General features: G+C 58.2%; 99 protein-coding genes, 3 tRNA genes and 9 pseudogenes (2 of these 111 only partly in view). 47 read left to right on the top strand and 64 right to left on the bottom strand.

Annotated features, from left to right (window positions below):
- The 4 genes in view from ACYZTU_RS05500 to ACYZTU_RS05485 are tightly spaced (at most 11 nt apart) and all read right to left on the bottom strand, a layout consistent with a single transcriptional unit that may run on beyond the window.
- Positions 1–608, bottom strand: the 5' portion of a protein-coding gene (locus tag ACYZTU_RS05500; protein ID WP_461968569.1) for an MlaC/ttg2D family ABC transporter substrate-binding protein. Its footprint begins 49 nt before the window's first position; 608 of the gene's 657 nt are visible here — the first part of the coding sequence; it begins with the start codon at positions 606–608; its stop codon lies off the left edge, out of view.
- A gap of 11 nt (positions 609–619) precedes the next feature.
- A complete protein-coding gene (gene mlaD, locus ACYZTU_RS05495) occupies positions 620–1,087 on the bottom strand; it encodes an outer membrane lipid asymmetry maintenance protein MlaD (protein WP_131061201.1) in 468 nt (155 codons plus the stop codon).
- Entirely contained in the window at positions 1,087–1,884 is a 798-nt protein-coding gene (mlaE, locus tag ACYZTU_RS05490; RefSeq protein WP_461968567.1) for a lipid asymmetry maintenance ABC transporter permease subunit MlaE, read from the bottom strand. The genes mlaD and mlaE overlap by 1 nt, the downstream gene beginning before the upstream one ends.
- The gene (locus ACYZTU_RS05485; protein ID WP_059403257.1) at positions 1,884–2,693 is read right to left on the bottom strand and encodes an ATP-binding cassette domain-containing protein; all 810 of its coding nucleotides are present in this window, start codon (positions 2,691–2,693) and stop codon (positions 1,884–1,886) included. The genes mlaE and ACYZTU_RS05485 overlap by 1 nt, the downstream gene beginning before the upstream one ends.
- Before the next feature lie 276 nt (positions 2,694–2,969).
- Here ACYZTU_RS05485 and ACYZTU_RS05480 point away from each other — a divergent pair, with 276 nt between their 5' ends.
- From ACYZTU_RS05480 to ACYZTU_RS05435, 10 genes are all read left to right on the top strand, one after another.
- A complete protein-coding gene (locus tag ACYZTU_RS05480) occupies positions 2,970–3,944 on the top strand; it encodes a KpsF/GutQ family sugar-phosphate isomerase (protein ID WP_461968565.1) in 975 nt (324 codons plus the stop codon).
- Positions 3,944–4,468, top strand: a complete 525-nt coding sequence (locus tag ACYZTU_RS05475) for a KdsC family phosphatase (RefSeq protein WP_282375095.1) — start codon at positions 3,944–3,946, stop codon at positions 4,466–4,468. Before ACYZTU_RS05480 ends, ACYZTU_RS05475 begins: the two co-directional genes overlap by 1 nt.
- A 7-nt stretch (positions 4,469–4,475) precedes the next feature.
- A complete protein-coding gene (lptC, locus tag ACYZTU_RS05470) occupies positions 4,476–5,048 on the top strand; it encodes an LPS export ABC transporter periplasmic protein LptC (RefSeq protein ID WP_449643232.1) in 573 nt (190 codons plus the stop codon).
- Entirely contained in the window at positions 5,035–5,583 is a 549-nt protein-coding gene (lptA, locus tag ACYZTU_RS05465; RefSeq protein WP_461968563.1) for a lipopolysaccharide transport periplasmic protein LptA, read from the top strand. The genes lptC and lptA overlap by 14 nt, the downstream gene beginning before the upstream one ends.
- Positions 5,583–6,308 carry an LPS export ABC transporter ATP-binding protein gene (gene lptB, locus ACYZTU_RS05460; RefSeq protein ID WP_282375090.1) on the top strand — a complete coding sequence of 242 codons (726 nt, stop codon included), beginning with the start codon at positions 5,583–5,585 and terminating at the stop codon, positions 6,306–6,308. Before lptA ends, lptB begins: the two co-directional genes overlap by 1 nt.
- A gap of 183 nt (positions 6,309–6,491) precedes the next feature.
- Positions 6,492–7,985, top strand: a complete 1,494-nt coding sequence (locus ACYZTU_RS05455; RefSeq protein ID WP_461968561.1) for an RNA polymerase factor sigma-54 — start codon at positions 6,492–6,494, stop codon at positions 7,983–7,985.
- A gap of 73 nt (positions 7,986–8,058) precedes the next feature.
- On the top strand, positions 8,059–8,367 hold the full coding sequence (gene hpf / locus ACYZTU_RS05450; protein WP_007941242.1) for a ribosome hibernation-promoting factor, HPF/YfiA family: 309 nt from the start codon (positions 8,059–8,061) through the stop codon (positions 8,365–8,367).
- A gap of 12 nt (positions 8,368–8,379) precedes the next feature.
- Positions 8,380–8,844, top strand: coding sequence for a PTS IIA-like nitrogen regulatory protein PtsN (ptsN, locus tag ACYZTU_RS05445; RefSeq protein ID WP_449643230.1), 465 nt, complete (start codon positions 8,380–8,382; stop codon positions 8,842–8,844).
- Between the two features lie 2 nt (positions 8,845–8,846).
- Positions 8,847–9,704, top strand: a complete 858-nt coding sequence (gene rapZ / locus ACYZTU_RS05440; protein WP_461968559.1) for an RNase adapter RapZ — start codon at positions 8,847–8,849, stop codon at positions 9,702–9,704.
- Between the two features lie 15 nt (positions 9,705–9,719).
- Positions 9,720–9,995 (top strand): HPr family phosphocarrier protein, encoded by a 276-nt coding sequence (locus ACYZTU_RS05435; RefSeq protein WP_461968557.1) that lies wholly within the window; start codon positions 9,720–9,722, stop codon positions 9,993–9,995.
- A 73-nt stretch (positions 9,996–10,068) separates the two neighbouring features.
- Here ACYZTU_RS05435 and ACYZTU_RS05430 read toward each other — a convergent pair.
- From ACYZTU_RS05430 to pmbA, 4 genes and pseudogenes are all read right to left on the bottom strand, one after another.
- Positions 10,069–10,362, bottom strand: a pseudogene (locus ACYZTU_RS05430) (ZIP family metal transporter); the annotation flags it as partial.
- Positions 10,359–10,487: pseudogene (locus ACYZTU_RS05425) on the bottom strand (hypothetical protein); the annotation flags it as partial. The pseudogenes ACYZTU_RS05425 and ACYZTU_RS05430, both read right to left, overlap by 4 nt.
- A pseudogene (locus ACYZTU_RS05420) lies at positions 10,482–10,547 on the bottom strand (FagA protein); the annotation flags it as partial. The pseudogenes ACYZTU_RS05425 and ACYZTU_RS05420, both read right to left, overlap by 6 nt.
- A 135-nt stretch (positions 10,548–10,682) precedes the next feature.
- Positions 10,683–12,029: a metalloprotease PmbA gene (gene pmbA / locus ACYZTU_RS05415; protein WP_461968555.1), complete on the bottom strand. Its 1,347-nt coding sequence runs from the start codon at positions 12,027–12,029 to the stop codon at positions 10,683–10,685.
- A gap of 108 nt (positions 12,030–12,137) precedes the next feature.
- Here pmbA and yjgA point away from each other — a divergent pair, with 108 nt between their 5' ends.
- Complete coding sequence (gene yjgA, locus ACYZTU_RS05410) at positions 12,138–12,662, top strand: ribosome biogenesis factor YjgA (protein ID WP_449643224.1); 525 nt, start codon at positions 12,138–12,140, stop codon at positions 12,660–12,662.
- Positions 12,663–12,710: 48 nt separating this feature from the next.
- On the opposite strand, the gene tldD is transcribed toward yjgA, so the two are convergent.
- The 8 genes from tldD to mreB all read right to left on the bottom strand — a co-directional run bounded on the left by tldD (position 12,711) and on the right by mreB (position 23,962).
- On the bottom strand, positions 12,711–14,153 hold the full coding sequence (tldD, locus tag ACYZTU_RS05405) for a metalloprotease TldD (RefSeq protein WP_033058018.1): 1,443 nt from the start codon (positions 14,151–14,153) through the stop codon (positions 12,711–12,713).
- Positions 14,154–14,165: 12 nt separating this feature from the next.
- Positions 14,166–15,020, bottom strand: coding sequence for a carbon-nitrogen hydrolase family protein (locus ACYZTU_RS05400; RefSeq protein ID WP_461968553.1), 855 nt, complete (start codon positions 15,018–15,020; stop codon positions 14,166–14,168).
- An 83-nt stretch (positions 15,021–15,103) separates the two neighbouring features.
- Positions 15,104–18,907 (bottom strand): YhdP family protein, encoded by a 3,804-nt coding sequence (locus tag ACYZTU_RS05395; RefSeq protein WP_461968551.1) that lies wholly within the window; start codon positions 18,905–18,907, stop codon positions 15,104–15,106.
- 75 nt (positions 18,908–18,982) lie between these two features.
- Positions 18,983–20,440, bottom strand: coding sequence for a ribonuclease G (gene rng, locus ACYZTU_RS05390; RefSeq protein ID WP_282375071.1), 1,458 nt, complete (start codon positions 20,438–20,440; stop codon positions 18,983–18,985).
- Positions 20,441–20,497: 57 nt separating this feature from the next.
- Positions 20,498–21,094, bottom strand: coding sequence for a Maf family protein (locus ACYZTU_RS05385; protein WP_461968550.1), 597 nt, complete (start codon positions 21,092–21,094; stop codon positions 20,498–20,500).
- Positions 21,095–21,133: 39 nt separating this feature from the next.
- Positions 21,134–21,625, bottom strand: coding sequence for a rod shape-determining protein MreD (mreD, locus tag ACYZTU_RS05380; RefSeq protein ID WP_461968548.1), 492 nt, complete (start codon positions 21,623–21,625; stop codon positions 21,134–21,136).
- Positions 21,625–22,782 (bottom strand): rod shape-determining protein MreC, encoded by a 1,158-nt coding sequence (gene mreC, locus ACYZTU_RS05375; RefSeq protein ID WP_461970967.1) that lies wholly within the window; start codon positions 22,780–22,782, stop codon positions 21,625–21,627. The genes mreD and mreC overlap by 1 nt, the downstream gene beginning before the upstream one ends.
- A 142-nt stretch (positions 22,783–22,924) precedes the next feature.
- Positions 22,925–23,962: a rod shape-determining protein MreB gene (gene mreB / locus ACYZTU_RS05370; RefSeq protein ID WP_002555108.1), complete on the bottom strand. Its 1,038-nt coding sequence runs from the start codon at positions 23,960–23,962 to the stop codon at positions 22,925–22,927.
- Positions 23,963–24,172: 210 nt separating this feature from the next.
- On the opposite strand from mreB, the gene gatC reads away from it, so the two are divergent.
- The 6 genes and pseudogenes from gatC (at position 24,173) to ACYZTU_RS05340 (ending at position 29,326) form a co-directional block, all read left to right on the top strand.
- Positions 24,173–24,460, top strand: coding sequence for an Asp-tRNA(Asn)/Glu-tRNA(Gln) amidotransferase subunit GatC (gene gatC / locus ACYZTU_RS05365; RefSeq protein ID WP_007901429.1), 288 nt, complete (start codon positions 24,173–24,175; stop codon positions 24,458–24,460).
- A 16-nt stretch (positions 24,461–24,476) separates the two neighbouring features.
- Positions 24,477–25,928, top strand: a complete 1,452-nt coding sequence (gatA, locus tag ACYZTU_RS05360) for an Asp-tRNA(Asn)/Glu-tRNA(Gln) amidotransferase subunit GatA (protein WP_461968546.1) — start codon at positions 24,477–24,479, stop codon at positions 25,926–25,928.
- A 10-nt stretch (positions 25,929–25,938) separates the two neighbouring features.
- Positions 25,939–27,384 (top strand): Asp-tRNA(Asn)/Glu-tRNA(Gln) amidotransferase subunit GatB, encoded by a 1,446-nt coding sequence (gene gatB, locus ACYZTU_RS05355; protein WP_449643218.1) that lies wholly within the window; start codon positions 25,939–25,941, stop codon positions 27,382–27,384.
- Positions 27,385–27,463: 79 nt separating this feature from the next.
- Positions 27,464–27,838, top strand: coding sequence for a septal ring lytic transglycosylase RlpA family protein (locus ACYZTU_RS05350; RefSeq protein WP_461968545.1), 375 nt, complete (start codon positions 27,464–27,466; stop codon positions 27,836–27,838).
- A gap of 50 nt (positions 27,839–27,888) precedes the next feature.
- On the top strand, positions 27,889–28,950 hold the full coding sequence (locus tag ACYZTU_RS05345; RefSeq protein ID WP_461968543.1) for a calcium/sodium antiporter: 1,062 nt from the start codon (positions 27,889–27,891) through the stop codon (positions 28,948–28,950).
- A pseudogene (locus ACYZTU_RS05340) lies at positions 28,947–29,326 on the top strand (carboxymuconolactone decarboxylase family protein). The gene ACYZTU_RS05345 and the pseudogene ACYZTU_RS05340 overlap by 4 nt, the downstream one beginning before the upstream one ends.
- An 88-nt stretch (positions 29,327–29,414) precedes the next feature.
- Here the strand turns inward: ACYZTU_RS05340 and ACYZTU_RS05335 are convergent.
- A complete protein-coding gene (locus ACYZTU_RS05335) occupies positions 29,415–30,356 on the bottom strand; it encodes an AEC family transporter (RefSeq protein WP_461968541.1) in 942 nt (313 codons plus the stop codon).
- Between the two features lie 239 nt (positions 30,357–30,595).
- Positions 30,596–30,924: pseudogene (locus tag ACYZTU_RS05330) on the bottom strand (5-dehydro-4-deoxyglucarate dehydratase); the annotation flags it as partial.
- 224 nt (positions 30,925–31,148) lie between these two features.
- On the opposite strand from ACYZTU_RS05330, the gene ACYZTU_RS05325 reads away from it, so the two are divergent.
- A complete protein-coding gene (locus tag ACYZTU_RS05325; protein WP_461968539.1) occupies positions 31,149–32,441 on the top strand; it encodes a phospholipase in 1,293 nt (430 codons plus the stop codon).
- A 14-nt stretch (positions 32,442–32,455) separates the two neighbouring features.
- Positions 32,456–32,647, top strand: coding sequence for a hypothetical protein (locus ACYZTU_RS05320; RefSeq protein WP_461968537.1), 192 nt, complete (start codon positions 32,456–32,458; stop codon positions 32,645–32,647).
- Between the two features lie 52 nt (positions 32,648–32,699).
- Here ACYZTU_RS05320 and ACYZTU_RS05315 read toward each other — a convergent pair whose 3' ends face one another.
- The 4 genes from ACYZTU_RS05315 to ACYZTU_RS05300 all read right to left on the bottom strand — a co-directional run bounded on the left by ACYZTU_RS05315 (position 32,700) and on the right by ACYZTU_RS05300 (position 37,187).
- A complete protein-coding gene (locus ACYZTU_RS05315; protein ID WP_461970965.1) occupies positions 32,700–33,449 on the bottom strand; it encodes a FadR/GntR family transcriptional regulator in 750 nt (249 codons plus the stop codon).
- A gap of 92 nt (positions 33,450–33,541) precedes the next feature.
- Positions 33,542–35,269, bottom strand: a complete 1,728-nt coding sequence (locus ACYZTU_RS05310; protein WP_461968535.1) for an ABC transporter ATP-binding protein/permease — start codon at positions 35,267–35,269, stop codon at positions 33,542–33,544.
- Between the two features lie 96 nt (positions 35,270–35,365).
- Complete coding sequence (locus ACYZTU_RS05305; RefSeq protein ID WP_449643206.1) at positions 35,366–35,932, bottom strand: response regulator transcription factor; 567 nt, start codon at positions 35,930–35,932, stop codon at positions 35,366–35,368.
- Complete coding sequence (locus ACYZTU_RS05300; protein ID WP_461968533.1) at positions 35,925–37,187, bottom strand: ATP-binding protein; 1,263 nt, start codon at positions 37,185–37,187, stop codon at positions 35,925–35,927. Before ACYZTU_RS05300 ends, ACYZTU_RS05305 begins: the two co-directional genes overlap by 8 nt.
- Before the next feature lie 207 nt (positions 37,188–37,394).
- Here ACYZTU_RS05300 and ACYZTU_RS05295 point away from each other — a divergent pair, with 207 nt between their 5' ends.
- The 10 genes and pseudogenes from ACYZTU_RS05295 (at position 37,395) to ACYZTU_RS05250 (ending at position 49,524) form a co-directional block, all read left to right on the top strand.
- Positions 37,395–38,111, top strand: a complete 717-nt coding sequence (locus ACYZTU_RS05295) for an SIMPL domain-containing protein (protein WP_461968531.1) — start codon at positions 37,395–37,397, stop codon at positions 38,109–38,111.
- 135 nt (positions 38,112–38,246) lie between these two features.
- A pseudogene (locus tag ACYZTU_RS05290) lies at positions 38,247–38,510 on the top strand (ABC transporter substrate-binding protein); the annotation flags it as partial.
- A 258-nt stretch (positions 38,511–38,768) separates the two neighbouring features.
- Entirely contained in the window at positions 38,769–40,394 is a 1,626-nt protein-coding gene (locus tag ACYZTU_RS05285) for an ABC transporter substrate-binding protein (RefSeq protein ID WP_461968529.1), read from the top strand.
- A gap of 302 nt (positions 40,395–40,696) precedes the next feature.
- The gene (locus tag ACYZTU_RS05280) at positions 40,697–42,298 is read left to right on the top strand and encodes an ABC transporter substrate-binding protein (protein WP_461968527.1); all 1,602 of its coding nucleotides are present in this window, start codon (positions 40,697–40,699) and stop codon (positions 42,296–42,298) included.
- 172 nt (positions 42,299–42,470) lie between these two features.
- Positions 42,471–43,883, top strand: coding sequence for an OprD family porin (locus ACYZTU_RS05275; protein ID WP_449643200.1), 1,413 nt, complete (start codon positions 42,471–42,473; stop codon positions 43,881–43,883).
- A gap of 78 nt (positions 43,884–43,961) precedes the next feature.
- Complete coding sequence (locus tag ACYZTU_RS05270) at positions 43,962–45,557, top strand: ABC transporter substrate-binding protein (RefSeq protein ID WP_461968525.1); 1,596 nt, start codon at positions 43,962–43,964, stop codon at positions 45,555–45,557.
- A 72-nt stretch (positions 45,558–45,629) separates the two neighbouring features.
- Positions 45,630–46,640, top strand: coding sequence for an ABC transporter permease subunit (locus ACYZTU_RS05265; RefSeq protein ID WP_282375033.1), 1,011 nt, complete (start codon positions 45,630–45,632; stop codon positions 46,638–46,640).
- A 13-nt stretch (positions 46,641–46,653) separates the two neighbouring features.
- The gene (locus tag ACYZTU_RS05260; RefSeq protein WP_461968523.1) at positions 46,654–47,565 is read left to right on the top strand and encodes an ABC transporter permease subunit; all 912 of its coding nucleotides are present in this window, start codon (positions 46,654–46,656) and stop codon (positions 47,563–47,565) included.
- 10 nt (positions 47,566–47,575) lie between these two features.
- Positions 47,576–48,544 (top strand): ABC transporter ATP-binding protein, encoded by a 969-nt coding sequence (locus ACYZTU_RS05255; RefSeq protein WP_282375032.1) that lies wholly within the window; start codon positions 47,576–47,578, stop codon positions 48,542–48,544.
- Positions 48,544–49,524 (top strand): peptide ABC transporter ATP-binding protein, encoded by a 981-nt coding sequence (locus tag ACYZTU_RS05250; protein ID WP_282375031.1) that lies wholly within the window; start codon positions 48,544–48,546, stop codon positions 49,522–49,524. Before ACYZTU_RS05255 ends, ACYZTU_RS05250 begins: the two co-directional genes overlap by 1 nt.
- 104 nt (positions 49,525–49,628) lie before the next feature.
- Here ACYZTU_RS05250 and ACYZTU_RS05245 read toward each other — a convergent pair whose 3' ends face one another.
- Both ACYZTU_RS05245 and ACYZTU_RS05240 read right to left on the bottom strand, forming a co-directional pair.
- On the bottom strand, positions 49,629–49,877 hold the full coding sequence (locus ACYZTU_RS05245) for a hypothetical protein (protein WP_461968522.1): 249 nt from the start codon (positions 49,875–49,877) through the stop codon (positions 49,629–49,631).
- 154 nt (positions 49,878–50,031) lie between these two features.
- Positions 50,032–51,270, bottom strand: a complete 1,239-nt coding sequence (locus tag ACYZTU_RS05240) for an MFS transporter (RefSeq protein WP_461968520.1) — start codon at positions 51,268–51,270, stop codon at positions 50,032–50,034.
- A 233-nt stretch (positions 51,271–51,503) separates the two neighbouring features.
- Here ACYZTU_RS05240 and ACYZTU_RS05235 point away from each other — a divergent pair, with 233 nt between their 5' ends.
- Positions 51,504–51,866: a nuclear transport factor 2 family protein gene (locus ACYZTU_RS05235; RefSeq protein ID WP_282375028.1), complete on the top strand. Its 363-nt coding sequence runs from the start codon at positions 51,504–51,506 to the stop codon at positions 51,864–51,866.
- Positions 51,867–52,101: 235 nt separating this feature from the next.
- On the opposite strand, the gene ACYZTU_RS05230 is transcribed toward ACYZTU_RS05235, so the two are convergent.
- Positions 52,102–53,685, bottom strand: coding sequence for a peptide chain release factor 3 (locus ACYZTU_RS05230; RefSeq protein ID WP_461968518.1), 1,584 nt, complete (start codon positions 53,683–53,685; stop codon positions 52,102–52,104).
- A 365-nt stretch (positions 53,686–54,050) separates the two neighbouring features.
- Between ACYZTU_RS05230 and ACYZTU_RS05225 the strand changes: the two genes are divergently transcribed.
- From ACYZTU_RS05225 to ACYZTU_RS05205, 5 genes are all read left to right on the top strand, one after another.
- Positions 54,051–54,767 carry an ABC transporter permease gene (locus ACYZTU_RS05225; protein WP_461968516.1) on the top strand — a complete coding sequence of 239 codons (717 nt, stop codon included), beginning with the start codon at positions 54,051–54,053 and terminating at the stop codon, positions 54,765–54,767.
- 20 nt (positions 54,768–54,787) lie between these two features.
- On the top strand, positions 54,788–55,681 hold the full coding sequence (locus ACYZTU_RS05220; protein ID WP_461968514.1) for a glycine betaine ABC transporter substrate-binding protein: 894 nt from the start codon (positions 54,788–54,790) through the stop codon (positions 55,679–55,681).
- Between the two features lie 12 nt (positions 55,682–55,693).
- On the top strand, positions 55,694–56,347 hold the full coding sequence (locus ACYZTU_RS05215) for an ABC transporter permease (protein ID WP_131062971.1): 654 nt from the start codon (positions 55,694–55,696) through the stop codon (positions 56,345–56,347).
- Positions 56,344–57,501 (top strand): osmoprotectant ABC transporter ATP-binding protein OsmV, encoded by a 1,158-nt coding sequence (locus ACYZTU_RS05210; protein ID WP_461968512.1) that lies wholly within the window; start codon positions 56,344–56,346, stop codon positions 57,499–57,501. Before ACYZTU_RS05215 ends, ACYZTU_RS05210 begins: the two co-directional genes overlap by 4 nt.
- Positions 57,502–57,868: 367 nt before the next feature.
- Positions 57,869–59,032, top strand: coding sequence for a type III PLP-dependent enzyme (locus ACYZTU_RS05205; RefSeq protein WP_461968510.1), 1,164 nt, complete (start codon positions 57,869–57,871; stop codon positions 59,030–59,032).
- A gap of 49 nt (positions 59,033–59,081) precedes the next feature.
- Here the strand turns inward: ACYZTU_RS05205 and ACYZTU_RS05200 are convergent, their stop codons facing one another.
- From ACYZTU_RS05200 to ACYZTU_RS05185, 4 genes are all read right to left on the bottom strand, one after another.
- On the bottom strand, positions 59,082–59,981 hold the full coding sequence (locus ACYZTU_RS05200; protein WP_461968509.1) for a hypothetical protein: 900 nt from the start codon (positions 59,979–59,981) through the stop codon (positions 59,082–59,084).
- Between the two features lie 123 nt (positions 59,982–60,104).
- Positions 60,105–62,369 carry an alpha-xenorhabdolysin family binary toxin subunit A gene (locus ACYZTU_RS05195; protein ID WP_461968507.1) on the bottom strand — a complete coding sequence of 755 codons (2,265 nt, stop codon included), beginning with the start codon at positions 62,367–62,369 and terminating at the stop codon, positions 60,105–60,107.
- A gap of 178 nt (positions 62,370–62,547) precedes the next feature.
- Positions 62,548–63,348: a tetratricopeptide repeat protein gene (locus ACYZTU_RS05190; protein ID WP_461968505.1), complete on the bottom strand. Its 801-nt coding sequence runs from the start codon at positions 63,346–63,348 to the stop codon at positions 62,548–62,550.
- Complete coding sequence (locus ACYZTU_RS05185; protein WP_461968504.1) at positions 63,349–64,029, bottom strand: Fe2+-dependent dioxygenase; 681 nt, start codon at positions 64,027–64,029, stop codon at positions 63,349–63,351.
- Positions 64,030–64,235: 206 nt separating this feature from the next.
- Between ACYZTU_RS05185 and ACYZTU_RS05180 the strand changes: the two genes are divergently transcribed.
- The gene (locus ACYZTU_RS05180; protein ID WP_461968502.1) at positions 64,236–66,497 is read left to right on the top strand and encodes a TonB-dependent receptor; all 2,262 of its coding nucleotides are present in this window, start codon (positions 64,236–64,238) and stop codon (positions 66,495–66,497) included.
- Positions 66,498–66,629: 132 nt separating this feature from the next.
- Positions 66,630–69,158, top strand: coding sequence for a PepSY domain-containing protein (locus ACYZTU_RS05175; protein ID WP_461968500.1), 2,529 nt, complete (start codon positions 66,630–66,632; stop codon positions 69,156–69,158).
- Between the two features lie 172 nt (positions 69,159–69,330).
- On the opposite strand, the gene ACYZTU_RS05170 is transcribed toward ACYZTU_RS05175, so the two are convergent.
- Complete coding sequence (locus ACYZTU_RS05170; RefSeq protein WP_461968498.1) at positions 69,331–70,872, bottom strand: alkaline phosphatase D family protein; 1,542 nt, start codon at positions 70,870–70,872, stop codon at positions 69,331–69,333.
- 118 nt (positions 70,873–70,990) lie between these two features.
- Between ACYZTU_RS05170 and tnpC (ACYZTU_RS05165) the strand changes: the two are divergent.
- From tnpC (ACYZTU_RS05165) to ACYZTU_RS05155, 3 genes and pseudogenes are all read left to right on the top strand, one after another.
- A pseudogene (gene tnpC, locus ACYZTU_RS05165) lies at positions 70,991–71,647 on the top strand (IS66 family transposase); the annotation flags it as partial.
- Between the two features lie 575 nt (positions 71,648–72,222).
- Complete coding sequence (gene ltrA, locus ACYZTU_RS05160) at positions 72,223–73,896, top strand: group II intron reverse transcriptase/maturase (protein WP_461968496.1); 1,674 nt, start codon at positions 72,223–72,225, stop codon at positions 73,894–73,896.
- A gap of 92 nt (positions 73,897–73,988) precedes the next feature.
- Positions 73,989–74,210 (top strand): annotated as a pseudogene (locus ACYZTU_RS05155) (transposase domain-containing protein); the annotation flags it as partial.
- Between the two features lie 112 nt (positions 74,211–74,322).
- Here the strand turns inward: ACYZTU_RS05155 and ACYZTU_RS05150 are convergent.
- From ACYZTU_RS05150 to ACYZTU_RS05125, 6 genes are all read right to left on the bottom strand, one after another.
- Positions 74,323–75,126: a GGDEF domain-containing protein gene (locus ACYZTU_RS05150; RefSeq protein WP_461968494.1), complete on the bottom strand. Its 804-nt coding sequence runs from the start codon at positions 75,124–75,126 to the stop codon at positions 74,323–74,325.
- Between the two features lie 168 nt (positions 75,127–75,294).
- Positions 75,295–76,842: an IS66 family transposase gene (gene tnpC, locus ACYZTU_RS05145; protein WP_461964104.1), complete on the bottom strand. Its 1,548-nt coding sequence runs from the start codon at positions 76,840–76,842 to the stop codon at positions 75,295–75,297.
- A 61-nt stretch (positions 76,843–76,903) separates the two neighbouring features.
- Entirely contained in the window at positions 76,904–77,239 is a 336-nt protein-coding gene (tnpB, locus tag ACYZTU_RS05140; RefSeq protein ID WP_461964106.1) for an IS66 family insertion sequence element accessory protein TnpB, read from the bottom strand.
- Entirely contained in the window at positions 77,236–77,553 is a 318-nt protein-coding gene (gene tnpA / locus ACYZTU_RS05135) for an IS66-like element accessory protein TnpA (protein ID WP_461964108.1), read from the bottom strand. The genes tnpB and tnpA overlap by 4 nt, the downstream gene beginning before the upstream one ends.
- A 96-nt stretch (positions 77,554–77,649) precedes the next feature.
- Complete coding sequence (locus tag ACYZTU_RS05130) at positions 77,650–78,207, bottom strand: hypothetical protein (RefSeq protein WP_461968492.1); 558 nt, start codon at positions 78,205–78,207, stop codon at positions 77,650–77,652.
- A 420-nt stretch (positions 78,208–78,627) separates the two neighbouring features.
- A complete protein-coding gene (locus ACYZTU_RS05125) occupies positions 78,628–78,957 on the bottom strand; it encodes a DUF6124 family protein (protein ID WP_461968490.1) in 330 nt (109 codons plus the stop codon).
- A 166-nt stretch (positions 78,958–79,123) separates the two neighbouring features.
- Between ACYZTU_RS05125 and ACYZTU_RS05120 the strand changes: the two are divergent.
- The 3 genes and pseudogenes from ACYZTU_RS05120 to ACYZTU_RS05110 all read left to right on the top strand — a co-directional run.
- Positions 79,124–79,445: pseudogene (locus ACYZTU_RS05120) on the top strand (S-type pyocin domain-containing protein); the annotation flags it as partial.
- A complete protein-coding gene (locus ACYZTU_RS05115) occupies positions 79,349–79,627 on the top strand; it encodes a colicin E3/pyocin S6 family cytotoxin (RefSeq protein WP_461970963.1) in 279 nt (92 codons plus the stop codon). The pseudogene ACYZTU_RS05120 and the gene ACYZTU_RS05115, both read left to right, overlap by 97 nt.
- Positions 79,624–79,866, top strand: a complete 243-nt coding sequence (locus tag ACYZTU_RS05110; protein ID WP_461968488.1) for a pyocin S6 family toxin immunity protein — start codon at positions 79,624–79,626, stop codon at positions 79,864–79,866. Before ACYZTU_RS05115 ends, ACYZTU_RS05110 begins: the two co-directional genes overlap by 4 nt.
- A gap of 148 nt (positions 79,867–80,014) precedes the next feature.
- On the opposite strand, the gene ACYZTU_RS05105 is transcribed toward ACYZTU_RS05110, so the two are convergent.
- Genes ACYZTU_RS05105 through ptsP form a run of 3 tightly spaced genes read right to left on the bottom strand, consistent with a single transcriptional unit; the run spans position 80,015 to position 85,568 of the window.
- Entirely contained in the window at positions 80,015–81,754 is a 1,740-nt protein-coding gene (locus tag ACYZTU_RS05105; RefSeq protein ID WP_461968486.1) for a PTS fructose-like transporter subunit IIB, read from the bottom strand.
- Between the two features lie 11 nt (positions 81,755–81,765).
- Entirely contained in the window at positions 81,766–82,707 is a 942-nt protein-coding gene (gene pfkB / locus ACYZTU_RS05100) for a 1-phosphofructokinase (RefSeq protein WP_461968484.1), read from the bottom strand.
- Positions 82,707–85,568: a phosphoenolpyruvate--protein phosphotransferase gene (gene ptsP / locus ACYZTU_RS05095; RefSeq protein WP_461968482.1), complete on the bottom strand. Its 2,862-nt coding sequence runs from the start codon at positions 85,566–85,568 to the stop codon at positions 82,707–82,709. The genes pfkB and ptsP overlap by 1 nt, the downstream gene beginning before the upstream one ends.
- Positions 85,569–85,783: 215 nt before the next feature.
- Here ptsP and cra point away from each other — a divergent pair, with 215 nt between their 5' ends.
- On the top strand, positions 85,784–86,779 hold the full coding sequence (cra, locus tag ACYZTU_RS05090) for a catabolite repressor/activator (RefSeq protein ID WP_461968480.1): 996 nt from the start codon (positions 85,784–85,786) through the stop codon (positions 86,777–86,779).
- 3 nt (positions 86,780–86,782) lie between these two features.
- Complete coding sequence (locus tag ACYZTU_RS05085) at positions 86,783–87,562, top strand: TatD family hydrolase (RefSeq protein WP_461968478.1); 780 nt, start codon at positions 86,783–86,785, stop codon at positions 87,560–87,562.
- Here ACYZTU_RS05085 and ACYZTU_RS05080 read toward each other — a convergent pair whose 3' ends face one another.
- The 4 genes from ACYZTU_RS05080 to ACYZTU_RS05065 form a co-directional block, all read right to left on the bottom strand.
- Complete coding sequence (locus tag ACYZTU_RS05080) at positions 87,563–89,593, bottom strand: methyl-accepting chemotaxis protein (RefSeq protein WP_461968477.1); 2,031 nt, start codon at positions 89,591–89,593, stop codon at positions 87,563–87,565.
- A 186-nt stretch (positions 89,594–89,779) separates the two neighbouring features.
- Positions 89,780–90,616, bottom strand: a complete 837-nt coding sequence (gene ampE / locus ACYZTU_RS05075) for a regulatory signaling modulator protein AmpE (protein WP_449643175.1) — start codon at positions 90,614–90,616, stop codon at positions 89,780–89,782.
- On the bottom strand, positions 90,613–91,173 hold the full coding sequence (gene ampD, locus ACYZTU_RS05070; RefSeq protein ID WP_461968475.1) for a 1,6-anhydro-N-acetylmuramyl-L-alanine amidase AmpD: 561 nt from the start codon (positions 91,171–91,173) through the stop codon (positions 90,613–90,615). Before ampD ends, ampE begins: the two co-directional genes overlap by 4 nt.
- Before the next feature lie 64 nt (positions 91,174–91,237).
- The gene (locus ACYZTU_RS05065) at positions 91,238–93,448 is read right to left on the bottom strand and encodes a DUF1631 domain-containing protein (protein ID WP_461968473.1); all 2,211 of its coding nucleotides are present in this window, start codon (positions 93,446–93,448) and stop codon (positions 91,238–91,240) included.
- Between the two features lie 285 nt (positions 93,449–93,733).
- On the opposite strand from ACYZTU_RS05065, the gene nadC reads away from it, so the two are divergent.
- Positions 93,734–94,582: a carboxylating nicotinate-nucleotide diphosphorylase gene (gene nadC, locus ACYZTU_RS05060; RefSeq protein WP_282374996.1), complete on the top strand. Its 849-nt coding sequence runs from the start codon at positions 93,734–93,736 to the stop codon at positions 94,580–94,582.
- Positions 94,583–94,632: 50 nt separating this feature from the next.
- On the opposite strand, the gene ACYZTU_RS05055 is transcribed toward nadC, so the two are convergent.
- From ACYZTU_RS05055 to rlmE, 17 genes are all read right to left on the bottom strand, one after another.
- Positions 94,633–94,938: a DUF6388 family protein gene (locus ACYZTU_RS05055; protein ID WP_461968471.1), complete on the bottom strand. Its 306-nt coding sequence runs from the start codon at positions 94,936–94,938 to the stop codon at positions 94,633–94,635.
- A 134-nt stretch (positions 94,939–95,072) separates the two neighbouring features.
- Positions 95,073–95,148 (bottom strand) — tRNA-Thr (locus tag ACYZTU_RS05050).
- Positions 95,149–95,287: 139 nt separating this feature from the next.
- Complete coding sequence (gene pnp, locus ACYZTU_RS05045; RefSeq protein ID WP_461968469.1) at positions 95,288–97,393, bottom strand: polyribonucleotide nucleotidyltransferase; 2,106 nt, start codon at positions 97,391–97,393, stop codon at positions 95,288–95,290.
- A gap of 195 nt (positions 97,394–97,588) precedes the next feature.
- Positions 97,589–97,858 carry a 30S ribosomal protein S15 gene (rpsO, locus tag ACYZTU_RS05040; protein ID WP_282374990.1) on the bottom strand — a complete coding sequence of 90 codons (270 nt, stop codon included), beginning with the start codon at positions 97,856–97,858 and terminating at the stop codon, positions 97,589–97,591.
- A 119-nt stretch (positions 97,859–97,977) separates the two neighbouring features.
- Positions 97,978–98,895 carry a tRNA pseudouridine(55) synthase TruB gene (gene truB, locus ACYZTU_RS05035; protein ID WP_461968467.1) on the bottom strand — a complete coding sequence of 306 codons (918 nt, stop codon included), beginning with the start codon at positions 98,893–98,895 and terminating at the stop codon, positions 97,978–97,980.
- A gap of 3 nt (positions 98,896–98,898) precedes the next feature.
- Positions 98,899–99,300 carry a 30S ribosome-binding factor RbfA gene (gene rbfA, locus ACYZTU_RS05030; RefSeq protein WP_007942872.1) on the bottom strand — a complete coding sequence of 134 codons (402 nt, stop codon included), beginning with the start codon at positions 99,298–99,300 and terminating at the stop codon, positions 98,899–98,901.
- Positions 99,301–99,459: 159 nt separating this feature from the next.
- On the bottom strand, positions 99,460–101,985 hold the full coding sequence (infB, locus tag ACYZTU_RS05025) for a translation initiation factor IF-2 (RefSeq protein ID WP_461968465.1): 2,526 nt from the start codon (positions 101,983–101,985) through the stop codon (positions 99,460–99,462).
- A gap of 27 nt (positions 101,986–102,012) precedes the next feature.
- A complete protein-coding gene (gene nusA / locus ACYZTU_RS05020) occupies positions 102,013–103,494 on the bottom strand; it encodes a transcription termination factor NusA (protein ID WP_461968464.1) in 1,482 nt (493 codons plus the stop codon).
- A 47-nt stretch (positions 103,495–103,541) separates the two neighbouring features.
- On the bottom strand, positions 103,542–104,000 hold the full coding sequence (rimP, locus tag ACYZTU_RS05015) for a ribosome maturation factor RimP (protein WP_010463487.1): 459 nt from the start codon (positions 103,998–104,000) through the stop codon (positions 103,542–103,544).
- Positions 104,001–104,138: 138 nt separating this feature from the next.
- A tRNA-Met gene (locus tag ACYZTU_RS05010) sits at positions 104,139–104,215 on the bottom strand.
- 96 nt (positions 104,216–104,311) lie between these two features.
- Positions 104,312–104,397: transfer RNA gene (locus ACYZTU_RS05005), tRNA-Leu, on the bottom strand.
- A 22-nt stretch (positions 104,398–104,419) separates the two neighbouring features.
- Positions 104,420–104,803: a preprotein translocase subunit SecG gene (gene secG / locus ACYZTU_RS05000; protein ID WP_010463489.1), complete on the bottom strand. Its 384-nt coding sequence runs from the start codon at positions 104,801–104,803 to the stop codon at positions 104,420–104,422.
- A 4-nt stretch (positions 104,804–104,807) separates the two neighbouring features.
- Positions 104,808–105,563, bottom strand: coding sequence for a triose-phosphate isomerase (gene tpiA, locus ACYZTU_RS04995; protein WP_461968462.1), 756 nt, complete (start codon positions 105,561–105,563; stop codon positions 104,808–104,810).
- Between the two features lie 66 nt (positions 105,564–105,629).
- Entirely contained in the window at positions 105,630–106,967 is a 1,338-nt protein-coding gene (glmM, locus tag ACYZTU_RS04990; protein ID WP_461968460.1) for a phosphoglucosamine mutase, read from the bottom strand.
- A 14-nt stretch (positions 106,968–106,981) separates the two neighbouring features.
- Positions 106,982–107,833 carry a dihydropteroate synthase gene (gene folP, locus ACYZTU_RS04985; protein WP_461968458.1) on the bottom strand — a complete coding sequence of 284 codons (852 nt, stop codon included), beginning with the start codon at positions 107,831–107,833 and terminating at the stop codon, positions 106,982–106,984.
- An 8-nt stretch (positions 107,834–107,841) separates the two neighbouring features.
- A complete protein-coding gene (gene ftsH, locus ACYZTU_RS04980) occupies positions 107,842–109,755 on the bottom strand; it encodes an ATP-dependent zinc metalloprotease FtsH (RefSeq protein ID WP_461968456.1) in 1,914 nt (637 codons plus the stop codon).
- Between the two features lie 200 nt (positions 109,756–109,955).
- Positions 109,956–110,588, bottom strand: a complete 633-nt coding sequence (gene rlmE, locus ACYZTU_RS04975; protein ID WP_461968454.1) for a 23S rRNA (uridine(2552)-2'-O)-methyltransferase RlmE — start codon at positions 110,586–110,588, stop codon at positions 109,956–109,958.
- Positions 110,589–110,695: 107 nt separating this feature from the next.
- On the opposite strand from rlmE, the gene ACYZTU_RS04970 reads away from it, so the two are divergent.
- On the top strand, positions 110,696–111,004 hold the full coding sequence (locus ACYZTU_RS04970; RefSeq protein ID WP_282374969.1) for a YhbY family RNA-binding protein: 309 nt from the start codon (positions 110,696–110,698) through the stop codon (positions 111,002–111,004).
- A gap of 9 nt (positions 111,005–111,013) precedes the next feature.
- On the opposite strand, the gene ACYZTU_RS04965 is transcribed toward ACYZTU_RS04970, so the two are convergent.
- The 4 genes from ACYZTU_RS04965 to carA form a co-directional block, all read right to left on the bottom strand.
- Positions 111,014–111,418, bottom strand: a complete 405-nt coding sequence (locus ACYZTU_RS04965; protein WP_461968453.1) for an MFS transporter — start codon at positions 111,416–111,418, stop codon at positions 111,014–111,016.
- A 28-nt stretch (positions 111,419–111,446) separates the two neighbouring features.
- Positions 111,447–111,923, bottom strand: coding sequence for a transcription elongation factor GreA (gene greA, locus ACYZTU_RS04960; RefSeq protein WP_461968451.1), 477 nt, complete (start codon positions 111,921–111,923; stop codon positions 111,447–111,449).
- Positions 111,920–115,141 carry a carbamoyl-phosphate synthase large subunit gene (gene carB / locus ACYZTU_RS04955; protein ID WP_461968450.1) on the bottom strand — a complete coding sequence of 1,074 codons (3,222 nt, stop codon included), beginning with the start codon at positions 115,139–115,141 and terminating at the stop codon, positions 111,920–111,922. Before carB ends, greA begins: the two co-directional genes overlap by 4 nt.
- Before the next feature lie 118 nt (positions 115,142–115,259).
- Positions 115,260–115,343, bottom strand: partial view of a glutamine-hydrolyzing carbamoyl-phosphate synthase small subunit gene (gene carA, locus ACYZTU_RS04950; protein WP_449643159.1) — the final stretch only. The gene runs 1,053 nt beyond the window's last position; only the last 84 of its 1,137 coding nucleotides appear in the window; its start codon lies beyond the right edge, outside the window; it ends in the stop codon at positions 115,260–115,262.

Genomic DNA, 115,343 nt, shown 5'->3' with positions numbered 1-115,343 from the left:
TTGGCGACTTCCCCGGCCCAACCATTGATGGTCTTGTCCAGGTCGTTACCATTGCGCTGCATCGCATCAGCGAACTGATCACGGAACAACTTGCCGATGTTAATGCCGTTGATGATTACGTTACGCAGTTTCCACTCGCCACTGATCTTTTCGAGTGTGTAAGACACAGGAAAGATCGCACCGTTGGCACCTTTGACCGTCATGGCAACGCTTGTGCGGTCTCCCGACTCATCCTTGGCAGGGTCGACGACGATCCCCTGATTGTTGTACTCGAGCAAAGCGTTGCCATAAAACTGGAACAGACCCTTTTTGAAATTTTCTTCAAAGGTCTTCATCTGCGCAGGCGTGGCCTTGCGTGAATACTTGACCGTCATGATGCTTTTGGAAATGCCTTCGGCATCCACCACAGGCCCGACGATGGTGTTCAGCGCGGTATAAAAATCTTGCGGATCTTGTTTGTACTTTTCTTTGTTGGCGGCAAGATCCGCCAGCAACCGGGTCGTGGTGTCCTGTACCAGATCGTGCGCCGAAGGCGCCGCCACGGCGTTAGCCACCAACGGCAGGGCTGCGAGTAATATCAACAGGCCACGTCGCAAGGTAGAGATCATTCAAAAGCTCCTCATTTGGCGTCTTTGCTTACGGTATTGAGCAGAAATTTACCGATCAGGTCCTCAAGCACCAGCGACGACTGCGTGTCGTGGATGGTTGAACCATCCTTGAGCAAGGTTTCTTCCCCGCCCACGCTGATACCGATGTACTTCTCGCCCAACAGACCAGCGGTCAGAATAGATGCAGTGGAGTCAGTCGGCAGGTTATCTACGCGCTTTTCCAGCTGCATGGTCACTCGACCGGTGAAACTGTCGCGGTCCAGATCGATCGCCGTGACCTTGCCGATGGTCACACCGGCCATGGTCACTTTAGCTCTGACAGTCAAACCGGCGATATTGTCGAAATACGCATAAGTTTTATAAGTATCGGTGGTTGCGCTCGGGGACAGGCCACTCACCCGCAACGCCAGCAACAGCAAAGCCAGGATGCCAGCCAGCAAGAAAAGGCCGACACCGATTTCCAGGGTGCGGTTTTGCATCAGAAATCTCCAAACATCAAGGCGGTCAGAATAAAGTCCAGGCCGAGTACAGCCAAAGAGGCATACACCACGGTCTTGGTAGTGGCACGACTGATCCCCTCGGAAGTGGGCTCGCAGTCATAGCCTTGGAATACGGCGATCCAGGTCACGACAAAGGCGAAAACAATGCTTTTGATGATGCCGTTGAGCACATCGTCAGCAAAGGTCACGCTGTTCTGCATGTTCGACCAGTAGGAACCTTCATAGACGCCCAGCCAGTCGACGGCCACCCATGAACCACCCCAGATGCCCACCACGCTGAAGATTATCGCCAGCACAGGAAGGGAAATGAAGCCGGCCCACAGGCGCGGGGCAATGATGTACTTGAGCGGATCGACACCAATCATTTCCAGACTGGACAACTGCTCGGTGGACTTCATGTTGCCGATTTCGGCAGTCAATGCCGAACCGGCGCGCCCGGCGAACAACAATGCCGTGACCACGGGCCCCAGTTCGCGCAACAACGTCAGCGCAACCATCTGGCCGACCGCCTGCTCCGAACCGTAGCTGGATAGAATATTGAAGCCTTGCAGCGCCAGCACCATGCCGATGAACACCCCGGAGACCACGATGATCACCAGGGACATCACGCCCACTGAATGCAGTTGCTTGATCAGCAGGCCAAAACCGCCACCAATGCCACCACGGCCGAGCAAGGCATGAAACAGGAATATCGCCGAACGGCCGAACACCCCCAGCACGTCAATGCCAGAGTGGCCGAACCGGCGAACCCGCTCTACTAGTGAAATCTTGCGCATCAACGCTTCCCCAGAAGATCTGCGCGGTAATCCGTCGCTGGAAAGTGATAGGCGACCGGACCGTCCGGCTCACCTGTCATGAATTGACGGATGCGTGGCTCCTGCGAGTTCATCAGTTCCTCGGGAGTGCCCTGCCCCAACACCTGGCCTTCGCCGACGACATAGATGTAATCGGCGATGCTCGCGGTCTCGGCCAGGTCGTGGGAGACCACGATACTGGTGATGCCCAGTGCATCGTTGAGCAGGCGGATCAGGCGCACCAGCACGCCCATGGCGATGGGGTCCTGGCCGACAAAGGGCTCGTCATACATGAGGATTTGCGGGTCGAGGGCAATCGCCCGGGCCAGAGCGACACGACGCTTCATGCCGCCGGACAACTCGTCAGGCATCAGGTCGATGGCGCCACGCAAGCCCACGGCCTGCAATTTGAGCAGGACAATGTCCCGGATCATTTCTTCCGGCAGTTCGGTATGAACGCGTAGCGGAAAGGCAACGTTCTCGAACACATCGAGATCGGTGAACAGTGCACCGCTCTGAAAAAGCACGCCCATGTGCTTGCGCGCATCGAACAGATCACTGCGCGACAGCTTCGGCAGGTTCTGCCCGTTGACCCATACTTCGCCTTTGGTCGGCCGCAACTGTGCGCCCATCAGCCGCAACAGCGTAGTCTTGCCACAGCCGGAAGGCCCCATGATGCCGGTGACCTTGCCGCGCGGGATACGTATATCGACGTTATTGAAAATGCTGCGCGCACCGCGCTTGAAGGTCAGTCCCTTCAGCTCGACCGCGTAGGCTTTATCGGCACTCATCTAAACTCCTTGCGATGCAGCCTCTCACTCGGACGCCTGACTTTCTGACGAAAGCACATACCTCCCGGGCAGGCCGAACTGGCGGCGAACTATATCACTGCAAATGCCAAGCGCCCAAGGCCCACGCCGGGCCATGTTCAGCAACATGACAAGGTAAAAGCTTCTATTCAGGGGTATTCGGTAACAGGGAATGACAAAGCGCGACGAACTTGCGTGAGGGTTTCGAGCATTACCGTTATAATCGCCGCCTTTTCATCAGGCTATACGATTTCTGACATGAGCCAATCCAGCGATCTGATTCAATCTGCTCAACGCACCATCCGCCTCGAACTGGAAGCCGTACAAGGCTTGCTACCCCGTATCGACGCAGATTTCGTACGCGCTTGCGAGATGATTCTGGCCAGCAAAGGCCGCGTGGTCGTGGTCGGCATGGGCAAGTCCGGGCACATCGGTAACAAGATCGCCGCCACCCTGGCCAGCACCGGCACCACGGCCTTTTTCGTGCACCCGGCCGAAGCCAGCCACGGCGACATGGGCATGATCACCCGCGACGACATCATCTTGGCGCTGTCGAACTCCGGCTCCACCCATGAAATCGTTACCCTGCTGCCACTGATCAAGCGCCTGGGCATTCAATTGATCAGCATGACCGGCAACCCTGAATCACCACTGGCGAAGGCTGCCGAGGTCAACCTCAACGTGCGCGTCGAGCACGAAGCCTGCCCGCTTAACCTGGCACCGACCTCGTCGACCACGGCCGCGCTGGTCATGGGCGACGCCCTGGCCGTTGCGCTGCTGGAAGCCCGCGGCTTTACCGCTGAAGATTTCGCCTTTTCCCACCCCGGTGGCGCGCTTGGCCGACGCCTGCTGCTGAAAGTGGAAAACGTCATGCACGCCGGGCGAGAGCTGCCGCAGGTTCAGCGCGGCACCCTGCTCAAGGACGCGCTGATGGAAATGACCCGCAAGGGCCTGGGCATGACGGCGATCCTCGAAGCCGATGGCAAACTCGCCGGGATCTTCACCGACGGCGACCTGCGCCGCACTCTGGACCGCACCATCGATATCCACCACGCGACCATCGACGAGGTCATGACTATTCACGGCAAGACTGCCCGTCCCGAGATGCTCGCGGCCGAGGCTCTGAAAATCATGGAAGACCATCGAATCAACGCGCTGGTGGTGGTGGACAAGGAGGACCGTCCGATTGGCGCCTTCAACCTGTCCGATCTGCTGCGCGCAGGAGTAATGTGATGAGCACCGACCTGTTGCAACGCGGCAAGAACATCAAGCTGGCGATTTTCGACGTCGATGGCGTACTGACCGACGGACGCCTGTACTTCCTTGAAGACGGCAGCGAATTCAAGACCTTCAACACCCTCGACGGCCAAGGCATCAAGATGTTGATGGCAGCCGGCGTGCAGACCGCTATCATCAGCGGCCGCAAGACCCCGGTGGTCGAGCGACGAGCGAAGAACCTCGGCATTCCACACCTGTACCAGGGGCGCGAAGACAAACTGGTGGTGCTCGACGAGCTTCTTGCCCAACTCAACCTAAGCTATGAGCAAGTCGCCTATCTCGGCGACGACCTGCCGGACCTGCCGGTGATTCGCCGCGTCGGCCTGGGCATGGCGGTGGCCAACGCTGCCAGTTTCGTTCGTGAACACGCCCACGGCATCACCCAGGCTCGTGGTGGCGAGGGTGCCGCTCGCGAATTTTGCGAATTGATCCTGCGCGCCCAGGGCCGCCTCGATGCGGCCAACGCCGCGTACCTGTGAGCCAACTATGCTGAGCAAAAAGATTCGCAAATTCCTGGTGTTTGGTTGCATCGCAGCGATATTCGCGGCGGTCGGCTACTGGAACATCAGCCCGGAACGCTTCCTCGACCAGCCCGTGGCAAAGGTCGATGAAACCGCGATCGACTATTACGCGGTCAACGCCCACAGCGTGCAGTACCTGCCGGACGGCAAACTGCAATACGAAATGACGTCCGACAAGGTCGAACACCTGAAGGCGACCGAAGTAACGCTGTTGACCAATCCGGACCTGAACCTGTTCCGCGGCACCGAGTTTCCCTGGCACGTCCAGAGCGAGCACGGCGAAGTGAACCCCGACGGCACTCAGGTCGAACTGATCGACTCGGTGCGCATCACGCGTTTCGACGAGAAAAACCGCAAGACGCTGATTACCACCACCCGCATGACAGTGTTCCCGCAGCAGCAATATGCGCAGACCGATCAACCCGTTAGAATCGACGGCGCTGGTGGTGTCTCGACTGGCAAGGGAATGAAGGCGTATTTGAAAGAAAGCAGGATACACCTGCTATCGAACGTAAGAGGACAGTATGAGGCTCGTTAAAACCCTCCCTATTTTGCTCGGTTTGGGCGCAGCACTGGGAAGCGTGAGCGCCTGGGCTCTGCCGGACGATCAACAGCAGCCTATCCGCATCCAGGCGGACGATGCCCAACTGGACGACAAGAACGGCATTGCCACCTATAAAGGTGACGTGATCATCACCCAGGGCTCGATGAAGGTCACCGGCAATACTGTGACCATGACCCGCACCCCAGCCGGCGATATCGACGTAGTGACTTCGGTGGGCAACCTCGCCTACTTCGAGCAACTGCAAACGGCAGGCGATACAAAGCCGGTTCAAGGCTATGGCGTCACTATCCAGTACCACGCCTCGCAAGACCGTGTCGTGCTGATCGACCGCGCCAAAGTCATCGACAAGGACGGCAACGTGACCCAGGGCGAGAAAATCGTCTATGACACCAACAAAAAGCTTGCCAGCGCCGGTCGCGCTACGGGCAGCAAGGTCACCGAGTCGCGTCCGCGGATCGACATGGTGATCCAGCCGAAAAAGAAAACCGAAGAGCAAAAGGCCCCGTAATGGCAACTCTGAAAGCTCAGCATCTGGCCAAGAGCTACAAGAGCCGTCAGGTCGTGCGCGACGTCAGCCTGTCGATCGACAGCGGTCAGATCGTCGGCCTGCTGGGTCCCAACGGCGCCGGCAAGACCACCTGTTTCTACATGATTGTTGGCTTGGTACAGGCCGATCAGGGCCGCGTACTGATTGACGATCTGGATGTTAGCCACCAGCCTATGCACGGTCGTGCGAAGGCCGGTATCGGCTATCTTCCGCAAGAAGCATCGATCTTCCGCAAACTCTCGGTAGCCGACAACATCATGGCAATCCTCGAGACCCGCAAGGAGCTCGACAAGACCGGTCGTCGCAAAGAGCTGGAAAGCCTGCTGCAGGAATTCCACATCAGCCACATCCGCGACAACCTCGGTATGAGTCTGTCCGGCGGTGAACGCCGCCGCGTGGAAATCGCCAGGGCACTGGCCACCAACCCGAAATTCATCCTCCTCGACGAACCGTTCGCCGGCGTGGACCCGATTTCGGTGGGCGACATCAAGCAGATCATCTATCACCTCAAGGCCAAGGGCATTGGCGTATTGATCACTGACCACAACGTCCGTGAAACCCTGGATATCTGCGAAACCGCTTACATCGTCAACGATGGACAGCTGATTGCCGAAGGTGACTCTGCCACCATCCTGGCCAACGACCTGGTCAAGGAAGTGTATCTGGGCCATGAGTTCCGCCTGTAAGCACTGAGGTGCCTGGCTAGTCGACCGAGCGCTTGTCTCGATAAAAATGAATAGTTTTTTATTGTTACAGCGCTCTAGGCAAACGTTGCAGTTTCAGGCATATAATTTGCTTATGTTTGGCGCTTCGGCGCCCTGTAGTGGATGGCGCATGTGCGCCGGCGAATAAGGTGTTAAGCCCCTGCCATGAAACCATCGCTAGTCTTGAGAATGGGCCAGCAGCTGACGATGACACCGCAGCTGCAACAGGCCATCCGCCTGCTCCAATTGTCGACCCTGGACCTGCAACAGGAAATCCAGGAGGCCCTGGAGTCCAATCCGATGCTCGAACGCCAGGAAGAAGGCGACGACTTCGATAACGCCGACCCCTTGGCCGACAAAGCCGAACAGCCTCCCAACGCCGATGTTTCGGAACCCTCCTACCAGGAAACCGCCCCGACGGTGGACAACCTCGAGGAAGGTGACTGGAACGAGCGCATTCCCAACGAACTGCCCGTCGACACCGCGTGGGAAGACGTCTACCAGACCAGCGCCAGCAGCCTGCCGAGCAACGACGACGACGAGTGGGATTTCACCACCCGTACATCGGCCGGCGAAAGCCTGCAAAGCCACTTGCTGTGGCAACTGAACCTGGCACCGATGTCCGACACTGATCGCCTGATTGCCGTGACCCTGATCGACTGCATCAACAATCAGGGCTACCTGGACGAAACCCTCGAGGAGATTCTCGAAGCCTTCGATCCAGAAATGAACATCGAACTGGACGAAATCGAAGCCGTCCTGCACCGCATCCAGCAATTCGAACCCGCTGGCATCGGCGCCCGTAACCTGGGCGAATGCCTGCTGCTGCAATTACGTCAGTTGTCCGCCAAGACCCCTTGGCTGGTCGAGGCCAAACGCCTGGTCACCGATTACATCGACCTGCTCGGCAGCCGCGACTACAGCCAGCTGATGCGTCGCATGAAGCTCAAGGAAGATGAGCTGCGCCAAGTGATTGAACTGGTCCAGAGCCTCAACCCGCGCCCAGGCTCGCAAATCGAGTCCAGCGAAGCCGAATACGTCGTTCCCGACGTGATCGTACGCAAGGACAACGAGCGCTGGCTGGTGGAGCTGAACCAGGAATCCGTGCCGCGCCTGCGGGTCAATGCTCAATACGCCGGTTTCGTGCGTCGCGCCGACACCAGCGCCGACAACACCTTCATGCGCAATCAGTTGCAAGAGGCCCGCTGGTTCATCAAGAGCCTGCAAAGCCGCAACGAAACCCTGATGAAAGTAGCCACTCAGATCGTCGAGCATCAGCGCGGCTTTCTTGAATACGGCGACGAAGCCATGAAACCGCTGGTCCTGCATGACATCGCCGAAGCGGTGGGCATGCATGAGTCGACGATTTCACGGGTGACCACGCAAAAGTTCATGCATACCCCACGGGGCATATATGAACTGAAATACTTTTTCTCGAGCCACGTCAGCACCTCAGAGGGCGGTGAATGCTCGTCTACGGCGATCCGCGCGATCATCAAAAAACTGGTTGCTGCGGAAAATCAGAAAAAGCCGTTGAGTGACAGCAAGATCGCTGGTTTACTGGAGGCACAAGGCATTCAGGTGGCTCGCCGCACCGTCGCCAAGTACCGCGAATCCCTCGGGATCGCGCCTTCGAGCGAACGCAAGCGGTTGATGTAGAGCCACGCCACAGCGTTCCAGTGGCAGGCATTTCTGCCTGCCGCTTTATGCACTGGCAACGAAGGAGAGCTGTATGCAAGTCAACATCAGTGGACACCAACTGGAAGTGACCGAACCTCTTCGCACCTACATCGGCGAAAAACTCGAACGATTAGAGAGGCATTTCGACAAGATCACCAACGTGCAAGTCACGATGACGGTCGAAAAGCTCAAGCAGAAAATCGAAGCCACGCTGCATATTCCCGGCAATGAAGTGGTCGCAAACGCGGAGCATACCGATATGTACGCGGCGATCGACGCACTGACCGACAAGCTGGATAAACAACTTAAAAAGCATAAGGAAAAGACCCAAAGCCTCCTCCAGGGCGCGACCGGTCGTTAACACTCCCAACCCATGATCCGACTTGAAAGCATCCTGACCCCCGGCCGTTCCCTCGTGAACGTGCCGGGCGGCAGCAAAAAGAAAGCCCTCGAGCAAATTGCCAACCTTATCCACCGCGAAGTGCCGGATCTGGAGATGCAAGATGTCTTCGAGGCTCTGATTGCCCGTGAAAAACTCGGTTCGACCGGTTTTGGCAACGGCATCGCCATCCCCCACTGTCGCCTGAAGGGCTGCAACTCGCCCATCAGCGCCTTGATGCACCTCGACGCCCCCATCGATTTCGACGCCATCGACGGTGCTCCGGTTGACCTGCTGTTCGTTCTGCTGGTCCCGCAAGCTGCCACCGATGCGCACCTGGAGCTACTGCGCCAGATCGCCAGCATGCTCGATCGCAAGGAAGTGCGCGAAAAACTGCGCAGCGCTCCGAGCAATGAAGCCTTGTATCAGGTTGTCCTGGACGAGCAAAACGGTCACTAATCATGCGTTTGATCATCGTCAGTGGCCGCTCCGGCTCAGGTAAAAGTACCGCCCTCGATGTACTCGAGGATAACGGCTACTACTGCATCGACAACCTTCCTGCCGGGCTGTTGCCGGAGCTGGCCGAACGCGCGTTGATTCACACCGAGCTGGCACAACCGCTGGTTGCCGTGTCCATCGATGCGCGCAACTTGCCAAGTCACTTATCGCGGTTTCCCGAGCTGCTGGAAGAAGTGCGCAGCCGGCATATCCAGTGTGATGTGCTTTATCTGGACGCCGATGAAGAAACCTTGCTCAAACGCTTCTCGGAAACCCGTCGGCGTCACCCGCTGAGCAATGCCGATCGCTCGCTGGCCGAAGCCATCAACGATGAGACCGCCTTGCTCGGGCCGATTGCCGACCTCGCCGATCTCAAAGTAAACACCACCAACCTGAACCTGTATCAGCTACGCGATACCATCAAGCTGCGCCTGCTGAACCAGCCGGAGCCCGGTACTGCGTTTCTGGTGGAGTCTTTTGGTTTCAAGCGTGGCATGCCGGTGGACGCCGATCTGGTGTTCGACGTGCGTTGCCTGCCCAATCCCTATTGGAAACCGGAATTGCGCGATCATTCCGGGCTCGATCAACCGGTCGCCGATTACCTGGCGGCCCAGCCGGATGTCGAAGAGATGTACCAGGACATTTCCACGTACTTGCTCAAGTGGCTGCCACGCTTCGCCGCCAGCAACCGTGCTTATGTCACCATTGCCATTGGCTGCACCGGCGGACATCACCGCTCCGTCTACCTGACCGAACGTCTGGGCCAGGCCTTGCAAAAAAACCTGAAGAACGTCCAGGTTCGCCACCGCGACCTCAGCTAAAGGATTCACACCGCGATGCCTGCTCTGGATATCGAAATCATCAACAAACTGGGCCTGCATGCCCGCGCTTCTGCAAAATTCGTTGGCGTTGCCGGTGAGTTCAAGGATTGCACGATCCGGGTCGGACGAACTCCCGAGTCCATGGTAGACGGAAAAAGCATCATGGCGATGATGATGCTCGCTGCCGGCAAGGGAACAATAATTCACCTGAGTACCGAAGGTGAGCAAGCTGACGAAGCCTTGCAGGCTTTGGTGGATTTGATCAAGGACTACTTCGGCGAAGGTGGTTAACCACTCGCCTAGGCGAGCGCTGTATCCATCACCATCATCAAACAAAACCCGATCAGCAGCCCAAGACTTGCAAGCCCAGCAAGATGCCGAAACTGATCAGTCCGCTGGCCACCCAAGGCGTCAGCCCCAGGTTTTCAGCAGCTGAGATTCCCGGAATAATCAACGAAAACGCTATCGCCGCGAGCATCAACCCGGCCCCGAAGCCAAGCAGTGAATCACTGACCGCCTGGGGCATCTGCCGAATCACCAGCACAGGCACCGCGCCCAAGGCAGTGCCCAAGGCGCATATCGCCCCACCTTGCACGGCGCGCAGCAGTTTCGGCTCGAGGTCCAGCCATGCCAGCCCCTGCGCAACCAATAACGTCATGCCCGCCAGCAGTCGGTGTATTCCAGAGCCACATCGATCACCGGGCGGCCTTGCTGATAAGCCTTCTTTGCGATCTCTGCGGCTTTTTGGTAACCAATGATCGGGTTGAGTGTGGTGACCTGGATCTGGCGACTCATCCAGCGCCAGCTTTCGAGGTAAGGCGGCTCGTGCAAGGCAGAACTCATGATCCGGGCTCATCCGGTAATGAGATTTATTGTTAGATGATAATTAGAACCAAAACAACCCCGAGAAAATCAACACACAAAAAAGGCGCGCCGCCCAACGATGGGTGGCGCGCCTTTTTGAGTAACGGTTAAGCGTTAGCTGCCCGCCACCGTCATCCGCTCGATCAGCACCGAACCTGTGCGAATGTTGCTGCGCAATTCCAGGTCATTACCCACCGCAACGATCTGTTTGAACATGTCACGCATGTTGCCAGCGATGGTCACTTCCTGGACCGCGAACTGGATTTCACCGTTCTCCACCCAGAAACCCGCAGCGCCACGGGAGTAATCGCCAGTGACCATGTTCAGGCCCTGGCCCATCAACTCAGTCACCAGCAGGCCGCGGCCCATGCGTCGCAGCAAGGCTGCCTGGTCTTCGTCGCCATGGGTGACGAACAGGTTGTGCACGCCGCCGGCATTGGCGGTGCTCGGCATGCCCAATTTGCGACCGGAATAGGTGCCGAGGATGTACGACACCAACACCCCGTTTTCGACGAACGGCTTGGCATAAGTTGCCAAACCATCGCCATCGAAAGCCGAACTGCCCATCGCACGCATCAAGTGCGGACGCTCATCGAGGGTCAGCCATTCCGGGAACAGCTTCTGCCCTAGGGTTCCTTCAAGAAACGACGATTTGCGATACAGACTGCCGCCGGAAATCGCCGAGAGGAAACTGCCGAACAAACCACCGGCCAGTTCCGCGGAAAACAGCACCGGCACTTCGCAGGTCGGCACCGGACGCGCACCCAGACGGCTCGCTGCCCGTTGCGCGGCACGTTGGCCGATGCTCACCGGGTCGGCCAGCAAGCTCCCCTGACGGTTCACGTCGTACCAGTAATCGCGCTGCATCTGGCCGTCTGCTTCGGCAATCATCACGCAGCTCAGGCTGTGCCGGGTCGACGCGTAACCGCCGATGAAACCGTGGCTGTTGCCGTAAACACGGCAGCCCTGGTGGGTGCTGAGGGTGGTGCCGTCGGCGTTCTTGATTCGGCTGTCGGTGGCAAACGCCGCCGCTTCACAGGCCAGGGCCTGCTCAATGGCTTGCTCCGGGGTGATGTCCCATTGATGGAACAGGTCGAAATCCTGCAGATCCTTGGCCATCAGCGCGGCGTCCGCCAGGCCCGAAGCTTCGTCTTCGGAAGTGTGCTTGGCGATGGCCAATGCGGCGGCGACGGTTTCGCGAATCGCCTCCGGACCGCTGGCGGACGTGCTCGCCGAGCCCTTGCGCTGGCCAGCGTACAAGGTGATGCCAAAACCCTGATCGCGGTGGAATTCGACGGTTTCGACTTCACGCTGACGCACCGTGGTGGACAGGCCCTGCTCCAGGGACACGGCCACTTCACAGGCACTGGCACCCTGGCGCTTGGCTTCAGCGATGATCTGCTCGACTTGTTCTTGCAGTGCCGGCAACGCTTGTGGGCCGACGCTTTCAACTGCACTCATGCTGTTCTCCACTCAAATTCTGCTTTCGGCTGGGGCCTTCGAGCGACCGGGCCGGACAAGCGGCCCCCGACTGGTTATCATGGCGGCGTTTCTTTGCGGACTGCCACCATGGTTGATTCTTACGACGACTCCCTCGATACGGGAGAAAAAAGCAAATCTCAGGTTAAACGCGAGCTTCATGCTCTGGTTGACCTTGGCGAGCGCCTTACAACACTCAAGCCTGACTTGCTGGCAAAGCTGCCGTTGACCGACGCTTTGCGCCGGGCTCTGGGCGATGCCTCCAAGCACACCGCGAACATCGCGCGTAAACGGCACCTTATGTTCATCGGCAAACTGATGCGCGATCAGGACACTGACGCCATTCTGACTTTGCTCGATCAACTCGATGCCTCCACTCGGCAGTACAACGAACGTTTCCATGGCCTGGAACGCTGGCGCGATCGCTTGATCGCTGGCGACGACGGCGTCCTGGAGAAATTCGTTGTCGACTACCCGGAGGCTGATCGTCAGCAATTGCGCTCCCTGATCCGTCAGGCCCAGCACGAACTGGCGACCAACAAGCCACCGGCATCGAACCGTAAAATCTTCAAGTACATCCGTGAGCTGGACGAGACTCAACGCGGTTTGCGTTAAATCTCGAATCGGGTGAGCTGCATTGCAGTTCACCCGAAGCTCCATTCGTCAAGATCCTGTGCCACCCACAGTAATCGCATCGATTTTCAGCGTTGGCTGGCCGACACCCACCGGCACCGACTGCCCATCCTTGCCACACGTCCCCACGCCGCTGTCCAGCGCCAGATCGTTACCGACCATCGACACCTTGCTCATGGCTTCCGGGCCGTTGCCGATCAACGTCGCGCCTTTGACCGGGGCAGTAATCTTGCCGTCTTCGATCAAGTACGCCTCGCTGGTGGAAAACACGAACTTGCCGCTGGTGATGTCCACCTGACCGCCGCCAAGGTTGGCGCAGTAGATGCCGCGCTTCACCGAGGCAATGATTTCTGCCGGATCGCTTTCGCCAGCCAGCATGTAGGTGTTGGTCATGCGCGGCATCGGCAGGTGCGCGTAGGATTCGCGGCGACCGTTACCGGTACGGGCCACGCCCATCAGGCGGGCGTTGAGTTTGTCCTGCATGTAGCCTTTGAGTACGCCGTTTTCGATCAGCGTGGTGCACTCCGTCGGCGTGCCTTCATCATCGACGCTCAGGGAACCGCGACGACCGGCCAGCGTGCCGTCATCGACGATGGTGCAAAGCTTGGACGCAACCATCTCGCCCATGCGCCCGCTGTAGGCGGAACTGCCCTTGCGGTTGAAGTCGCCTTCCAGGCCGTGGCCGACCGCTTCGTGCAGCAACACGCCGGACCAGCCGGAACCCAGCACTACCGGTAATGTACCGGCCGGCGCAGGGATGGCTTCGAGGTTGACCAGAGCCTGACGCAACGCTTCACGGGCATAGCCCATGGCGCGGTCGTCGCTGAGGAAATAGCGGTAATCGGTACGACCGCCACCGCCATGACCGCCGCGCTCACGGCGACCGTTCTGCTCGACGATCACGCTGACGTTAAAGCGCACCAACGGCCGTACATCGGCGGCCAGGCCGCCATCAGTGGAAGCCACGAGGATTCGCTCCCAGACGCCGGCCATGCTCACGGTGACTTGCTGGATACGCGGATCGAGGGCGCGAGTCGCGACGTCGATGCGTTTGAGCAATTCGACCTTCTCGGCACGGGTCATCACTTCCAGTGGGTTGTCCGGCCCGTACAACTGGGCGACATCCTGAGTGGTGAATGCTTGCACCGTGCCATTCTGCCCGGCGCGGGAGATCGAACGCGCGGCACGGGCCGCAGCGCCAAGGGCTTCGAGGGTAATGGCATTGCTGTAGGCAAAACCGGTTTTCTCACCCGATTGCGCTCGCACACCGACACCTTGGTCGAGGTTGAAGCTGCCTTCCTTGACGATCCCGTCTTCCAGCGCCCAGGACTCAGAGATCTGCCCCTGGAAATACAGGTCGGCGGCATCGATGCCCGGGCCGGCCAGATCGCCGAGCACACCTTGCAGACTCTCGATCGTTACGCCGCCGGGCGCCAGGAGGTGTTCACTGACTGAGGACAACAACTCGCTCATATGCTTTACGCCTTAAATTCGTCGTTCTGAGGCAGGTCGCTGTGCGCCCTGCGAGAAAAAGCGCCGGTGACTGGACACCGGCATCCGCGCCCGAATGGACGCCTGTTCGCTGCTATCGCGTTCGGCCAGCAGCACGGCCTCGCCTTGGTCCTGCTGCGCCAACACACGTCCCCACGGGTCGATGATCGCCGCATGACCCCAGGTTTCTCGCGGCCCCGGATGGGTTCCACCCTGAGCGGCCGCGAGCACATAACATTGAGTCTCGATGGCCCGCGCGCGAATTAATACATCCCAATGCGCCGCGCCGGTTACCGCGGTAAAGGCCGACGGCGCGGTAATCAACTCCGCACCGGCAGCGCGTAATTCGCTGTACAGCTCCGGGAAACGCAGGTCGTAACACACGGTCAGCCCGACTCGACCGACGGGCGTGTCCGCCACCACCACCCCACTGCCATAAGCATAGTCGTCGGATTCGCGATAACGCCCGCGATTGTCCGCCACATCGACGTCGAAGAGATGCAGCTTGTCATACCGTGCAACGGTTTCGCCGTGGTCATCCACCAGCAGCGAGCAGGCGTGCACCTTCGCCATCGGCTGGTCTACCGGCGGCAACGGCAGCGTGCCGGCCACTATCCATAACTTGAGGTCGCGGGCGGTCTGTTTCAACCATGGCAGGATCGGGCCTTCGCCCGACGCCTCGGCGCGGCCGATGTCGCCAATGTCGCGACGGCCCATGGCGGCGAAGTTTTCCGGCAGGACGGCGAGTTGCGCACCACCGGCCGCCGCCTGCTCGAGCAGCCGACGGGCCTGGGCCAGATTGGCCAGCACATCGCTGTGGCTGACCATTTGAATCACCGCTAAAGACATGGCGCGCTCCTTCATCGCTTTTTTATAAGGGCAGGCCACCATGCTACTCCATAGGCTTGAGGAGTGTGTTTTCAAAGAGTGAGTCAAAAAGGTTTGTCGAAGGTGATTTTCGGCTCTTTCCACGGACCCTTGACGGTATATTTGACGCTCGCGAAACGCGCCACGCGGTCACCGATCAGCTTGTCGATCAGGAACAGCGCGCCGCCGATAGCCGGTGCGCCGACAATCAGTGCAGCAATCGGCAGGTTATTGGTCACAGGCAAAGTCACCAGCAACTTGGCATCAACCTTATCGCCCACCAGGTCCAGGGTGCCAGCGAGCTCAATATTGCTCGATGGACCGGTCATCAGGATCGGCTCACGCGTCACGTATACGCCGTTGGTCGCGACCAGCAGGCCTTTGACCCGGTCGTAACTCAAGCCTTTGCCGAACAGGTCGGAGAAGTCCAGGCGCAGCCGGCGGCCGATGGAGTTGAAGTTCAGCAAGCCAAACACTCGCAACGCTTGGGCACTGCCCTCAATTTCAACAAACTGGCCTTTATTCAGCGAAGCATCGAGGGTTCCGGAGAAGCGCTTGGTAGCCAGCCAGGCCGGCGAACCAGGCCAGCGACCATCGACATCCATATGAAATTCTTCACTGGTGACACTTGGCGCAAAGCCCCAGCCCTTCAGCACATCGGCGAGATTCTTGCCGCTGATCCGGCCCTTGTACCAACTGCTGCTGGAACCGGGCATGCCTTCCCAACCGCCGCTGCCCTGCAAGAGAATACCCTTGAGGCCCAGATCCAGTGTGGCAAGCGCAATGCCCTTGGCGGTAGGACGGATTTTCAGGTACCAGGCCCCGACGAGGTCCTTTCCCTGGAACAGCTGATTGATGGTGATATCCAACGCAGGAATCTTCGTCGGATCCACCGAGGCCAGCGGATCCGGCGAGTTTTCGTCGGCCAGAACCGTCGGGTCTGGCGCCGGCAATCGCACGTATTGCAGATTGATCGCAATCGGCGCGGCTTTCGCATCGGGGAGGCTGGCGACGCCCCTGACCTGCTGGCTATCGAGTTGCAAGGCCCACGCGGCAGGTTTGCGGTTCAACTGTACGGAAGCCTGATCGAGCGTGGTACCGAAACCGCTGAGTTTGCCGACCTTGAAGTCGGCGCTGCTGAGCAACTGTTTGGCGCTGCCGCCCGGATCCTTGCCAGCATACTTGTCCACCAGATCCTTCCACGGGCCGACATCCAGTTCCGACAGCACGCCTCGCACTCGCAAGCCCTTGGCACCGGGCAACACAGCATTGCCGCCCCCCAGGAACAACTCGCCACGTCCGTCGGCAAAATTGCCGGCCGGTGCCGCAAACGTGAAGCTCGCCAGATCACCGTAGCTGACCCAGTAGCGCCGCTCCGGCCCCTGCAGGGTCATGCGGAACGTGGTATCGCGGCCCATGTCGGCAGCCAAGCCGAACGGTGCCGGCAAATCGATTGCTACGCCCTTGAGGTTGGAGTTGACCATCAATTGGCTGTCGGCACCCTCAAGGTTCAGTTGCAGCTGATAAGGGATCACACCGGCCACTGGCACCGGCTGAGTAACGCTCAACCAATCAGTAAGTTTCTTGACCTCGACCTGACCCGAAGCGGTGACGCGAGTCTTGAGGTTGCCCGAGCTGCCATCGGCGTAAATCTGTGCGGTGACAGGTTTATCAAAGGCGCGTGCGGTGATGTTTTTCCCGCTCAACCCCTTGGTGCTGTCGAAACGAAAATCGCCCTTGAGCTGAGTCAGCTCCAAGGTTGGCTCGGCCAGTTTCAGACGGGCTTTGGCGGTCTTGAAGTCGACGAGGATCTTCGGCTGCTCGCCTTTGGCCAGCGGAATATCCAGTTTCAGCTTGCCCTGCAGATCGCCCTCACCTTCCCAACCGGCAAAGGTAGCTGCGGTACCGATTGGCGCCTCTAGGAGAATCTTCAGTCCATCGCCCAGCCCGCCGGCGAATCCACCGTCTAGGAACAGGTGGACGTTTTGGCCCGCAGGCACATGGGGAATATTGACGTAAATGTCGCTGACCTGGGTATTGAGCAACTGGCCCTTGCTGGCCAGTACCCGCACGCCGCTGTCTTCAACAAACACGTCACCCGTGACCTTGCTGACAGGTGGCCAGCCTGGCTGGAAGGCCAGTTCGGCATCGTGAACCTTGAAGAATAGGCTGATGCTGCGGGCAGTATCGGCGGCACCGTGGTTCAACGAACCCTGGTACTGGAAGAACCCTTCGTCCACCGCACCTTTGAGAATTGCCGTACGCAGCCATTCGTCCAGCGCCGGGCTGAGCATTTGCGGCAGGTACTTGGCGGTGTATCGACCGTCGCCGTCCACCAGACCGACCCGCAGGTCCATGTAGTCTTCCTGGGTGTGATCGAAATGCAGGCGGATCAGAAAGTCGCCGGCAATCTTGCCTTCTTCACCCAGTACCTTCAGGTACGGCGCGATCAAGGTGAAGGCGTCTTTGTCGAGTTTCCAGGTCAGTCGGGCATTGGCCTGAATGTACTGCCATGGCTTGGCGAAGATCGGGTCCAGGTGCAAGGAAAAATCCTGGCTGTCCATGCGCAGCTCGCCACCACCCAGATCACCGCTGATGCTGCCACTGACATTCCGCGCGGCCGGGGCACCGTGATAGGCATCGAAGCCGACCCGATCCAGGTTGGCGGCAAAGCCGAACTTGCTGTCGTCGGTGGCATTGGGCCGGAAGTCGATCAGCACGTTGCGCAGGCCACCTGTCACTTTGAGTCGCTCGACGGCCGTGGCAACGCCTTCGGGCAGCGGCCCCAAGGCATTCAGTAACGGGGTGATCGGGGTGAGGTCGAGGCGATCGGCTTGCAGATGCCAAAGCTCTTCAATCTTGTCGGTAGCCGCGCTTTGTTTGAGTTGCAGATGCGTTTCCCAGCGGGTATCGCCGAGGTTCATGGCCAGGGAATCCAGGGTTACCAGGACGCCTTCGGCACCGCGCTGGAAATAGCCGTTGAGTGCCAGATTATGGATCTGGATCGGCTTGCGCTCGGCGTAGGCACCTTTGAGTTGCGGCGCGTTCAAGCGTATCGCACCACTTTGCAGGGCGCCGTTGCCCCAGTTCACCCAGAGCTCGCCACCGGCCTTGATCTCGGAGAAATTCCATTGCTGGGTCAGGCGCTCAGGCAACCATTTCGACCAGTCGCTTTGCGGCAGGCTCAGATAGGCATCCGCTTCACCGTCCTTCCACTCGCTGGCGCGTAGACGGGTGCGCACACTCATGGCCACCGGTTGGCCGTCGGGCAGGGTCAGGCGAACGTCGAGTCGCTGACGCGACGCGCCGGTTTTCAGATTCAGGCCGACGTAAGTCAGGGTCAGGGGCTGCTCTTGCAGAGGCTGCAAAGTGACCTGGCTATCGAGCACCGACAGCTGCTGAACCATTTGCATGCGATTGAGCAATTTTTCAGGATCCAGCGGCTGATCCTGCTGCACCGGCAAACCTTCAAGTGCCCAATGGCCGTCCTCGCCTTCTTTGAGGCTGATCTTCAGGCCGCTGAGTTCCAGGTGAGCGATGCGCACTTCGCGAGCCAGCAGGCTGGCCCACAGATCCGGCACCACGCGAACCTGATCCAGACGCAGGGCATTGGCGCCCTCGCCGACCATCACGTCGTGAGCCAGCATCATCGGCGCAAAGCCGCTCCAGTTGCCTTCCAGTTCACCGATATTTAGCGGCATGCCCAAGGCAGCACTGGCTTTGGCTTCGACTTCGGCACTGTATTCGGCCACCAGCGGCGTCAGCTCTCGGCCGAGGCTGACGTATAAAGCCATCAACACCAATACCAACGCGCACAGGCCCAGACCCCAGCGGGTCAATGCGGCCAAAATGCGTGTCAGACGCTCCATGTCAGTTGGCTCCCATGGCAAAAATACTGCAAAAAGCTGAAGCCAGCCGTTCTAGCAGGGTCGAAATACAGCGATTCAGAGCAGCACCACGTCGTATTGTTCCTGGGAATACATGGTTTCCACCTGGAACCGAATGGTGCGCCCGATAAAACCTTCGAGCTCGGCGACATTGCCCGATTCTTCATCGAGCAGACGGTCGACCACTTTCTGGTTTGCCAATACACGATAGCCTTCCGCCTGATAGGCGCGAGCCTCTCGGAGGATTTCGCGGAAAATCTCGTAGCAAACGGTTTCCGGAGTCTTGAGCTTGCCGCGACCCTGACAGCTGCTGCACGGCTCGCACAGCACTTGTTCGAGACTTTCGCGGGTGCGTTTGCGAGTCATCTGCACCAGGCCCAACTCGGTGATGCCGATGATGTTGGTCTTGGCGTGGTCGCGCTCCAGTTGCTTCTCGAGTGTGCGCAACACCTGACGCTGGTGCTCTTCATCTTCCATGTCGATGAAATCGATGATGATGATCCCGCCCAGGTTGCGCAGGCGCAGCTGACGAGCGATGGCGGTTGCCGCTTCGAGGTTGGTCTTGAAGATGGTTTCTTCGAGGTTGCGATGACCGACAAACGCTCCGGTGTTGACGTCGATGGTGCTCATGGCTTCCGCCGGATCGACCACCAGATAACCGCCAGACTTCAGCGGGACTTTGCGTTCCAGGGCTTTCTGGATTTCGTCTTCGACGCCGTACAGGTCGAAGATCGGCCGTTCACCCGGGTAATGCTCAAGACGATCGGCGATTTCCGGCATCAGTTCGGCGACGAACTGTGTGGTTTTCTGGAAGGTTTCCCGGGAGTCGATCCTGATCTTCTCGATCTTCGGGCTCACCAGGTCACGCAAGGTGCGCAGCGCCAGGCCCAGATCTTCGTAGATCACACTGGGTGCGCTGATGGTTTTGATCTGTTCGTTGATCTGATCCCAGAGACGGCGCAGGTAGCGAATGTCCATGAGGATTTCATCGGCGCCAGCACCTTCGGCGGCGGTACGCAGGATGAAGCCTCCGGCCTCTTTGATGCCTTCTTTGGCCACGCAATCGGTGACCACTTGCTTGAGTCGATCGCGCTCGGCTTCGTCTTCGATTTTCAAAGAAATACCGACGTGCGCAGTGCGTGGCATGTACACCAGATAACGCGACGGAATCGACAGCTGAGTCGTCAGGCGTGCGCCTTTGGAGCCAATCGGGTCCTTGGTGACTTGCACCACCAGGCTCTGGCCTTCGTGAACCAGAGCGCTGATGCTCTCCACCGCAGGGCCTTCGCGCAGGGAAATTTCCGAGGCATGAATGAACGCGGCGCGGTCCAGACCGATGTCGACGAATGCCGCCTGCATGCCCGGCAATACTCGCACGACCTTGCCTTTATAGATGTTGCCGACGATCCCGCGTTTTTGCGTGCGCTCGACGTGGACCTCTTGCAGGACACCGTTTTCAACCACCGCCACGCGCGATTCCATCGGCGTGATGTTGATCAGGATCTCTTCACTCATGGCAGGGTCTCGTTCAGGCATGTTCACGATAATGGCCGCATCTTGTCAGTACGACGCTCAACGCGCGTTAAGGGTTTGCCAACAGGGTATGCCGAAATGGCCGAGCAGCTCAGCGGTTTCGCACAGCGGCAACCCGACCACCGCCGAGTAACTGCCATTGAGGCCGGCGACAAACACTGCGCCGAGCCCTTGAATGCCGTAGCCGCCGGCCTTGTCCTGCGGCTCGCCGCTGGCCCAGTAGGCCATCGCTTCATCACGACTGATGTTGCGAAAACGCACCAGACTGCGCACGACCCGAGACTCGCAACGCTCACCATCGAGCACCGCTATCGCCGTCAGGACTTCATGTTCACACCCGGACAACATCATAAGCATGGCGCACGCTTGCGCTTCATCAACCGGCTTGCCGAGAATTTTCCCGTCCAGCACCACAGCGGTATCGGCACCCAGCACGCAAAAATCTGCGTCAGACACGACAGTCCCGCGCCCGGCCTCGGCTTTGCCGCGCGCCAGGCGCTCGACATAGGCCGACGGGGATTCATCTTTTAAAGGGGTTTCATCGATGTCCGCACTGATGGCGCAGAACGGCACGCCGATCTGCGTGAGCAGTTCACGCCGACGCGGAGAGCCTGAGGCGAGATACAACTGTTTCATCAAGACATCTCCCTGTCTAGTGGCAAATGCCTGACCGAATTAATTGATTTTGTAGCGTCGACGCAAACCGCGCAAACCGTAGCTGATCCACGGCCACAGCAATGCACTGACCAGGGCCGGCAAGACCAGCGCCAGCGTCGGCTGACGATTGCCGGTCAGGGCGCTGAGCCATAGTTGTACAAGCTGCGCGAGGCCGAAGATCACCAGGATCACCAGGCTCTGTTGCCACATCGGGAACATGCGCAGGCGCTGTTGCAGCGCCAGCACCAGATACGTGATCAGCGTCAGGATCAACGCGTTCTGACCCAGCAGCGTGCCATAAAGTACGTCTTCGGCCAGGCCCAGGCTCCACGCGGTGACCATCCCGACTTTCTGCGGCATGGCCAACGCCCAAAATGCCAGCAACAGGGCCAGCCACAGCGGACGAAGGATTTCCATGAATTGCGGCAGCGGCGAAACGCTGAGCAGCATGCCGATGGCGAAGGTCAGCCAGACGATCCAGCCGTTTCGGGATGCAGTAGCACCAACCATTATTCTCGTCCCCCAGTGGTAGCCGGCGCAGAGACAGGCGGTTTGGAAGCAGGCTTCACGGCAGTGGGTTGCGTGGCCGGCGGTTTGGCAGCCGCAGGTTGCGTCGCGGGCGGCTTACTGGCGACAGGTTTCGCGGCAACAGGATGAGATGCCGCTGGATTGGCCGGGGTTGCGGCAGCCGGGGCAGTCGTCGGCGCAACCGGAGTCGTGGGCGCAGCAACAGCAGCCGGGACGATGGCAGGTTTTGGCACGGTCGCTGGAATGATTGGCCCACCACCGTGCTGGTCCAGAGCCTCTTGAGCCTGGGCGGCTTCGTTGGCGCGCTCTTCGGCTGTGCGGCCATCGGTGAACACCAGCAGCAAGTAACGGCTGCGGTTCAAGGCGGCGGTTGGCACGGCACGCACAATGGCGAACGGCTGACCGGAATCGTGAATCACTTCCTTGACCGTCGCCACCGGGTAACCCGCCGGGAACCGCTGACCCAGACCGGAGCTGACCAGCAGATCGCCCTCTTTAATGTCGGCGGTATCGGCCACGTGACGCAGCTCCAGGCGTTCCGGGTTGCCGGTGCCGCTGGCAATCGCCCGCAGGCCGTTGCGGTTCACCTGCACCGGAATGCTGTGAGTGGTGTCGGTCAGCAGCAGCACACGAGAGGTGTACGGCATCAACTCGACCACCTGGCCCATCAGGCCGCGGGCATCGAGTACCGGCTGACCCAGGACCACACCGTCACGCTCACCTTTATTGATGATGATGCGATGGGTGAAAGGGTTGGGGTCCATGCCGATCAACTCGGCCACTTCCACCTTCTCGTTGACCAGTGCGGAGGAGTTGAGCAACTCGCGCAGCCGAACGTTCTGCTCGGTGAGGGCGGCAAGCTTTTGCATGCGGCCCTGCAACAGCAGGTTTTCGGTTTTGAGTTTTTCGTTTTCGGCGACGAGCTCGGTTCGGCTGCCAAATTGGCTGGACACACCCTGCCATAACCGCTGCGGCAGGTCGGTGATCCAGTAGGACTGCATCAGCACCAGCGACATTTGGCTACGCACTGGCTTGAACAGTGTGAAGCGGGCATCGACCACCATCAGCGCGACCGATAGCACGACCAGCACCAACAAGCGCACGCCCAGTGAAGGCCCTTTGGTGAAAAGCGGTTTAATAAGCCGCTCCTCCCAGGCAAATGTTCTCGTTATTCATACGGCATCAAACCGGCCTGGATGCAGACTGACAGAAGATAAACGCCAACAGGCAGCACTGCAAAGTGCTGCCTGCGCGCTCACAGCATAGATGCATCGGGCAAGATTACTCGCTCGACAGCAGGTCCATGGTGTGTTTATCCATCATTTCCAATGCACGGCCACCACCGCGAGCAACGCAGGTCAGCGGGTCTTCGGCAACGATCACCGGCAGACCGGTTTCCTGGGCCAGCAACTTGTCGAGGTCACGCAGCAAGGCGCCACCACCGGTCAGCACCAGACCACGCTCGGCGATATCGGAAGCCAATTCCGGAGGCGATTGCTCCAGCGCACTTTTCACAGCCTGAACGATGGTTGCCAAGGACTCTTGCAGAGCTTCCAGCACTTCATTGGAGTTCAGGGTGAATGCGCGTGGAACGCCTTCGGCCAGGTTACGGCCACGAACGTCGACTTCGCGAACTTCGCCACCCGGGTAGGCTGTACCGATTTCCTGCTTGATGCGCTCGGCAGTGGATTCGCCGATCAGGCTGCCGTAGTTGCGACGCACGTAAGTGATGATCGCTTCGTCGAAGCGGTCGCCGCCAACCCGTACGGATTCGGCGTAAACCACACCGTTCAGGGAGATCAGTGCGATTTCAGTGGTACCACCACCGATATCGACAACCATCGAGCCGCGAGCTTCTTCAACCGGCAGGCCGGCACCGATCGCAGCAGCCATTGGCTCCTCGATCAGGAACACTTCACGGGCACCGGCACCGAGGGCCGATTCACGGATGGCACGACGCTCAACCTGGGTGGATTTGCACGGAACGCAGATCAACACACGAGGGCTAGGCTGCAGGAAGCTGTTTTCGTGAACCTTGTTGATAAAGTACTGCAGCATCTTTTCGCAAACGCTGAAGTCGGCGATCACGCCGTCCTTCATCGGACGAATGGCAGCAATGTTGCCCGGCGTACGGCCGAGCATGCGCTTGGCCTCGGTGCCGACAGCGACGACACTTTTCTGGTTACCGTGTGTCCGAATAGCCACAACCGAGGGCTCATTCAGGACGATACCGCGCTCGCGCACGTAAATAAGGGTGTTGGCAGTGCCCAGGTCAATGGAAAGATCGCTGGAAAACATGCCACGCAGTTTCTTGAACATGGGAAAGGGACCCTAGGCAACGCGTGGGTAAAAAAGTGCGGCAAACTCTAACAACGACAGGGATTTTGGGCAAGGCGCCAATATGTTAAATTGGCCGCTTTTCTGTGCACCAACCCCCACAATCGCGGCCTTATGACCGTAGAAATGCGGTAGTGTTCCGACAATCTAACACACGGACGCCGTCCGTTCTGTTTTCCACTGGAGATTCCCATGGCGCTTGAACGCTCCGACGTGGAAAAAATCGCTCATCTGGCCTGTCTGGGCCTTAATGATGCCGATCTTCCACACATCACTTCGGCCCTGAACAGCATTCTGGGGCTGGTTGACGAAATGCAGGCGGTCAATACCGACGGTATCGAGCCGCTCGCCCACCCACTGGAAGCCAGCCAGCGCCTGCGTGCAGACGTCGTGACCGAGACCAATCATCGCGAGGCCTATCAGTCCATCGCACCAGCGGTCGAAAACGGCCTGTACCTGGTTCCGAAAGTCATCGACTAAAGGGAAAGAGCCTGCAATGCATCAATTGACTCTGGCCGAGATCGCCCGCGGACTCGCCGATAAAAAGTTTTCTTCCGAAGAGCTGACCAAAACCCTGCTGGCGCGTATCGTCCAGCTCGATCCGCAGCTCAACAGTTTTATCAGCCTCACCGAAGACCTGGCGCTCGAGCAGGCGAAAGCCGCTGACGCACGCCGTGCCAAGGGTGAGAGCGGTGCCCTGCTCGGCGCGCCGATCGCACACAAAGATCTGTTCTGCACCCAGGGCATCCGCACCAGTTGCGGCTCGAAGATGCTCGACAACTTTAAAGCACCGTACGACGCCACTGTCGTTGCCAAGCTGGCCGCTGCCGGGGCCGTGACCCTGGGCAAGACCAACATGGACGAATTCGCCATGGGTTCGGCCAACGAGTCGAGCTACTACGGCCCAGTGAAAAACCCGTGGAACCTGGAACACGTACCGGGCGGTTCGTCCGGCGGTTCGGCGGCTGCGGTTGCCGCGCGCCTGCTGCCTGCGGCCACCGGCACCGACACGGGCGGCTCGATCCGACAGCCCGCTGCACTGACCAACCTCACCGGCCTGAAACCGACGTACGGTCGCGTTTCGCGCTGGGGCATGATTGCCTACGCCTCTAGCCTCGATCAGGGCGGCCCTCTGGCCCGCACCGCCGAAGACTGCGCGATCCTGTTGCAAGGCATGGCCGGTTTCGACCCGCAGGATTCCACCAGCATCGACGAGCCCGTGCCTGATTACAGCGCCGGCCTCAACGGTTCGCTGCAAGGCCTGCGCATCGGCGTGCCAAAGGAATACTTCAGCGCCGGCCTGGACCCGCGCATCGCCGACCTGGTCATGGCCAGTGTCGAAGAGCTGAAAAAGCTCGGCGCCGTAATCAAGGAAATCAGCCTGCCGAACATGCAGCACGCGATTCCTGCGTACTACGTGATCGCCCCGGCGGAAGCCTCGTCCAATCTGTCGCGTTTCGACGGCGTGCGCTTCGGCCATCGCTGCGACCATCCGAAGAATCTGGAAGACCTGTACAAGCGCTCCCGTGGCGAAGGTTTCGGCCCGGAAGTGCAGCGCCGGATCATGGTCGGTGCCTACGCGTTGTCGGCCGGTTACTACGATGCCTACTACCTGAAGGCCCAGAAGATTCGTCGCTTGATCAAGAACGACTTCATGGCAGCCTTTAATGAGGTCGACATCATCCTCGGCCCAACCACGCCGAACCCGGCCTGGAAGCTCGGCGCCAAGAACAGCGACCCGGTTGCTGCTTACCTGGAAGACGTCTACACCATCACCGCCAACCTCGCCGGCCTGCCGGGCTTGTCCATGCCTGCTGGTTTTGTCGATGGATTGCCGGTCGGCGTGCAACTGCTCGCCCCGTATTTCCAGGAAGGCCGCTTGCTCAACGTTGCGCACCAGTATCAGTTGAACACTGACTGGCACACCCGCACCCCAACCGGCTTCTGAGGAGAAACACATGCAATGGGAAGTCGTGATCGGGCTGGAGATTCACACCCAGCTCACCACCCGGTCGAAAATCTTTTCCGGTAGTTCCACCACATTTGGTTCCGAGCCGAACACCCAGGCCAGTCTGGTTGACCTCGGTATGCCTGGCGTTTTGCCGGTACTGAACCAGGAAGCGGTGCGCATGGCGGTGATGTTCGGTCTGGCGATTGATGCCGAGATCGGCCAGCACAACGTGTTCGCCCGTAAAAACTATTTCTACCCGGACCTGCCCAAGGGCTACCAGATCAGCCAGATGGAATTGCCGATCGTTGGCAAGGGTCACCTGGACATCGCCATGGACGACGGCACGATCAAACGTGTCGGCGTCACCCGTGCGCACCTGGAAGAAGACGCCGGTAAAAGCCTGCACGAAGAGTTCACCGGTGCCACCGGCATCGACCTGAACCGCGCTGGCACGCCGCTGCTGGAAATCGTTTCCGAGCCTGACATGCGCAGCGCCAAGGAAGCCGTGGCTTACGTCAAGACGGTCCACGCGCTGGTGCGTTACCTCGGCATCTGCGACGGCAACATGGCCGAAGGCTCGCTGCGTTGCGACTGCAACGTGTCGATCCGTCCGAAGGGCCAGGTTGAATATGGCACTCGCTGCGAGATCAAAAACGTCAACTCGTTCCGCTTCATCGAGAAGGCGATCAACAGCGAAGTGCAGCGTCAGATCGAACTGATCGAAGACGGCGGCAAGGTGATCCAGCAAACCCGTCTGTACGATCCGAACAAGGACGAAACCCGTCCGATGCGCAGCAAAGAGGAAGCTAACGACTACCGCTACTTCCCCGATCCGGACTTGCTGCCGGTGGTCATCGAAGACTCGTTCCTCGACGACGTGCGCGCCACGCTGCCGGAATTGCCACCGCAGAAACGCGAGCGCTTCCAGGCGCAGTTCGGTCTGTCGGTCTACGACGCCAGCGTCCTGGCCACCAGCCGCGAGCAAGCCGATTACTTCGAGACAGTCGTGAGCATTGGCGGCGACGCCAAGCTGGCGGCCAACTGGGTCATGGTTGAATTGGGCAGCCTGTTGAACAAACAGGGCCTGGACATCGATCAGTCGCCGGTCTCGGCCGAGCAATTAGGCGGCATGCTGCTGCGCATCTCCGACAACACCATCTCCGGCAAAATCGCCAAGGTGGTCTTTGAAGCCATGGCCAACGGCGAAGGCAGTGCGGACGAGATCATCGACAAGCGCGGCCTGAAGCAAGTGACCGACACGGGCGCGATCTCTGCGGTGCTCGACGAGATGCTCGCGGCCAACGCCGAACAAGTTGAACAATACCGCGCGGCAGACGAAGCCAAGCGCGGCAAAATGTTCGGCTTCTTCGTCGGCCAGGCCATGAAAGCCTCCAAAGGCAAGGCCAACCCGCAACAGGTCAACGAACTGCTGAAAAGCAAGCTCGAAGGCTGATGAGAATGGAGCCAGCACTCAAAACTGGCTCTGTTCCCTGTGGGAGCTCGCTCCCACATTCGTATGTGGAAACCTTCGAATGAAACGCTTCCTCAGTACCTGCGCCCTGTTCTCTCTGCTGGCTGGTTGCGCCAGCACCGATGCCATCGATCCACACGGCTACGACAAGACCGGTGTTGCCTCTTATTACGGCGCCAAACACCAAGGTAAACGCACCGCCAGCGGCGAGCGTTTCAACAAGAATTCCCTGACCGCCGCCCACCGCCAGTTACCCTTTGGCACGCGGGTGAAGGTCACCAATCTGAATACCGACAAATCCTGTGTAGTGCGCATCAACGATCGCGGGCCACATACCCGTGGACGTCTGATCGATGTTTCACACGAGGCCGCCGAACAACTGGGTATGCTCAGAAGCGGCACCGCACGGGTTCGCGTGCAAGCCCTCGACGACTGACTGATGGAGCGCCGACCATTTTCGGACTTGCCGATTTACCCCTGATCAGCGTGATTGAATTGCTCAGCGGCTTGCTGTTGCTGATCGCCGGCGCCGAGCTGATGGTGCGTGGCGCCGTGCGCCTCGCCGCGCGCCTGCATGTACGACCGCTGATTATCGGCCTGACCATCGTCGCCCTCGGCAGCAGCGCACCGCAGATGGCGGTCAGCGTGCAAGCCACCCTGGCGCAGAACGCCGACATCGCCGTCGGCAGCGTGATCGGCAGTAGCATCTTTAACATCCTCGTCACCCTCGGACTCTCGGCGATGATCATTCCGCTGCGGGTTTCACGGCAACTGGTGCGCCTGGATATTCCGCTGATGATCGGCGCCAGCCTGCTGGTATTCGTATTGGCCTGGAACGAAGAACTAACCCGCGCCGACGGCGTGATGCTACTGGCGGCACTGATGCTGTATCTGGGCCTGCTGCTGCGCCAGTCGCGACACTCGGCCCGTCCGCAATCGACAACCCACGAAGTCCGGCAAGCACCCTGGATCAGCAGTTTGCTGATGATCACCAGCGGATTGGCGATGCTGGTCTACGCCGGGCATTTGCTGTTGGGCGCGGCGGTTTCGGTCGCGACCGATCTCGGGCTGTCGGAGCGGATCATCGGCCTGACCATCGTTGCTGTCAGTACCTCGCTGCCGGAACTGGCCACCTCGTTGATTGCCGCCTTGCGCGGTCAGCGCGACATCGCCGTGGGCAACGTGATCGGCAGCAACCTGTTCAACCTCTTGGGCGTGTTGGGCTTCACCGCGTTGATCGCGCCGTCGCCGCTGTCGGTATCGCCCAACGCCCTGGATTTCGACTTGCCGGTAATGCTCGGCGTCGCGGTGTTGTGCCTGCCGGTGTTCTATTCCGGATACCGGGTGACACGCGCCGAGGGTCTGATGTTTTTGGGTTTGTATCTGGCTTACGGTCTGCACGTGGTGTCGTTCACCACCGGCATGCCGCTGGCTGGCAAGCTTGAACACCTGATGCTGTTTTTTGCCCTGCCGGCGCTGGGGGCGTTTTTGCTGTTCACGTCGCTGCGCGCCTGGCGACGCCAACACCACAAAAGTGAATTGCCATGACCGATGATAGAAAGCCTGGCGTTGAAGTACGCCGCCAAGTAATGGGCGACGCCTTCGTCGACCGCGCGCTGGGCAATGCCACCGAGTTCACTCAACCGCTGCAGGATTTCGTCAACGAGCACGCCTGGGGCAGCGTCGGAACCGCGAAGGCCTGCCATTGAAAACCCGCAGCCTGATCACCCTCGCCGCGCTGACCGCATTGAAGTGCCCGCAGGAATTGAAAGGTCACGTGCGTGGTGCGCTGAACAATGGCTGCACCGTGGAAGAGATTCGTGAAGCGCTGCTGCATTGCGCGGTGTATGCCGGTGTTCCGGCGGCAATCGATGCGTTTCGGGCGGCGCAGGAAGTGATCGATAGCTACCACAAGCCCGTGTAGGAGCTGGCGTAACCTGCGATCTTTTGATCTTTGCCACCTTCGAGCACGCCGAAAATCAAGATCAAAAGATCGCAGCCTTCGGCAGCTCCTACATCCACCCACCCCACTGCAACAGGAAGATCCCGATGTTGGTGGTGACCGCGGCCATCAACGTGGTGATCACGATGATCGCTGCCGCCAATTCATGGTTGCCGTTAGCCTGACGGGCCATGACAAAACTGGCCGCGGCGGTCGGGCTGCCGAAGTACAGGAATAGAATCCCCAACTGCGCACCACGAAAGCCCCAGAGCCATGCGCCCAGTGTTGCCAGAACCGGCAGGCCGATCATCTTCACCAGGCTTGAGCTCAGCGCCAGGTTGCCACTTTTGCGCAGTGCCGCCAGCGACAGCGTGCCGCCGATACAGATCAACGCCAATGGCAGGGTGGTTTGCGCAAGATATTGGCCGGACGTCTCCAGCCATCCCGGCAAGCTGATCTTGAAGTAGGCAAACGGCGCCGCCACAAACACGCTGATGATCAGCGGATTGACCATCACGCTTTTGCAGATGCTCCAAGGGTCGGACTTGATCACCGGGCTGTAAACCGCCAGCACAATGGTCGAGAGCGTGTTGTAAAGCAGGATCACCAACGCCGCAATAATCGCCCCGAGGGAAATCCCGTAGTCGCCGTACATGCTCGCTGCCAGTGCGAGGCCGATCACCCCGTTGTTGCCGCGAAATGCGCCTTGGGTGTAAATCCCCCGGTCTTCCCGCGGGCACTTCCAGATCGCCCATCCCCAGGCGATGGCGAAACTCGCCAGGGTGGCGAGCGAGAAGTAAATCAGCAGTGCCGGTTGCAACGCAGCGTGCAGGTCGGCATGCAGGATGCCCAGAAACAGCAACGCCGGCATGGTGACGTTGAACACCAGGGCCGACGCGGTGTGGATGAAGTTGTCGTCGATCCATTCGATGCGCTTGAGCAACGCACCCAGAAACAGCATGGCAAACACCGGCGCGGTGATGTTCAGGGTTTCGAGGAAGATAGCCAGCATGCCGGGGTAACCTTGGGTGAGCGTCGTTAGGGGGCTAATGATAAGTCACCCGGTCCTTCGGCGTCTGGTCGGCCGCCTTCACGCCCTGAGCCTTTCCGTCAACACGATGTTGCTGTGTCCGGCTCGCTGATCAAAGGCGAGCCGTGCCGAAGCAAGGTCTGTAAATAAACGCTTCGCCACCCAAATTCGGGTCTCGAACGTAAACCTTGTGGCTCTGTGGCACGAAATCCACGGTGACCTGGCCGTCCGGCGGTCAGCGGCGCACGCACAGGACCTGCGTCATAGCCGGCAATTGTTGCCCCGGCCTTGACGATGCTCACCGCGTAACCGGCTTTGCGGTTACGGATGTCCAGGTACGGCAGGAAGAAGTCGTCGATGATCTTGCCAACGGTGGCGTGATCTTCGCGGGCAATGGCGTGATAGAAATCCATCGCGGTTTTCGGGATGAAGTGAACACCGCCGAGGAGTAAACCGGTACGCCCAGGGCCTTGTAAGCCGCTGCGTAGACTTCGGCGGTCGGCAAACCGCCCAGGTAGCTGAAGCGATCACCGGGACGACGACGAATCGAACAATGCCGAGGCGCCGTATGGGGCCAGCCATTCGAGACGCTTGATGGTTGTAGGTCATCGTATAAATTAATGAGCAACCGACAACTGCATTTCATCGCCAACCTCAGAATTTGAGTCGGAAAGTTATTTTCTTGACGTAGGAAATTTCTCATCTATGATCCAGTTAACTGTATATGCATACAGTTAATTTTGATCGTACCGATGACATATCAAGGAGATAGAAATGTCAGGTCTACACACATCACCGCAGGAAAAACCCAAACAGGTCATTGCGAATCTGGATGATCTTTTTACCGAGCATGGCATCGCCATCTCTGGCAACGAGGCACTGGTGTTGCAACTGGGTGAGCACAGCAACGCGCCCAACACTTCGGCTGGCAAAGCCTTGAAAGGCAAGCCACAGCTGCGGTTCGAGGGCGGCGAGCACACCGCTATCGGTGACAGCACACTGCTGCGTTTCATCAAGGACGCGCCCGCTATTGCGGCTTCGCAGGTAGAGCTGCATCTGCCGAATGGGTTGGCGCTGACTTACGGCCAAATCGTCGCGCTGGGCGGCGATTTTTATGGCATTCCCAATCAACCCGTCAGCGAAGGTGCCACCGCCGCGGATCGAATCCAGCGTTTTACCAACGCCTTCAATTCGCTGGCGGTGCTGCCGGCCTCCAATGCCGAGGCAAAGCTGATCCTCGGCGTCATGCAGAAGGAAATCGCTGCCGTTAAACAGACGATCAAGGACGGTAAGCAGCCGCACGAAGCGTACGACGCGCTCGGAGATACGTTGTCGGAAGAGTGGAACAAAATCACCGGCGGCGGCAGTTTTGTCTCGGCGCTGTTCCCACTGGGGCGCTACCTGAAACTGGCCGCCAACAATGCCGATCACTTCGCCGAATGGGCGCTGCTGGCCTATATCGCCGGGCACACCGTGGCGGTGCAGCAAGCGGTGCGGGCCCACAACAGCGGCGACGAGCAGCAGTTGGAGCTGGCCTATGCGATGAACGCGTTTGCCGATCACTACCTGACCGACCTGTTTTCCGCCGGCCACCTGCGAGTGCCGCGCAAACAATTGGCAGCGGTGGTGACGCCGAGTGATCTGGGCTCGTTGATCACCCGATTCATGCACGACGAGGACAGCAAGTTCGGCCTTAATGTGCGCAACGGTAACGGCGATCAATGGCACGCGTATGGGGACAAGCGCTACTTCGACGCGATAGACAGCGCCAATCGCGTCCAGGTGAATCAGGCGGTTCAGGTGTCGGCGGATGAAGTGTTTGCGGCGTACCTCAGCGGGATCGCACCGTCGCCCGGCAGTTTCGCGGCGTTGAAGAAACTGCCTGATCTGCAAGCGGCGCTGAACCCGGCGGGCAATTTCTCGCCACTGTTCAAGGTCGAGGGCAACAAGGTGTTGCGGCGCAAGGACGTCAACAACCTGAACGACACCGCCACCGTCGATGATTGGTGGGGCTGGAGCACTTACCTGCTGCTCAAGGACTACAAACCCACTGGCAACGTTGCCTGATAAGGAGATCGATGATGACTATCAAATTGAAACTGGAACTGGCTTCTGGCCAATCGCTGAAGGGTGCACCGCTGGAGTTGTTAGCCAAGGGAGTGCCGATTGCTCGGGCGGTGGTTGATGAGCATGGACATGTGGCATTCGATGCCAGGGCTGGGGCTTCTGAGTGGGCCGTGAGGGTGGATCGTTCGATCCTGAGAACTGGCTGAACCACTCACCTGATCGTTCCCACGCTCCCGCGTGGGAACGATCTATAACTTCTTACCCGCGCTGCGCCTCTGCCTCTTCATGCGCATGACGCAGCCGCTCCCGGCTATTCGTCAGGTGCAAACGCATGGCCGCCCAGGCCGCATCGGAATCCTGGCGGGCAATCGCGTCGTAAATCTCTTCGTGCTCACGGCTCAGGCGATTCATGTAGTGCTGCTGATCGTCATGGGCCAGCCGCGCGGAGTTGAGGCGTGTACGCGGAATGATGCTGGTGCCCAGGTGGGTCATGATGTCGATGAAATAGCGGTTGCCGGTCGCCAGGGCGATTTGCAGGTGGAACTGGAAGTCAGACGCCACGGCATCGCTGGCATGGGAGACACTTTCATTCAACGCGTCCAGCGCCGCTCGCATCAACGCCAACTGCTCGGGGCTTCGGCGTTGCGCGGCGAGACCGGCGGATTCCACTTCGAGGCTGATGCGCAGTTCCAGAATCGCCAGCACATCGCGCAACGTCACCACCGTCGCCGGGTCGATACGGAAACCGCTCGGGCTTGGGGTGTCGAGCACAAAAGTACCAATGCCGTGGCGGGTTTCAACCTGCCCGGCCGCCTGCAAACGGGAAATCGCTTCGCGCACCACGGTGCGGCTGACGCCATGGGCATCCATGATCGCCGACTCGGTGGGCAACTTGTCGCCACGCTTGAGGTGACCGTCGCGGATCTGCTCGGACAGCACCGTCACCAGTTCCTGAGCGAGGCTGCGGCGCTTGCGAGGGAGGCGTGGTGCGTCGATCGGGTTTTCCATGGTGACCGTCTTGCTCGAAAGTTGCGGCTGAAACCGCATCATAGGTCAACGCGGTTGTACGATCACCACCGCCCCTGTAGGGGCGGCGGTGTTTATGCGGTCACGGTTTGATCCACCAGATGCCCATTTTCAATGCGCACATGCCGTGGATGGAACCGCTTCAGGCTGCTGCGATGCCCGACGCTGACAATGCTCAATCCCGGAATCTCATCGATCAAGGCCTGATACAGCGACGCTTCGTCCTCCTCGTCCATCGCCGAGGTCGCTTCGTCCATATACAGCCATTGCGGTGCATACAGCAGCGCACGGGCAAAGGCCAGACGCTGTTGCTCACCCGGCGACAGCATGCGCTGCCAGTGATTCGCTTCATCAAGACGCGACACCAGATGCGGTAAACGGCAGGTTTCCAGCACATGAACGTAGCGCTCGTGCGGATACGTATCGCCAGACTGCGGATAACTTAGCGCTTCACGCAACGTGCCAATCGGCAAATAAGGCTTTTGCGGCAGGAACAGATACCGCGCCGACGGCAGGCGAATGCTGCCATGACCCGCCGGCCACAAATGCCCCATTGCCCGCAGCAAGGTCGATTTGCCGCTGCCGGAACGCCCGCTGAGCATGACGCGCTCGCCCTCCTCCACGGTCATGTCGGCGTTGGTCAGCAGGTGACGACCATCCGCCAGGTCGAGGCCAAGGTTGTGCACCCTCAATGCCGAGCCTGAATTCTGCACATCGATGGCCGGTGCCCGCTCTTCGTTGTCGGTCATGGCCTGGCGGAAACTCAGCAGACGATCACAGGTGGCGCGCCATTCGGCAAGGTCCTGGTACGCAGTGATGAACCAACTGAAGTTATCCTGGACGTTAGCGAACGCCGAGTTGATTTGCATCAGCTCACCCAGCTCGATCTTGCCAGTGAAGTAACGCGGCGCGGCGACCATGAACGGGAAAATGACTGCGATCTGCTCATAACCGGAAGTAAAGAAGGTCAGGCGCTTGGACACTTTCATGATGTCCCAGTAGTTGTGCCAGACCATCCCGAAACGGCTGCTCAAGCGGCGGTTCTCATTAGGCTCGCCGTTGTACAGCGCAATGCTTTCGGCATTCTCGCGAACCCGCACCATGGAGAAACGCAGGTCGGCTTCGAAGCGTTGCTGGTTGTTGTTGAGGCCGATCAGGCGACGGCCAATCAAATGCGTCAGCCAACTGGCGACGGCGGCGTATACCAGCGCGCACCAGAACATGTAACCGGGAATCGTGAAACCAAACACTTCGATACTGCCCGATACGCCCCACAGAATGATCGAGAACGATACGAGGCTGACGATGTTGCGAATCAACCCGAGCCCCAGGCCCAACGTGTTGCTGGTGAATTTATTGAGGTCTTCGGAAATCCGCTGGTCCGGGTTATCTGTGTATCCGCCCTGCTCCAACTGGTAGTAATTCTTGTGGCTGAGCCAACGGGCAAAATGCTTCTCGGTGAGCCAGGCCCGCCAGCGAATCGTCAGCATCTGCGTCAGGTAGAGCCGATACACCGCGCCAAGGATCGCCACCGCCGCGATGCCGCAGAAATACAGAATCAACTGCCAGAAGGCCGCTTCGTCCTTTTTCTGCAGGGCGTTGTAGAAGTCCTTGTACCAACTGTTGATCCACACCGAAATCGCCACGCTGAACAGCGACAGCGCAATCACGGCGATCAGCAACGTCCAGGCCTTGCCCTTCTCTTCACTGCGCCAGTAAGGGGTGGTCATGGCCCAGACTTTGCGAAAAAACTGCCCGCGCACAGCATCATTGACCGCGGAATATTCAGCGTTCTGATTCATGGATAAGGCTCGATAAAGAAAAGAACACACACGAACCGATCATAGATGATCGGTTCGTGTTATCGCGAGGGTTGGCGATAATCGTTCAGCGCCTGTTCAGCGACGGACCGGACGCTTCTGCAGTTTGCGCTGCAGCGTACGGCGGTGCATACCTAAGGCGCGGGCAGTGGCGGAGATGTTGCCTTCGTGTTCGGTCAGCACGCGCTGGATGTGCTCCCACTGCAGGCGATCCACCGACATCGGGTTTTCCGGCACCAGCGTGTCGAGGTCAGCGTGCTCGGAGAGCAACGCGGCCAACACGTCATCGGCGTCCGCCGGTTTGCACAGGTAATTGCAGGCGCCGCGCTTGATCGCTTCGACGGCGGTGGCAATGCTCGAGTAACCGGTAAGGATCACCACGCGCATTTCCGGGTCCAGCTCAAGCAACTTGGGCAACAGCACCAGGCCGGAATCGCCGTCCATTTTCAGGTCCAGCGCGGCGTAGTCCGGCAGGTCGGCCTGAGCGATGGTCAGGCCTTCTTCGGCGGAACCGGCGGTGCTGACGCGAAAGCCGCGGCGGGACATGGCACGGGCCATCACCCGGGTAAAAGTTGCGTCGTCGTCTACCAGCAGCAAATGCGGCAGTTCTTCGCCTTCGCCTTCGACTTGGATCTCGTCACTCATGTTCGTCTCCTCGGGCGACACGGGGCAGGCGCAGCTCGGTGAGCGTGCCGCCTTCCTCATGACTGTAGAGTTTCACTGAGCCGCCGGCGCGTGTCACGCTGGCCTTGCTCAAAAAAAGGCCCAGGCCGAAACCTTTGCCCTTGGTGGTAAAAAACGGTTTGCCAATCTGCTCGGCGATGGCCAGCGGCACACCGGCACCGTGGTCTCGGATGCTGATGGTCAGGTCGTCGGCATTCCAGTCCAGCGTCACTTGCAGCCCTTCGGGGCAAGCGTCAGCGGCGTTGTTGAGCAAATTCAGCAGCGCCTGGGTCAGGTCCGGCGGCGGCGCCATGCGCGGAACGCTGCCTTGACCCAAGCGCTGGAAGCGATAACTGGCTTCCGGGCGCATCAGGTGCCAGCGGTTCAACGCTTCGTCGAGCCAATCGGTGACGTCCTGCATCTCCACTGCCAAACGGCGATTAGCCTCGGCAGCGCGCACCAGTTGCTGCAAGGTTTCTTTGCAGAGCTTGACCTGATCCTGCAACACGCTCAGATCGTCCTGCAACATCGGGTCGTGATGGTCCTGACGCATTTCCTTGAGCAACACGCTCATGGTCGCCAGCGGCGTGCCCAGTTCATGGGCAGCGCCGGCGGCCTGGGTGGCGACGGCCAGCAGTTGCTGATCGCGCAGGCCTTCTTCACGACGGATGGCACGCAGCTCTTCCTGACGGCGCAACTCTTCGGCCATGCGTGCGGCGAAGAAGGTGATGACTGCCGCGGCCAGGGCGAAACTCAGCCACATCCCGTAAACCTGAAGGTTTTCCCGTGCGATCGGGAAGGTTTGCAGCGGATAGAAGCGCGCCAGCAGCAGGGTGTACAACGTCAAAGCGATACCGGACAGAATCACCGAATAACGCCACGGCAAGGTCACTGCGGCAATGGTCAGCGGCACCAGGTAATAAGAGACGAAGGGGTTGGTCGAGCCGCCGGAGAAATACAGCAACGCACTGTGGATAAACAGGTCGCAGGCCAGTTGCACGGCATATTCGAGCTCGGTAACCGGCCATGTGGTGCGCAGGCGAATCGCCGTGAACGCGCACAACAACATCGAGCAACCGAGGGTCGCGGCCAGTTGAAACCAGGGCAGCGGCAGCAAGTCCAGCCAGTAGGCCAGGCCCACGGAACCGGCCTGAGCGGCCAACACCAACGTGCGGATGAACGTCAGCCGCCAGAGATTCTGGCGAGTCGCGGAAGTGATTTGAACGGAGGCGAGCATGAGCTCTCCTGATGAGTGCTCCAGGCGGATCGCACGGAGTATAACCAAGGCGCGCGCCTGAGAGGCGAAAGTGCGGCAAACGGCCACAGTCCAGGCGAATCATCTGTATAGAAGTTGTAACTGGGCGAACCGGATCATAAAAGCTAGAGTCTGATGGTTTCACGCAGGCTCGGACCTTAACCCCTGCGCACCGTCCAAGGAGTTTTCATGCACACTTTCCGCCGCAGCGCCGCCCTTCTTGCCCTAAGCGTTGGCACCGTCGCCAGCCTCCCGGCCCTGGCTGCCGACGAACTTCATTACAACCAGATCGCCCTGCGCGCCGAAGTCAGTCAGGAAGTAGCCCGCGACCTGATGATCGTGACCCTCTACACCGAAGAACAAAACACCGACCCGGCGAAACTCGCCGCCGACGTCAGCACCACCATGAACAAAGCGCTGGCCCAGGCCAAAGAAGTCAAAGACATCACCCTGCGCCAAGGCAGCCGCAACAGCTACCCGATCTACGACACCAAGGGCCAGAAAATCACCGGCTGGCGCGAACGCGCCGAACTGCGCCTGGAAAGCTCCGACTTCGCCGCGCTGTCGAAACTGACCGGCGAACTGCTCACCGACTTGAAAATGGGCGGCATGGACTTCGCCATCGCCACACCAACCCGCAAGGCTAGCGAAGATGCGCTGCTTAAAGAAGCCGTGACGGCCTTCAAGGCACGCGCTCAACTGGCGACTGATGCCTTGGGCGGCAAGGGTTACAAAATCGTTAACCTGAACTTGAACAGCAACGGTTATCCACAGCCGTACATGCGTGGGCCGATGATGATGAAAGCGGCGAGCATGGACAGTGCGCCGGTGACGCCGGAAGTTGAGGCTGGCACCAGCCAGGTCAGCATGACGGCGGATGGAGCGATTGAAGTGTTGATGCAGTGATTGGGTAAGGGCTGAATAAAAAACCGGCGATCAGTGAGTGATCGCCGGTTTTTTTGTGCCAGAAGAATCTGGTTGTAACAGTCAGGCTTTGTGGTGAAAGCACGGCCGCCATCGCAGGCCAGCTCCATGAAATGCAGCTGCGCCGCGGTGAAAGGTAGCAACTACGCCAAGTGGTGCGACCCGGCGTACGACAAATTGATTCAGCAGGCCAAAGTGTCCACTGACAAACAGCAACGAATCAATTTGTACCAACAGGCACAACAAATCCTTAAGCAACAAGTACCTATCACACCGATTGCGAACTCGACGGTGTTCCAGCCGCTGCGCAAGGAAGTCACCGACTTCAAGATCAGCCCGTTCGGTCTCACACCCTTCTATGGTGTGGGTATAAATAAGTAACACCTCGCGCCAACCGGGTGCGCCAAGCGCCCGGCCGCCCTCTGTCGGTGCGCGATTTGCACCGGAAAAAACCTGCGCAAACGGTCAAATGCGCAGGAATTTATACATATGCGACATTAAGGTACGTTCGTACCACTGTTTAAGACTTGTGGCCGCTCTGGATCTTGCAATGGGTATGGCCCCTGCATAAGTATCCGCAGGCACGACTCACGAGGTCGTCCTCTAATTCCAAAAATGACAACAAATCATGAGGCCACCATGCTTAAACACGCGGTCATTCCGTTTTTAGTCGGCGCAAGTTTGTTAGCTAGCGCACCTTTCGCCCAAGCGGCGACTAACCTGGTGTTTTGCTCCGAAGGGAGTCCGGCCGGTTTTGATCCTGGTCAGTACACCACCGGAACCGACTTCGACGCCTCTGCAGAAACCATGTTCAACCGTTTGACTCAGTTCGAACGTGGCGGCACTGCTGTCATTCCTGGTCTGGCGACCAAGTGGGACATTTCCGATGACGGCCTGACTTACACCTTCCACCTGCGCGAAGGCGTCAAGTTCCACACCACCCCGTACTTCAAGCCGACTCGTGAGTTCAACGCCGACGACGTGCTGTTCACCTTTGATCGCATGATTAACAAGGATGATCCGTTCCGCAAAGCGTACCCGACCGAATTCCCGTACTTCACCGACATGGGGATGGACACCAACATCACCAAGATCGACAAAGTCGACGACCACACCGTCAAATTCACCCTCAAAGAAGTTGATGCCGCGTTCATCCAGAACATGGCCATGAGTTTCGCCTCGGTCCAGTCCGCCGAGTACGCTGCCCAGCTGCTCAAGGAAGGCAAAGCCGCCGACATCAACCAGAAGCCGGTCGGTACTGGCCCGTTTGTGTTCAAGAGCTACCAGAAAGACTCCAACATCCGCTACACCGGGAACAAGGACTACTGGAAGCCTGAAGACGTCAAGATCGACAACCTGATCTTCGCCATCACCACCGACCCGTCGGTGCGTATTCAGAAGCTGAAGAAGAACGAGTGCCAGATCACTCTGTTCCCACGTCCGGCTGACCTGAAGGCGCTGAAGGAAGACAAAACCCTGAAAATGCCTGACCAGGCCGGTTTCAACCTGGGCTACATCGCCTACAACGTGATGGACAAGGTCAAGGGCAGCAACGAGCCAAACCCGTTGGCCAACTTGAAAGTTCGCCAGGCGCTGGACATGGCGGTGAATAAACCGCAGATCATTGATTCGGTTTATCAGGGCGCCGGTCAACTGGCTGTTAATGCCATGCCGCCGACCCAGTGGTCCTACGACACCACCATCAAAGACGCCAAATACGATCCTGAGAAAGCTAAAGAGCTGCTCAAGGAAGCCGGCGTTAAGCCAGGTACCGAAATCGTTCTGTGGGCGATGCCGGTGCAGCGTCCATACAATCCGAACGCCAAGCTGATGGCAGAAATGCTGCAGTCCGATTGGTCCAAGGTCGGTCTCAATGTCAAGATCCAGAGCTACGAATGGGGCGAGTACATCAAGCGCTCCAAAGGCGGCGAGAACCAGGCGATGATCATCGGCTGGAGCGGCGACAATGGTGATCCAGACAACTGGCTCAACGTGTTGTTTGGTTGCGACTCGCTGAGCGGCAACAACTTCTCCAAGTGGTGCGACAAGAAGTTTGACGGCATCGTGAAAGAAGCCAAGCGCACAACCGACCAGGCAAAGCGCACCGAACTGTACAAACAGGCGCAACACGTCCTCAAGGACGCCGTTCCAATGACACCTATCGCTCACTCGACGGTGTACCAACCCATGCGCGACAACGTGCAGGACTTCAAGATCAGCCCATTCGGCTTGAACTCCTTCTACGGCGTCAGCGTCAGCAAATAAGGTTTGCAACGGCGACGTTTTTGACGTCGCCGTTGCTTTATCTGCCGAGAAAGTAGGAAACAACCTACATCCATTTCCGCCGAGTATTACGGCAGCGGTGTCGGACGCGTTGACCTTTCCTACAAGTCTTTAGGACTTTACGCATTTACTGCCAGACCCATCGCTCATACCGTCGGGAGCTGACCAGTGCCGGCGTGGGCTCTCGGTTTTTGCTGCACGCCATGGCTTGAGATCAGTGAGGCCTCCACGTCTCTGGACGGGATGGGTCATTGTTAAAACACTAAAAATAAAGAGCGAGCGTCATGCGCCATACCTTGGTTTTATCCGCATTGCTGGGCACCGGCCTGCTGGCCGCCACTTCCATTAGCCAAGCCGCCAACAACAGCCTGGTGTTCTGCTCCGAAGGCAGCCCGGCAGGCTTCGACACCGCGCAGTACACGACCGCGACCGATAACGACGCCGCCGAGCCGTTGTACAACCGGTTGGCAGAGTTCGAAAATGGCGCCACCAACGTCGTACCAGGCCTGGCCTCTCGCTGGGATATTTCCGAGGACGGCCTTAAGTACACTTTTCACCTACGCGAAGGGGTGAAATTTCACACGACCAAATACTTCACGCCGACCCGTGATTTCAACGCCGACGACGTGCTGTTCACGTTCAATCGCATGCTTGATCCACAGCTACCTTTCCGTAAGGCTTATCCGACCGAGTTCCCGTATTTCAACGGGATGAGCCTGAACAAGAACATCGCCAAGGTCGAAAAGACCGGGCCGCTGACCGTGGTCATGACACTCAACAACGTGGACGCCGCGTTCATCCAGAACATCGCCATGAGCTTCGCTGCCATCCTGTCCGCCGAATACGCTGACAAACTGCTGGCTGAAGGCAAACCGAGCGACATCAACCAGAAGCCGATCGGCACCGGGCCGTTCGTGTTCAAGAGCTACCAGAAAGATTCCAACATCCGTTACACCGGCAACAAGCAGTACTGGGATCCGAGCCGGGTCAAGCTCGACAACCTGATCTTCGCCATCAACACCGATGCCTCGGTGCGCGTGCAGAAGCTCAAGGCCAACGAGTGCCAGATCACCCTGCACCCGCGCCCTGCCGACGTGACCGCGCTGAAGAACGACCCGACACTCAAGCTCATCGAGAAGCCTGGTTTCAACCTCGGCTACATCGCCTATAACGTGCGGCACAAGCCGTTTGACCAGCTTGAAGTGCGTCAGGCGTTGGACATGGCGGTGAACAAGCAAGGCATTCTCAACGCCGTCTATCAAGGTGCCGGTCAACTGGCGGTCAACGCCATGCCACCGACCCAATGGTCCTACGACGAGACCATCAAAGACGTCGCCTACAACCCGGAAAAAGCCAAGGAACTGCTCAAGGCTGCCGGCGTGAAGGAAGGCACTGAAATTACTCTCTGGGCCATGCCTGTCCAACGCCCGTACAACCCCAATGCCAAGTTGATGGCCGAGATGCTTCAGGCTGACTGGGCGAAGATCGGCCTCAAGGTCAAGATCGTCAGCTACGAATGGGGTGAATACATCAAGCGCACCAAGAATGGCGAACACGACATCAGCCTGATTGGCTGGACCGGTGACAACGGGGACCCGGACAACTGGCTCGGCACGCTGTACAGCTGCGACGCCATTGGCGGCAACAACTACTCCATGTGGTGTGATCCGACTTACGACAAGCTGATCAAGCAGGCCAAGGTCGTCACCGACCGCGACCAGCGCACCGTGCTTTACAAACAGGCGCAGCAGTACCTCAAGCAGCAGGTGCCCATGACGCCAGTCGCCCACTCGACGGTTAACCAGCCGTTGAGCGCCAAAATCGAAGGATTCAAGGTGAGTCCCTTCGGTCGTAACGTGTTCTCGGGCGTCAGCATAGAAAAATAACCGATTAGCCAGAATCGCTGGGGGCGGATTCCGCCCTCACGCAAGCGTATTGCCGTAATTCGGCAATCCGGTCTACAGCAAACGTTTGCTATGCCTTGGATGAGTTAAAAACCAAATAGCCGGATCACCAAAAAAGACCGGCATTAAAAAAAGAAAGAAAGGAGCTTCACCCATGAAACTGAGCAGCACCGCGTTATTGGCCTTGGCCATCAGCAGCGTAACCGCCACGGCTTACGCAGAAACTCAAAGCCAGGCATTCACCCCGGTTACCGTGAAAGAGAAAAGTGCTCAGAGTGAAGCCACCGGCTTTGTCGAAGGCCAGTCGATCACCGGTTCCACGCGTAACTGGTATGCGAATGAGCAACTGAAACGTGGCAGCAAGTTCAGCTACAACAAAAATGGTGTATTGACCGACACAGACCGTCGTATCAACTGGGTCCAGGGCACCATCGTCAAGTACAACTCTGGTTTTACCCAAGGCACTGTCGGTTTCAGCACTGAAGTGGCGGCCTACAATGCCATCGCCCTGGATCGTGATCGCGAAGACCTCGCCTCTCGCTTCGGTGGTGCACCGGGTGATCGTGCAAAGCCTGGCTACAACCGTACGCTGACCAAAGAGGGTGGCGACGCCGTTGGCCAGTGGAGCAAACTGGGTCTTGCCAACGTCAAGGCCCGCTTCTCCAACACCACGTTGACCGCCGGTCGTCAGAACTTCAGCAGCCCGCAGGTAGACGTCATCGGTAACCGTCCTCTGCCTTCAAGCTTTGAGGGTGTGTCCATCCACAGCGAAGAACTGGAAAACCTGGCCTTCGACCTGGCCACCTTTGATCGTAACTCTCCGCGTAGTGAACAGAGCCAGCGTAAGTTCCGCACGGAATACGCCGACGGCATCATTGAAAGCGATCACGTCAGTACGGCAGGTCTTACCTACACGCCGTTTGCCAGCCTGACCACCAGTCTCTGGGCGACCCAGGCCGAAGACATCTGGAACCAGTACTACTTCGGTGCCACTCACGTATTGGGCGACAGCTCGGTACTGAGTCTGACGACCGGCCTGAACTACTACAAAACCGTCGACGAAGGTAAAAAGTTGATGGGTGAGATCGACAACGACACCTACTCCCTATCGTTAGGCCTGACTCACCAAGCCCACAGCCTGACCTTCTCGTATCAGGAAGTGAGCGGTAACGAGTACTTCGACTACTTGCACGAAACCAACGGCATCTACCTCGCCAACTCCCTGCTGTCGGACTTCAACGGCCCGAACGAGAAATCCTTCCAGATTGCCTACGGTCTGAACATGGCCGAATACGGCGTGCCAGGCCTGAAATTCAACATCTACCAAGCTCGCGGCTGGGGCATCGACGGTACTCACTACAACGGCACCGCCTACGACGTTAAGAGCATGGACGGCGAACACCATTACGAATACGGCATCGGTACTTCGTACGCCGTGCAGAGCGGTCCACTCAAGGCCACCACTGTTCGTGCGACCTACACCACACACCGCGCCAGCGAAAACCAGTCTGATGGCAACATCAACGAGTTCCGTCTCGTGACCACCATCCCGTTCAACATCCTGTAAAAACGCCAACCGACGGCTGACTCATGACGAGTTGGCCGTTCGGTTTTTTATCTTCAACCGATTGCAGAGGGTTCTTTGATGAAAATGCTTCCCCTACGTGCGGCCATCGCTGCCGCGTTGCTGAGTGTCGTTGTTGGCGTCTCGGCCAAACCCCTGGTGGTTTGCACCGAAGCCAGCCCGGAAGGCTTCGACATGGTCCAGTACACGACTGCAGTCACCGCCGATGCAGTGGCCGAAACCATCTTCAACCGTCTGGCGGACTTCAAGCCTGGTACCACTGAAGTGATTCCGGCACTGGCCGAATCCTGGGACATCAGCGAGGACGGTCTGACCTACACGTTCCACCTGCGCAAAGGCGTCAAGTTTCACACCACCGAATACTTCAAGCCGACACGCGACATGAACGCCGACGACGTGGTCTGGAGCTTCCAGCGTCAGCTGGACCCGAAACACCCGTGGCACAACAAGTCGAGCGTGGGCTTCCCGTACTTTGAAAGCATGGGCTTCAAAGAACTGCTCAAAAGTGTCGAGAAGATCGACGACAACACGGTCACGTTCACGCTGACCCGCCGCGAAGCGCCGTTCCTGGCAGACATCGCCATGGCCTTCTCCTCGATCTACTCCGCCGAGTATGCCGACCAGCTGCTCAAGGCCGACAAGACCGGCGACCTGAACAACAAACCGGTCGGTACTGGCCCGTTCATCTTCCAGCGTTACGCCAAGGACGCTCAGGTCCGCTTCAAGGCCAACCCGGAGTACTTCCGTGGCAAGCCACCGGCTGACGCGCTGATCCTGGCCATCGCCACCGACAACAACGTGCGCCTGCAAAAGCTCAAGGCCAACGAGTGCCAAATTGCGCTGTATCCGAAACCGGATGACATCCCGAGCATCAAGAAAGACGCCAAACTGAGTGTCGATGAACTGAACGCGATGACCGTCTCGTATATCGCCATGAACACCACTCACAAGTACATGAGCGACGTGCGCGTACGTAAAGCCATCGACATCGCCTTCGACAAGGCCGCGTACGTCAACGCGCTGTTCGGCAAAGGCAATGCGACCGTGGCGGTTAATCCGTACCCGGACACCCTGCTGGGCTATAACCACAACCTGAAGAATCCGCCACGTGATCTGGACAAGGCTCGCGCCTTGCTCAAGGAAGCCGGCGTACCGGAAGGCACCACGTTCACCTTGTTTACCCGTAACGGTGGCGGTACAACCAACCCGAACCCGATGCTCGGCGCGCAGATGATGCAGGCCGACCTGGCGAAGGTCGGGATCAATGTCGATATTCGCGTGATGGAATGGGGCGAAATGCTCAAACGCGCGAAAAACGGCGAGCACGACATGGTGTCTGCCGGATGGGCGGGCGATAACGGCGATCCGGATAACTTCCTGACGCCTATGCTCAGTTGCGAAGCCGCCAAAAACGGCGAAAACTACGCGCGTTGGTGCAATGAGAAGTTCCAGGCGCTGATCGATGAAGCCCGGGCTAAAGTGAACCCGGCGGAACGCGCAGCGCTCTATGAGCAAGCCCAGGAAGTTTTCAATCAGGACCAGCCATGGATCAGCATGGCGCACACCCGTATGTTCACCGCAATGCGCAACAACGTAGAGGGCTATCACATTAGCCCGCTCACCACTAATAACTTCGCCACCACCCAGGTGAAGTAGATAAGAAACTACCGGCATTTCTGACCCAGGAATGCCGGGCACGCCTAACCGGCTGATGAGGTACACCACAAGATGTTTAGTTTTATTGCCCGCCGATTGGGGTTATTGATCCCCACATTCTTCGGCATCACCTTGCTGACTTTCGCGTTGATCCGCATGATTCCAGGCGACCCCGTGGAAGTGATGATGGGCGAACGTCGCGTCGACCCCGAAATGCATGCTCAGGCAATGGAACGCCTGGGGCTGAACAAACCCCTGTATGCCCAATACCTGGATTACGTTGGCAAACTGGCCCACGGCGATCTCGGCGAATCCCTGCGTACCCGTGAAAGCGTCTGGACCGAATTCACTTCTCTATTCCCCGCGACCCTGGAACTGTCCATGGCCGCCCTGTTGTTCGCCGGCATCCTGGGCCTTCTGGCCGGGGTGATCGCGGCACTCAAGCGAGGATCCCTGTTCGACCACGGAGTGATGGGCATCTCCCTGGCGGGATATTCGATGCCGATCTTCTGGTGGGGCCTGATCCTGATCATGTTCTTCTCGGTATCGCTGGGCTGGACCCCGGTGTCCGGGCGGATCGACCTGCTCTATGACATCGAGCCGCGGACCGGCTTCATGCTCATCGACACGCTGCTGGCCGATGACGTCGGTGCGTTCTTCGATGCGCTGCACCACCTGATCCTGCCGGCCATCGTGCTCGGCACCATCCCGCTGGCGGTAATTGCGCGGATGACCCGCTCTTCGATGCTCGAAGTGCTACGTGAAGATTACATCCGTACTGCCCGCGCCAAAGGCCTGTCGCCGTCGCGCGTGGTGTTCGTTCACGGCCTGCGCAACGCGCTGATTCCGGTACTGACCGTGGTCGGCCTGCAAGTCGGCACATTGCTGGCCGGTGCGGTCCTGACCGAAACCATCTTCTCCTGGCCCGGCATCGGCAAATGGCTGATCGAAGCCATTGGCGCACGGGATTATCCCGTGGTGCAGAACGGCATCCTGCTAATCGCCTGCCTGGTGATTCTGGTCAACTTCGTGGTGGACATCCTCTACGGCTTTGCCAACCCACGCATTCGTCATCAGCGCTGAGATCATCATGACCATGACCACTTCAATTCCATCGGTAGCAGTCGATCAAAGCCTGCTGTACCCGTCCCCCTACAAAGAATTCTGGCAAGCGTTTTCCAAGAACAAAGGCGCCGTCGCCGGCCTGATGTTCATGCTGCTGGTGATTTTCTGCGCACTGTTCGCCCCTTGGGTGGCACCGCATAACCCGAGCGAGCAGTACCGCGACTTCCTGCTGACCCCGCCGTCCTGGCTGGAAGGTGGGCAACTCCAGTTCCTGCTCGGCACCGATGAACTGGGTCGCGACCTGCTGTCGCGTCTGATCCACGGTTCGCGCCTGTCCCTGCTGATCGGCTTGTCGTCGGTGGTGATGTCGCTGATTCCGGGCATCCTGTTGGGTCTGTTCGCCGGGTTCTACCCGCGCCTGCTGGGCCCGACCATCATGCGTCTGATGGACATCATGCTGGCCCTGCCGTCCCTGCTGCTGGCGGTGGCGATTGTCGCCATCCTCGGCCCTGGCCTGATCAACACCATTATTGCCATCGCCGTGGTGTCCCTGCCGTCCTATGTTCGTCTGACCCGCGCGGCGGTGATGGGCGAGCTGAACCGCGACTACGTGACCGCTGCGCGCCTGGCCGGCGCCACGCTGCCACGCCTGATGTTCATCACCGTGCTGCCTAACTGCATGGCGCCGCTGATCGTTCAGGCCACCTTGAGTTTCTCCTCGGCGATTCTCGATGCCGCGGCACTGGGCTTCCTCGGCCTTGGCGTGCAACCGCCAACCCCTGAGTGGGGCACCATGCTGGCTTCGGCTCGCGACTACATCGAACGCGCCTGGTGGGTCGTCAGTCTGCCTGGTTTGACCATTTTGCTCAGCGTGCTGGCAATCAACTTGATGGGCGACGGCCTGCGCGATGCGCTGGACCCGAAACTCAAGAACGCCGCCTGAGGAGATTCAAATGTCACTGTTAGAAATCAAGAATCTCAACGTTCGCTTCGGCGACAAGAACGCCGTTCCGGTGGTCGACGGTCTCGACATTACCGTGGACAAGGGCGAAGTTCTGGCCATCGTTGGCGAATCGGGTTCCGGCAAGTCCGTGACCATGATGGCGCTGATGGGCCTGATCGAACATCCGGGGATCGTCACCGCCGACGCGCTGAATTTCGACGGCAAGGACATGCTCAAGCTCAGCAACCGTCAGCGTCGCAAAATCGTCGGCAAAGACCTGGCCATGGTCTTCCAGGACCCGATGACCGCGCTGAACCCGAGCTACACCGTCGGGTTCCAGATCGAAGAAGTGCTGCGCCTGCACCTGAAAATGTCTGGCAAGCAAGCCCGCGCACGCGCCATCGAACTGCTGGAAAAAGTAGAAATCCCGGGCGCCGCCAGCCGTATGGACGCCTACCCGCATCAACTGTCTGGTGGCATGAGCCAGCGTGTTGCGATCGCCATGGCGATTGCCGGCGAACCGAAACTGCTGATCGCCGACGAACCGACCACCGCACTGGACGTCACGATTCAGGCGCAAATCATGGACCTGCTGTTGGCGCTGCAGAAAGAGCAGAACATGGGCCTGGTGCTGATCACTCACGACCTCGCGGTCGTGGCCGAAACCGCTCAGCGTGTGTGCGTAATGTACGCCGGCCAAGCGGTGGAAGTGGGTCAGGTCCCTCAGCTGTTCGACATTCCGGCGCACCCGTACAGCGAAGCGCTGCTCAAGGCGATTCCGGAACACAGCCTGGGCGCCACGCGCCTGGCCACGCTGCCGGGCATCGTTCCCGGTCGTTATGACCGTCCGCAGGGTTGCCTGCTGTCGCCGCGTTGCCCGTATGTGCAGAATTCCTGCCGTCAGCAACGTCCAACCCTTGACCCGAAAAGCAACAGCCTCGCCCGCTGCTTCTACCCGCTGAATCAGGAGGTGGCGTAATGGCCGTCGTACTTACCGCCCGCGACCTGACCCGTCACTACGAAGTGTCCCGTGGCCTGTTCAAGGGCCATGCGACCGTGCGCGCCTTGAACGGTGTGTCGTTCGAACTGGAAGCCGGCAAGACCCTCGCTGTCGTCGGCGAATCAGGCTGCGGTAAATCCACCCTGGCCCGTGCCCTGACGCTGATCGAAGAGCCGTCCTCCGGTTCCTTGAAAATCGCCGGGCAGGAAGTCACCGGCGCGAACAAGGCTGAACGCAAGCAACTGCGCAAAGACGTGCAGATGGTGTTCCAGAGCCCTTACGCGTCGTTGAACCCACGGCAAAAAGTCGGTGATCAGCTCGGCGAGCCGCTGCTGATCAACACCAACCTGTCGGCTTCCGAACGTCGCGAGAAAGTTCAGGCGATGATGAAGCAGGTGGGCTTGCGTCCCGAGCACTACCAGCGTTATCCGCACATGTTCTCCGGCGGTCAGCGCCAGCGGATCGCCTTGGCCCGCGCGATGATGTTGCAGCCTAAAGTGCTGGTCGCGGATGAACCGACTTCGGCGCTGGACGTGTCCATTCAGGCACAGGTGCTGAACCTGTTCATGGACTTGCAGCAAGAGTTCAACACCGCTTACGTGTTCATCTCCCATAACCTGGCGGTGGTGCAACACGTCGCCGATGACGTGATGGTGATGTACCTCGGTCGCCCGGTGGAAATGGGACCGAAGAACGATATCTACGAACGTCCTCTGCACCCGTACACCCAGGCGTTGCTGTCGGCCACCCCGACCATTCACCCGGACCCGAACAAGCCGAAAATCAAGATCGTCGGCGAGTTGCCCAACCCGCTGAACCCGCCATCCGGCTGCGCGTTCCACAAGCGCTGCCCGTACGCGACCGAGCGCTGCAGCACTGAAGAGCCGGCTTTGCGCCTGCTCGACAGCCGCCAGGTGGCTTGCCACTACGCCGAGCAATTCCTCGACGGCGCGGCATAAAAAACGCGCCCCGATCACCGGGGCGCACTTCTGATGAGTTGAAAAAAACCCTACATTTGGATTGCGCATCAGTCCGGCAGAAGGGGTTTTCTTTTGTCTGGCATTTAAGCCCCTTCATCCTCGTCGGTGTCCGGTTCGTCGGTGGTCGAGTCGTCATCGTCCGCGCTACCCCCCTGACCCTGGTCACCGGGTTCCGATTCGGATTTGGCGATCATCAGATTGCTGCTCCCCACCTGTCCGCTCGAGGCCTGCTCACCGTGGTCCGGGCACTCCGCCCACGCCCCCGCCGACAAACCAACGGACAGCATCACCAAAACCTTAAGCAACATCACAATGCGTTGAAAAATGCTCATAGCCGATTCCATCCTTCATAAGTGAAGCGTGGGTGACTGTCTGGCGCTGAATGAAATTTAGTTCCGATCAGCGCGGTTCTCCAGATAGGACGCTAACGAATGGACGGAATGCCATTGGCCGGGAGATTGGTTTTGAATAATGCCTATAGCCGGATCAGCGAAGTGAAGCGGGCTCACCGCGCGCTGAGGGAAGAACCTTTTGATGCTCCGACAAGCGAGTCGCTTGATAAATCAGCGGTATGGAAAGCATCGCCAGAACCGCGCTTGCCAGCCAGACGCTATGCCCACCGAAATGACCATACAGCTGGCCTCCAAGCACGGGCGAAAGCAGCGCACTCGCACTCCAGCACATGAAAAAAAGGCCAAAGTAGTGCCCACTTTTTCCTGCTTGCGCATGCCGCATAACCAGCACGTTCAGTGGCGGCATGAATAGAGCTTCGCCAAACGTCCAAACCACTGTTGACAGGCAGACATACAACAGCCCGGTACCGAAAGGCAGCATTCCGAGCCCGCAAGCCAACAACACACTGCCTGCCACCAGCTGCCGGCGTGCCCCCCAGCGCTCGCTCCAATGAGACAGAGGAATTTGCAGCAACACCACCAGCACTGCATTGAGTGCAAATTGCCATCCGATGATTTCAGTATCCAACTGATAATAATCGAGCAAATAGTTGCCCAGCATGCTGTAGACCGTGTCAAAGGCAAGGCCGAGCAAGACAGCAGCCGCCAGCAGCCAAAGGAATGGTTTATCTCGATACGGCACGCATGAGCCTGAAGCACTATCAGACACCTCATCCGGCATCAGAACCGGTCGATGCCATGTCGTCCGGACAAACCAGAGCAACGCCAACAGTGTCATGACCGCACTGGCAAAAAACACCCAGCGAAAATCAGTCTGCGCCAAAACCCCACCGACCACCCCTGCGACAGCCATACCCAGGTTTCTGGCAACACGACTCAGTGACTGTGCACGAGCGCGCTGCGCAACCTGGCAATATTCCATGATCAACCGCTGATGAAGCGTTCGAATCGCACCATCGAGTGCACCGCTTAACAGCAGCAATCCAGCCAGCAAAGGCACTTCTGTGACCAGCCCCAACAGGAGCAGTACCCATGCCGAGACAAAAAACAACGCCGCCGTGAGCCGGGCCGTGGAGAAGTGATCACTCAGCAGTCCACCCACCATTGACCCTATCAGCAAGCCGGCCCCGTAACCGGATAACAACCAGCCAACGGTTTCAATCGCCAGCCCCAGTTCCTGGCGCAGGTACAGCGCCATGAACAGTTTGACCATGGTGCTCAAGCGATTGATGAAAAGCAGCGCCGCCAGCACCCAGGCCATTGGACAGAAGTAGCCATCTAATCGAATCAGGTGAGTCAGCCGACTTGTCATTCCATTGATCCTTAAAAAGGCAGCTATTTGCGAACTGCCTTTCGAACAGTAGACGGCTACGACTTAGTTGTCTCGAGTAGAAATGCCAACAACGCAAAACCAGAGTCAAGCTACCCGACCAAGGGAAAAAACCTACGGAAAAACCGTTGCGCAACATCCCATTCTCATGGGTTAGCAGCGCTCCGGAGCCTTGAGTTAAGGTATCGCTGAACTTTCAGACAAAGGCCGCAGCCATGGATTTGTCAAAAACACTGTTGATACTTGAGCAGCACCTGCTTTCACAGGCTGTTCGGAGTAATGCCGAAGATGTCTCACGCCTGCTCGCCGACGACTTCGTCGAGTTTGGCGCCAGCGGCAATATATGGTCGAAGGCAGAAGTGGTCGAGCAATTGCCTCTACAGCCATTCACGCAACGAACGATCAGCGAATTCACCACCAAATCCCTGTCAGAAAATACCGCACTGGTGACCTATCACTGCCAAAACGTCGCTATCGATCAACGCGCCACAACCAACAGCTTGCGTAGCTCTGTCTGGCGCAAGCATGGCGAGCAATGGCAGATGATTTTTCACCAGGGAACATTTTTGTCTACATAGTGAGCTGCGGACTTGGCGGGAGATTGGTTTTGAATAGGGGTTAGGTCGAATGGTTCCGAAATGATCGCTCCCACGCTCTGCGTGGTAGCGCCTCAATGGACGCTCTGCGTCCGCTTCTGGGACGCGGAGCGTCCCGGGCTGCTTTCCCACGCAGAGCGTGGGAACGATCAGGCTTCAGACAATAAAAAACCCCGCAGCTTTCGCAACGGGGTTTTTCTGTGTAGCCGCTCAGCCCTTAATGATGCTCACGCGTCGCACGGAATTGCACATCCGGCCAGCGTTCTTCCATCAGTGCCAGGTTCACCCGCGTCGGAGCCAGGTAGGTCAGGTGACCGCCGCCGTCAATCGCGAGGTTTTCCACGGCCTTGATCTGGAACTCTTCAAGCTTTTTCTTATCGCTGCAATCGATCCAGCGCGCGGAATAAACGGTGATCGGCTCGTAGGAGCACTCAACCTTGTATTCCTCTTTCAAGCGACTGGCGACCACATCGAACTGCAGCACACCAACGGCGCCGAGGATGATGTCGTTGCTGCGCTCGGGGAAGAACACCTGAGTGGCGCCTTCTTCCGCCAGTTGCTGCAAGCCCTGACGCAGTTGCTTGGATTTCAGCGGATCACGCAGACGCACGCGACGGAACAGTTCCGGGGCGAAGTGCGGGATACCGGTGAAGCCCAGGACTTCGCCTTCGGTGAAGGTGTCGCCGATCTGGATAGTGCCGTGGTTGTGCAGGCCGATGATGTCGCCGGCAAACGCTTCTTCCAATTGCTCACGCTCGGAGGAGAAGAACGTCAGCGCATCGCCGATCCGTACGTCCTTGCCGGTACGCACGTGGCGCATCTTCATGCCTTTTTCGTATTTACCGGAGCAGATACGCATGAAGGCGATACGGTCGCGGTGTTTGGGGTCCATGTTCGCCTGGATCTTGAACACGAAGCCGGCGAATTTCTCTTCACCCGGTTCCACGGTGCGTTCGTTTGCGACACGGGCCAGCGGCTTCGGCGCCCAGTTGACCACGGCGTCGAGCACGTGATCGACACCAAAGTTGCCCAGTGCAGTACCGAAGAACACAGGCGTCAGTTGGCCGTCGAGGAATTCCTGTTGATTGAATTCGTGACAGGCGCCCTGCACCAGCTCCAGCTGATCGACGAAGCGATCGTACTCGTCGCCCAAGTGCGCGCGGGCTTCATCGGAGTCGAGCTTTTCGATGATTTTCACATCGGTGCGCTCATGGCCGTGACCAGCGGTGTAAACGATGATGTAGTCGTCGGCGAGGTGGTAAACGCCCTTGAAGTCGCGGTAGCAACCGATCGGCCAGGTGATCGGCGCAGCCTTGATCTTCAGGACCGCTTCGATTTCGTCGAGCAGTTCGATCGGGTCGCGGATGTCGCGGTCAAGCTTGTTGATGAAGCTGACAATCGGCGTGTCACGCAGACGGCAGACGTCCATCAGCGCGATGGTCCGTGGCTCTACACCCTTACCGCCGTCGAGGACCATCAATGCCGAGTCCACCGCCGTCAGGGTGCGGTACGTATCTTCGGAGAAGTCTTCGTGGCCCGGGGTGTCGAGCAGGTTGATCATGTGATCGCGATACGGGAACTGCATGACCGACGTGGTAATGGAAATACCCCGTTGTTTCTCCATTTCCATCCAGTCGGAGGTGGCATGGCGGTCGGATTTACGGGATTTCACCGTGCCAGCAATCGCAATCGCCTTGCCCATCAGCAAGAGCTTCTCGGTGATGGTGGTTTTACCGGCATCGGGGTGGGAAATAATGGCGAAAGTGCGGCGCTTCGCGACTTCGGCGGCCTGTTTGGTCATGGGAAATCGCCTGGCAGGTGATTCAAAAAAGGGCGGCGAGTATAGCGCAAACCGAGCGCCACGGACCACCGCTCGCCCTGTCGCCAGCGGCAATTGAAAGGCCCGAAGGGACATCAAGGGTGGCTAAATGCTGCTAATTATGGAACCTTTTAAAAGGTGGAGGCGTCCACTCCCCTGTTACAGCACTCGTAGCAGGGTTGGAAAAATCTGCAAATTAGCCTGACGAGGCTGCGCTTATGGCTCGATTTCATGCTGTTTTACCGGCACTGATAGAGCTGCTTCTCGCGAACGTTGTTTTTCCCGGCAGCCAGGAATGGCATGCCACTCGGGACTGCGTTCGCCGACAAAGAAAAAGGAGTCTGTCTGTGGCTATTCGCTATGGCAAAGGGCTGATAGGAGGTGCGGTTGTCGTCGCCCTTCTGGCCCTGCTGGTCCACTGGATTGGCACCAACACGATCGAACATTACCGCGACGATTTGTTGTTTTACCTGCAAGCCCACTTGAATCTCGTCCTTGTCTCCATGCTGGCCGCCCTCGTTGTGGGCATACCCGCCGGTATCTTTCTCAGCCGCCCGACCATGGTGGGCCGCGCTGAACGCTTCATGCAGATCTTCAACATCGGCAACACTGTGCCACCTCTTGCCGTACTGGCCATCGCCCTGGGAATCCTCGGCATCGGCAGCGGCCCCGCGATTTTCGCTCTGTTCCTCGCCTCGCTGTTGCCGATTGTGCGCAACACCTATGAAGGCCTGAAAAACGTTCAGGGATCGCTCAAGGAAGCGGCCGTCGGCATCGGCATGACGCCGACTCAAGTGTTGTGGCGGGTCGAACTGCCGAACGCTGTGCCGATCATCATCGGTGGCGTGCGCGTGGCCTTGGCGATCAACGTCGGGACTGCACCGCTGGCTTTCCTGATCGGCGCCAATAGTCTGGGCAGCCTGATTTTCCCAGGCATCGCCTTGAACAATCAGCCGCAACTGCTGCTCGGCGCGGCCTGCACCGCCCTGCTGGCCTTGCTGCTTGACGGCCTGGTGACACTCGCCAGCCGCCTCTGGCTCGAACGCGGCCTTCGCCCGTCTTAAGCCTCGGCAAAGGAATATTTATGAAAAGACTGACCTTATTATTGGGCTGCGTCCTGCTGTTCGCAGGATTTGCCCAAGCCGCTGAAAAACCCGTGATCCGCATTGGCGCCAGGGTGTTCACCGAACAAACCCTGCTGGCCGAAATCACCTCCCAATACTTGCGCACCAAGGGGTACGACACACAAGTGACCGGCGGTCTGGGCAGCAACCTCGCTCGCAGCGCCCACGAAAGTGGTCAGCTGGACCTGATGTGGGAATACACCGGCGTGTCGCTGGTGGCTTACAACCATGTCACTGAAAAGCTCGACAGCGCTCAGTCCTACGCCAAGGTCAAAGAACTCGACGCAAAAAAAGGCCTGATCTGGCTCACCCCGTCGAAGTTCAGCAACACCTATGCCCTGGCCCTGCCGGAAAAAACCGCAAAAGCCTACCCGCAGATCAACACCATCAGCGAGCTGAACACGGTAATGCAGGCTGAGGCGAAGACCCATCATTTGGTGGCGCTGGACACCGAGTTCGCCAACCGTTCCGACGGACTGGACGGCATGGTGGACCTCTACGGCATGAACCTGACCCGCAAAAACATCCGCCAGATGGATGCAGGGCTGGTCTATACCGCCCTGCGCAACGGTCAGGTGTTTGCCGGTCTGGTCTACACCACTGACGGTCGTTTGAACGCCTTCAAGTTGAAACTGCTCGAAGACGACAAGCATTACTTCCCGGACTACACCGCAGCACCGGTGGTGCGTCAGGTGTATCTCGATGCTCATCCGAAACTCGCCGAAGAACTCAAGCCGCTGGCTGAACTGTTCGACGACGCCACCATGCGCCAGCTCAATGCGCGGGTCGACGTCGATCACGAAAGCCCTTCATCCGTTGCCGCCGATTTCCTGCGCCAGCACCCTATCAACTGAGGAGGAAAAGACATGGAATTTCTGAACGCCTTTTCCCATCTCGACTGGCCGCTGGTCCTGCAACTGACCGGGCAGCACATCACCCTCGTCGGTATTGCCGTGACCCTGGCGATTCTGGTCGGCGTGCCGCTGGGCATCCTGATGACACGCTTCCCTACACTCGCCGGCCCGTTGCAAGCCAGCGCCACGGTGCTGCTGACCGTGCCGTCGATTGCGCTGTTCGGCCTGTTGCTGCCGTTCTACTCCAAGTTCGGCCAGGGCTTGGGGCCGATGCCGGCGATTACCGCGGTGTTTCTGTACTCGCTGCTGCCAATCATGCGTAACACCTACCTCGCCCTGACCGGCGTCGAACCCGGCATTCGCGAAGCCGCGCGCGGCATCGGCATGACCTTCGGCCAGCGCCTGCGCATGGTCGAGTTGCCGATCGCCGTGCCCGTGATCCTCGCCGGCGTGCGCACCGCCGTGGTCATGAACATTGGTGTCATGACCATCGCCGCGACCATCGGCGCCGGTGGCCTCGGTGTACTCATTCTCGCTTCTATCAGCCGCAGCGACATGTCGATGCTGATCGTCGGCGCCGTGCTGGTCAGTCTCCTGGCCATCTTCGCCGACCTGCTTCTGCAATGGCTGCAACGCACGCTGACTCCAAAAGGATTGCTCAAATGATCGAACTTCAAAACCTCAGTAAGACCTTCCAAAGCAACGGCAAAGATGTGAAAGCCGTGGACTCGGTAAGCCTGACCGTCAATGAAGGCGAGATCTGTGTGTTCCTCGGACCCTCGGGCTGCGGCAAAAGCACCACACTGAAAATGATCAACCGTCTGATCAAACCGACCTCCGGCAAAATCCTGATCAATGGCGAAGACACCACCGACCTCGACGCCGTGACCCTGCGCCGCAACATCGGTTATGTGATCCAGCAGATTGGCCTGTTTCCGAACATGACCATCGAGGAAAACATCACCATCGTTCCGCGCCTGCTGGGCTGGGACAAACAGAAATGCCACGACCGCGCCCGCGAGTTGATGAGCATGATCAAGCTTGAGCCCAAGCAATACCTGACTCGCTACCCGCGTGAATTGTCCGGTGGCCAACAGCAGCGGATCGGTGTGATTCGTGCGCTGGCGGCGGATGCACCGCTGTTGTTGATGGACGAACCGTTCGGCGCGGTCGACCCGATCAACCGCGAGATGATCCAGAACGAGTTTTTCGAGATGCAGCGGGCGCTTAACAAGACCGTGATCATGGTCAGCCACGACATCGACGAAGCGATCAAGCTGGGCGACAAGATTGCGATCTTCCGCGCTGGCAAACTGTTGCAGATCGATCACCCGGACACGCTGCTGGCGCACCCGGCGGATGACTTTGTCAGCAACTTCGTCGGCCAGGACAGCACCCTCAAGCGTCTGTTGCTGGTGAAAGCCGAAGATGCAGCGGACAACGCACCGTCGGTAAGCCCGGAAACGCCCGTGGCCGAAGCCCTGGAGTTGATGGACGAACTGGACCGTCGTTATGTGGTGGTCACTGACGGTGAGAACAAGGCGTTGGGTTATGTACGACGTCGCGACCTGCACCGTCAGACCGGCGCCTGCGCACAATACCTGCGTGAATTCAACGCAACGGCGGCGTTTGATGAGCATTTGCGCATCCTGCTGTCGCGCATGTACGAGTTCAACCGCTCGTGGCTGCCGGTGATGGATGCGGAGCGGGTGTTCCTGGGTGAAGTGACTCAGGAATCGATTGCCGAGTATTTGAGCTCCGGTAAGTCCCGTGGCGGCAAGACCAGCATTGTTTCGCCAGCGGAAGCTGCGTTGGCCTGATCCTTTCACTGCTCGTTCCCCCCGCAGAGCGTGGGAATGAGCATGTAAGGGAACATCACACTGTCATGCAGGTCGGTTACATCAGTAACCGTCCGGGACCGCACGACGGATGCGTGCAAAAACGCGACATTTTTTGTTGATCTCAAGCCCCTCACGCCCTAAAGTTCGCGCCGAACGTCCATGCTGGAAACGATCCATCCGGCTCAAGTACTGACGACGAGACAGCAAGGCCAAGGGAAGCACCGCCTCCCGTGGCCTTTTTGCTTTCGGCGACATGCCTTGGGAAGTAGGCGAACCAAAGTGGGGATACGGAGGACGTTCATTTGCACCCATTGTTAATTTCAGTTTGCCAGTAGGAGTTCCCAGCATGTCGATCAACGTCGAAGACTATTTCGCGCGCGATACCTTCCAGAAAATGAAGGCGTTCGCCGACAAACAAGAAACCCCGTTCGTGGTGATCGATACCGCGATGATCAGCCAGGCCTACGACGACCTGCGCGCCGGTTTCGATTTCGCCAAGGTCTACTACGCGGTCAAGGCCAACCCGGCCGTCGAAGTCATCGACCTGCTCAAAGAGAAAGGCTCGAACTTCGACATCGCCTCGATCTACGAGCTCGATAAAGTGATGAATCAGGGCGTCGGCCCGGATCGCATCAGCTACGGCAACACCATCAAGAAATCCAAGGACATTCGCTACTTCTACGAGAAGGGCGTGCGTCTGTATGCCACCGACTCGGAAGCCGACCTGCGCAACATCGCCAAGGCTGCACCGGGTTCGAAAGTCTACGTGCGCATCCTCACCGAAGGCTCGACCACCGCTGACTGGCCTTTGTCGCGCAAATTCGGCTGCCAGACCGACATGGCCATGGACCTGCTGATCCTCGCCCGCGACCTGGGCCTGGTGCCTTACGGCATCTCGTTCCACGTCGGCTCGCAACAGCGCGACATCAGCGTCTGGGACGCAGCGATAGCCAAGGTCAAAGTGATCTTCGAGCGCCTGAAAGAAGAAGACGGCATCCACCTGAAGCTGATCAACATGGGCGGTGGCTTCCCGGCCAACTACATCACCCGCACCAACAGTCTGGAAACCTACGCTGAAGAAATCATCCGTTTCCTCAAAGAAGACTTTGGCGATGAGCTGCCGGAAATCATTCTGGAGCCAGGCCGTTCGCTGATCGCCAACGCCGGCATCCTGGTCAGCGAAGTGGTGTTGGTTGCACGGAAATCCCGTACCGCCGTCGAACGATGGGTGTACACGGATGTGGGCAAGTTCTCCGGCCTGATCGAAACCATGGACGAAGCCATCAAGTTCCCGATCTGGACCGAGAAAAAAGGCGAAGTGGAAGAAGTGGTCATCGCCGGCCCGACCTGCGACAGCGCCGACATCATGTACGAAAACTACAAGTACGGTTTGCCGCTGAACCTGGCGATTGGTGACCGTTTGTACTGGCTGTCGACCGGTGCTTACACCACCAGCTACAGCGCGGTTGAGTTCAATGGCTTCCCGCCGTTGAAGTCGTTTTACGTCTAAGCGCTAAACGCAGAAATCAAAAAGCCCATGACGAGTCATGGGCTTTTTTTTACTTTTGTCGTTTCGACATTTGAATCAGCTGTTTAGACATTGACTTAACTTCCTGGATCGAATGGTCGACCAGACTCAACGAGCACTTGGCACGTGACACCGTTTGCGCAGGATGACTGGTTACAAGCTCCCTCTCGGCTTCATCCAGGATATACGTCAGTCGATAACAGAAGTCGCTCAGATTGTTTACCGCCCCCCCCGTGCAGCGATAAAGACCGATCAATCGCTCCAAATGATCCCTTGCTATCTCCAGCCGTTGTTGCTCGGAATAGTGCTCATTCGGGTCGTACTGCATGTTTGGAAGGCCGATCCGGCCCAGTCCGTAATAGACTTCTATCTTTGTGTTCACGCCGTGGCATGCGCATATCGGCAGACTAAGTGACTCAATGAATCGAACAAAAATGCCATGATTCGTTTCACCGACGCTGCGTACCGTCAATTTGAACTGAGCCGCGATCTGCCGACAGCGCTCAAGGCGTAACGCAAGCTCCCGAATGACATCTACCAGATTGGCGCGAGGCGCTCCTCCCCATCCAGGGGACTTGACGACGCTGAACTGTCCAGGATCAATGGCCGAGAGTGGTAATTTGCGCTTTGCACGGTCCTCGGCCATCTGACGAAACTCATGACTGAAACTGTCGATATCCATGACAACCCGAGCCGTGAGTTCGCCCAACTGAGGTATCGTGCAAATGATCAGCTGCCAGTTGGCCGCGTTAGCTCTGGCCGCCTGTATCAACGCCTGGGCATTGGGTGGCTGTAACATGGAATGTCCCGAGCGCTTGAAGGCATCGGAAAAATTTTCTATTTTCGCCAAAACATCCGGTAGAGCATTTAACAGGTCAACGTACTGTTTCAGTGAAACGAAGTTCTTTTCTGCGAGTAAATAATCAAGCATTTGTATTCCCTCATCATGGCAAACCATCAATAGCCACCGATAGGTATCGTTAGGCTAACCGTGTTAACCGGTGAGTGGCATGGCACCTCGATTAACGCGGCTCAATGGAATGTTCAGCCCAACTTAACGGTTAGGGACTGAAACAGGATTAAGGAATGCAATGAACAATTTCGCTTGTGCTTTGAATGCAGCGCTGCGAAGGTCGTCATCGTTAAAGGAGTCCTTGTCGGTAGCGCTCAGGTACCGTTCAAAAGCGCTAATCACCGGACTGTAACTCGCTACGTAGATTTTGCGTTGTTCTTCAATCGAGTGAATGGCCTGCAGGTATTTGATTTTGCCGGCCGATGCACTGACGGCACCGTCTTGAAGACCAATTTCCTTGTCAAGCGTCGCGATTTTTTCTTGCCGCTTGTCACTTTCTCGAACCATATCCAGAAAACGAATACCTTCCCCGATATCCCCGATGGTCTTCTTGAGCTGATCGATAGCGAACAACACCACCGCGACTTGCGGTGGTGTCAGGCCCAGCGCCATTACCTTATCGATAGTCAGCGCGATGTTCTTGCCAAGCTCCTCAATGCCTTTCTTTTCCAGAATCTCGATAGCGTCGATAACAGACTTGCGCTCTTCCTTGAGGGCAACGATTTTTTCCTTGAGTACAACGAGTTCCGCTTTGGCGTGCTCTTCGTCGCGCTCAAAGTCAGTGATGTAGCCCAGCGTCAAACGCATGTCGAACGCACCACTAATTTCCTTCAGTGATTTGCGAAGCCGAGAGCCTTGCGGGCCAATTGCTTCTCCAACAAGGTTCAACAACTGTTGACGCTCTCCCTTGATCTCTTCGATCACTTGCTCATCACTCTCGCCCGCCAGTTCCTTCTCGAGCCTGTCCAGACGTCGCAGATTGACTTCTAGCTCATTACTGCTCTCAAGCGCCGCAGTTTGCAACTCCTTGGCACCTTGACCGACGCCTTGGACGAGCCGATTGAAGCGATCAATCAGATCGGGCAGGTAATTCAGCTTTTCCCACCATACTTGCGCTTGTGTGCGGTGCTCTCTCATTTGTAATTGGCTGACCCTCAACGAATTCAGGTCGAGTGCCGGGTAAGTGTCTTGAAGCGATGCGGTGGATGCCATCGCACGCGATGTTTTGCCGTAATTGCGCTCGTATTCTTCGTCCGCCTCTTTGAAAACCTCAATCAGCTTGTCCGAATCCGATTTGATCTGCTCCCATGGACCCACCACTTCTTCAAATTCAGTCATGAAAATCCTGAGACTCAGTGCGTCATTGATACGGCCTACCGCGCCCGTAGAGTTCTTGATACACAGATGCAGAACGCTCCAGACATGCATCAGGTTCTGCGTGGCTACATCGGCGTCGATCGCTACAACCATCAGGCTTTGCAGATCAAGCTTGACCCGCGCCAGAGATCCCAGGGTCTGGTTCTTGCTGGCAAGCGCCTGAATGTCCTTTTCTTGTTGGGCGTATAGTTCGTTGCGCCGGGCGCGGATATTTTCCGCTTCAACCCCCACATAAATAGCCATTGCCAGCCCGACAATATTCATTCCGGCAGCGGCTTTCAGGGCTTCTTGAACAGCGGCTTTGTACTCAGTGTTTTTGATATCGATTTCGTTTCCACGCTCATCGATCACCGCTTTCAGCTGTTTAATGTCTTCGGGCAAAGAACTACTTTCAATCAGACCGACTCTCAGCTTTATACCTGGCAAGATGTGTTCGCGCAGATCATAGCCAAACACATCAAGATCTTTCTTGATACCTCCCACCGTTTGTAGATTGGATTCGATTTTTTCAAAGATACGCTTCAGGTAATAATCAAGCGTACTGATGGTGTCATCTTCCAGTTCAATACCTGGAAATTTGTCACCCAGTTCAAGCTCAAGTTGCTTTAACTGTTCCAGCGTCTTGATGTTGTGCTTCGCCAAAAGCCCGGAGGCTTTTACTTCGTTGTAGACCTCTTTCATCGACGCGCCATAGATCAACATGCTGTCGGCAAAATCCTTGAGACCACGCCCAGTCAACATAATCCGCTCACGCAGTGGCGACCAGCGTCTGGCATGATTTCGGGTATTCAGGAAAGTGCTCAGAAAATCTTCAGGATTCAGCCCAGGGCCACCGTCCTGACCGGCACCAAAGCGCAGATAGTTCCTGACATCATCCAGGGTATAAGGCAATGCCAGACCGGCTGCTTCATATTTACGCAGATCAATTATTTGTTTTTTAGTCAGCAATAACCCCGAGTCACGGGTGGATCCGTCAAGTGCTCCGACGGAACCGTCAGCAAACAACTTTGGTGCTTCAATGGCAAACTGAACTACTTCTTCTGGCGTTGCGTGCTCTAACGCTTCGCCCCACAAAAAATCATTAGACATAACTACTCCATTAATTAGTCAAAAAATAAAAATTTAAAAAGAATGAAGACCAGGAACACCCTTAGGTCTCGAACAAAGACTATTCGAAAAAACAAAAACCTCAAATCACCAACTTGCATCCAAATGTATTCACTTAATAAAAATAGCGAACCCACACTGCAAGTTGTAAAGAACCGACTTAATAGTATTCCCACTCAAGCTGAGACGGTGCAGGAACATTTAAAGAGTTGCTTAATAACTGCGACCGTTGTTGATATTCCCTGGCCAACGCTTGAACACGAGGGTCTGTCGCACTCATCAATGTCTGAGTCGCAACCTTCAGAAACGCAAGATTTCCGCCAAGCATCGCGCGGCGATACCATGCCAGACACTCCTCGATCCTTGTCTGGTCAATCAGGATACTGGCGTAACTGAACTGGCCACGAAAATCCCCGGCTTCAGCGGAACGGCGATACCAGTCGTGCGCGGCTACGGAGTCGACCGAACAGCCCGTACCTTCTTCCAGATACCGCCCCAACAGGTTCATCGATTTGGCGTGACCGAGCTCGGCGGCGCGGCGATACAGAGCCTGGGCTTGCCCGTGATCCTCGATCACTCCACGAGCAGTGGCCAGCAGATTGGCGTAGTTGTACATCGCCCAATCCAGTCCCGCTTCAGCAGCCTGACGATAATGCCTTGCGGCTACCGAGGCATCGGTGACGCAACCCCAGCCATGTTCATGACAACGACCGAGCATGTTGCGCGCCATCAAATGTCCACGCTGAGCGGCAATCTCGAACCAGCGCACGGCCAGCGGTTGATCCCGTTCGATGCCCTGCCCGTCCAGCAGAATCTGCCCCAACAGTGCCTGAGCATCGAGCACGCCTTCGCGGGCGGCGATCAGAATCGCCTGAGCCGCCCGTGCCGGGCTTTCGTCGAGCATCGCTTTGAGCCGATCACCGTCGAGGACTTCCTCACGGCGTAAACGAAAGTTCGACACTTACACCTCAACCCAGCGACGCAACAGGTTGTGATAGGTGCCGGTGAGGCGAATCAGCGAAGGGTGGTCGGGCATGTCCTGGGTCAGCTGCTGGATCGCTCCGTCCATCTCGAACAGCAAGGCGCGCTGGCTGTCTTCGCGAACCAGGCTTTGGGTCCAGAAAAATGAGGCGTATCGGGTGCCGCGCGTTACGGCATTGACCTTGTGCAGGCTGGTGCCGGGGTACAAGACCATGTCACCGGCGGGCAACTTTACCCGCTGAGTGCCGAAAGTGTCCTGGATTTCCAGTTCACCGCCGTCGTAGTCGTCCGGCTCGCTGAAGAACAGGGTGGCCGACAGATCGGTGCGCACCCGCTCGATGCTGCCCTTGGGCTGGCGCACGGCGTTGTCGATATGAAAATCGAAACTGCCGCCGGCCGTGTAGCAGTTTAGTAACGGAGGGAAGACCTTGTGCGGTAACGCGGCAGACATAAACAGCGGATTTTTCCACAGCCGTTCAAGCATCGCCGCGCCGACTTCCTTGGCCAGCGGGTGACCTTCGGGCAGTTGCAGATTGTGCTTGGCTTTAGCCGACTGGTAGCCGGCGGTGATCTTGCCGTCAGCCCAATCCGCTTGTTCCAGAGCTTCGCTTATGCGCTGTACTTCATCTTTCGCGAACACGCCGGGAATATGCAGCAGCATGGGGAAGACACCTGAAGACAAAGAGGCGGCAATGGTATTGATTCTTATTGACTCTGTAAAACCCCATGACGTACGAGATACCAAAAACCGTAAGGGTAAATTGTTAAGAATATAAATTTGTCGCGAATGGTAACGTTTCGCAATTGATACAGATACGTGTTTACCCTATATTCCGTCGCCTCAAATCCTTGGGGAGGGGAATTCTCATGTCACGCCAACAACCACAATTACCGGTCAGTTCACCGCGTTTGCTCGCGTCTGCAATTGGCGTGGCGATCACTGCCAGCTCTGCGGGCCACATGGCTTTCGCGGCTGAAAAGACCGACGAAAAAGCACCGAGCAACGTGATTTCCCTGGGCGCTACCGATATCACCAGCGAAGCCCAGGACGAGACCTCCTACAAGACTGATACTTCGGCCTCCAAGAAATACACGGCACCGCTGCGTGAAACGCCGAAAAGCGTCACCGTGATTCCGCAACAAGTGATTCGCGACACGGGCGCCACCAGTCTGGTCGACGCGCTGCGTACCACGCCGGGTATTACTTTCGGTGCCGGTGAAGGCGGCAACCCAGCCGGCGATCGTCCGATCATTCGTGGCTTCAACGCTGAAAGCGACACGTTCGTCGACGGCATGCGCGACCCGGCATCCCAGAGCCGCGAGATCTTCAACGTAGAATCGATTGAAGTCAGCAAGGGCCCGGGTTCGGCCTTCACCGGCGCGGGTTCCACCGGTGGCAGCCTGAATCTGGTGAGCAAGACCGCCAAGCTGGGCAATGCCTACAACGGCGGATTCACCTGGGGCTCGGACCAGACCAAGCGCACGACCCTCGATCTGAACCAGCAGATGACCGACACCTCGGCCTTCCGTCTGAACCTGATGAAGCACGAAGCCAACGTCGCCGGCCGTGATGCCGTGAACGTCAGCCGTTGGGGCGTGGCACCTTCCTTCGCGTTCGGCCTGGGTACCGACACCCGCCTGACCGTCGGCTACTACCACGTCGAAACCGACGACATGCCCGACTACGGCCTCCCGCTGACCTTGAGCCCCAACCGCAGCAAGTACAACGTCGATAAACCTGTGCATGTCGATCGCGACAACTTCTACGGTCTCACCGGGCGCGACTATCGCCAGACCAGCAATGACAGCGGCACCCTCAAGATCGAACACGATCTGAATGATGACCTGACCGTCTCGAACAGCTTCCGCATGTCCCGTTCGACCCTCGACTACATCGTCACCAACCCGGACGACAGCAAGGGCAACGCGGTCAATGGCAACGTGTATCGCGGCGCGAAAAGCCGTAATTCGACGTCCAGCGGCTGGATCAACCAGACCGACCTGAGTGCCAAGTTCAACACCGGCGCCATCGAGCACAGCCTGGTCACCGGGCTTGAGTTTTCCTATCAAGACACCCACAACCGCCCGTACATCCTGACCTCGACCGCCAGCGGCACCCGCTGCAACCGCGCCCTGTTCAACTCCCGCGACTGCACCAGCCTGCAAAACCCGACGCCTGGGGATAACTGGAACGGCAGGATCACCGACAGCGCCGCGTTCACCGACACCGACACCAAAACCGCTGCGGCCTACGTGTTCGACACGCTGAAGTTCAACGAGCAATGGTCCCTGAACCTGGGCCTGCGTTATGACAACTACCAGGTCGAATCCAGCGGCCACGCGAACGCTAGCAGCACCGTTCCAGCGAACGACTTCTCCCGAGAGAACACCAGCGACCTGGTCAACTACCAGATCGGCGTGGTCTACAACGTGTTGCCTAACGGCAGCATCTACGCGGCCTACTCCACCTCCAGCAACCCGTCCGGTGAAACCAGCGGCAACGGTGGCCTGGAACTGGCGGCGAACAACACCGATCTGGACCCGGAAAAGAACCGCAACTACGAGATCGGCACCAAGTGGGACTTCTTCGGTGACGACCTGTCGCTGACCGCCGCACTGTTCCGCACTGAAAAAACCAACGCCCGCATCAACGATCCGGACGGCGGCACCACTCAAGTGCTGGACGGCGAACAGCAGGTCAATGGTGTGGAACTGAGCTACAGCGGCAAGCTGACCCGTAACTGGAGGGTCTTCGGCGGCTACACCTACATGGAAAGCGAAGTGGTCAAAACCACCCTCGCCGTCGATGAAGGCAACCACATGCCAAGCAATACACGGAACAACTTCACGTTCTGGTCAACCTATGACCTGGTACCGGACAAGTTGACCGTCGGCGCCGGTGCCACCTTCGTCGACTCGCAGTTCGGTAACGTCGCCAACTCGGTGGAGATCTCTTCCTACTGGCGCTACGACGCAATGGCCAGCTATCGCCTGACCAAGAACGTCGACCTACAACTCAATGTGCAGAACCTGACCGACAAACGTTACTTCGACCAGGTGTTCCAGACGCACTACGCCCACGTGGCGGCGGGTCGTACCGCCCTGCTGAGCGCCAACTTCCACTTCTGATAGACGCGTGAAGACCAAGGCCCCGTTCATCCAGGTGAACGGGGCTTTTGTGCGTAAAAAAGAATGTTTCTCGACAACCCACGGCATAATGCGCGCCGTGATGATTATTTCCGAACGAACAAGGCGAGCGACGTGTTGAAGAAAACCCTGTTCCAGTTGCACTGGTTTTTCGGCATCAGCGCCGGACTGGTACTGGCCCTGATGGGCATCACCGGGGCGACAGTGTCGTTTCAGGATGAAATCCTGCGCGCGCTGAACCCTTCTGTGTTGCAGGTCGAGAAGCAGGTCGCTGGCGTCCTGCCGCCCGTTGAGCTGGTGGAGAAAATCGAGGGTGCATCCGGCAAGAAAGTCGCGATGCTCTGGGTCGAGACCGACAGCGGCAACGCCGCGCGGGTGTCCTTTACCCCGCCACAGGGTGAACGCCGCGGCGAGATGCGCTACTTCGATCCGTACACCGCCGAGTTCATGGGCGATGCCACTGGCCAGGACTTCTTCGGCCTGATGCTGCAACTGCACCGTTTCCTCGCCATGGGCGATACCGGTCGGCAGATCACCGGCGCGTGCACGCTGATTCTGGTGTTCTTCTGCCTGTCCGGTCTGTACCTGCGCTGGCCACGTCAGTGGAAAAGCTGGCGCGCTTGGCTGACCCTCGACTGGAAGAAAAAGGGCCGCAGCTTCAACTGGGATTTGCACTCGGTGGCCGGCACATGGTGCCTGGTGTTTTACCTTCTGGCGGCGCTGACCGGGTTGTCCTGGTCCTATGAGTGGTACAAAAAGGGGCTGACCCAATTACTTTCCGACTTGCCGCAGAACGAGCGTGCTCGGGACGGTCGTGGCCCCGCACCGAGCGGCCCGGCACCCACCGCCGATTACGCAGCAATGTGGAGCAGCCTCTACAGCGCTGCAGGTCCAGCACTGAGTGCCTACAACATCCGCATGCCGTCAGTGGCCGGGCAGCCGGCCACCGTGTTCTACCTTTTGAGCAGCTCGCCCCACGACCGCGCGCTGAACCAGATCAGCCTCGATCCGGCGACCGGCATCGTCAAACGGCATGACCGCTACAGCAACAAGAGCCTCAAGGCGCAACTACTGACCAGCATTTACGCGCTGCACGTCGGCAGCTACTTCGGCATTGTCGGGCGAATTATCCTGACAATTACCGCGCTGACGATGCCGCTGTTTTTCGTCACCGGTTGGTTGTTGTACCTCGATCGTCGACGCAAGAAAAAGCAGATCAAGGATACCCGCAAAGGCCTCGCGCAACCGGGTAGCGACGCTCCCGCATGGCTGATCGTCTTCGCCAGTCAGAGCGGGTTTGCCGAACAACTGGCGTGGCAGACCGCCGGGCAATTGCAGGCTGCGGGACTGCCGGTGAAGGTTCAGCCGCTGGCGGATGTCAGCGAGCAGGATCTGCGTGATTCCGGCAATGCGCTGTTCGTGGTCAGCACCTTCGGCGACGGTGAAGCGCCGGACAGCGCCCGCAGGTTTGAGCGCAAAGTGCTGGGCCAGGCATTGAGCCTGGAAAGCCTGAACTACGCCGTGCTTGGGCTCGGCGATCGGCAGTATCAGCACTTCTGCGGTTTCGCTCGACGCTTGCACACCTGGCTGGGCGAGCATGGCGGCAAGACCCTGTTCGCGCCGGTAGAAGTCGACAGCGGCGACCCTTACGCCTTGCGTCACTGGCAGCAGCAACTCGGCCTGCTGACCGGACAGACACCGGTGGACACCTGGCAAGCGCCGAGCTACGGCAACTGGACGCTGACCCGCCGCGAACGGCTCAACCCTGACAGCACCGGTTCGGGCGTGTACTTGCTCGGCCTCACCGCCCCGTCCACCAGCAGTTGGCTGGCCGGTGACCTGGTGGAAGTGATGCCGCGCAATTGCCCGTGGGCAATCGAACATTTCCTCGATGGCCTGGGCATTGACGGTCGGGCCACGGTGACGCTCGACAGCCTGTCGCAACCGCTGGAGCAAGCCCTCGCCAGTCGACAACTGCCCGAGAACAGAACCCATCTGGTCGGCCTGCACGCTCAGGCATTGGTGAATGCCTTGGTGCCCCTGGCCATACGCGAATACTCCATTGCCTCGATCGCCGCCGACGGCATCCTCGAACTGATCGTGCGCCAGGAACTGCATCCCGAGGGCAGCCTGGGCGTCGGCTCCGGCTGGTTGACCGAACACGCTCCTGTGGGCGGCACCATCAGCTTGCGCGTACGGCGCAACAGCGGTTTCCACCTGCCGGCCGAACCGGTACCGATGATCCTGCTGGGCAACGGCACCGGCCTGGCCGGGCTGCGCAGTTTGCTCAAGGCGCGGATCGCCGATGGGCAGCAACGTCATTGGCTATTGTTCGGCGAACGTCATCGGGAACATGACTACCTGTGCCGCGCAGAGCTTGAAGAGTGGCTGATTTCGGGGGATCTGGAGCGGTTGGACCTGGCGTTCTCGCGGGATCAGGCCGAGAAGATTTATGTACAGGATCGACTGCGGGAGTCTGCTGGGGAGTTGAAGAAGTGGTTGGCTGACGGTGCCGTTATTTACATCTGCGGCAGCTTGCAGGGGATGGCGTCGGGGGTGGATCACGTGCTGAACGAAGTGCTCGGGATTGAAGAAGTCGACCGCCTGATCGAGCAGGGCCGGTATCGGCGTGACGTCTACTGAAAGAGCCCCTCACCCTAGCCCTCTCCCAGAGGGAGAGGGAACTGACCGAGCTGTTCTTAGAGTTATATTGACCTGAAATTCCGAGTCGAACTCAGGTTTCGAATCCAATGGAGATAGGCCCCCTCTCCCCCTCTCACCCGTGGGGAGAGGGCTGGGGTGAGCGGTGGATCTATCAGACTGGCTGCAGCTTCTGTTCAAACACCCCAACCCCATCCAAATCCCGCAACACCACACTCATCTCCCCCGTCTGCCCTTCAATGTTCACCTCACCAAAAAACTGAAACCCGGCAAACGGCGAGGTGTTTTGTGCCGGTGGTGCTTTCTCGAACACCACTTCAGGACCAAAGGTTTTATCCAGCGGATTAGGCCCGAAGCTGCCCGCATTCAAAGGACCGGCGACAAACTCCCAGAACGGCTCGAAATCCTGAAATGCAGCACGATCCGGATGGTAGTGGTGCGCTGCGCAGTAATGCACATCCGCCGTCAGCCAGACAAAATTGCGCACCTGCTGCGCCCGCAGGAAGCCCAACAACTCGGCAATTTCCAGTTCACGCCCCTGGGCCGGTCCAGGATCGCCATTGGCCACGGCTTCCCAACGCGCCACACCGGGGCTGACTTCACCATCCGGTACGCCGAGGCCGATCGGCATGTCGGCGGCGATGACTTTCCATTGCGCGCTTGAGGCTTTCAATGAAGCCTTGAGCCAGTCAAGTTGTTCACGGCCGAGGAACGGTTTAGCGGCACCCAGGTTGTCGTCATTGGCTTCGCGATAGCTGCGCATATCGAGCACGAACACATCGAGTAACGGGCCGTAACTGAGCTTGCGATAAATCCGCCCGCCGCCATCGGCACTCTGCAACCGCATCGGTGCATATTCCAGCCAGGCCTGACGCGCGCGACCGACCAGGCTGTGGATATCTTTGCTCTTGTAGCGCTCATCGAGTTGCTTGCCCGGCGACCAATTGTTCAGCACTTCGTGATCATCCCATTGCCAGATCTGCGGGACCTGGGCGTTGAAGCGGCGGATGTTTTCGTCCATCAGGTTGTAGCGGTAATTGCCGCGATATTCATCGAGGGTTTCGGCGACTTTGCTCTTGGCTTCAGTGGTGATGTTGCGCCACACGCGGCCGCTCTCTGTGGTGAGCTGCGCAGGTACGGGACCGTCGGCGTAGATGGTGTCGCCGCTGTGGATAAAAAAGTCAGGCAGGCGCAAACGCATGGCTTCGTAGATGCGCATGCCGCCGATGTCCGGGTTGATGCCGAAGCCCTGGCCGACGGTGTCGCCGCTCCAGACGAAACGGATATCGCGACGGGTTTGCGGCACGCTGCGCAGATGGCCAAACCAGGGTTCGCTGGCGACACCGCTCTGGGCGTCTTCGAAGTGCACACGGTAGAAAATCGCCTGGTCGGCGGGCAGGCCAGTGAGTTCGACCCGGGCGGTGAAATCGGTATTGGAAATGGCCAACGGCGAGACAAAACGGCGAGGGTTACCGAACAGGCTGCGGGTGTCCCACTCCACGACCATCCGCGCCGGGCGATCGCAGCGGCTCCAGATCATCGCCCGGTCACCCAGCACGTCGCCGGACTGCACGCCGTCAGTGAGTTGCGGACGATCCTTGACCGAGGCGATCACCGCCGGCGCCAGGCCTGGCAACAACAGCCCGGCACCGACGGCTTGGATGACACGACGGCGGCCGAGGTCGAATTCGCTCATGGTGTTCTCCCTGAAAAGGAAAACTTAAGCATGTACGCATGACGTCCGTGTGAAAACGTAACCTCCTGTGGGAGCGAGCCTGCTCGCGAAGACGATTTAACATTCAACAAATGTGCTGACTCTCGCGCAATGGGTTGGGCAGACCGGTGTACAGCTTCAGCCATTGGTTGATGCCTTGCGAGAAGCTGTTCTGGCCCAACGAGTTGTCCATGCTGACGAAACTCCGGTGCAGATGCTTGCGCCCGGAGAGAAGAAAACTCACCGCGCTTATGTCTGGGTTTACTGCACCACGCCGTTCTCGGCGCTTAAGGCAGTGGTTTATGACTTCAGCCCGAGCCGCGCCGGTGAGCATGCACGTAACTTCCTCGGCTCGTGGAACGGCAAGCTGGTGTGCGACGATTTTGCTGGCTACAAAGCCGGTTTCGAGAAGGGCATGACCGAAATTGGTTGCATGGCCCACGCACGCCGCAAGTTTTTCGATCTGCACGTGGCGAATAAAAGTCAGTTGGCAGCACAGGCACTGCACTCGATTGGCGGCTTGTACGAAGTTGAACGCCAAGCGTGCGACATGAGTGATGAGGATCGCTGGCGGATACGGCAAGAAAAAGCTGCGCCGTTAGCGAAAGCGCTGCACGACTGGATGTTGGCCCAGCGCGATCTTGTACCCAACGGATCAGCGACGGTCAAAGCCTTGGATTACAGCCTTAAACGCTGGGTCGCGCTGACGCGCTACCTGGAAGATGGGGCCGTGCCCATCGACAACAACCCAGTCGAGGTGCGACACGAAGTCGCTTACAGAAGTTGTTCCCCTTGGAGGGAACCACCCGTGTCACCGGGTGAATCTAGAAGGCTGAATCAAGAGCGCCTTTGACAATGTAACGAGGCACCGCAAGGTGCGGGGTACCAATCGCGAGAGGCGTACCCTTCTGGCAGCCATAGCCGGATGAGGGCTAGATAGTCGGTACGGTGAACACATGTGAATCTGCGCAACGATCGTTAAGTTGAGCGAGCGGAAATGGCTTATACGCTCGAACCAAAAGGTAACGGAGGTGGGAATAGCGTCTTTCGACTACGCGTTCGTGACCCACATGCCTCCCGGTCGATAGCAGGCACCTAACCCGACGTACTTCAGTAAGCGGAACGTGGAAATCCCGTATCGCTCCCATTGGGAAAGCAGTTTGCAAAAACTGCCCATGGCGGTGCGGGCGAAGGAACGAGGAAAAAGCGAACGCCGTCCTGTAATGGGTTGGATAGAGGTTGAAACATCACTTCACGCGAAAGCGGGCAGACGTCCTCATGGTCTCTCTTCACACGAGAGTAGGTAGAACCCTTTCAACGGAAGGAGAGCAAATGAACGCAGCAGCATTGGCGTGTGCACCTTCCGGCACGTCGTGGGACGGCATCGATTGGATCGCCGTACAACGTCGTGTCAGAGGGCTGCAAGCGCGTATTGTGAAGGCTGTACAAGATGGCAGACATAACAAGGTGAAAGCCCTGCAATGGCTGCTGACTCACTCGTTCAGCGGCAAGGCATTTGCCGTGAAACGGGTGTCTGAAAACAAAGGCAAAAATACCCCCGGCGTGGACAAGGTTACTTGGAATACGCCTAGGGCCAAGCTCGGCGCGATAGAGTCGTTGACGCGGCGAGGTTACTCTCCGCTCCCGCTTCGGAGAGTCCTCATTCCGAAGAAAAACGGCAAGACTAGACCTCTCGGAATTCCCGCGATGAAATGCCGGGCCATGCAGGCGCTTCATTTGCTGGCTCTGGAACCAATAGCGGAAACCACCGCCGATCTGAACTCTTATGGATTCAGGCCGGAACGTTCAACTGCGGATGCCGCCGCACAGTGCTTTGGTGTGCTGTCACGAAAAGCAAACGCGGAGTGGGTGTTAGAGGGCGACATTCAAGGCTGTTTCGACAATATCAGCCATGACTGGTTGATCGCCAACATCCCTATGGACAAGGCCATTTTGCAGAAATGGCTCAAGGCCGGTTACGTCTACCGAAACGAACTATTCCCCAGCCACGCCGGAACACCGCAAGGAGGTATCGCGTCCCCGGTGTTGGCGAACATGACGCTGGACGGGTTGGAAGCGATGCTGGCAATGAGGTTTCCCAATGCAAAGTGGACAGCCCGAAAAATGCAGATGGTGCGTTATGCAGACGACTTCATCATCACTGGCTGTTCGAAAGAGTGGCTGGAGAATGAAGTCAGGCCCGCCGTGGTTGAATTCCTGGCAGAGCGTGGACTAGTCCTCTCTCCGGAAAAAACCAAAATAACGCACATAGGGGACGGGTTCGACTTCCTCGGATGGAACCTGCGCAAGTACAACGGCAAGCTCCTGATCAAGCCGTCCAAGGCGAACATCGGGGCTCTCCTTGCCAAGTTGCGAGAGTTGATCAAGACCAACAAAACGATACGACAGGCGAACTTGATAGGTTTGCTCAACCCGGTTTTACGGGGTTGGGCAAACTATCACAGCCATGTCGTCGCGAAGAAGGTCTTCAATCAGGTGGACAGCGCAGTGTGGGAAATGCTCTGGCGATGGGCGGTACGTCGCCACCCTCGCAAAACACGCCGATGGGTAAAGGATCGATATTTCAAAGTACAAGGGGCGCGCCGTTGGGTGTTCTCGTGTACCGAAAAATCAGCCGATGGTCGGAAGCGTCAATACACGCTAGTAGACGCCTCAGACACGCCGATTGTGCGGCATATCAAGATTAAGGCTGCTGCCAACCCTCACGACCCTGCATGGGATGAGTACTTTGAATCCCGCTGGGGCAAGAAGATGCTCACTTCCGTTAAAGGTCGAGCCAAGCTGTATCGGGTATGGGTGCAACAGGGCGGCAGGTGCCGCGCCTGCTTCAAGCCGGTGACCAAAGACACGCCGTGGCACAGTCGCCATGTTGTGAAGCTAGGTCATGGCGGGACGGACGCAGCAGCCAATCTTGAGATCTACCACCTGCGCTGCCCGAGGGATGTGCAATTTGCCTATGCCGATGATGTTCAACCGGGTGCCTAGAGGCGCCTTAGCAGAGGCTTGAGCCGTGTGCTGGGAAACTCGCATGCACGGTTCTTAGGGGGTTGGACGCGGGCAACCGCGTCTGACTACCCGACAATCAGATCTGGCCGTGGGCGCTCGGGCGTTCAAACTGGTTGTTTGCCGGGTCGCTTCGCAGCGGCAAACGAGCGGCGGCGATCATGAGCTTGATCCAGTCAGCGCGTATGAATGGGCATGATCCGTATGCCTATCTCAAAGATGTGCTGACGCGGCTGCCGATGCAGCGAGCGAGTGAGATTGACCAACTGCTGCCGCATCAGTGGGTATCTGCCTGAGTCATGCAAGGTGACTTCGGCGGACGCTTACGTAGTTCCGAACGTACGGATCTGTGCGGGGGCGGCAGGCAACTGCCGTCCCTACCGCGACCGACGATACGCTTAATATAGCTCAAGCAAAATTACTGCGAATCGTAGCTCTCCCACCACGCTTGGCAGCGTAAAGGGCTGTGTCCGCTGCGAGCACTAGCTCGGCACCGGTCTTTATGGCTTTCCCATCGAAAGTGGCCACACCAATGCTGATGCTCAGGTGTTCACCAGTTGGTGTGACGTTTTGTATTTGTAAAGACTTGACGGTCTCCAGGGAGCGCTGTGCGATGACGAGGGCATTAGAAAGGCTGGTATGCGGCAATAAAATCACAAATTCTTCTCCACCGTATCGAGCGGCCATGTCTGAAGCGCGATTAACGCTGCCCCTAAGGGCTTGGGCTACACGGACCAGACACTTGTCACCTTGGAGGTGGCCCTGCGTGTCGTTGAGATTTTTAAAGTGGTCAATATCGATCAATAGCAGCGACAGAGGTGTTTGATGTCGCTTCGCTAATTCGACGCTTAACTGAAGTGCTATGTCGAACATCCGTCGGTTAGCTATGCCAGTCAGACCATCGCTGTAGGAAATGTGCTCCAACGTCCGGTTAGCCGTCATTAGCTCTTCTTGCAGCAAGATGTAACGGCTTTGCACAAACGCACTTCGGATCGCAGACACCGCAAATACCGCTATCACGACCCAGAAGCCTAGCCAGGGGTGACTTTTGCCAATGATTACAGCCAAACAGATAGTGACTGCGGTCAAGACTGCGGGGCCAATGTTGTCGATTATTAATGCAAACCTGTTTCGCTGATCTGCGGCTTCGACCTCTTCAGGAGTCAACCGGGTCAGGAACCACAGTACTAGGTAGGGAAGAGCGATTAGCACATCGTGGGGGCCAGGCTTGGATTCATAATAGAGGTTGTAGAAGCATATGATTGGCTCGAACAACAAGATGAAGACAGCAAGCGTTCGGTCGAAGTGGCTGCGGTAGGAGTTCGTTGATCGGCCGATAAGCCTGGCAATGTATGCGTCCGGGCATCACGCCTTGCGTGATTAAACCGGCTGCCACTTATGCGGAAGCAACTGCTCGATTTCACTCGCCCGCTGCGTCGGCAGGCGCATGAGAACATCCTTTAGATAGGCGTACGGGTCATGACCATTCAGCCGCGCAGACTGGATCAAGCTCATGATTGCCGCCGCCCGTTTTCCGCTGCGTAGCGACCCGGCGAAGAGCCAGTTCTTGCGCCCAAGAGCCCATGGTCGGATCTGGTTCTCCGCCCAATTATTATCAATGGGTACGGCCCCGTCATCGAGGTAGCGCGACAGCGCTGCCCAGCGTTTCAGGCTGTAATCGAGCGCTCTGCTGATAGCCGAACCTTCGGGCACAAGATCACGCTGGGCGATCATCCAGGCATGCAGCATACCCATCACCGGTACGGCTTTTTCTTGCCGTATTCGGCACCGTAAATCCGGCTCCAGATCGCGCACTTCGCTCTCGATTTCGTACAGCAACTGGATGTAACGCAGGGCCTGCTCGGCGAGCTGGCTCTTGTTAGTAGCGTGCAATTCGAAGAACTTGCGCCGGGCATGGGCCATGCAGCCGATCTCGGTCACGCCGAGTTCGAAGCTGGCCTTGTAACCGCCAAAATCGTCGCAGACCAGCTTACCTTTCCAGCCTTGCAGGAAGTTGCGAGCATGTTCACCGGCGCGGCTGGGACTGAAGTCGTAGACGACAGCGGCTGTTTCGCAAAATTGGCTGGTGGCGTAAGCCCAAACATAAGAGCGGTGGGTTTTCTTCGAACCCGGAGCGAGCATCTGCACCGGTGTTTCATCGGCGTGGACGACCTGCTGCCCGAGCACTACGTTGCGCAGTGCATCGACCAGGGGCTGCAACTGCACGCCAGTAACCCCCACCCATTGAGCCAAAGTCGAGCGTGGAATCGCCAAGCCGGCACGACCAAAAATCGATTCCTGACGGTAAAGCGGAAGATGATCAGCGAACTTCGCGATCATGACGTGGGCAAGTAACCCAGCAGTCGGGATGCCCTTGTCGATGACCTGCGCCGGTACGGGGGCCTGGATCAGCGTTTCGCAGTCATCGCAAACCCACTTGCCACGAACGTGGCGTTCGACGGTAAACACGCCGGGCGTGTAGTCCAGCTTTTCGCTGACATCTTCACCGATGCGCTTGAGTGCGCAGCCGCATAGGCAGTGGGTGTTGTCCGGTTCGTGATGGATCAACATGCGTGGGAATTCTGCCGGCAATGCGGTGCGCTTGGGCTTTTGCTTTGTTTCGGTCGCCGCTGGCGCTATTTGCAAGGCTTGAAGCTCAGCCTCAATCGCCGCGATATCGGTATCGATCAGGTCATCAAGCAGGCTGGCCTGCTGCGGATTCATCTGCTCGCTGCGCTTGGCAAACTTCAAACGCTTGAGTTGGGCGATCTCGTGGGTCAGCTTCTCGATCACCGTTTGATCGCGGTTGATCTTCTTACCCATTGTTTCGACGGTCTTGCCCATGGTCTCGACTTGCGACAGCAACTGCGCAGCGAATGCACGCAGTTGGTCGGGATTCATTTGATCGAGATTGGGCGAGGAAGTCATGCCCTGGATTTTACCAAAGCAGACCGCTTGCGACAGCAAGCCAAGACGCAAATTAGAGTTTTTAAAGCAGTGTGATTGCCCCGCCAGCTCCAACGCGTTGCCAAGGTAGACCGAGCACCAAGGCCTGAAGTTGCTCGGTATCCAGCTGCATTTCGCTGCCTTGTCGAATGCCTGGCCAGTGGAACTTGCCTTGGTTCAGGCGACGTGCAGCCAGCCAAACGCCAATCCCATCGTGTACCAGCACTTTCATGCGATTGGCACGGCGATTGGCAAACAGATAAGCGCAGTGCGGCTTCGCCGCACCGAACACCGCGATCACCCTGGCCAGCGCAGTTTCAGTGCCGGCGCGCATGTCCATAGGCTCGGTGGCGAGCCAGATAGCATCGATGCGGATCATGGCGTGAGCCCACGGACAAAGCGGGCGCAACTTTCAGGATCGGAAGTCGGCCATTTCACTGTGAGCGTTTGCTCGCCAAGCGACAGCTCAATAATGGCCATCGCTTCTGTCTGCCGTTTGGGCGTGGGTCTCAATGGAACGAAAGCCGGCAACGCCGCTGGCAATTGATCCCGGTAAAGCGGCAGCCACTTGCGGATCACGTTGGCGTTGATGCCGTGACTGATGGCAACGCTGGATAGAGTCGCGCCCGGTTGCAGGCATTCCTGAACAACCTGGGCCTTGAAGGGTTTTGGATAAGAGCTTCGTTGGCGCATGGAAATCCTGACGTTAAGGGTGATCGCGTCCGCTTAAAAATACGCGGACACCATCGCCCTTAATGCTGGAGTTCGGAAGGTGACTTGGCCGGACGCTTACCTGGCAATGGCAAACGCTACTAGCGCGGCGTTCATCAGATTGAAAGTGAAGACCAGCTTGTCCGCTGGTACTGGATCTGGCATCTCACCGCTTAATGGAAATACGTCGAACAACACAATGTAGCTTAGGAAAAGACACATGATGACTAGCGCAGCATCCGTCCAAAGAAACCAGCCTGACGGCGGCTCTTCTTTCGACCATGTCACTGCCAGCAGTGCTGCAATGTAGTTCAGGACATAAAAGTAATCAGAGATATTGGCTTCGTCATAACTCGCGCCATGCCATCGATAAGCCCATAAGCAAGATATTGTGTTCACTGCCGTCAGCGCGCAAGCGAGCGCGAGGTATGACCAACCAAAACTCACTTTGGAGGCTTTGCGGATTGCAATTTTGAAGCAACCCCACGCGGCGAGCAGTTCGGCGATTATTTGAAAGGGGGCAGAGGCTAGGTCTTCAACATCTGAAGAGATGGAGACGACAAAAAAATGGGAAGCGAGAAAGCCAAGGATCAACAACAAATCTCGATGGCTGGCACGGTTTAGAGATATATGCAAGGTGGCACCTCTTCATGTCAGCAATCATATTCTGAAAAGCCTGAAGGGGCCTTGATAAACTGGGCGACTATGCGCCGACAGACGATTACTGGCAGCCACGTTCCTCGGCGGCCTTGCGCCTTTTTATACTACTGACGACTCGTTGCCATCCGTTTTTAGCTAAAGGTCTAGTTTTTTACAACTGATCAGTGAAGTGGACGCTTTCATAGAGTTCGGCGGGCACTGCGATTCAGCAAGCAACCCCAAAAAAATGACGTAGAGATTACGTCTCCTGAGTAGCGGCATCACGTTGGTGATCCGGAATGCCAACCGTTGCCATGCGCATGACAAGTACACGTCTAAAAAATATATCGTATGAGGCGCTGGAGCAGTAGCCCTCCGAACGGCAGATGACCGTATAAATCCTTGCCGTGTAATTCTTCAAGGTGTGTTCTGAGGACGGTTACATATTAAGAGCCATTGCGTCCGCTTTAAATTAGGCGGACAACCATCATCATTAATGCTGAAATTCGGATGTGACTTGGCCGGACGCTTACATCCCTTCAGATACCTCGCGAAGTCACTCACCATGACATTCGCTGAGGCCAGCGATTCACAGGCGTATTCCAGCAACGTTTGGTTGTCGATTTCCGGGGCTATAAAGAAGATTGTGCTGGGCTTGCGTGGGGTCTGGTTGAGTTTTTCTGGATCGATTGATTCGGACGCAGCAGCCGAATCAATATCTGGCGGATTAGGCGTGACCTTATGCATATGCTGACTCTCTTGGCTGGGAGCCGCAGCCTTTTCGCGACTAAACGAAGGGTGGCGGCTATGTGCAGGTTAGTCGACCGGTGAGAATCAGCATTGCCGGCGCGCCGAAGCGCCCTGCGCACAGCCACCATTAAGAACAAGTACCTGACTGAACGGAAGCTTGTGCATCAATGTGAAAACATTGCTGGACGGCTCTGTCAGCGCTTACGGCTTCTACACGGGCGGAAAAAAAGACTGGGAATTCGTCCCTGTCATCAAGGCCACCCAGAAAGGCGAGAAAGTTTGTTGCTGACATCGGCAACGGGATTGGCCTTACCTGGACGCCTGCGGTAAATCCCGATGACGTACTTGGCATTCCCGCCCTGGCCGGCGCCCCGCAACTACCGTTTGTGTGGGTATACCCGCCCACCGAGCAAGCCAACAAGGCATTAGTGAACCCGGAGCATCCGCCCGAGTATCAGGATGCGATCAACTGGTTCCCTGCCGACCAAAAAAAGGCGGTGGGTTACGCGATAGATGGAAAGATGAAGACGGTACGATCTACGAATGGGACTCTCAACATGGGGCGCTGGAGAAGTACAACAAGCGTGGCAAACACCTCGGTGAGTTCAATCCGGACACGGGGGCCCAGACAAGGCCAGCAAATAAAACCAGAGCGGTTGAGCCATGAAATACGAACTGAAGTTTCAGATTTACGGAATACCTGAAAACGGTGACTTGGCTGTATTCGAGGTGGATTTGTCCCGGACCGTTACCACGGATGCCCTGATGCCGATAATGGCTTGGCATGAAGTAGAGGATGCCATGGCAAGCCATCTACTATCCGCCGGGCAGGTTGCAGCCATTGAGAATCTCGCAATGATTGAACTTCCCAAGGACCTAATGCTGTATCTCAGCAGTTACGAGTGAGCCTTGAATGGCGCGCTACAACAACGTCAGGCGCCATAGTTACAACGGTTACCACTCACCTGTAGCAGCGGAAAGTTGGCGGCGTGAGAACCGAAAAAAATGTCCAAAATTACTGGACCAGTTCAGCTTGCTCCCACAGGGTTGGGTGTCAGGCGGTGACAGGCTCCAACGCCAGCTCAACAACTTCCGGCCGCTTGAGCAGCGCATACGCCACCGCCGTCAGCAAACTCCCGGCCACAATCGCCAGCAGATACAACAGTGCATGGTTGATCGCATTCGGGATCGCCAGCACGAACAACCCGCCGTGCGGCGCCATCAGTTTGCAGCCGAAGTACATCGACAGCGCACCGGTCAATGCACCACCGGCAATGCTCGCCGGGATCACTCGCAACGGGTCCTTGGCGGCAAACGGAATCGCGCCTTCGGAGATAAAACACAGCCCCAACACCAACGCCGCTTTACCGGCCTCGCGTTCAGCCTGGGCGAACTTGCGTCGCGCAATAAAAGTGGCGATACCCAAGCCAATCGGCGGCACCATGCCGGCCGCCATGGTCGCGGCCATTGGCGCATAGCTTTGCGACGCCAGCAGCCCCACCGAGAACGCATACGCGGCTTTGTTGATCGGCCCGCCAAGGTCGACGCACATCATCCCGCCGAGCAACACACCGAGCAGAATCGCGTTGGTGGTGCCCATGCTATCGAGGAAGTGCGTAAGCCCTTCGAGCATCCCAGCCACCGGTTTGCCCACCACGTAGATCATCACCAGACCGGTGAACAGACTCGCCAGCAACGGGATGATCAGAATCGGTTTCAATGCCTCAAGACTTTGCGGCAAGCGCGCATAACGATTGATCGCCTGCGCCGCGTAACCGGCGATGAAACCGGCAATGATCCCACCGATAAACCCAGCGCCCAGGGTGCTTGCCAGCAGACCGCCAATCATCCCCGGCGCCAGGCCTGGACGGTCGGCGATCGAGTAGGCGATGTAACCCGCCAACAGCGGCACCATCAGCTTGAACGCGGTCTCGCCGCCGATCTGCATCAGGGCTGCCGCGAGCGTGCCTTCCTCCTTGAATGCCGTGATGCCAAACACAAACGACAAAGCGATCATCAGACCGCCTGCCACCACCATCGGCAGCATGAACGACACGCCCGTCAGCAGGTGTTTGTAGACGCCGGTTTTCTCTTGCCTGGCCGGACCTTTGGCACCGGTCGATGCGGTTTCCTGCGTGCCTTCGGCCAACGCTTTGTTCAGCGTCGCCTCGGCTTGTTTGAGGGCGATGCCGGTGCCACAACGGTAAATCTTCTTGCCAGCAAAACGCTCGGTGGCGACTTCGATGTCCGCCGCCAGCAACACCACATCCGCATCGGCAATGGCGTCGGCGCTCAACGGATTGCGCGCACCGACCGAACCCTGGGTTTCCACTCGCAGGTCGTAGCCCAGACGTTTTGCCGCTTGCTGCAAGGCCTCGGCGGCCATGAAGGTATGAGCGACGCCGGTCGGGCATGCGGTGACTGCAACCAGTCGCGGCGCATTTTTTACCACGGCAGCAGGCTCGGCGACGACGTCGGGGGCCACGTATACCTGAGCTTCTTCAGCACCGCGCCGTAGCACCGCTTCAACATCTTGCAGGGCTTGCGCCGGCGTGCTTTGGAAGACCCGCTTGCCGACGAATCGCGACATATCCACAGGCGCGCTGGTCACCAGCAAAACCCACTCGGCCGCCTCGATCGTGGCCGCCGACAATTGGCGTTCAGGGTGCGCGGCATCGTTGACTTCGACACTGGTGCTCCAACCCTGACGCTGGGCCGCTGCATCGAGCAAACGGGCGCACAAAACGCTGGTGACCATGCCATTCGGGCAGGCAGTAACAATCGCTAACTTCATTACAAACCCTCTTATTGTTCTGTCAGGGAGCGCATGCGCACGCCCTGTTCGAGTCGCGCCAACTGCGTGGCGTCGCCAATACCGAAACCGATCTGGGTGACCGCCATCGCGGCAATCGCCGTGGCGGTGCGCAAGGTCTGTTCAGGCGTGTCGGCGCTGAGCAAACCGTGGAGCATACCGGCCAATAACGAATCGCCTGCGCCCACCGTACTGACGACACTGACCTTGGGCGGCGTGGCATGCAGCGCTGAGCCGACACTGAACCAGTTCACTCCGTCGGCACCGTGGGAGATCACCACATGCTCGATGCCTTGGGCGTGCAGACGGCTAGCCGCTTGCGCCTGGGCGGCCACCGAGACCACATCGCAGCCCAGCGCGTCGGCCAGTTCTTCGGTGTTCGGTTTTATCAACCACGGACCGGCGTTGAGCGCTGCGCGCAGGGCTTCACCGCTGGTGTCCAGCGCCACGTTCAAACCGAGATTTTTCAAACGCACAATCAACGCCTGCAACCATTGAGGGCTGATGCCTTGAGGCAGGCTGCCGGCAACGACGACCGCGTCATGCCCCGGCGCAATCTGGTCGAGGCGATCGAGCAATGCCTGCTGCGCAGCTTCACTTACCAAGGGTCCGGGACCGTTGATGTCGGTGATGCGCCCATCGCTTTCCGCCAGTTTGATGTTGCTGCGCGTCTCACCCGGAACACGGATAAACGCGTCGACAAAACCACGTTTGGCGAACAGGGTTTCGAACGCTTGAAGGTTGTCCTCCCCGAGGAAACCGCTGACCGTGAGCTGATGCCCGAGGTCCGCCAGCACCTGCGCCACGTTCACGCCTTTACCGGCGGCGTGGGTGTGCATCTCGTCGCTACGGTTGACCTGACCGGGTACAAGAACCGGCAACTGGACGGTGAGGTCCAGCGCCGGGTTGAGGGTCAGGGTTAGGATCTTGGCCATTACAGGGCCTCCACTAATGCGCGCACTTCGTTTGCGCTGCCCACGGCCAGGGCCTGCTGGGCAAGGATTTGGGTCTGGGCCAGGTTGAGTTCGCGAATCCGCGCCTTGACCTCGGCAATGCTGCGACCCGACACACTGAGCTCATCCACGCCCAGACCGACCAGCACCGGCACCGCCAGCGGATCGGCCGCCAACTCGCCGCACACGCCGACCCACTTACCGTTGGCATGCGCCGCGCGCACGGTGATGTCGATCAGTTGCAGCACAGCCGGGTGCAAGCCGTCAGCCTGGGCCGACAAGGTTGGATGACCACGGTCGATGGCCAGGGTGTATTGGGTCAGGTCATTGGTGCCGACGCTGAAGAAGTCGACCTCTTTGGCCAGCACCGGCGCCAGCAATGCAGCCGACGGCACTTCAATCATGATCCCCAGTTGCAGGTCGGCAACCGGAATTTCCAGACGCAGACGTTCGGTCATGTCCCGAGCCTGGCGCCATTCGTCGACGCTGCCGACCATGGGAAACATGATCCGCAATGGACGGTTGTCCGCAGCGCGAAGCAAGGCACGCAATTGCGCTTCCATGATCTGCGGGCGTTGCAGGGTCAGGCGAATGCCGCGCACTCCGAGGAACGGGTTTTGTTCTTTCGCAATCGGCCAGTACGGCAGCGGTTTGTCGCCGCCGACGTCGAGGGTGCGAACGACCAAGGGACGACCGGCCAGGCCATCAAGGACGCGGCGGTATTCGACTTCCTGGGTCGCCTCGTCCGGCGCTTGCGAGTGGGCCATGAAAATCAGTTCGGTGCGCAGCAGGCCAATCCCTTCGGCGCCCTGCTCCACCGCACTGGTGACCCCCGCGCTTTCACCAATATTGGCGAACACTTCGACCGCATGACCGTCGGTAGTCAGCGCCGGTTGATGGCGTTGTTCGGCGGCCGCTTTCAGGCGTTGCTCGCGGGTGTCGCGCTCTTCGGTAGCGCGCTGCAAGATCACCGCGTCGGCGTCCACGTGCAGGCGGCCGCGTTGACCATCAATCAGTAACAGCGTGCCCGGCGCCAGCAGCAGCACGGCCGGGCCGGCGCCGACCAGCGCCGGAATTCCCAGGGCTCGGGCGACAATTGCGCTGTGAGCGGTGGCGCCGCCACGGGCGGTGAGGATGCCGGCGACGCGGGTCGGATCAAGGCGGGCGACATCGGACGGACCGACTTCATCCATCACCAAAATGTACGGTTGCTCAGGCTCGCTCGGGGTTTGGACGCCACTCAACTGCGCCAATACCCGACGACCGATATCACGCAAGTCGGCGGCACGCTCGGCGAGCAAGGCGTCCTGCAGCGATTCCTGTTGTTTGGCCGCCGCTTCAATCACCGCCATCCACGCCGCTTCGGCGCTTTCGCCTTGCTTGAGACGGGTGTCAACTTCATCGGTCAATTCCGGGTCGTCGAGCATTTCCTGGTGAGTGATGAAAATCTCGCGAATGGCCTTGGACGTGCTGCGTTCGATCAGGCCTTCGATGTCGCGACGCACGTCTGCCAACGCCTGTTTGAGGCGCTCGCGCTCGATGGCGGCAGACTCACCGCGCAGCGGGTAATCGATAGTTTGCAGCACTTGAATGTGCGCCGGGCCGATGGCGATGCCCGGTGCGGCGGCAATGGCCTGAACCAGACTGCCGGACGCTGGCGCGAGGACCACTTCGACCACATCGGCAATCACTTCGCGCTGTTGACTCACGGCTGGCAGCGGTTCGATTTCTTCACCGAGGCCTGCTTCGATGGCGGCCAACAAGGCGGGCAAGGCGTCGGCGGCGATGTTCGGTTCGGCGACAAATTCCAGCACCTGACCGCGACGGGCGCCGAGGCTGAGCAGTTTGCTCAAGCTCTTCACTGACACCGCGCTGTCCTGGCCGTCGACAATGCGCACGCGAACTTCGCCTTCAAAACTTTTCGCCAGTTGCGCGAGAATCTTAGCCGGACGCGCGTGCAACCCGTGGGCGTTGGCCAGCGCGATGCGAGCGCTGGGCCAATCGGCCGGCAGTTCACCGCCAAGAACTTCGAGGACTTTACGGCTGCTGGTGGCGCGGCCCAATTCGTGGCCGCGACCTTCGATCAGCAGCGCACAAAGGCGTTCGAGCAATGCCTGATGGGCTTCACCGAGGCTGGCCAGGCAGAACAGGCCACTGAGCGGCTGGCCGAGGTAGCGTATGGGTTTGTCCGGCGTGACGAACGCCAGGCCCGGACGCTTGACCGTTTGCTCGCTGTGCAACCACCACAGGCCGTCGCCAAGCGGCAGCGCTTCGACTTGTTGCAACACCGCAGAGAAACCGTTGCTCACACAGTCGGCCTGACGCAGCAAACGTGCGCCACGCCAAACCAATTCTTCAAAATCATCGGCGGATACGCCGAGGCCGATCATCTGCGCATCCAGCGCCAGTTCTTGCGGCGCGCCTTGCAACAGTTTCAACAAGGCTTCGGCGGAACTGGCGCGGCGCAGCGCCTGGCCCAAGTCGGTTTCACCGAGGGCACGGGTCAGCAGTTGCAACAGGCGCAGGTGTTCGTCGGATTTGGCCGCAATACCAATTGCCAGGTAGACGATCTGACCGTCCCCCCAATCCACACCCTCGGGAAACTGCATCAGCCTCACGCCGGTGGAAAACACCTGATCACGGGTTTCCGGCGTACCGTGGGGGATGGCAATACCTTGACCGAGAAAGGTCGAGCCCTGAACTTCGCGCGCCTGCAACCCGGCGAGATAACCCTCGTCCACCAGGCCATCGGCGACCAGATGCTGGGCCAGCAAGTGCAACGCTGCGGACTTATCCACAGCCGACTGGCCCATGGAAATCTGCTCTATGGTGAGCTCGAGCATACTTTCTCCTTTTTGGCGTCTTCGGACGCCAGGTATTGTTTTGAACGATTCAGCCTGCTGAAACGTTTAATCTAGAATGATTGGCACGTTACTCGATAATGTCTCATCCTTGAAGTCCGATTGTCGGATGCATTGCGACAATGGTCGTCTGCCTGAATCGGGTAGGATTGGTGAAAATGTCGGGGCAAACTCGAAAAAAATAAGGAAATCCCGGGTTGAAACTCAGTGATATCGCCCAGTTGGCCGGTGTGTCCGTTACCACCGCCAGCTATGTCATCAATGGCAAGGCAGAACAACAACGTATCAGCAGTGCTACCGTCGAGCGCGTGCGCGCGGTCGTCGAACAACATGGCTTTACGCCCAATCCCCAGGCTGCCGGGCTGCGCAGTCGGCACACTCGCACCTTGGGTTTCATTCTGCCGGACCTGGAAAACCCCAGTTACGCACGAATCGCCAAACTGCTGGAGCAAGGCGCCCGGGCACGCGGCTATCAATTGCTGATCGCCAGTTCCGACGATGCGCCGGACAGCGAACGGCAGTTGCTGCAACTGTTCCGGGCTCGACGCTGCGATGCGTTGATCGTCGCCAGTTGCCTGCCGGCTGGCGATGACAGCTATCGCCAATTGCAGGCCAAGGGCACTCCAATCATCGCGATCGACCGGGTCATGGAGCCTGAGCATTTCTGCTCGGTGATCAGCGATGACCGCGAGGCCAGCCTGCAACTGACCCGCAGTCTACTGGACCCGCTGCCCAAGCAGATCGCACTGATCGGCGCACGCCCCGAACTGAGCATCAGCCAGGAGCGGGCGGCAGGTTTCAAAGAGGCTTTGGAGGGGTTCAAAGGCGAGGTGCTGATCGAGCACGGCGAGTCGTTCAGCCGTGAGTGCGGCAAGCAGTTGATGAACGAATTGCTACAGCGGCTGGGTCATTTGCCGGATGCACTGGTGACCACGTCCTACGTGCTGCTTCAGGGCGTATTCGATGCCTTGCACGATTTCCCGCTCAAAACCCGTCTACTGCGCCTCGGCACCTTCGGCGACACGCAGTTGCTGGATTTCTTGCCGCTGCCGGTCAATGCCATGGCCCAGCAGCATCAGCTCATCGCCGATAAAGCCCTGGAACTGGCCCTGGCCGCCATCGAGCAATCGAATTACCAACCCGGCGTGCAGGCCATCGCGCGGACCTTCAAGCAGCGTATTCGCCAGGACTGAACCGTGGAGCTGATCGACAGCCACACTCATCTGGATTTCCCGGTCTTCGACGCCGATCGCTCGGCGCTGCTGGCCGAGAGCCGCGCCCTCTGCGTGCGGCGGATGGTGGTGCTGGGGGTTTATCAGGGCAATTGGCAGCGGGTCTGGGATCTGGTGCAAAGCGATCCCGACCTGCATGCGGCGTTTGGTTTGCACCCGGTGTATCTGGATGATCATCGTCCCGAAGACCTGACGGCACTCGGCGACTGGCTGACTCGGCTGTCCGGCCATCGGCAGTTGTGCGCCGTGGGCGAGATCGGTCTGGATTACTTCATCGAAACCCTCGATCGCGAGCGCCAGCAGGCGTTGTTCGATGTGCAGCTGCAACTGGCAGCGGATTTCAATCTGCCAGCGCTGGTTCATGTGCGACGCAGCCATGCGGCGGTGATTGCCACGCTTAAACGGTTCAAGTTGAAACGCGCGGGGATCATCCACGCCTTCGCCGGCAGCAAGGAAGAGGCTCGTGAGTACATCAAGCTTGGTTTCAAGCTTGGTTTGGGCGGTGCTGCGACTTGGCCTCAAGCCTTGCGCATGCACCGGGTACTTGCCGAGTTGCCACTTGAATCGGTAGTGCTGGAAACCGACTCACCGGACATGGCGCCCGTCATGTTTCCCGGCCAACGCAACAGCCCGGCTCACTTGCCGGCGATCTGCTCGGCACTGGCCGGGATCATGGCGATCAGCCCTGAGCAATTGGCCGCCGCCAGCACTACCAATGCCTGTGAGCTGTTCAACTGGCGTTGATCACACCCGAAACGCGCTGATCAGCTGTTTGAGCTCAACCACCTGAGCCGACAACGCACGACTGGCATCCTCGGTCTGGTGCGCCCCTTCGGCGGTGCGTTCACCCGCGCGGTTGATCTCGACAATATTCTGGTCAATGTCGTGAGCCACAGCAGTCTGTTGCTCCACCGCCGCGGCGATTTGCTGGTTCTGATCGACGATCATGCCGACGGCGCCGAGGATGTTCTCCAGCGCTTGCTGAACCTTTTCCGACTGCCCCACGGTACCGTTGGCCATCTGATGACTGGTACCCATGGCCTTCACCGCAGCGCCGACACCGCTGTGCAGCTTGATGATCATTTGCTCGATTTCTTCGGTCGATTGCTGGGTACGTTTGGCCAGGGTCCGGACCTCATCCGCCACCACCGCAAAACCACGCCCCTGCTCACCGGCCCGAGCGGCTTCAATGGCCGCGTTGAGCGCCAGCAGGTTGGTTTGCTCGGCGATGCTTTTGATGACTTCCAGCACGCGGCTGATGGACTGGCTATCGCTGGCCAGTTGATTGATCACCAGCACCGACTGATCAATCTCACTGGCAAGCGCAGCGATGCTGCCCTGCTGGGACTCCACCAGCCCGCGACCGCTGATGGTCTCGTCATTGACGCTGTGGGCGCTACTGACCGCCGCTGCGGCACTGCGCGCCACTTCAAGGGAGGTGGCCGACATCTGGTTCATGGCCGTCGCGACCTGCTCGATCTGCGTGCGCTGCCCCGCCACGGCCTGGTTGCTCTGGGCGGAGACGTTCTGCACCTGCCCGGCTTGGCGCTCGACCTCGCCGACGGTCTGCCCCACTCGCTCGATCAGGTCATGGATTTTCTTCACGGTGCCGTTGAACACCTCACCCAACTCGCCCAGTTCATCGCGGCTGTTAGCGCTGAAGGTCTGCGTCATGTCACCCGCCGCCACCTTGTCCATCACTGCGCCAAGACGCTTGAGGGTGGTGCGGGTCGAGGCGTAGAAGCCGCCGTAAAGGTAAAAAATCAACACAAACACCACCGACAACGCCACGGCCTGCAAGACCATGTGGGTGCGGTTCTGCTCCAGTCGCTGTTGTAACTGGGTACCGAGAAAACTCAGGGTGGCTTCATTAAGTTGGTAGGTCTGGTCCATCAAGCCCGTGACCTGATCGTAAAAGCCCTGCCAAGGCGTATCGAGCGTGTCGGCCATCACGACCTGCTCTTCGAACAGTTCACTGGCCTTTTTCAACGACACCTTGCTGCTATCGGCCTGAGCAGCCAGGGTTTCCCGTGCCGCTTTGCTGGAACCGAGCGCGTCCTGCAACTTCAGCGCATATTCGGCCTGCAGTTTTTCGATCTGCACCAGCAACTCATCAAAACGGGTACTCGATGCCGAGTTGAGAAAGCCCTGCCCCAGCGAAAAAGAGCCCATCGCCCGGCCTTCACCCAGAAGCTGGGTAACGGGCGGGGTGACATTGGTAATGAGTTCGCTCAGCTGGCGCATGTCGCTCTGAGTGTCGCGGCTGAGGCCGGCCTGACTGGCGATGATCTGACTGAAAATCTGCGCATTGCCGAGCAACTTGCCGATCATCCCACTTTTACTTTGCAGGGAGCTTTCTGCTTGTTGGGACTTGAACGCGGCGATCATTTCATCGCGTTTACCCTCGAAAACGATGATCTGCTCGGGGTCAGTGGTCATCGCCGTCAGCCCTTGCAAACGGGTCAGCACACTTTGCTCCAGGGTACTGATCTGCGACTCGACATTGCCGGCCTTGCCGGACTGACCGAGGGTGACGTTGATCTGTACCAGGTTGTTCAGGGTTTCCAGATCCCGCCGTAACGTCAGGCTGCTACCCAGCAGGTCGAGGCTTTGCAGTTCGACGCGGGTGCCCTGGAATTCTCGATAAGAATCGCGCACCAGATAGAAGTTGGTCACCAGCATCGGCACAAGGAACAGCACGCTGATCAGGCTGAACTTCATGCCAAAGCTCAGGCGGTTCATTAGCGCGACAGCGGGATAGAGCAAGCTCTTCACTGGAGATCTCCCTTTGAGTTCTTATTTTTATTGGCAGGCGCGGATCGAAAGCAGATAGCCACTATTCGACGCTAACTCTGTATAGCTTAAATCGGCGGGAGGTTTTGTAACTTAAGGTTAACGACGGCGCACGGACTTGTAGCAGCTGGCGCAGCCTGCGTCCGGCTGCTACAAGGTAGCGGCGTATTAAGGGAGGACGGTCCACAACGCAAAACCGGCGTACCAGAGCACCGCCGCGCGAAGCAACAGTTCCCAGATCCGGTCGAGGCTGTTGATGCCGTCAGGTCCGACCACCGGCGCTGGAATTTCACCGGCCACCAGCCCGACCTTCTCGATCAATTGGGCAGCGCTGATGTTCCAGTTCAGCAGCTCGTGCACCATCACCCGGCCGACGGCAACAAAGTTACCGACCAGCGCAAAACTTGCCGCCAGCAGACGCACCGGCACCCAGTCGAACGCATGACGCAGTTGTGCGGCGCGCTCGACCACGGCCGGGTTCTGCCCGTGTTCTTCGGCCAGGGCCAGCAGTCGATAGCTCAGGGCAGCGACCGGACCCAACAGGAAGTACCAGAAAATCACCGCAAAAAAGCTCTGATAAGCCTCCCATAGCAGATGTCCTTCGACCCGTTCCAGCAATTGTTCACCACTATCGGCGCAGATACCCAGGTCGCGGTCCGCTACATGAGCGGCAGCTTGCAGGTCTTCCCGGCGCCAGGCATCGCGAAACGGCCCAAGACCGGCCAGCAGATCGCCGCGGCCCAAACTGTAAATCACCACCAGCAGGTGCACCGGCAACGCCAGGAGACCGTAAGCCACCGGGTCCAGCACCAGCAGCAGCAAACCCAGCAGTGCTACGGGTAACAACACCAGTATCAGCAAAATCAGCCAAGGACTTTTCGCCAGACGCGGACTGACCTCAAGCTTGTTCAGCTCGCGGACCCAACCGCCATCACGCTGAACCCGATGACGCAGGGCCGAGAACTTCTCGATCCAGACCGCCAACAGCAACACCAGAAAACTCATTGTTGTTCCTCTTTTGCCAGGGCCGCGCGATAGCGTGCCCAGTCGAACGCGGGCCCCGGATCGGTTTTACGCCCGGGTGCAATGTCGCTATGCCCGCAGATGCGCTGTGCGGTGATGGCCGTGAAGGCGCATTGCAGCTGCCGGGTCAGGGTCGTCAATGTTTGATACTGAGCGTCGGTGAACGGCAGATCATCCGTGCCTTCAAGTTCGATGCCCACAGAAAAATCGTTACAAGTTTCCCGCCCTTCGAAACTCGAGACGCCAGCATGCCAGGCACGCTCAAGACAAGAGACAAACTGAGTGACTGTGCCGTCACGTTCGATCAGAAAGTGCGCAGACACACGCAGGTCGGCGATCCCTTCAAAGTAGGGATGCTCCGTGACATCCAGACGATTCTGGAAAAATTCCTGCACCTTGCCGGTGGCGAATTGCGCTGGCGGCAAACTGATGTTGTGGATCACCAGCAGGGAAATTTCGCCCGAGGGGCGCGCATTGAAGTTGGGCGAGGGGCATAAATGCACACCCTGACACCAACCGCTCGCGGGGTCCAACTGCATACAGGTTCCTTCAACGACGACTGTGATGGCGCCCAGTATGCCGTGATAGACCCTCGGGGCGCGATCACTTGCCGCGATTGAGGCGCCGCAGGTTACCGATCACCGACTCCAGCGCCCGGTCGAACAGCAACGTGTCGTCCAGCGCTCGCACCGCGCCACGATGGAATTCCAGCGCCAGACCGATGCGGCTACGCTCCAGCACTTTCATTCCGGTGCGGTTGACGAAAATGTACTTGCCGGTGGCTTCAATGATCGCCGCCAGCTTGCAGCGAAGGGTGTTTTCCTCGTCTTCCTGAAACTCGACCCAGCACCCCAACCGCAGCTGATCGACCTGAAGCAGACCGGCATCGTTCTCCGGCTCACGCACTGACGCCGTATCGACCGGCCCTTCGTCGGCGGTTCGCAGGAAGACTTCCTGCAGCACTTCGACCACTACCGGCGTATCGACAGACTGTTCAAGCTTTGGCCCTGGACGTTCGAACAGATGAACGTGCAAGGCTTCCAGCTCACTGAAAAACTCGCTGGTGGCGAACGGATCGAATGCCGAACTGCTCAGCCCATCACGCAACGACTTGAGCAACCCAGGCACCAGCGCCAACAAGCGCAGGCTCGCATCGGGCTGGGCATGTTGCTGCACGCTCCAGATCAATTGCTCCATGGTCTGCACATCGGCGTGCCACGCGGCTGACTGATCGCCGTGCTTGAGGCACGTCAGCAGCAACACTTTGCTCCAGGCTTCCTGGACAAACACCACCACCCGTTGCGGCAATACTTTGCCCAACAGGGCCTGATTCAGCACCTGTTCGACGCACTGGCGGGCCAGTTCAGTCCTGGCGCGGCCCTCTTCGGCGTCACGGGTTCGTTGCTCCAGCAGTTCACTGCGACGGCGCTCGTCGCTGGTGAAGGCGAGAAAATCCGCCAGCAATTCGGAAAAGACCGCCGGGTCATCGACAAAATCGTTCAGCAACCGTTGCACCACTTGCTCGATACGCAGATACAGGCTGTCGCGCTCATGGTCATCGCACTCGCCCCAGCCCATGGCTGCGGTCGCGATTTCGTTGAGCAGGCGCCGGGCCGGGTGACTGCTGCGGCTGAAGAAGCTTTTGTCGAGCACCGCCACTTTCAGCATCGGGATCTGCAAACGGCCGATCAGCGCCTTGAGCGAATCCGGCAGGTTGCGGTCATCGAGGATACATTCGAAGAGCATCGCGATCAGGTTGATCACGTCTTCGTCAGCCACCCCGACCACGCGTGACTTGCCACTTTTGACGCTGACCCGGGTCAGCAGTTGTTCGAGCTGGTTTCGCAGATCGAAGTCGTCCTGGGCTGCCGGTGCCGGCACGTATTGCTGCAAGTGCGAGAGCAGGCGCAGCAGGTCGCGGGTGGAAATCGGCTGTGTCTGGGCACTGGCTTCAAGCGTCGGCGCGACACTGCCACGCACGTGAAACAGCAATACCTGCAACGCGGCGAAGACTTCCTGCACGCTGTCGTCGATCGGCGGGCCACCGACGCGGGTGTTGGCCGGCGCGGATTCAACACCGACGCTGGCAGCCGCACAATCCGTGGCCCGACGCGCAGGGGCAGGTTTGAGGTCGGGCAGAACACCGGTGGCCATCAGCAACTGATTGGCTTCGGCGTAGAACTGATTGGCATCTTTGAGCACGTAGCGTTCGAACAGTTTGAGGATGATCAGCTTGACCTTGATCTCCACCCCCAGGTTGCGCCCAGCCTGCAAAAAGTACTCGCAGAGCATCGCCGGCCCCATCGGATTGTGCTGATCAAGCAGCTCCCTGCCCAGCAGTGCGCTGAGCCGGGCAGTCAGTTGGTCCAGGGCGAAGCCGTCGCGGTTCAGCACTTTGCTGACCATCGCCTCCACTGCCACGCTGCGCTCCCTGTCATCATTGGACAGCGCCGTCGCGGCGTCGAAGGCCAGCGCCTGGGATAAGGCAGACTGAGTGGTGTCGTACTGTGTGAGGCGAACAAAAGCCTCGACGAATTGCTCGAGAAAGCCGCGTTCGATGTTTTTGCGCTTGAGGCGCAAGTCGCGCATGGCTTCGAAAAAGAGACTCTGATCGACGTCATTGCGGGCCCGGTCGGCCATTTCAAACAGCGTGTCGTCGGCGTTATCGAACAGTTCCTGCAATCCATGCCTGAGCTGTTGTGCGGCTTTGTCGCGAACCTGAAGCAGAATCACAGGCAGGCGGGCGAGCGGCGAGTGAGTCGCCTGGTCGGTAGCAACCTTGTGCAAAGGCACTACATTCCCGTCGTTGTGCATTCAGGCCTCCTGAAATGGTGAGTCTTCGAATGGTCGTCAATTCAAATCCACGTCAAAGCCATGACGTCAAAAGCAAGGCGGATTATCTTGCAAAAGATGTCTCCTGTACCAGCAGACTCTGCGTTTCCCATTGAAATAGACGCTTATGGGAGGCGTTGACTTAGTGCCGATTGCTCAGGCGAATCGACCAAATGCAGGTTTCACAGCGATGGGAACGCGTCTGATGCCTTGGGTTGCCCGGCGCCATGGCCCTATAATCGGGCCACTTTGTTTGTGGAGTCCGTTATGCCGAATCTACGTCTCGCCGATTTGACCGCCGAAATCGAAGCCAACGTGCGCCGTGCGTTGCTCGAAGACATCGGCAGCGGCGACATCACCGCACAGCTGATCCCGGCCGAACGCCTGGCCAAAGCCACCATCATTACCCGCGACGCTGCCGTCATCTGCGGCACAGCTTGGGTTGAAGCAGTGTTTCGGCAGCTGGACCCACGTGTTGCGGTGCACTGGCAGGTGCGTGATGGTGAGCGGGTGAAACCCAATCAGGCGCTATTCCACCTCGAAGGCCCGGCACGCTCGCTGCTGACGGGCGAACGCAGTGCACTGAACTTCCTGCAATTGCTTTCTGGCGTGGCCACACGCGCGCAGTACTTGGCGGATTACGTTGCCGAGACTCAGGTGAAGTTGCTCGACACCCGTAAAACCCTGCCGGGGCTGCGTCTCGCGCAGAAGTACGCCGTGACCTGCGGCGGTTGCCACAACCACCGCATCGGTCTGTACGACGCGTTCCTGATCAAGGAAAACCATATTGCTGCCTGCGGCGGCATCCCGGAAGCCATCAACGCCGCGCACAAGATTGCCCCGGGCAAACCGGTGGAGATCGAAGTGGAAAGCCTGGAGGAGCTGAAGGAAGCCTTGGCGGCCGGCGCAGACATCATCATGCTCGACGAGTTGAGCCTGGATGACATGCGCGAAGCCGTGCGTCTGAACGCAGGCAAGGCGAAACTGGAGGCCAGCGGCGGTATCAACGAAAGTACGCTGCTACCGATCGCCGAAACCGGTGTGGATTACATCTCGATTGGTGCAATGACCAAGGATGTAAAGGCTGTCGATCTGTCGATGCGCCTGAGCCTTTGATAACGCCTGTGTGAATGAAAAACGCCAGCCTCGTGAGGCTGGCGTTTTTATCAGAGCACCAGATTATTCATCTCGCAGTACTCTTCCCACTCGACGCCCAACACCTCGGCAGCCTCCTTGTGCAGAACAAGGCGCGCAGCCTCGAACTCTTCAGGGGTTGAGGTGTACTTGAGCGTCAGTTCCCACGGCTGCAAGCCCTGAGATTCCGCCTCATCCTCGAACGCCCACTGGATCTGGTCTTTCTGATCGTCGGCGGACAAGTCCTTGATCTCTTCAGTGAACTGGGGCGAATCCAGCAAGTACTTTTTCAGCGCTTCTTCGTGTCTGGCTTCTTGGGTCAATTCTTTAACGGTCATGGCGTTCTCTTTGATCTGGGGAATGGAAGATGGATCTGGATCATCAAGGATCTCTCTGACGCAAAAAAGCCGTTTGAAGCCCGGTTTATCTGGCCTTCAGAACCATTCGGGATCATCTGAAAACAACGTGTCGCTGGTGCCCGAGACAGGAGTCGAACCTGCGACCTTCGCGTTACGAGTGCGCTGCTCTACCAACTGAGCTACACGGGCAGTGGGCTAAACCTAGCACTGACTTTGGGGTCAGGCAACTTCATGACTCGTCTCATTTTTTTGCAGGCAAAAAAATACCCCGCAGCTTTCACTGCAGGGCATTTTTTATAACGTTGAAGCGGTCAGGCGTGGGGGGTGATTAAACGCCCGAAGCCTTGGCTGCTGCTACGTCTTTGATGGACAGCTTGATACGGCCGCGGTTGTCCACGTCCAGTACCAGCACTTCCACTTCCTGGCCTTCTTTCAGGATGTCGGTCACTTTCTCAACGCGAGCGTCGCTCAACATCGAGATGTGAACCAGACCGTCCTTGCCCGGCAGGATGTTGACGAATGCGCCGAAGTCGACGATGCGCTCAACCTTACCGACATAGATCTTGCCGATTTCAGCTTCTGCGGTGATGCCCAGAACGCGCTGACGTGCCGCTTCAGCCGCTTCCTTGGTTTCGCCGAAGATCTTGATCGAGCCGTCGTCTTCGATATCAATCGAAGCCTTGGTCTCTTCGCAGATCGCACGAATGGTCGCGCCGCCTTTACCGATGACATCACGGATTTTGTCGGTGTCGATTTTCATCGCGATCATGGTCGGAGCGTTTTCCGACAGCTCGGTACGGGACTGAGCAATGATCTGGTTCATCTGACCGAGGATGTTCTGGCGCGCTTCCAGGGCTTGGCCCAGAGCGATTTCCATGATCTCTTCGGTGATGCCTTTGATCTTGATGTCCATCTGCAGCGCGGTCACACCTTTGGCGGTACCGGCTACTTTGAAGTCCATGTCGCCCAGGTGGTCTTCGTCACCCAGGATGTCGGTCAGGATGGCGAATTTCTCGCCTTCTTTAACCAGACCCATGGCGATACCGGCAACCGGTGCCTTCATCGGAACGCCGGCATCCATCAGCGCCAGGGAAGCGCCGCAGACCGAAGCCATGGAGCTCGAACCGTTGGACTCGGTGATTTCCGACACAACACGGATGGTGTACGGGAACACGTCGGCAGCAGGCAGCATGGCCTGAATCGAACGACGGGCCAGACGGCCGTGACCGATTTCGCGACGACCAGCGCCACCCATGCGACCACACTCACCTACCGAGAACGGAGGGAAGTTGTAGTGCAGCATGAACGGGTCTTTTTTCTCGCCTTCCAGGGTGTCCAGCAGTTGTGCGTCACGGGCGGTGCCCAGAGTTGCAACAACCAGAGCCTGGGTTTCGCCACGGGTGAACAGTGCCGAACCGTGGGTCTTAGGCAGAACACCGACTTCGATGTTCAAAGGACGCACGGTCTTGGTGTCGCGACCGTCGATACGTGGCTTGCCGTTAACGATGTTTTCGCGAACGGTGCGGTATTCGATTTCACCGAAAGCAGCTTTGACTTCGCTGGACGAAGGCTGACCTTCTTCGCCGGACAGTTTGGCAACAACCTGGTCCTTCAGCTCACCCAGGCGAGCGTAACGGTCGGCCTTGATGGTGATGGTGTAAGCCTGGGAGATCGCGTCGCCGAACTCGGCACGGATAGCGCCCAGCAGAGCGGTAGCTTCTGGTTGTGGAGCCCAGGCCCAGGTTGGCTTGGCAGCTTCGGCAGCCAGTTCTTTAACAGCGTTGATCACAACCTGGAATTCGTCTTGAGCAAACAGTACCGCGCCCAGCATCTGGTCTTCGGTCAGCTCTTTGGCTTCCGATTCAACCATCAGAACGGCATCCGAAGTACCGGCAACGACCATGTCCAGGCTCGAAGCTTTCTGTTGTTCGTAAGTCGGGTTCAGCAGGTAACCGGTGCTTTCGTGGAACGCAACGCGGGCAGCGCCGATCGGGCCATCAAAAGGAATGCCGGAGATGGCCAGGGCAGCCGAGGTACCGATCATCGCAGCGATGTCCGGATCGGTCTTCTTGCTGGTGGAAACGACGGTGCAGACAACCTGCACTTCGTTCATGAAGCCTTCTGGGAACAGCGGACGGATCGGGCGGTCGATCAGTCGGGAAGTCAGGGTTTCTTTCTCGGAAGGACGGCCTTCACGCTTGAAGAAACCGCCAGGGATCTTACCGGCAGCGTAAGTCTTTTCCTGGTAGTGAACGGACAGAGGGAAGAAGCCCTTGCCCGGATCGGCTTGCTTGGCGCCGACCACAGTCACCAATACGCTGACGTCGTCGTCAACGGTGACCAATACTGCGCCGGAGGCCTGACGGGCGATACGGCCAGTCTCGAGGGTAACGGTCGACTGACCGAACTGGAATTTTTTGATTACCGGGTTCACGGTGTCCTACCTTCTTTTGTGGCTCTTGGGGAACTTGTCTTCTTGCGAAATTCTTGGGCAATGTCGGGAGTCGACCCAACGCCTGTCCAGGGTAAAACGTGTATCCAGATAAAACTTGAGGCTGGGAGCCTGCCATGCGCCAGCGGGAAACCCACTGACGCACGACGGACAACCAACCTCTAGCGCAATCGCTTATTAGCGACGCAGACCCAGGCGACCGATCAGAGCGCTGTAACGGCTCACGTCCTTGCCTTTCAGGTAGTCCAGCAGCTTACGACGCTGGTTTACCATGCGGATCAGACCACGACGGGAGTGGTGATCTTTACCGTTGATCTTGAAGTGACCTTGCAGTTTGTTGATGTTGTGGGTCAGCAGTGCAACTTGCACTTCTGGCGAACCAGTGTCACCAACAGCTTGCTGGTAGTCAGCTACGATTTGAGCTTTTTCTTGAACGTCGAGAGCCATGAGGCAATCCTTTTATCAGGAAACTGTTTCAAGGAAACAGCTTCAACAGGCCAGGGACAAATCCCTGTATCTATAAAATGAGGAAGTGACCGTGCCTGTTAACAGCCACCCTCGTTCGGTCATTCTGACCGAATCAGTCGACGCGGCGCGATACGCCCGTCCTCGCTCACTTCACCGATACCGATGAAGCGACCGTTGTGATCCTGTACCCGTACCATGCCGAACTTCGGTGCATCCGGGGCCCGTACCGGTTGGCCGTTAAGCCAGTAGAACGAGCTGTGCTCCGAGAACTGCAACAGCGGCCAATCCAGCAGACCGCTGTCCGATGGCATCAGGAAGCGGTCGACCGCTTCGTTGCCGCCTTCGGCGTGTACGGCTTCCAACTCTTCAAGCGTAACCGTCTGAGCCAGCGTGAAAGGCCCGGCCTGGGTACGTCGCAATTCAGCCACGTAAGCGCCACAACCGAGTTGCTCACCGATATCTTCCACCAAAGTGCGGATATAGGTGCCTTTGCTGCAATCCACCGCGAGCCGCGCAGTATCACCCTCAAAGGCCAGCAATTCCAAGCGCGCAATAGTAACAGAACGCGGTTCGCGCTCCACTACTTCGCCTGCACGGGCCAGCTTGTACAGCGGCTGGCCATCACGCTTGAGCGCCGAGTACATCGGCGGTATCTGACTGATTTGCCCACGAAAACCCGGCAGCACAGCTTCGACATCGACGCGACCAACGGTCACCGGGCGTTCCTGTAAAACTTCACCTTCGGCATCGGCCGTGGTGGTGGTCTTGCCCAGTTGCGCCAGGGTTTCATAAGCCTTGTCGGAATCGAGCAGGTATTGCGAGAACTTGGTGGCCTCACCGAAGCACAACGGCAGCACGCCGGTGGCCAGCGGATCAAGACTGCCGGTATGACCGGCCTTCTCGGCATTCAGCAACCAGCGAACCTTCTGCAATGCCGCGTTGGAGGTGAACCCCAGCGGCTTGTCGAGCAGGATGATGCCGCTGACGTTACGACGGATACGTTTGACCTGAGCCACCGATTACTCCTTGGCGTCTTCGGGTTCAGCCGCTACCGGGTGCTGATTGTCTTCAGCCACCGCACGCTCGATCAGGGCCGACAGGTGCGCGCCACGCACGACGCTTTCGTCGTAGTGGAAGTGCAACTGTGGAACGCTGCGCAACTTCATTTCGCGAGCCAACTGCATACGCAGGAAGCCGGCGGCGGAGTTGAGCACCTTGATGCTTTGCGCGATGTCTTCGGCGTTGTCCTGCCCCATCACGGTGATGAAGATCTTGGCGTGACCGACGTCACGACTGACTTCAACAGCGGTAATGGTGACCAGGCCTACGCGCGGGTCTTTGACTTCACGACGGATCAGCTGTGCCAGCTCACGCTGCATCTGATCGCCGATACGTTGGGTACGGCTGTATTCTTTTGCCATGTCTTGTTACCTGTTACTGCCACACGGTGAAACCCGTGGGGTCTGAAAGCGGCAAACGCCCGGCCTGACAAAAGCCAGACCGGGCGTTGCGTTTAGAGTCCGACTGATGCGCCGCGCAGTTGCACGCGGCCGGCCATCACGGCTCTTGAAGTGCGCGAGTTAGAGGCTGCGAGCAACCTGGACCTTCTCGAAGACTTCGATCTTGTCGCCGACTTTGACGTCGTTGTAGCTCTTCACGCCGATACCGCATTCCATGCCGGCACGTACTTCGGAAGCGTCATCCTTGAAGCGGCGTAGGGATTCCAGCTCGCCTTCGAAGATAACGATGTCTTCACGCAGGACACGGATTGGACGGTTACGGTGAACAACACCTTCGATAACCATGCAACCGGCGATCGCGCCAAACTTCGGCGAACGGAACACGTCACGCACTTCAGCGGTACCCAGGATGTTCTCGCGAACATCGCTGCCCAACATACCGGTAAGGGCTTTCTTGACGTCTTCGATGATGTCGTAGATCACGTTGTAGTAACGCATATCCAGACCTTCCTGCTCGACGATCTTGCGAGCGCCAGCATCGGCACGCACGTTGAAGCCAAACAGTACAGCGCTGGAGGCCAGTGCCAGGTTAGCGTCGGACTCGGTGATACCACCGACACCGCCACCGACAACACGCACTTGCACTTCGTCGTTACCCAGGCCGTTCAAGGCACCGTTCAACGCTTCAAGCGAGCCACGGACGTCGGACTTGAGGACGATGTTGAGCGTCTTCTTCTCTTCCTGACCCATGTTCTCGAAGATGTTTTCAAGCTTGCCGGCGTGAGCACGGGCCAGTTTGACTTCGCGGTACTTGCCTTGACGGAACAGAGCCACTTCACGGGCTTTCTTCTCGTCACCAATAACGCTCATCTCGTCGCCAGCGTCCGGGGTACCGTCCAGGCCGAGGATCTCGACAGGGATGGAAGGACCGGCTTCCTTGATTGGCTTGCCGTTCTCGTCGAGCATGGCGCGAACGCGGCCATAGTTCGAACCGACCAGCACCATGTCGCCTTGGCGCAGAGTACCGTCTTGAACCAGAACGGTAGCAACCGGGCCACGACCTTTGTCGAGACGCGATTCAACCACGACGCCACGGCCAGGAGCCGAAGGCGTCGCTTTCAGTTCCAGAACTTCAGCCTGCAGCAGAACAGCTTCGAGTAACTCGTCCACGCCAGTACCGACTTTCGCCGAAACCGATACGAACGGGGTGTCGCCGCCCCACTCTTCCGACGTCACGCCGTGAACCGACAGTTCGCTACGGATGCGATCGAGATCAGCGCCCGGCTTGTCGATTTTGTTCACTGCAACAACCAGCGGAACACCGGCAGCCTTGGCGTGCTGGACCGCTTCAATGGTCTGCGGCATTACGCCGTCGTCCGCTGCAACGACCAGGATCACGATGTCAGTCGCCTTGGCACCACGGGCACGCATTGCGGTAAACGCGGCGTGACCCGGGGTATCGAGGAAAGTGACCATGCCGCGATCAGTTTCAACGTGGTACGCACCGATGTGCTGGGTGATACCGCCGGCTTCGCCTGCAGCTACCTTGGCACGACGGATGTAGTCGAGCAGCGAGGTCTTACCGTGGTCAACGTGGCCCATTACGGTCACAACCGGTGCACGGGAGAACGATTCACCTTCAAACTTCAGGGACTCGGCCAGGGAATCTTCCAGGGCTGTGTCGCTGACCAGGGTCACTTTGTGGCCCAATTCCTCGGCCACAAGCTGGGCAGTTTCCTGATCCAATACCTGGTTGATGGTCGCTGGAGTACCCAGTTTGAACATGAACTTGATGATTTCAGCAGCCTTGACCGACATCTGCTGGGCAAGATCGCCAACAGTGATGGTCTCGCCGATCTTCACTTCGCGCACTACAGGGCCGGTTGGGCTCTGGAAACCGTGAGCGTTGCGTTTCTTCAGCTTGGCCTTGCCGCGACCACCACGACGGAAGCCATCGCTTTCTTCGTCGGTAGTACGTGGAGCAACGCGTGGAGCAGGCGCCTTTTCCTTGACCGAAGCACGATGCGGAGCGTTTTTGCGCTCACCATCACCACTGCCACGACGATTGTTATCGTCGGCACGTGGTTTGTCCGGACGGCGCTGTTCATTTTGCTTGCGAGCGTCGGCAGACGGTGCTGGTGCAGCGGCCACAACCGGTGCGCTTTGGCGTACTGGCTCGGCAACTGCAGCAGGTGCTGCAACGGCGTCGTTAGTAGCAGTTTGCGCAGCAGAAGGCTGGCGACGTGCTTCTTCTTCGGCGCGACGCTTGGCTTCTTCTTCAGCCTTCTGACGTCCAGCATTGTCTACTGCGCGACGTTCTTCCAGTTCGCGTTTGCGCTCGGCTTCGATTTCTTCCGGGCTGCGCTGTACGAAGACTTTCTTCTTGCGTACTTCAACGCTGATGCTTTTGCTGCCAGCAACACGCAGGGTGCTGGTGGTTTTGCGCTGCAGTGTAATCTTGCGCGGTTCTTCCACTTTCGCCTTGTGGCTGCTCTTCAAGTGAGTCAGCAAAGACTGCTTCTCACTATCGCTCACACCCTCATCGGCGGCGGTGTGCGGCAGACCTGCCTCACGCATCTGCTGCAACAGGCGCTCTACCGGTGTTTTGACCTCATCGGCCAGTTGTTTCACCGTGACTTGCGTCATGCACTTCTCTCCTCAGGCCGCGCCTAATTACTCGAACCAATGGGCTCGGGCGGCCATGATCAACTTGCCGGCACGATCATCGTCAATGCCGTCGATGTCGAGCAGGTCGTCAATAGACTGCTCGGCCAGGTCTTCGCGGGTAATTACGCCGCGCACCGCCAGTTCCATCGCCAAATCCTTGTCCATACCCTCAAGCGAGAGCAGGTCTTCGGCCGGATGGGCGTCTGCCAGCTTTTCCTCAGTAGCGATGGCTTTAGTCAACAAACGATCCTTGGCACGAGCGCGAAGCTCGTTGACGGTTTCCTCGTCAAAGCCATCGATGTTGAGCATTTCCTCCACCGGTACGTAGGCAATCTCTTCCAGGCTGGTAAAGCCTTCATCGACCAGAACCTGTGCCAGATCTTCGTCGACTTCCAGCTCGTCGATGAAGTTGCGCAGGATGTCGCCGGTTTCTGCTTGCTGCTTAGCCTGGATGTCCGATTCGGTCATCACGTTCAGGGTCCAGCCAGTCAATTGGCTAGCCAGACGCACGTTCTGACCACCGCGACCGATGGCCTGAGCCAGATTGTCTGCGCCAACGGCGATGTCCATTGCATGGGCATCTTCGTCAACGATAATTGCCGCCACTTCAGCCGGCGACATTGCATTGATCACGAACTGAGCCGGGTTGTCGTCCCAAAGGACGATATCAACACGCTCACCGCCCAACTCACCCGACACTGCCTGGACGCGCGAACCGCGCATACCGATGCAAGCGCCTTGCGGGTCGATGCGTTTGTCCTTGGAGCGGACCGCGATCTTGGCGCGCGAACCCGGGTCACGGGATGCTGCCATTACTTCGATCAGGCCTTCAGCGATTTCCGGCACTTCGATGCGGAACAACTCGATCAGCATTTCCGGCGCGGTACGCGACAGGATCAGCTGCGGGCCGCGGTTCTCGGTGCGGATTTCCTTGAGCAGCGCACGCAGACGCACGCCAACCCGGAAAGTTTCGCGAGAGATGATGTCTTCACGAGCCAGCAACGCCTCAGCATTGTTGCCCAGGTCGACGATCACGTTGTCGCGGGTGACTTTCTTCACGGTGCCGGAGATGATTTCCCCCAGGCGCTCGCGATAGGCATCAACGACTTGAGCACGCTCGGCTTCGCGAACTTTCTGCACAATGACTTGCTTGGCAGTCTGTGCAGCGATCCGGCCGAACTCAATGGATTCGATCTTTTCTTCGACTACATCACCGACCTGAGCACCCGGATGCGTTTCTGCAACCTTGCTCGGCCAGGTTTCGATGGCCGGATCGTCCAGGTTTGCTTCTTCGACGACCGTCCAGCGACGGAATGTCTCATAAGCACCCGTGTGGCGATTGATTTCCACACGCAGATCGACTTCGTCCTCGAACCCCTTTTTGGTAGCAGTGGCCAGAGCCAGCTCCAGCGCTTCAAAAATTACGTTTGCCGGTACGCCCTTTTCATTGGATACCGACTCAACAACCAGCAGTACTTCTTTGCTCATCGTACGCCTCGCCTTTCGCAAGCCATTGGATCCGCGGGATCCGCGTCTCAGTCAAAACTGGGAATAATGTTGGCCTTGTCGATCATATCGATCGGCAACAGGAACTCATGGTCTTCTACCTGCACCACGACGTCCTGCTCTTCTACACCGCGCAGAAGGCCCTGAAAGTTGCGTCGGCCTTCGAAAGGCGAGCGCAGCTTGATCTTCACTTGTTCACCGGCAAATTTTGCAAACTGCTCAATAGTGAACAGTGGGCGTTCCATGCCAGGCGAGGAAACTTCAAGGGTGTATTCAACGGCGATTGGATCTTCAACATCCAGGACACCGCTGATCTGACGGCTGACGATGGCACAATCGTCCACCAGCACGCCGCCCTCTTTATCAATATAAACGCGCAACATTGAGTGGCGACCTTGAGCCGAAAACTCAATACCCCAGCATTCATAGCCTAGGGCCACGACCACCGGGGCCAGCAAGGCCTGCAACTCTTCTAGCTTGCTCGACACCTGAACCCCCTCGTGCATGTATGTGCATGCTGTGCAAAATAAAAAAATGGGCGAAACGCCCATCCTTGAAACGCCGTCGAACAGCGGCGTTGAAAGTGTCCAGCTAACAAAAAGCCCCTTAAAAGGGGCTCCTTAAACTGGTTGCGGGGGCCGGATTTGAACCGACGACCTTCGGGTTATGAGCCCGACGAGCTACCAGACTGCTCCACCCCGCGACAAAGCTGGGGCGGAAGTATACGACCGATCCCTGACAGGGTCAATGTAACCTTCCACCTACAAGAAAGCCCGCAACAGCGGGCTTTCCTGATAATTGGTACCGAGAAGGGGACTCGAACCCCTACACCCTATGGGCACAACCACCTCAAGGTTGCGTGTCTACCAATTCCACCACCTCGGCAATACTACGTTTGAAACCCTTCTTACTTCTGCTCTTGAGCTGGAGGCACGTCAGTCGCTGGAGTAGCCGACTTTTGCTCTTGAAGCACCGGTACATCATCAGAAGCCGGTTGTTGCTTTGGAACTTCCAACACTGCCGGGTTTGGCAAACCTACTTGAGTCAGCTGTTGAGCCTTCTCTTTAGCAAAGTAACCTAACCCTAAGCTGGTTATGAAGAAACCGGCGGCAAGTATAGCAGTAAACTTACTAAGAAAGGTAGAGGAACCTTGGCTTCCGAACACAGTATTTGAAGCACCTGCTCCGAAAGACGCGCCAGCATCCGCACCTTTACCCTGCTGCAGCAATACCAGAGCAACTACGCCCAATGCACCCAGCAGATGAAAAACGACTACGACTGTTTCCAGCATTTTTTCAGTTTCCCGCGGCGCGACAAATCGCACCGAACTCATCTGCATTCAGGGAAGCTCCACCAATGAGCCCCCCATCGATATCCGGCATGCCGAACAGTTCGACCGCATTGGCCGCCTTCACGCTGCCGCCGTATAGAAGCCGCACACCTTGTGCGACTTCAGAATTCTCTGCCGCCAACTGAGCGCGGATGGCTGCGTGCACATCCTGCGCCTGTTGCGGCGAAGCAGTCAGCCCGGTGCCAATGGCCCAGACCGGCTCGTAAGCGATTACTGCCTTTGCAAAGGCACCGACACCCAGCTCCTCTATGATACTGCCCAGCTGACGCCCGACAACTTCAAGAGTTTTACCGGCTTCACGCTGCTCAAGGGTTTCCCCTACGCACAACACCGGAATCAAGCCACATGCCTGCGCCGCTGCGAACTTGCGAATCAGCATACCGTCCTGCTCGCCCATAATCTGACGGCGTTCGGAGTGCCCAACAAGTACCAGGGAACAACCTGCATCCACCAATTGACTCGGCGCGATTTCACCGGTCAGTGCACCCTGCATGGATTCCACCGCACAATTCTGCGCGCCGACCAAAATCGACTTGCCGTTCAAGCCATCAATCACTTGATTGATATGCAAGCAAGGCGGGAATACCGCTACATCAACACCGCTCGGCAAGGCCAGATGACGAAGGCCATTGATCAGCTCAGCGACGCTGGCGCGGGTACCGTGCATCTTCCAGTTACCAGCTACCATAGGGCGACGCATGCTGTACCTCGTCGGTCAAAGTGGGCGCAGATGTTACCCAACACAATCATGGCTGGCAAGCCGAATTCAGGCAGAAACTTCAGTAACCAGTCTTGCCAGCTCTTCGGCGTAACCGCGAACCTGTGTTTCGTCCTCGCCTTCGACCATGACCCGCACCAGCGGCTCCGTCCCGGACTTGCGCAACAGCACGCGCCCACGACCAGCCATAGCCTTGGTAACGCGCTCGCTGGCCTCTTTGACCGAGGGATGATCAAGGGGGCTTGCACCCCCACGGAAACGCACGTTGATCAGCACTTGAGGGCATTTGCGCAATGCCTGACGGGCTTGAGCCAGACCCTCTGAGCGACGTTTCAGCGCCATCAGCACCTGCAGTGCAGCGATGATCGCATCACCGGTGGTGGTGTGACTGAAGCAGACAATGTGCCCCGAGTTTTCCCCACCCACCTGCCAATCGCGCTCAAGCAACTCGGAGATTACGTAACGGTCACCAACGTTGGCCCGCACGAAAGGAATCGTCAGATCCGCCAAGGCCAACTCCAGCCCCAGGTTACTCATCAGCGTACCGACCACACCGCCCTGCAACTTGCCACGCTCCTGCAGATCGCGAGCAATGATGAACAGCAAATCATCGCCGTCGACGACTGTGCCAGTATGATCAACCATCAGGACCCGATCACCATCACCGTCGAAGGCAATACCCAGATCGGCATGCTCGGCCAGTACGGCGGCTTGCAACTGCCCCATATGGGTCGAACCACAATTGTCGTTAATGTTCAGCCCGTTCGGCTGAGCTGACAGCACGACAACATCGGCACCCAGCTCACGGAACACGCTAGGCGCCACTTTGTAGACCGCGCCATGAGCGCAATCGATCACGATCTTCAGACCCGCGAAGCTGGTGCCAGTCGGGACGCTGCTCTTGCAGAATTCAATATAACGACCCGATGCGTCGTTAATGCGCGACACCTTGCCGATCTTGCTCGACTCAACCACGGTCATCGGGGTGTCGAGCAATTCTTCGATCATCAGCTCGACCTCATCCGGAAGCTTGGTGCCCTTTCCGGAGAAAAATTTGATGCCGTTGTCATCGTGAGGGTTGTGCGAGGCACTGATCACGATGCCCGCTTCGGCATGGAAGGTACGTGTCAGGTAGGCGATGGCCGGTGTCGGCATCGGACCCAGGAGCATGACATCGGCACCTGCCGACGTAAGTCCGGCCTCAAGCGCCGATTCGAACATATAGCCGGAGATCCGGGTATCCTTGCCCACCAACACCTTGCAAGCGCCCATTTTGCGGAACGCCATGCCCGCAGCCCAGCCGAGTTTGAGCATAAAGTCAGGAGTAATCGGGTACTCGCCGACCCGACCACGAATGCCGTCGGTGCCAAAGTATTTTTTAGTCATAAGTGCTCCATCGTTTATTCGGCTGATTCCACGGCGGCGATCATCCGCACCACATCGACAGTTTCGGCCACATCATGGACGCGCAATATACGCGCACCCTTGACCGAAGCCAGCGCCGCAAGCGCCAGACCACCATACAGGCGCTCTCCAACCGGACGATTCAAGGCCTGACCTATCATGCTCTTTCGCGAAACCCCGACCAATAGGGGCCGCCCCAGGGCATGCAGGGCCTCCATATGTTTGAACAAGCTTAGATTGTGCTGCAAGTTTTTCGCGAAGCCGAAACCCGGATCAAGAATGATCCGTTCAGTCGGGATCCCCACCGACGCACACTGCGCCATCCGTTCGGTGAGAAACTCGCCCACCTCTTTCGTGACGTCCTGATAATGCGGATTGTCCTGCATGTCACCCGGCTCACCAAGCATATGCATCAGACACACCGGCAACCCCGTGGCCGCGGCCGCATCAAGAGCGCCATCGCGCCGCAACGAGCGCACATCATTGATCAATCCAGCCCCAAGTCGTGCGGTTTCGCGCATGACAGCAGGCGTGGACGTATCGACCGAGATAATCACATCCAGTTCGCGATGAATTCGCTCGACGATGGGTGCCACGCGCTCCAGCTCTTCCAGCGGTGAAACGGCCCTGGCACCCGGCCGGGTCGATTCGCCACCGACGTCGATCAGGGTAGCGCCAGCCGCCACCATAGCCTCAGCATGGCGCAAGGCCGCATCGAGCTGGCTGTATTGGCCACCGTCAGAGAAGGAATCGGGAGTGACATTGAGAATGCCCATGACATGCGTCCGGGCCAAATCAAGAACCCGGTTGCCGCAAGGCAACCGGGTCGAGGACGGAACAGAAGTCATTTCAAACCTTAAACGTCAGCAGCCGGACCGCCGATAGGTGTCTCCGGACGCTCATCCTGCACCTTCGGAGGTGTTCCGGAGGTACCGGTGCTGTCTCCTGACCAGTCGCGAGGCTCGCGAGGTGTACGACCCGCCATGATGTCGTCGATCTGATCGGCATCGATCGTTTCGTACTTCATCAAGGCATCAGCCATTGCGTCGAGCTTGTCACGGTTATCCGTGAGGATCTGCTTTGCCGTGCCGTAGCACTGATCAATGATACTGCGCACTTCGGAATCAATCAGCTTCGCTGTCTCACCGGAGAAGCTTGCACCCTGACCACCACCGCCGCGACCGAGGAACACTTCGCCCTCTTCTTCGGCGTACATCAACGGGCCGAGTTTTTCCGACAAGCCCCACTTGGTCACCATGTTCCGTGCAATCTGGCTGGCACGCATGATGTCGTTTGACGCACCGGTAGTGACGCCGTCGAAGCCCAAGGTCATTTCTTCAGCAATACGACCGCCGTACAGCGAGCAGATCTGGCTGATCAACGCACGCTTGGATAGGCTGTAGCGATCTTCTTCCGGCAGGAACATCGTCACACCCAGCGCACGACCGCGCGGAATGATTGACACCTTGTAGACCGGATCATGCTCGGGCACCACGCGGCCAACAATAGCGTGACCTGCTTCGTGGTAAGCAGTGTTCTGCTTCTCTTTCTCCGACATGACCATGGATTTGCGCTCGGCACCCATCATGATCTTGTCTTTGGCCAACTCGAACTCTTTCATTTCGACGATGCGCTTGCCGGTACGGGCTGCGAACAACGACGCCTCGTTCACCAGGTTAGCCAGGTCGGCACCAGAGAAACCAGGAGTACCACGAGCGATCACGGCCGGAGCGACGTCATCACCCATTGGCACTTTGCGCATATGAACTTTGAGGATCTGCTCGCGACCACGGATATCCGGCAGACCGACGACAACCTGACGGTCGAAACGGCCCGGACGCAGTAGTGCCGGGTCCAGTACGTCTGGTCGGTTGGTTGCGGCGATTACGATGATGCCGTCATTCATTTCGAAGCCGTCCATCTCCACCAGCAACTGGTTGAGAGTCTGTTCGCGCTCGTCATGACCGCCACCCATGCCGGCACCACGATGACGACCGACGGCGTCGATTTCATCGATAAAAATGATGCATGGAGCGTGTTTCTTGGCCTGTTCAAACATGTCGCGAACACGGCTGGCACCGACACCGACGAACATTTCGACGAAATCGGAACCGGAAATGGTGAAGAACGGCACTTTGGCTTCGCCGGCAATCGCCTTGGCCAGCAAGGTTTTACCGGTACCAGGAGGACCAACCATCAGTACGCCGCGAGGAATGCGACCGCCCAGACGCTGGAACTTGCCCGGATCACGCAGGAACTCGACCAGTTCACCGACCTCTTCCTTGGCTTCGTCGCAACCAGCAACGTCACCCAGAGTGGTTTTCACCTGATCTTCGGAGAGCAGGCGCGCCTTGCTCTTGCCGAAGCTCATCGGCCCGCCCTTGCCGCCGGCACCGCCCTGCATCTGCCGCATGAAGAACATGAACACGGCGATGATCACCAGGATCGGGAAGCTTGCAACCAGGAGTTGAGTCCAGATGCTTTGCTGCTCAGGCTGCTTGCCTTCGACCACAACGTGGTTATCCACGAGATCGCCGATCAGACCGTTGTCCTGGATTGCAGGACGAATGGTCTTGAAGCTGTCGCCATCGTTGCGTTTGCCGGTAATCACATAGCCGTCAACTGCTACGCGCTCGACCTTGCCATCCTTGACCTGCTGGATGAAGTCGGAATAGTTGAGGGTCTGCGGCTCGTTAGGGCTGGAGAAGTTGTTCATCACTGTCACCAGGACAGCCGCGATGATCAACCACAGGATCAGATTCTTTGCCATATCGTTCAATTAACTACCCTCTGAAGCAAGCTCCGCTAATGAAGCGCGCTTCGCATGATATTCACCGGCCTAACTTACTACATTACCGACGGCTCTGGCAGGCGCCGTCTGTAACCCTTTGTGAAACACTTTCTACACACTATTCGCTAATGCTCACGGGGCGAAATACGAAAAACCTATCACCCCGGTCGAAAAACCTCTTATTCCTCGCTGCGACCACGGAATCCACGGCCCAACAAATACTGCTCACGAGAGCGATCGCGCGACGATTTAGGCTTGCGCGTCGTGACCTTCTCGAATTGCTGGCGAACGCTTTTGTGGTATTCGTCGAAACCTTCACCCTGGAAGACCTTGATCAAGAAATCACCACCGGGCTTCAACACCCGAGTCGCCAGATCCAGCGCCAACTCGCACAGGAACATCGATCGCGGCATATCAACAGACGCCAATCCACTCATATTGGGGGCCATATCGGAAATCACAAGGTCTACCTCGTTTTTTCCGACAGCTTCGAGGATCTGCGCCAGTACGGCGTCCTGGGTAAAGTCGCCCTGAATGAAGGTCACATCAGGGATGCTGTCCATTTCAAGGATGTCGGAAGCAATCAGCGTACCTTGCCCACCAATCAGACGACTGGTCACCTGGGACCAGCCACCCGGGGCGGCACCCAGGTCGATCACGCTCATGCCTGGACGGATCAAACGGTCTCTTTCCTGAATCTCCAGCAGCTTGTAGCTGGCACGGGAACGATACCCGTCTTTTTGCGCCATCTTCACGAATGGGTCGTTGAAATGTTCTTGCAGCCATTTAAGGCTTGTCTTGGAACGGGCCACGGGCCACCTCGAAAAAATAAAACGGGTCGTGATTAACTGGGCGGTCCCGGACTCGCTCGGGTAAACTGGCCGCCGCTTTTTACAAGATCAGACGCAGGGGTCAGATTATGCCGCTCACTCAAGAGCAGAAGAAACAGTACAAATCCATTGGCCACCATCTGAAACCAGTTTTGACTGTGGCTGACAACGGTTTGACTGAAGGTGTGTTAGCCGAACTTGAACGCGCTTTGGCGGATCACGAGCTGATCAAAATCAAGCTCAACATCCTCGATCGCGAATCGCGCTTGGCGACCATTGCAGAACTCTGCAAGGTCGGCAAAGGGGATCTGGTTCAAGTCATCGGCAAGATGGCACTGATTTACCGCAAGAACTTCAGCGTCAACAAGCAGCTGTCGAACGTGCATCGCTTCAAGTGATGACAAGGGTCAAGGGTGTGCTTCGCGCACCCTGCCACTCCATCCAGGCACCGGTTGCAACACCAGCACCAGCCCGGAAAAGCCCAGAACAAGATAACTGAACGTCTCCCAGCGCACCGCATGCGGCCAACCGTAGCGCACGATGAAAAACATCGCACACGCATACAGCGCCATCATCAGCAGTTGTCCGCGAATATCCCGCCATAGACTGGCAAGGCCCTCAGCCTGAACCAGCACCAAAGCCTGAAAAATCACGCACGCTGCGGCAAATCCCACCATCAGCGCATCCAGCATGCCTGCAATTTCGTCGATCAGCAGCGGCGCCAGGCCAATTCGCCCCAGCACCGGCAGCAGACCGATGTGTAACAGCCACAGGCCGCCAACCCACAACACTTGAGTCAACTGCCAAAGCACGGCGCCCGCACGTAGCGGGCGCCTGCGTTCAGATGTGGCGAACTTCGACAATCTCGTACTCGATAACGCCACCTGGCGTTTTCACGGCAACCACATCACCCTCTTCCTTGGCAATCAAGGCGCGGGCCAGTGGCGAACCCACCGAAATCTTGCCGAGTTTGAAGTCAGCCTCATCCTCACCCACGATGTGGTAAGTGACGCGCTCATCCGTTTCGACGTTGGCGATTTCAACGGTAGTGCCGAAAATCACTTTACCGGTGTGAGGAATGGTCGTGACATCAATGATGACCTGATTCTGAATCCGGCCTTCGATGTCACGAACCCGCGCCTCGACCATACCCTGCTGCTCGCGAGCAGCGTGGTATTCGGCGTTTTCCTTCAAGTCACCCAACTCGCGGGCCGTGCCGATGTCCTGGCTGAGCTTCGGACGGACGACTTTGGTCAGGTGAGCGTGTTCTTCTTCCAGGGCTTTTGCGCCCTTGACGGTCATCGGGTACTTGATCATGCCTTCAATCCTGCGTGTAGATCCTGCAAGCGGCGCACGGTCTTATCGGGACCGAACTTCAGCGCTTCGCAGATGGCTTCGCCAGCAGCAATGGTGGTGGTGCAGTAGATTTTGTGCTGCAAGGCATTACGACGAATAGAGTACGAATCAGCGATCGACTGACGACCTTCGGTGGTGTTGATGATCAAAGTGACTTCGTCATTCTTGATCATGTCGACCACGTGCGGACGACCTTCGGTCACCTTGTTCACACGACGCACTTTCAGGCCTGCGGCTTCGATCAGCTTGGCAGTACCGGCAGTGGCGACCACTTCGAAGCCCAAGTTGATCAGATCACGGGCTACGCCTGCAACCAGCGGCTTGTCGTCATCACGCACGCTGATGAACGCGGTACCACCAGTCGGCAGCACTTCGCTGGCGCCCATTTGGGCTTTGGCAAACGCTTCACCGAAGGTGTCACCCACGCCCATCACTTCACCGGTGGACTTCATCTCTGGGCCCAGGATCGGGTCCACACCAGGGAACTTGGCGAATGGGAATACCGCCTCTTTCACGCTGTAGAAGTTCGGAATGATTTCTTTGGTGAAACCGATTTCCTTCAGGGTTTTACCTGCCATGACGCGAGCCGCGATCATCGCCAGGGAAACGCCGATGCACTTGGACACGAACGGTACGGTACGGGAAGCGCGCGGATTGACTTCGATGACGTAGATGTCTTCGCCTTGCAGCGCCAACTGAACGTTCATCAGGCCGACAACGCCCAGTTCCAGGGCCATTTTCTTGACCTGTTCGCGCATCTCGTCCTGGATGTGTGCAGGCAGCGAGTACGGCGGCAGGGAGCATGCGGAGTCACCGGAGTGAACGCCGGCCTGCTCGATGTGCTGCATGATCGCGCCGATCACCACGTCGGTGCCGTCGCAAACCGCGTCCACGTCCATTTCGATGGCGCAGTTGAGGAAGTGGTCGAGCAGCACCGGGCTGTCGTTGGACACTTTCACTGCATCACGCAGGTAGCGCTTGAGTTCTTCTTCTTCGTAGACGATTTCCATCGCACGACCGCCCAACACGTAGGACGGGCGAACCACCAACGGGTAACCGATCTTGCTGGCGGCACGAATCGCTTCGTCTTCGCTGCGCACAGTGGCGTTTGGCGGCTGACGCAGGTTCAGGCGCTCGACCATCTGCTGGAAACGCTCACGGTCTTCGGCACGGTCAATAGCGTCAGGACTGGTGCCGATGATCGGCACGCCAGCTTCTTCCAGGGCACGAGCCAGTTTCAACGGGGTTTGGCCGCCGTACTGGACGATCACGCCTTTCGGCTTCTCGACGCGGACGATTTCCAGCACGTCTTCCAGGGTTACTGGTTCGAAGTACAAGCGATCGGAGGTGTCGTAGTCGGTCGACACGGTTTCCGGGTTGCAGTTGACCATGATGGTCTCGTAACCGTCGGCGCGCAGGGCCAGCGCCGCGTGTACGCAGCAGTAGTCGAACTCGATGCCTTGGCCGATACGGTTTGGACCGCCGCCGAGGATCATGATCTTGTCGCGGCCCGAAGGCGCGGCTTCGCACTCTTCCTCGTAAGTTGAGTACATGTAGGCGGTGTCGGTGGCGAACTCGGCCGCGCAGGTGTCAACGCGCTTGTAGACCGGGTAAACCTCGAGCTTGTGACGGTGGCGACGCAAAGCCTTCTCGGTCACGCCCAGCAGCTTGGCCAGACGCATGTCGGAGAAGCCTTTGCGCTTGAGCTTGAACATCAAGTCGCGGTCTATGCTGGCCAGACCCAGGGTCTTGACCTTCTCTTCTTCCTTGATCAGATCTTCGATCTGCACCAGGAACCACGGGTCGATCATGTTCATGCCGAAGATGTCTTCGACCGACAGGCCGGCACGGAAGGCGTCAGCCACGTACCAGATTCGCTCGGCGCCCGGTACGGTCAGTTCGCGCTTGAGCACGCTCATGCTTTCCGGGTTGCTCAGGTCGAGCTTCTCGTCCAGACCGCAAACGCCCACTTCCAGGCCGCGCAGGGCTTTCTGCAGGGATTCCTGGAAGGTCCGGCCGATGGCCATGACTTCACCCACCGACTTCATTTGAGTGGTCAGGCGTGCGTCGGCTTTCGGGAATTTCTCGAAGGCGAAACGTGGCAGCTTGGTCACGACGTAGTCGATGGACGGCTCGAAGGATGCCGGAGTAGCACCGCCGGTGATTTCGTTCTGCAGTTCGTCCAGGGTGTAGCCGATCGCCAGCTTGGCAGCGATACGCGCAATCGGGAAACCAGTGGCTTTCGAGGCCAGCGCCGAAGAGCGGGATACACGCGGGTTCATCTCGATCACGACCATACGGCCAGTGTCCGGGCAGATGCCAAACTGAACGTTGGAGCCGCCGGTTTCCACGCCGATCTCACGCAGTACCGCCAACGAGGCGTTACGCATGATCTGGTATTCCTTGTCCGTCAGGGTTTGTGCCGGAGCAACAGTGATCGAGTCACCGGTGTGCACGCCCATCGGGTCAAAGTTTTCGATAGAGCAGACGATGATGCAGTTGTCCTTCTTATCACGGACAACCTCCATCTCGTATTCTTTCCAGCCGATCAGGGATTCGTCGATCAGTAGCTCTTTGGTCGGCGACAGGTCGAGGCCGCGGGCGCAGATTTCTTCGAACTCTTCACGGTTGTAAGCGATACCGCCACCAGTGCCGCCCATGGTGAAGGACGGACGGATGATGCACGGGAAGCCAAGCTTCTCGAGGACCACGTTGGCCTCTTCCATGCTGTGGGCGATACCCGAACGCGGGCAGTCCAGACCGATGGATTTCATCGCCTTGTCGAAGCGCGAACGGTCTTCTGCCTTGTCGATGGTGTCAGCGTTGGCACCGATCATCTCTACGCCGAACTTCTCCAGAACGCCTTCGCGCTCCAGGTCCAGTGCGCAGTTCAGAGCGGTCTGGCCACCCATGGTCGGCAGCAGCGCGTCCGGACGCTCTTTCTCGATGATCTTGGCAACGGTCTGCCACTTGATCGGTTCGATGTAGGTGGCGTCGGCCATGTCCGGGTCGGTCATGATGGTCGCTGGGTTGGAGTTCACCAGGATGACGCGGTAACCCTCCTCGCGCAGGGCTTTACAGGCCTGGGCGCCGGAGTAGTCGAATTCGCAGGCCTGGCCGATCACGATCGGGCCAGCGCCGAGAATCAGGATGCTTTTAATGTCTGTACGTTTTGGCATGGGTTTGTCACTCAAATCCGCAGGTCAGTCGGCAAGCCGTCTTGTTCAATCTTTGAAGCCTTGAGGGGGCCACCGACATCGGGACCGCCCTCACGCTTTGCTACATCACGGCGAGCGATTAGCGTCGCTTGGCCATCTCATTGATGAAGCGATCAAACAGTGGTGCCACGTCGTTCGGGCCAGGGCTGGCTTCAGGGTGACC

Source organism: Pseudomonas sp. HLT2-19-2 (genome assembly GCF_054898005.1).
This window is presented reverse-complemented; position numbering and strand designations above follow the sequence as displayed.

Bases quoted from the DNA above. Each gene is read 5' to 3' on its own strand.
- mlaD (WP_131061201.1), bottom strand. From the start codon at position 1,087: ATGCAAAACCGCACCCTGGAAATCGGTGTCGGCCTTTTCTTGCTGGCT.
- mlaE (WP_461968567.1), bottom strand. From the start codon at position 1,884: ATGCGCAAGATTTCACTAGTAGAGCGGGTTCGCCGGTTCGGCCACTCT.
- ACYZTU_RS05485 (WP_059403257.1), bottom strand. From the start codon at position 2,693: ATGAGTGCCGATAAAGCCTACGCGGTCGAGCTGAAGGGACTGACCTTC.
- ACYZTU_RS05480 (WP_461968565.1), top strand. From the start codon at position 2,970: ATGAGCCAATCCAGCGATCTGATTCAATCTGCTCAACGCACCATCCGC.
- ACYZTU_RS05475 (WP_282375095.1), top strand. From the start codon at position 3,944: ATGAGCACCGACCTGTTGCAACGCGGCAAGAACATCAAGCTGGCGATT.
- lptC (WP_449643232.1), top strand. From the start codon at position 4,476: ATGCTGAGCAAAAAGATTCGCAAATTCCTGGTGTTTGGTTGCATCGCA.
- lptA (WP_461968563.1), top strand. From the start codon at position 5,035: ATGAGGCTCGTTAAAACCCTCCCTATTTTGCTCGGTTTGGGCGCAGCA.
- lptB (WP_282375090.1), top strand. From the start codon at position 5,583: ATGGCAACTCTGAAAGCTCAGCATCTGGCCAAGAGCTACAAGAGCCGT.
- ACYZTU_RS05455 (WP_461968561.1), top strand. From the start codon at position 6,492: ATGAAACCATCGCTAGTCTTGAGAATGGGCCAGCAGCTGACGATGACA.
- hpf (WP_007941242.1), top strand. From the start codon at position 8,059: ATGCAAGTCAACATCAGTGGACACCAACTGGAAGTGACCGAACCTCTT.
- ptsN (WP_449643230.1), top strand. From the start codon at position 8,380: ATGATCCGACTTGAAAGCATCCTGACCCCCGGCCGTTCCCTCGTGAAC.
- rapZ (WP_461968559.1), top strand. From the start codon at position 8,847: ATGCGTTTGATCATCGTCAGTGGCCGCTCCGGCTCAGGTAAAAGTACC.
- ACYZTU_RS05435 (WP_461968557.1), top strand. From the start codon at position 9,720: ATGCCTGCTCTGGATATCGAAATCATCAACAAACTGGGCCTGCATGCC.
- pmbA (WP_461968555.1), bottom strand. From the start codon at position 12,029: ATGAGTGCAGTTGAAAGCGTCGGCCCACAAGCGTTGCCGGCACTGCAA.
- yjgA (WP_449643224.1), top strand. From the start codon at position 12,138: ATGGTTGATTCTTACGACGACTCCCTCGATACGGGAGAAAAAAGCAAA.
- tldD (WP_033058018.1), bottom strand. From the start codon at position 14,153: ATGAGCGAGTTGTTGTCCTCAGTCAGTGAACACCTCCTGGCGCCCGGC.
- ACYZTU_RS05400 (WP_461968553.1), bottom strand. From the start codon at position 15,020: ATGTCTTTAGCGGTGATTCAAATGGTCAGCCACAGCGATGTGCTGGCC.
- ACYZTU_RS05395 (WP_461968551.1), bottom strand. From the start codon at position 18,907: ATGGAGCGTCTGACACGCATTTTGGCCGCATTGACCCGCTGGGGTCTG.
- rng (WP_282375071.1), bottom strand. From the start codon at position 20,440: ATGAGTGAAGAGATCCTGATCAACATCACGCCGATGGAATCGCGCGTG.
- ACYZTU_RS05385 (WP_461968550.1), bottom strand. From the start codon at position 21,094: ATGAAACAGTTGTATCTCGCCTCAGGCTCTCCGCGTCGGCGTGAACTG.
- mreD (WP_461968548.1), bottom strand. From the start codon at position 21,625: ATGGTTGGTGCTACTGCATCCCGAAACGGCTGGATCGTCTGGCTGACC.
- mreB (WP_002555108.1), bottom strand. From the start codon at position 23,962: ATGTTCAAGAAACTGCGTGGCATGTTTTCCAGCGATCTTTCCATTGAC.
- gatC (WP_007901429.1), top strand. From the start codon at position 24,173: ATGGCGCTTGAACGCTCCGACGTGGAAAAAATCGCTCATCTGGCCTGT.
- gatA (WP_461968546.1), top strand. From the start codon at position 24,477: ATGCATCAATTGACTCTGGCCGAGATCGCCCGCGGACTCGCCGATAAA.
- gatB (WP_449643218.1), top strand. From the start codon at position 25,939: ATGCAATGGGAAGTCGTGATCGGGCTGGAGATTCACACCCAGCTCACC.
- ACYZTU_RS05350 (WP_461968545.1), top strand. From the start codon at position 27,464: ATGAAACGCTTCCTCAGTACCTGCGCCCTGTTCTCTCTGCTGGCTGGT.
- ACYZTU_RS05335 (WP_461968541.1), bottom strand. From the start codon at position 30,356: ATGCTGGCTATCTTCCTCGAAACCCTGAACATCACCGCGCCGGTGTTT.
- ACYZTU_RS05325 (WP_461968539.1), top strand. From the start codon at position 31,149: ATGTCAGGTCTACACACATCACCGCAGGAAAAACCCAAACAGGTCATT.
- ACYZTU_RS05320 (WP_461968537.1), top strand. From the start codon at position 32,456: ATGACTATCAAATTGAAACTGGAACTGGCTTCTGGCCAATCGCTGAAG.
- ACYZTU_RS05315 (WP_461970965.1), bottom strand. From the start codon at position 33,449: ATGGAAAACCCGATCGACGCACCACGCCTCCCTCGCAAGCGCCGCAGC.
- ACYZTU_RS05310 (WP_461968535.1), bottom strand. From the start codon at position 35,269: ATGAATCAGAACGCTGAATATTCCGCGGTCAATGATGCTGTGCGCGGG.
- ACYZTU_RS05305 (WP_449643206.1), bottom strand. From the start codon at position 35,932: ATGAGTGACGAGATCCAAGTCGAAGGCGAAGGCGAAGAACTGCCGCAT.
- ACYZTU_RS05300 (WP_461968533.1), bottom strand. From the start codon at position 37,187: ATGCTCGCCTCCGTTCAAATCACTTCCGCGACTCGCCAGAATCTCTGG.
- ACYZTU_RS05295 (WP_461968531.1), top strand. From the start codon at position 37,395: ATGCACACTTTCCGCCGCAGCGCCGCCCTTCTTGCCCTAAGCGTTGGC.
- ACYZTU_RS05285 (WP_461968529.1), top strand. From the start codon at position 38,769: ATGCTTAAACACGCGGTCATTCCGTTTTTAGTCGGCGCAAGTTTGTTA.
- ACYZTU_RS05280 (WP_461968527.1), top strand. From the start codon at position 40,697: ATGCGCCATACCTTGGTTTTATCCGCATTGCTGGGCACCGGCCTGCTG.
- ACYZTU_RS05275 (WP_449643200.1), top strand. From the start codon at position 42,471: ATGAAACTGAGCAGCACCGCGTTATTGGCCTTGGCCATCAGCAGCGTA.
- ACYZTU_RS05270 (WP_461968525.1), top strand. From the start codon at position 43,962: ATGAAAATGCTTCCCCTACGTGCGGCCATCGCTGCCGCGTTGCTGAGT.
- ACYZTU_RS05265 (WP_282375033.1), top strand. From the start codon at position 45,630: ATGTTTAGTTTTATTGCCCGCCGATTGGGGTTATTGATCCCCACATTC.
- ACYZTU_RS05260 (WP_461968523.1), top strand. From the start codon at position 46,654: ATGACCACTTCAATTCCATCGGTAGCAGTCGATCAAAGCCTGCTGTAC.
- ACYZTU_RS05255 (WP_282375032.1), top strand. From the start codon at position 47,576: ATGTCACTGTTAGAAATCAAGAATCTCAACGTTCGCTTCGGCGACAAG.
- ACYZTU_RS05250 (WP_282375031.1), top strand. From the start codon at position 48,544: ATGGCCGTCGTACTTACCGCCCGCGACCTGACCCGTCACTACGAAGTG.
- ACYZTU_RS05245 (WP_461968522.1), bottom strand. From the start codon at position 49,877: ATGAGCATTTTTCAACGCATTGTGATGTTGCTTAAGGTTTTGGTGATG.
- ACYZTU_RS05240 (WP_461968520.1), bottom strand. From the start codon at position 51,270: ATGACAAGTCGGCTGACTCACCTGATTCGATTAGATGGCTACTTCTGT.
- ACYZTU_RS05235 (WP_282375028.1), top strand. From the start codon at position 51,504: ATGGATTTGTCAAAAACACTGTTGATACTTGAGCAGCACCTGCTTTCA.
- ACYZTU_RS05230 (WP_461968518.1), bottom strand. From the start codon at position 53,685: ATGACCAAACAGGCCGCCGAAGTCGCGAAGCGCCGCACTTTCGCCATT.
- ACYZTU_RS05220 (WP_461968514.1), top strand. From the start codon at position 54,788: ATGAAAAGACTGACCTTATTATTGGGCTGCGTCCTGCTGTTCGCAGGA.
- ACYZTU_RS05215 (WP_131062971.1), top strand. From the start codon at position 55,694: ATGGAATTTCTGAACGCCTTTTCCCATCTCGACTGGCCGCTGGTCCTG.
- ACYZTU_RS05210 (WP_461968512.1), top strand. From the start codon at position 56,344: ATGATCGAACTTCAAAACCTCAGTAAGACCTTCCAAAGCAACGGCAAA.
- ACYZTU_RS05205 (WP_461968510.1), top strand. From the start codon at position 57,869: ATGTCGATCAACGTCGAAGACTATTTCGCGCGCGATACCTTCCAGAAA.
- ACYZTU_RS05200 (WP_461968509.1), bottom strand. From the start codon at position 59,981: ATGCTTGATTATTTACTCGCAGAAAAGAACTTCGTTTCACTGAAACAG.
- ACYZTU_RS05195 (WP_461968507.1), bottom strand. From the start codon at position 62,369: ATGTCTAATGATTTTTTGTGGGGCGAAGCGTTAGAGCACGCAACGCCA.
- ACYZTU_RS05185 (WP_461968504.1), bottom strand. From the start codon at position 64,029: ATGCTGCTGCATATTCCCGGCGTGTTCGCGAAAGATGAAGTACAGCGC.
- ACYZTU_RS05180 (WP_461968502.1), top strand. From the start codon at position 64,236: ATGTCACGCCAACAACCACAATTACCGGTCAGTTCACCGCGTTTGCTC.
- ACYZTU_RS05170 (WP_461968498.1), bottom strand. From the start codon at position 70,872: ATGAGCGAATTCGACCTCGGCCGCCGTCGTGTCATCCAAGCCGTCGGT.
- ltrA (WP_461968496.1), top strand. From the start codon at position 72,223: ATGAACGCAGCAGCATTGGCGTGTGCACCTTCCGGCACGTCGTGGGAC.
- tnpC (WP_461964104.1), bottom strand. From the start codon at position 76,842: ATGACTTCCTCGCCCAATCTCGATCAAATGAATCCCGACCAACTGCGT.
- tnpB (WP_461964106.1), bottom strand. From the start codon at position 77,239: ATGATCCGCATCGATGCTATCTGGCTCGCCACCGAGCCTATGGACATG.
- tnpA (WP_461964108.1), bottom strand. From the start codon at position 77,553: ATGCGCCAACGAAGCTCTTATCCAAAACCCTTCAAGGCCCAGGTTGTT.
- ACYZTU_RS05125 (WP_461968490.1), bottom strand. From the start codon at position 78,957: ATGCATAAGGTCACGCCTAATCCGCCAGATATTGATTCGGCTGCTGCG.
- ACYZTU_RS05110 (WP_461968488.1), top strand. From the start codon at position 79,624: ATGAAATACGAACTGAAGTTTCAGATTTACGGAATACCTGAAAACGGT.
- ACYZTU_RS05105 (WP_461968486.1), bottom strand. From the start codon at position 81,754: ATGAAGTTAGCGATTGTTACTGCCTGCCCGAATGGCATGGTCACCAGC.
- pfkB (WP_461968484.1), bottom strand. From the start codon at position 82,707: ATGGCCAAGATCCTAACCCTGACCCTCAACCCGGCGCTGGACCTCACC.
- ptsP (WP_461968482.1), bottom strand. From the start codon at position 85,568: ATGCTCGAGCTCACCATAGAGCAGATTTCCATGGGCCAGTCGGCTGTG.
- ampE (WP_449643175.1), bottom strand. From the start codon at position 90,616: ATGAGTTTTCTGGTGTTGCTGTTGGCGGTCTGGATCGAGAAGTTCTCG.
- ampD (WP_461968475.1), bottom strand. From the start codon at position 91,173: ATGCAGTTGGACCCCGCGAGCGGTTGGTGTCAGGGTGTGCATTTATGC.
- ACYZTU_RS05065 (WP_461968473.1), bottom strand. From the start codon at position 93,448: ATGCACAACGACGGGAATGTAGTGCCTTTGCACAAGGTTGCTACCGAC.
- nadC (WP_282374996.1), top strand. From the start codon at position 93,734: ATGCCGAATCTACGTCTCGCCGATTTGACCGCCGAAATCGAAGCCAAC.
- ACYZTU_RS05055 (WP_461968471.1), bottom strand. From the start codon at position 94,938: ATGACCGTTAAAGAATTGACCCAAGAAGCCAGACACGAAGAAGCGCTG.
- rpsO (WP_282374990.1), bottom strand. From the start codon at position 97,858: ATGGCTCTCGACGTTCAAGAAAAAGCTCAAATCGTAGCTGACTACCAG.
- rbfA (WP_007942872.1), bottom strand. From the start codon at position 99,300: ATGGCAAAAGAATACAGCCGTACCCAACGTATCGGCGATCAGATGCAG.
- infB (WP_461968465.1), bottom strand. From the start codon at position 101,985: ATGACGCAAGTCACGGTGAAACAACTGGCCGATGAGGTCAAAACACCG.
- nusA (WP_461968464.1), bottom strand. From the start codon at position 103,494: ATGAGCAAAGAAGTACTGCTGGTTGTTGAGTCGGTATCCAATGAAAAG.
- secG (WP_010463489.1), bottom strand. From the start codon at position 104,803: ATGCTGGAAACAGTCGTAGTCGTTTTTCATCTGCTGGGTGCATTGGGC.
- tpiA (WP_461968462.1), bottom strand. From the start codon at position 105,563: ATGCGTCGCCCTATGGTAGCTGGTAACTGGAAGATGCACGGTACCCGC.
- glmM (WP_461968460.1), bottom strand. From the start codon at position 106,967: ATGACTAAAAAATACTTTGGCACCGACGGCATTCGTGGTCGGGTCGGC.
- folP (WP_461968458.1), bottom strand. From the start codon at position 107,833: ATGACTTCTGTTCCGTCCTCGACCCGGTTGCCTTGCGGCAACCGGGTT.
- ftsH (WP_461968456.1), bottom strand. From the start codon at position 109,755: ATGGCAAAGAATCTGATCCTGTGGTTGATCATCGCGGCTGTCCTGGTG.
- ACYZTU_RS04970 (WP_282374969.1), top strand. From the start codon at position 110,696: ATGCCGCTCACTCAAGAGCAGAAGAAACAGTACAAATCCATTGGCCAC.
- greA (WP_461968451.1), bottom strand. From the start codon at position 111,923: ATGATCAAGTACCCGATGACCGTCAAGGGCGCAAAAGCCCTGGAAGAA.
- carB (WP_461968450.1), bottom strand. From the start codon at position 115,141: ATGCCAAAACGTACAGACATTAAAAGCATCCTGATTCTCGGCGCTGGC.